Annotated in this window: 95 protein-coding genes (2 of these 95 only partly in view); 24 read left to right on the top strand and 71 right to left on the bottom strand. The window is 46.2% G+C overall.

Annotated features, from left to right (window positions below; genetic code table 11):
- On the top strand, positions 1 to 99 hold the end of the coding sequence (locus tag ABTV53_RS12475) for an NAD(P)H oxidoreductase (protein WP_433753288.1). Its footprint begins 462 nt before the window's first position; 99 of the gene's 561 nt are visible here — the last part of the coding sequence; its start codon lies off the left edge, out of view; the stop codon is at positions 97 to 99.
- A 192-nt stretch (positions 100 to 291) separates the two neighbouring features.
- On the opposite strand, the gene ABTV53_RS12470 is transcribed toward ABTV53_RS12475, so the two are convergent.
- The gene (locus ABTV53_RS12470; RefSeq protein ID WP_433753286.1) at positions 292 to 5517 is read right to left on the bottom strand and encodes an S-layer homology domain-containing protein; all 5226 of its coding nucleotides are present in this window, start codon (positions 5515 to 5517) and stop codon (positions 292 to 294) included.
- Between ABTV53_RS12470 and ABTV53_RS12465 the strand changes: the two genes are divergently transcribed.
- Positions 5517 to 5945, top strand: coding sequence for a hypothetical protein (locus tag ABTV53_RS12465; protein ID WP_433753284.1), 429 nt, complete (start codon positions 5517 to 5519; stop codon positions 5943 to 5945). The genes ABTV53_RS12470 and ABTV53_RS12465 overlap by 1 nt on opposite strands.
- Positions 5946 to 5964: 19 nt before the next feature.
- Here the strand turns inward: ABTV53_RS12465 and ABTV53_RS12460 are convergent, their stop codons facing one another.
- The gene (locus tag ABTV53_RS12460; RefSeq protein ID WP_315935147.1) at positions 5965 to 7521 is read right to left on the bottom strand and encodes an ABC-F family ATP-binding cassette domain-containing protein; all 1557 of its coding nucleotides are present in this window, start codon (positions 7519 to 7521) and stop codon (positions 5965 to 5967) included.
- A 197-nt stretch (positions 7522 to 7718) separates the two neighbouring features.
- Between ABTV53_RS12460 and ABTV53_RS12455 the strand changes: the two genes are divergently transcribed.
- Positions 7719 to 8192, top strand: a complete 474-nt coding sequence (locus ABTV53_RS12455; protein ID WP_433753281.1) for an SET domain-containing protein — start codon at positions 7719 to 7721, stop codon at positions 8190 to 8192.
- Between the two features lie 228 nt (positions 8193 to 8420).
- Here the strand turns inward: ABTV53_RS12455 and ABTV53_RS12450 are convergent, their stop codons facing one another.
- The 7 genes from ABTV53_RS12450 to ABTV53_RS12420 form a co-directional block, all read right to left on the bottom strand.
- Positions 8421 to 9041, bottom strand: coding sequence for a DUF1349 domain-containing protein (locus tag ABTV53_RS12450; RefSeq protein WP_433753280.1), 621 nt, complete (start codon positions 9039 to 9041; stop codon positions 8421 to 8423).
- A 37-nt stretch (positions 9042 to 9078) separates the two neighbouring features.
- Positions 9079 to 10425, bottom strand: a complete 1347-nt coding sequence (locus ABTV53_RS12445; RefSeq protein ID WP_433753278.1) for a dihydrolipoyl dehydrogenase family protein — start codon at positions 10423 to 10425, stop codon at positions 9079 to 9081.
- A gap of 50 nt (positions 10426 to 10475) precedes the next feature.
- Entirely contained in the window at positions 10476 to 11990 is a 1515-nt protein-coding gene (opuFB, locus tag ABTV53_RS12440; RefSeq protein WP_433753276.1) for an osmoprotectant update ABC transporter permease/substrate-binding subunit OpuFB, read from the bottom strand.
- Entirely contained in the window at positions 11983 to 12957 is a 975-nt protein-coding gene (locus tag ABTV53_RS12435) for an ABC transporter ATP-binding protein (RefSeq protein ID WP_433753275.1), read from the bottom strand. The genes opuFB and ABTV53_RS12435 overlap by 8 nt, the downstream gene beginning before the upstream one ends.
- 232 nt (positions 12958 to 13189) lie before the next feature.
- Positions 13190 to 14050 (bottom strand): ergot alkaloid biosynthesis protein, encoded by an 861-nt coding sequence (locus tag ABTV53_RS12430; protein ID WP_433753273.1) that lies wholly within the window; start codon positions 14048 to 14050, stop codon positions 13190 to 13192.
- Positions 14040 to 14342, bottom strand: coding sequence for a nuclear transport factor 2 family protein (locus tag ABTV53_RS12425; RefSeq protein ID WP_433753271.1), 303 nt, complete (start codon positions 14340 to 14342; stop codon positions 14040 to 14042). Before ABTV53_RS12425 ends, ABTV53_RS12430 begins: the two co-directional genes overlap by 11 nt.
- 68 nt (positions 14343 to 14410) lie before the next feature.
- On the bottom strand, positions 14411 to 14995 hold the full coding sequence (locus tag ABTV53_RS12420; protein ID WP_433753269.1) for a TetR/AcrR family transcriptional regulator: 585 nt from the start codon (positions 14993 to 14995) through the stop codon (positions 14411 to 14413).
- Positions 14996 to 15163: 168 nt separating this feature from the next.
- Between ABTV53_RS12420 and ABTV53_RS12415 the strand changes: the two genes are divergently transcribed.
- Both ABTV53_RS12415 and ABTV53_RS12410 read left to right on the top strand, forming a co-directional pair.
- Positions 15164 to 15526: an iron-sulfur cluster biosynthesis family protein gene (locus ABTV53_RS12415; protein ID WP_433753267.1), complete on the top strand. Its 363-nt coding sequence runs from the start codon at positions 15164 to 15166 to the stop codon at positions 15524 to 15526.
- Between the two features lie 466 nt (positions 15527 to 15992).
- Complete coding sequence (locus tag ABTV53_RS12410) at positions 15993 to 16766, top strand: M15 family metallopeptidase (protein WP_433753265.1); 774 nt, start codon at positions 15993 to 15995, stop codon at positions 16764 to 16766.
- 135 nt (positions 16767 to 16901) lie between these two features.
- On the opposite strand, the gene ABTV53_RS12405 is transcribed toward ABTV53_RS12410, so the two are convergent.
- The gene (locus tag ABTV53_RS12405; protein WP_433753263.1) at positions 16902 to 17141 is read right to left on the bottom strand and encodes a hypothetical protein; all 240 of its coding nucleotides are present in this window, start codon (positions 17139 to 17141) and stop codon (positions 16902 to 16904) included.
- Between the two features lie 130 nt (positions 17142 to 17271).
- Here ABTV53_RS12405 and ABTV53_RS12400 point away from each other — a divergent pair, with 130 nt between their 5' ends.
- Entirely contained in the window at positions 17272 to 17904 is a 633-nt protein-coding gene (locus ABTV53_RS12400) for a nitroreductase family protein (protein WP_076214767.1), read from the top strand.
- A 50-nt stretch (positions 17905 to 17954) separates the two neighbouring features.
- Here the strand turns inward: ABTV53_RS12400 and ABTV53_RS12395 are convergent, their stop codons facing one another.
- Complete coding sequence (locus ABTV53_RS12395; RefSeq protein ID WP_433753262.1) at positions 17955 to 18878, bottom strand: leucine-rich repeat domain-containing protein; 924 nt, start codon at positions 18876 to 18878, stop codon at positions 17955 to 17957.
- A gap of 284 nt (positions 18879 to 19162) precedes the next feature.
- Here ABTV53_RS12395 and ABTV53_RS12390 point away from each other — a divergent pair, with 284 nt between their 5' ends.
- On the top strand, positions 19163 to 19621 hold the full coding sequence (locus ABTV53_RS12390; protein ID WP_433753260.1) for an AraC family transcriptional regulator: 459 nt from the start codon (positions 19163 to 19165) through the stop codon (positions 19619 to 19621).
- Between the two features lie 233 nt (positions 19622 to 19854).
- Here the strand turns inward: ABTV53_RS12390 and ABTV53_RS12385 are convergent, their stop codons facing one another.
- The 3 genes from ABTV53_RS12385 to ABTV53_RS12375 form a co-directional block, all read right to left on the bottom strand.
- A complete protein-coding gene (locus ABTV53_RS12385; protein ID WP_433753258.1) occupies positions 19855 to 21099 on the bottom strand; it encodes an aminopeptidase in 1245 nt (414 codons plus the stop codon).
- A 241-nt stretch (positions 21100 to 21340) separates the two neighbouring features.
- Positions 21341 to 22933, bottom strand: a complete 1593-nt coding sequence (gene mbcS, locus ABTV53_RS12380; protein ID WP_433753256.1) for an acyl-CoA synthetase MbcS — start codon at positions 22931 to 22933, stop codon at positions 21341 to 21343.
- A 267-nt stretch (positions 22934 to 23200) separates the two neighbouring features.
- The gene (locus tag ABTV53_RS12375) at positions 23201 to 24205 is read right to left on the bottom strand and encodes an aldo/keto reductase (protein ID WP_433753254.1); all 1005 of its coding nucleotides are present in this window, start codon (positions 24203 to 24205) and stop codon (positions 23201 to 23203) included.
- A gap of 200 nt (positions 24206 to 24405) precedes the next feature.
- Here ABTV53_RS12375 and ABTV53_RS12370 point away from each other — a divergent pair, with 200 nt between their 5' ends.
- The gene (locus tag ABTV53_RS12370; RefSeq protein ID WP_433753252.1) at positions 24406 to 25251 is read left to right on the top strand and encodes an AraC family transcriptional regulator; all 846 of its coding nucleotides are present in this window, start codon (positions 24406 to 24408) and stop codon (positions 25249 to 25251) included.
- A 61-nt stretch (positions 25252 to 25312) separates the two neighbouring features.
- Here the strand turns inward: ABTV53_RS12370 and ABTV53_RS12365 are convergent, their stop codons facing one another.
- The 12 genes from ABTV53_RS12365 to ABTV53_RS12310 all read right to left on the bottom strand — a co-directional run bounded on the left by ABTV53_RS12365 (position 25313) and on the right by ABTV53_RS12310 (position 39537).
- Positions 25313 to 25711: an Asp23/Gls24 family envelope stress response protein gene (locus ABTV53_RS12365; protein ID WP_433753250.1), complete on the bottom strand. Its 399-nt coding sequence runs from the start codon at positions 25709 to 25711 to the stop codon at positions 25313 to 25315.
- Between the two features lie 32 nt (positions 25712 to 25743).
- A complete protein-coding gene (locus ABTV53_RS12360; RefSeq protein WP_433753249.1) occupies positions 25744 to 26823 on the bottom strand; it encodes an AI-2E family transporter in 1080 nt (359 codons plus the stop codon).
- 35 nt (positions 26824 to 26858) lie between these two features.
- Entirely contained in the window at positions 26859 to 28316 is a 1458-nt protein-coding gene (locus ABTV53_RS12355; protein ID WP_433753247.1) for a sensor histidine kinase, read from the bottom strand.
- Positions 28294 to 29001 carry a response regulator transcription factor gene (locus ABTV53_RS12350; RefSeq protein WP_433753245.1) on the bottom strand — a complete coding sequence of 236 codons (708 nt, stop codon included), beginning with the start codon at positions 28999 to 29001 and terminating at the stop codon, positions 28294 to 28296. Before ABTV53_RS12350 ends, ABTV53_RS12355 begins: the two co-directional genes overlap by 23 nt.
- A 206-nt stretch (positions 29002 to 29207) precedes the next feature.
- Positions 29208 to 31166 (bottom strand): ABC transporter permease, encoded by a 1959-nt coding sequence (locus tag ABTV53_RS12345; protein ID WP_433753243.1) that lies wholly within the window; start codon positions 31164 to 31166, stop codon positions 29208 to 29210.
- Positions 31141 to 31911 (bottom strand): ABC transporter ATP-binding protein, encoded by a 771-nt coding sequence (locus ABTV53_RS12340; RefSeq protein ID WP_433753242.1) that lies wholly within the window; start codon positions 31909 to 31911, stop codon positions 31141 to 31143. The genes ABTV53_RS12345 and ABTV53_RS12340 overlap by 26 nt, the downstream gene beginning before the upstream one ends.
- Before the next feature lie 263 nt (positions 31912 to 32174).
- A complete protein-coding gene (locus ABTV53_RS12335) occupies positions 32175 to 33158 on the bottom strand; it encodes a sensor histidine kinase (protein WP_433753241.1) in 984 nt (327 codons plus the stop codon).
- Positions 33155 to 33859, bottom strand: a complete 705-nt coding sequence (locus tag ABTV53_RS12330; protein WP_433753239.1) for a response regulator transcription factor — start codon at positions 33857 to 33859, stop codon at positions 33155 to 33157. Before ABTV53_RS12330 ends, ABTV53_RS12335 begins: the two co-directional genes overlap by 4 nt.
- 41 nt (positions 33860 to 33900) lie before the next feature.
- Positions 33901 to 35247, bottom strand: coding sequence for a beta-N-acetylhexosaminidase (gene nagZ / locus ABTV53_RS12325; protein ID WP_433753237.1), 1347 nt, complete (start codon positions 35245 to 35247; stop codon positions 33901 to 33903).
- Between the two features lie 407 nt (positions 35248 to 35654).
- Complete coding sequence (locus tag ABTV53_RS12320; RefSeq protein ID WP_433753236.1) at positions 35655 to 36758, bottom strand: NADH:flavin oxidoreductase; 1104 nt, start codon at positions 36756 to 36758, stop codon at positions 35655 to 35657.
- A 235-nt stretch (positions 36759 to 36993) separates the two neighbouring features.
- Positions 36994 to 38307, bottom strand: a complete 1314-nt coding sequence (locus tag ABTV53_RS12315; protein ID WP_433753234.1) for a hypothetical protein — start codon at positions 38305 to 38307, stop codon at positions 36994 to 36996.
- 180 nt (positions 38308 to 38487) lie between these two features.
- Positions 38488 to 39537 (bottom strand): 2,3-butanediol dehydrogenase, encoded by a 1050-nt coding sequence (locus tag ABTV53_RS12310; protein ID WP_433753232.1) that lies wholly within the window; start codon positions 39535 to 39537, stop codon positions 38488 to 38490.
- Positions 39538 to 40096: 559 nt separating this feature from the next.
- Here ABTV53_RS12310 and ABTV53_RS12305 point away from each other — a divergent pair.
- Positions 40097 to 41134, top strand: coding sequence for a LacI family DNA-binding transcriptional regulator (locus ABTV53_RS12305; RefSeq protein ID WP_433753230.1), 1038 nt, complete (start codon positions 40097 to 40099; stop codon positions 41132 to 41134).
- 177 nt (positions 41135 to 41311) lie between these two features.
- Here the strand turns inward: ABTV53_RS12305 and ABTV53_RS12300 are convergent, their stop codons facing one another.
- Positions 41312 to 42280, bottom strand: coding sequence for a D-2-hydroxyacid dehydrogenase family protein (locus tag ABTV53_RS12300; RefSeq protein ID WP_433753229.1), 969 nt, complete (start codon positions 42278 to 42280; stop codon positions 41312 to 41314).
- A gap of 215 nt (positions 42281 to 42495) precedes the next feature.
- A complete protein-coding gene (locus ABTV53_RS12295; RefSeq protein ID WP_433753227.1) occupies positions 42496 to 43080 on the bottom strand; it encodes a TetR/AcrR family transcriptional regulator in 585 nt (194 codons plus the stop codon).
- Between the two features lie 238 nt (positions 43081 to 43318).
- On the opposite strand from ABTV53_RS12295, the gene ABTV53_RS12290 reads away from it, so the two are divergent.
- The gene (locus ABTV53_RS12290) at positions 43319 to 44539 is read left to right on the top strand and encodes an MFS transporter (RefSeq protein ID WP_433753225.1); all 1221 of its coding nucleotides are present in this window, start codon (positions 43319 to 43321) and stop codon (positions 44537 to 44539) included.
- A gap of 1 nt (position 44540) precedes the next feature.
- Here the strand turns inward: ABTV53_RS12290 and ABTV53_RS12285 are convergent, their stop codons facing one another.
- The 12 genes from ABTV53_RS12285 to ABTV53_RS12230 form a co-directional block, all read right to left on the bottom strand.
- Positions 44541 to 44702 carry a hypothetical protein gene (locus ABTV53_RS12285; protein WP_155985038.1) on the bottom strand — a complete coding sequence of 54 codons (162 nt, stop codon included), beginning with the start codon at positions 44700 to 44702 and terminating at the stop codon, positions 44541 to 44543.
- A 32-nt stretch (positions 44703 to 44734) separates the two neighbouring features.
- Positions 44735 to 44917 carry a hypothetical protein gene (locus tag ABTV53_RS12280; RefSeq protein WP_433753223.1) on the bottom strand — a complete coding sequence of 61 codons (183 nt, stop codon included), beginning with the start codon at positions 44915 to 44917 and terminating at the stop codon, positions 44735 to 44737.
- Positions 44918 to 44962: 45 nt separating this feature from the next.
- Positions 44963 to 45190, bottom strand: a complete 228-nt coding sequence (locus ABTV53_RS12275; RefSeq protein WP_433753222.1) for a hypothetical protein — start codon at positions 45188 to 45190, stop codon at positions 44963 to 44965.
- A gap of 163 nt (positions 45191 to 45353) precedes the next feature.
- Complete coding sequence (locus ABTV53_RS12270; RefSeq protein WP_433753220.1) at positions 45354 to 46445, bottom strand: HD-GYP domain-containing protein; 1092 nt, start codon at positions 46443 to 46445, stop codon at positions 45354 to 45356.
- 285 nt (positions 46446 to 46730) lie between these two features.
- Complete coding sequence (locus ABTV53_RS12265; protein WP_433753218.1) at positions 46731 to 48566, bottom strand: UbiD family decarboxylase; 1836 nt, start codon at positions 48564 to 48566, stop codon at positions 46731 to 46733.
- A 214-nt stretch (positions 48567 to 48780) separates the two neighbouring features.
- Complete coding sequence (locus ABTV53_RS12260; protein ID WP_433753216.1) at positions 48781 to 50118, bottom strand: ATP-binding protein; 1338 nt, start codon at positions 50116 to 50118, stop codon at positions 48781 to 48783.
- Positions 50115 to 50783, bottom strand: coding sequence for a response regulator transcription factor (locus ABTV53_RS12255; protein ID WP_433753215.1), 669 nt, complete (start codon positions 50781 to 50783; stop codon positions 50115 to 50117). The genes ABTV53_RS12260 and ABTV53_RS12255 overlap by 4 nt, the downstream gene beginning before the upstream one ends.
- A 28-nt stretch (positions 50784 to 50811) precedes the next feature.
- On the bottom strand, positions 50812 to 52776 hold the full coding sequence (locus tag ABTV53_RS12250) for an ABC transporter ATP-binding protein/permease (RefSeq protein ID WP_433753213.1): 1965 nt from the start codon (positions 52774 to 52776) through the stop codon (positions 50812 to 50814).
- Positions 52777 to 53042: 266 nt separating this feature from the next.
- Positions 53043 to 54335 carry an amidohydrolase gene (locus tag ABTV53_RS12245; RefSeq protein ID WP_433753211.1) on the bottom strand — a complete coding sequence of 431 codons (1293 nt, stop codon included), beginning with the start codon at positions 54333 to 54335 and terminating at the stop codon, positions 53043 to 53045.
- A gap of 78 nt (positions 54336 to 54413) precedes the next feature.
- Positions 54414 to 54707, bottom strand: a complete 294-nt coding sequence (locus tag ABTV53_RS12240; protein WP_433753210.1) for a hypothetical protein — start codon at positions 54705 to 54707, stop codon at positions 54414 to 54416.
- A gap of 74 nt (positions 54708 to 54781) precedes the next feature.
- Positions 54782 to 55879, bottom strand: a complete 1098-nt coding sequence (locus ABTV53_RS12235; RefSeq protein ID WP_433753209.1) for a saccharopine dehydrogenase family protein — start codon at positions 55877 to 55879, stop codon at positions 54782 to 54784.
- The gene (locus ABTV53_RS12230; protein WP_433753207.1) at positions 55863 to 56570 is read right to left on the bottom strand and encodes a class I SAM-dependent methyltransferase; all 708 of its coding nucleotides are present in this window, start codon (positions 56568 to 56570) and stop codon (positions 55863 to 55865) included. The genes ABTV53_RS12235 and ABTV53_RS12230 overlap by 17 nt, the downstream gene beginning before the upstream one ends.
- Positions 56571 to 56699: 129 nt before the next feature.
- Here ABTV53_RS12230 and ABTV53_RS12225 point away from each other — a divergent pair, with 129 nt between their 5' ends.
- Positions 56700 to 57797, top strand: coding sequence for a helix-turn-helix transcriptional regulator (locus ABTV53_RS12225; protein WP_433753206.1), 1098 nt, complete (start codon positions 56700 to 56702; stop codon positions 57795 to 57797).
- 201 nt (positions 57798 to 57998) lie between these two features.
- Here ABTV53_RS12225 and yidC read toward each other — a convergent pair whose 3' ends face one another.
- Positions 57999 to 58883, bottom strand: coding sequence for a membrane protein insertase YidC (gene yidC, locus ABTV53_RS12220; RefSeq protein WP_433753204.1), 885 nt, complete (start codon positions 58881 to 58883; stop codon positions 57999 to 58001).
- 379 nt (positions 58884 to 59262) lie between these two features.
- Positions 59263 to 60882 (bottom strand): DUF4153 domain-containing protein, encoded by a 1620-nt coding sequence (locus tag ABTV53_RS12215; protein ID WP_433753202.1) that lies wholly within the window; start codon positions 60880 to 60882, stop codon positions 59263 to 59265.
- Positions 60883 to 61016: 134 nt separating this feature from the next.
- Between ABTV53_RS12215 and ABTV53_RS12210 the strand changes: the two genes are divergently transcribed.
- Positions 61017 to 62804 carry an ABC transporter substrate-binding protein gene (locus ABTV53_RS12210; protein WP_433753200.1) on the top strand — a complete coding sequence of 596 codons (1788 nt, stop codon included), beginning with the start codon at positions 61017 to 61019 and terminating at the stop codon, positions 62802 to 62804.
- A gap of 60 nt (positions 62805 to 62864) precedes the next feature.
- Here ABTV53_RS12210 and ABTV53_RS12205 read toward each other — a convergent pair whose 3' ends face one another.
- Both ABTV53_RS12205 and ABTV53_RS12200 read right to left on the bottom strand, forming a co-directional pair.
- Positions 62865 to 64211 (bottom strand): FtsW/RodA/SpoVE family cell cycle protein, encoded by a 1347-nt coding sequence (locus tag ABTV53_RS12205; RefSeq protein ID WP_433753198.1) that lies wholly within the window; start codon positions 64209 to 64211, stop codon positions 62865 to 62867.
- Complete coding sequence (locus ABTV53_RS12200; protein ID WP_253507921.1) at positions 64208 to 64543, bottom strand: PadR family transcriptional regulator; 336 nt, start codon at positions 64541 to 64543, stop codon at positions 64208 to 64210. Before ABTV53_RS12200 ends, ABTV53_RS12205 begins: the two co-directional genes overlap by 4 nt.
- Before the next feature lie 220 nt (positions 64544 to 64763).
- On the opposite strand from ABTV53_RS12200, the gene ABTV53_RS12195 reads away from it, so the two are divergent.
- Entirely contained in the window at positions 64764 to 65348 is a 585-nt protein-coding gene (locus tag ABTV53_RS12195) for an AAA family ATPase (protein WP_421889021.1), read from the top strand.
- Positions 65349 to 65680: 332 nt separating this feature from the next.
- Here the strand turns inward: ABTV53_RS12195 and ABTV53_RS12190 are convergent, their stop codons facing one another.
- The 10 genes from ABTV53_RS12190 to ABTV53_RS12145 form a co-directional block, all read right to left on the bottom strand.
- Complete coding sequence (locus ABTV53_RS12190; protein ID WP_433753195.1) at positions 65681 to 66646, bottom strand: sugar phosphate isomerase/epimerase family protein; 966 nt, start codon at positions 66644 to 66646, stop codon at positions 65681 to 65683.
- A 95-nt stretch (positions 66647 to 66741) separates the two neighbouring features.
- Positions 66742 to 68448 (bottom strand): hypothetical protein, encoded by a 1707-nt coding sequence (locus ABTV53_RS12185; RefSeq protein WP_433753193.1) that lies wholly within the window; start codon positions 68446 to 68448, stop codon positions 66742 to 66744.
- An 86-nt stretch (positions 68449 to 68534) separates the two neighbouring features.
- On the bottom strand, positions 68535 to 69407 hold the full coding sequence (locus tag ABTV53_RS12180) for a carbohydrate ABC transporter permease (protein WP_433753191.1): 873 nt from the start codon (positions 69405 to 69407) through the stop codon (positions 68535 to 68537).
- Between the two features lie 38 nt (positions 69408 to 69445).
- Positions 69446 to 70348 carry an ABC transporter permease gene (locus tag ABTV53_RS12175; RefSeq protein WP_433753189.1) on the bottom strand — a complete coding sequence of 301 codons (903 nt, stop codon included), beginning with the start codon at positions 70346 to 70348 and terminating at the stop codon, positions 69446 to 69448.
- A gap of 111 nt (positions 70349 to 70459) precedes the next feature.
- On the bottom strand, positions 70460 to 72061 hold the full coding sequence (locus ABTV53_RS12170; protein ID WP_433753187.1) for an extracellular solute-binding protein: 1602 nt from the start codon (positions 72059 to 72061) through the stop codon (positions 70460 to 70462).
- Positions 72062 to 72610: 549 nt separating this feature from the next.
- A complete protein-coding gene (locus ABTV53_RS12165) occupies positions 72611 to 74854 on the bottom strand; it encodes a helix-turn-helix domain-containing protein (protein WP_433753185.1) in 2244 nt (747 codons plus the stop codon).
- A gap of 21 nt (positions 74855 to 74875) precedes the next feature.
- Positions 74876 to 76099: an MFS transporter gene (locus ABTV53_RS12160; protein WP_240661826.1), complete on the bottom strand. Its 1224-nt coding sequence runs from the start codon at positions 76097 to 76099 to the stop codon at positions 74876 to 74878.
- Between the two features lie 49 nt (positions 76100 to 76148).
- Entirely contained in the window at positions 76149 to 77201 is a 1053-nt protein-coding gene (locus ABTV53_RS12155; protein ID WP_433753183.1) for an ROK family protein, read from the bottom strand.
- 36 nt (positions 77202 to 77237) lie between these two features.
- Entirely contained in the window at positions 77238 to 78461 is a 1224-nt protein-coding gene (locus ABTV53_RS12150; protein WP_433753182.1) for an ROK family transcriptional regulator, read from the bottom strand.
- A gap of 539 nt (positions 78462 to 79000) precedes the next feature.
- Complete coding sequence (locus ABTV53_RS12145; RefSeq protein ID WP_433753180.1) at positions 79001 to 79840, bottom strand: YitT family protein; 840 nt, start codon at positions 79838 to 79840, stop codon at positions 79001 to 79003.
- 373 nt (positions 79841 to 80213) lie between these two features.
- On the opposite strand from ABTV53_RS12145, the gene ABTV53_RS12140 reads away from it, so the two are divergent.
- The 3 genes from ABTV53_RS12140 (at position 80214) to ABTV53_RS12130 (ending at position 83104) form a co-directional block, all read left to right on the top strand.
- On the top strand, positions 80214 to 81272 hold the full coding sequence (locus ABTV53_RS12140; RefSeq protein ID WP_433753178.1) for a fatty acid desaturase: 1059 nt from the start codon (positions 80214 to 80216) through the stop codon (positions 81270 to 81272).
- An 87-nt stretch (positions 81273 to 81359) separates the two neighbouring features.
- The gene (locus ABTV53_RS12135) at positions 81360 to 82508 is read left to right on the top strand and encodes a histidine kinase (protein WP_433754170.1); all 1149 of its coding nucleotides are present in this window, start codon (positions 81360 to 81362) and stop codon (positions 82506 to 82508) included.
- Positions 82505 to 83104, top strand: a complete 600-nt coding sequence (locus ABTV53_RS12130; protein WP_036608692.1) for a response regulator transcription factor — start codon at positions 82505 to 82507, stop codon at positions 83102 to 83104. The genes ABTV53_RS12135 and ABTV53_RS12130 overlap by 4 nt, the downstream gene beginning before the upstream one ends.
- Before the next feature lie 179 nt (positions 83105 to 83283).
- Here ABTV53_RS12130 and ABTV53_RS12125 read toward each other — a convergent pair whose 3' ends face one another.
- The 7 genes from ABTV53_RS12125 to ABTV53_RS12095 form a co-directional block, all read right to left on the bottom strand.
- The gene (locus ABTV53_RS12125; RefSeq protein WP_433753177.1) at positions 83284 to 84195 is read right to left on the bottom strand and encodes a hypothetical protein; all 912 of its coding nucleotides are present in this window, start codon (positions 84193 to 84195) and stop codon (positions 83284 to 83286) included.
- A 44-nt stretch (positions 84196 to 84239) separates the two neighbouring features.
- Positions 84240 to 84980, bottom strand: coding sequence for a polysaccharide deacetylase family protein (locus ABTV53_RS12120; protein WP_433753175.1), 741 nt, complete (start codon positions 84978 to 84980; stop codon positions 84240 to 84242).
- Between the two features lie 418 nt (positions 84981 to 85398).
- Positions 85399 to 85902, bottom strand: coding sequence for a ferritin (locus ABTV53_RS12115; RefSeq protein WP_076217026.1), 504 nt, complete (start codon positions 85900 to 85902; stop codon positions 85399 to 85401).
- 156 nt (positions 85903 to 86058) lie between these two features.
- Positions 86059 to 86178 (bottom strand): hypothetical protein, encoded by a 120-nt coding sequence (locus tag ABTV53_RS12110; RefSeq protein ID WP_017688846.1) that lies wholly within the window; start codon positions 86176 to 86178, stop codon positions 86059 to 86061.
- A gap of 93 nt (positions 86179 to 86271) precedes the next feature.
- Complete coding sequence (locus ABTV53_RS12105) at positions 86272 to 86529, bottom strand: YolD-like family protein (RefSeq protein ID WP_036608707.1); 258 nt, start codon at positions 86527 to 86529, stop codon at positions 86272 to 86274.
- 154 nt (positions 86530 to 86683) lie between these two features.
- Positions 86684 to 88375 carry a hypothetical protein gene (locus tag ABTV53_RS12100; RefSeq protein ID WP_433753174.1) on the bottom strand — a complete coding sequence of 564 codons (1692 nt, stop codon included), beginning with the start codon at positions 88373 to 88375 and terminating at the stop codon, positions 86684 to 86686.
- Positions 88372 to 95082 (bottom strand): DUF7507 domain-containing protein, encoded by a 6711-nt coding sequence (locus ABTV53_RS12095; protein WP_433753172.1) that lies wholly within the window; start codon positions 95080 to 95082, stop codon positions 88372 to 88374. Before ABTV53_RS12095 ends, ABTV53_RS12100 begins: the two co-directional genes overlap by 4 nt.
- Positions 95083 to 95316: 234 nt before the next feature.
- Between ABTV53_RS12095 and ABTV53_RS12090 the strand changes: the two genes are divergently transcribed.
- Positions 95317 to 96456: a GGDEF domain-containing protein gene (locus ABTV53_RS12090; RefSeq protein WP_433753170.1), complete on the top strand. Its 1140-nt coding sequence runs from the start codon at positions 95317 to 95319 to the stop codon at positions 96454 to 96456.
- A 103-nt stretch (positions 96457 to 96559) separates the two neighbouring features.
- Here ABTV53_RS12090 and ABTV53_RS12085 read toward each other — a convergent pair whose 3' ends face one another.
- Together ABTV53_RS12085 and ABTV53_RS12080 are read right to left on the bottom strand one after the other, a co-directional pair.
- Complete coding sequence (locus ABTV53_RS12085; protein ID WP_433753169.1) at positions 96560 to 97081, bottom strand: hypothetical protein; 522 nt, start codon at positions 97079 to 97081, stop codon at positions 96560 to 96562.
- 71 nt (positions 97082 to 97152) lie between these two features.
- Positions 97153 to 98793: a sensor domain-containing diguanylate cyclase gene (locus ABTV53_RS12080; RefSeq protein WP_433753168.1), complete on the bottom strand. Its 1641-nt coding sequence runs from the start codon at positions 98791 to 98793 to the stop codon at positions 97153 to 97155.
- Between the two features lie 299 nt (positions 98794 to 99092).
- On the opposite strand from ABTV53_RS12080, the gene ABTV53_RS12075 reads away from it, so the two are divergent.
- From ABTV53_RS12075 to mnhG, 6 genes are read left to right on the top strand one after another with little or no spacing between them, the layout of a single operon-like run.
- Complete coding sequence (locus ABTV53_RS12075; protein ID WP_433754168.1) at positions 99093 to 102047, top strand: Na+/H+ antiporter subunit A; 2955 nt, start codon at positions 99093 to 99095, stop codon at positions 102045 to 102047.
- A 1-nt stretch (position 102048) separates the two neighbouring features.
- Positions 102049 to 102387 carry a Na(+)/H(+) antiporter subunit C gene (locus tag ABTV53_RS12070; RefSeq protein WP_036670645.1) on the top strand — a complete coding sequence of 113 codons (339 nt, stop codon included), beginning with the start codon at positions 102049 to 102051 and terminating at the stop codon, positions 102385 to 102387.
- Positions 102380 to 103858: a Na+/H+ antiporter subunit D gene (locus tag ABTV53_RS12065; protein WP_433753166.1), complete on the top strand. Its 1479-nt coding sequence runs from the start codon at positions 102380 to 102382 to the stop codon at positions 103856 to 103858. The genes ABTV53_RS12070 and ABTV53_RS12065 overlap by 8 nt, the downstream gene beginning before the upstream one ends.
- Positions 103859 to 103864: 6 nt before the next feature.
- Positions 103865 to 104341 carry a Na+/H+ antiporter subunit E gene (locus ABTV53_RS12060; protein ID WP_047842677.1) on the top strand — a complete coding sequence of 159 codons (477 nt, stop codon included), beginning with the start codon at positions 103865 to 103867 and terminating at the stop codon, positions 104339 to 104341.
- Complete coding sequence (locus ABTV53_RS12055; protein ID WP_215075189.1) at positions 104341 to 104625, top strand: Na(+)/H(+) antiporter subunit F1; 285 nt, start codon at positions 104341 to 104343, stop codon at positions 104623 to 104625. The genes ABTV53_RS12060 and ABTV53_RS12055 overlap by 1 nt, the downstream gene beginning before the upstream one ends.
- Positions 104609 to 105001, top strand: a complete 393-nt coding sequence (mnhG, locus tag ABTV53_RS12050) for a monovalent cation/H(+) antiporter subunit G (protein WP_076249568.1) — start codon at positions 104609 to 104611, stop codon at positions 104999 to 105001. The genes ABTV53_RS12055 and mnhG overlap by 17 nt, the downstream gene beginning before the upstream one ends.
- Before the next feature lie 133 nt (positions 105002 to 105134).
- Here mnhG and ABTV53_RS12045 read toward each other — a convergent pair whose 3' ends face one another.
- The 6 genes from ABTV53_RS12045 to ABTV53_RS12020 form a co-directional block, all read right to left on the bottom strand.
- The gene (locus tag ABTV53_RS12045) at positions 105135 to 106250 is read right to left on the bottom strand and encodes a rhamnogalacturonan acetylesterase (RefSeq protein WP_433754167.1); all 1116 of its coding nucleotides are present in this window, start codon (positions 106248 to 106250) and stop codon (positions 105135 to 105137) included.
- Positions 106251 to 106356: 106 nt separating this feature from the next.
- Complete coding sequence (locus ABTV53_RS12040; protein WP_433753165.1) at positions 106357 to 107376, bottom strand: dienelactone hydrolase family protein; 1020 nt, start codon at positions 107374 to 107376, stop codon at positions 106357 to 106359.
- A gap of 191 nt (positions 107377 to 107567) precedes the next feature.
- On the bottom strand, positions 107568 to 109799 hold the full coding sequence (locus ABTV53_RS12035; RefSeq protein ID WP_433753163.1) for an MMPL family transporter: 2232 nt from the start codon (positions 109797 to 109799) through the stop codon (positions 107568 to 107570).
- A gap of 109 nt (positions 109800 to 109908) precedes the next feature.
- Positions 109909 to 111063, bottom strand: a complete 1155-nt coding sequence (locus ABTV53_RS12030; protein ID WP_433753162.1) for a type III polyketide synthase — start codon at positions 111061 to 111063, stop codon at positions 109909 to 109911.
- A 234-nt stretch (positions 111064 to 111297) separates the two neighbouring features.
- Positions 111298 to 111918: a flavin reductase family protein gene (locus tag ABTV53_RS12025; RefSeq protein WP_433753161.1), complete on the bottom strand. Its 621-nt coding sequence runs from the start codon at positions 111916 to 111918 to the stop codon at positions 111298 to 111300.
- A 166-nt stretch (positions 111919 to 112084) separates the two neighbouring features.
- Positions 112085 to 113056, bottom strand: a complete 972-nt coding sequence (locus ABTV53_RS12020; protein ID WP_433753159.1) for an iron-hydroxamate ABC transporter substrate-binding protein — start codon at positions 113054 to 113056, stop codon at positions 112085 to 112087.
- A gap of 246 nt (positions 113057 to 113302) precedes the next feature.
- Between ABTV53_RS12020 and ABTV53_RS12015 the strand changes: the two genes are divergently transcribed.
- Positions 113303 to 113953, top strand: coding sequence for a hypothetical protein (locus ABTV53_RS12015; protein ID WP_433753157.1), 651 nt, complete (start codon positions 113303 to 113305; stop codon positions 113951 to 113953).
- Positions 113954 to 114090: 137 nt separating this feature from the next.
- On the opposite strand, the gene ABTV53_RS12010 is transcribed toward ABTV53_RS12015, so the two are convergent.
- Both ABTV53_RS12010 and ABTV53_RS12005 read right to left on the bottom strand, forming a co-directional pair.
- Positions 114091 to 115326: a multidrug effflux MFS transporter gene (locus tag ABTV53_RS12010; RefSeq protein ID WP_433753155.1), complete on the bottom strand. Its 1236-nt coding sequence runs from the start codon at positions 115324 to 115326 to the stop codon at positions 114091 to 114093.
- Positions 115327 to 115332: 6 nt separating this feature from the next.
- Positions 115333 to 115343, bottom strand: the final stretch of a protein-coding gene (locus ABTV53_RS12005; protein ID WP_036608962.1) for a GTP pyrophosphokinase. Its footprint extends 733 nt past the window's final position; 11 of the gene's 744 nt are visible here — the last part of the coding sequence; the start codon falls outside the window, past its right edge; the stop codon is at positions 115333 to 115335.

The raw sequence follows: 115343 nt of genomic DNA, 5'->3' as shown, positions 1-115343 counted from the left end.
TCCCGAGTCGAATTTCTCTATGAAACCATTTCAGAATCCAAAGAACATATCGAGAGCTTACTGGAACAAGCTTATCAAATCGGCAAACATTACAATTAACAAATCGCAGACATTACAGATAACAATTCGTAGAAGTTACAGATAACAACTGTTAAACGACATAAATCTACTCAGTCGTTGAGCAAATTACTTTTCGCCCATCGCTGGCGTACAATCAAGAAGGCTTACTCCAACCTGGTTTCCAGGTCAAAGTAAGCCTTCTTTTTCATACGCTACGATTCTGGTGTATCATTATTTCTTCCATACCAGTTTACTCATCATCGCATATAACAACGTAGCCGATTCGGCTCGGGTCGCTTCGTCAAGTGGTTTCACCTCACCGTTGTACCCGTGGGCGATGCCCAGATCCACAAGTAATGCCACACTATCCCGGGCATAGGAACGAATCTCGGAAGCATCATGGAAACGAGTAAGGTTATCCGTTGCAGCCGTCTCGGCGTCAACCAGACCAGCCGCTGCAAGTGCTCTAACTGTCAACGTCATCATCTCCTGACGAGTGATCGTCGACTCTGGCAGGAAGCGCCCGTCACCGGTACCACTGGTGATACCTAGTGAACGCGCAGCTGTAACTGCTTCGTAATATGGAGCCTTTTCGTTTACATCAGTGAATGCATTCCCGGAAGAAGCATTCAAGCCGAGCGCAGTCATCAACCATTGCATGTATTGACCGCGAGTCATGTCCTGTTTTGGATGCAATTCTGTGGAATCACCACTTTCCTTGGCATCAATCACACCTCGAACAGCCAATGCCTCCATCGCTTTCTTGGCCCACTGCACTTCTGCAAGATCTGCGAATGTCTGCTCCACAGGCACAGCAGCATAATTTCCTGTGAGTGATGTTACGGAAAATACAACCTGCCCGCTGTTTGGATCGTAGTAACTTTGCGGCATTGGGTTTGCCACACCGTTCGCGCCAATGGCAAATGCTACAATTCGATCCTGCTGAGCATTTTGTGACGATTGGTAAGGCAGACGTAGTATCAACCCGCTTTCCGATGGCCATGGTTGACCATCCAGTTGAAGTTCAAACTGGACTCCATATTGCGTGCCAAGCTGATCTGCAACTTTTTTTGGTAACTCCGTTCTGACCAAGCGGATGGATGCAATTCCATCACCAACGATGTCCTTCGTTAACAGTGTCGCAGGAAGCTCCAACATGCCCAGCTCTGTAACCATGTTGAGCACATGTGACTCACTCTGAGCTATCAACACAGAGGCAGGTAGAGACACTTCATATGCCGTCGCTCCCGAAACCGGATTCATCCGAAGTTCGACCAAGCGCTGACCCGCATCTGTTACGGGGGCAACTTTAAAAGCCTCTTCGATCGTTGAAGCATCCACGTTGGACTGCACTACCCCCTTCTGGTCAGACTGTCCCTGCAACTCCAGAACGGAACGGTCTTTCTCCGGTTTAGGTTGTGGTACAGCATTCCCTGCACCTTGGCTAACACCTTCTGATTGTCCGCCATTGTTGTTTGAACCAGAACTATTCCCTGAATTTCCACCTGAATTGCCGCCTGGGTTGCTACCCGAACCAGGGTCCGATCCTCCCGGGGAAGAACCAGACGCAGGCACCTTCACCGTCAAAGGTACAGTCAAGGCTCTACTGTCGTCAGACGTTCGAGTAATTTCCAACTCCAATGTTACTGTTGTTTCCTTCGATGGTGGGACAATCGTTCCATCGGTTTGAATGACAGTCGGTACCGAACTGGAAGCGATCTTCACCGTGAAACCTTGTGGCACGGATGGTAACTTCAGTTTTTTTGCATCTGCGGAAGGCTGTTCCAGTGCCGTAATGCCTGTAGCTACACCGGCAGCGCTCTGCTGAGCCGTGTGCACTTGATAAGCGGAAGATACACCTCTCAAGGATTGCCCCGTCGCATCCAAAGCTTCCACTTTGTAATAATATTCCGTGCCGGGGTTCAGTTCACTGTCCGTGTACTCCCGTCCATTGCCGTTATAGACCACCTTGTACTCACCTTGCTCACGATCTGAGCGGTAGAGCTTGTAGCTTGCTGCACCAAGATGAGCATCCCACTGAAGCGTTGCGCTCGTTGAATCGAACGCCTCAGCATGAAGGCCAGCACTATCAGTTGTAGGAGGTACGGCGTCGGGTTTGACGATCATAATCCAACTAATCATCGGGTCCTGCGATGCCGTATTACGCACGGTCAATTCCAGCTTGTTGTCCGACACGCTGATGCCTTTGTGGGCTCTAACGCTGGCAGGCGTAAAAGTAACTGCACCGGTATTCGTGCCATTGATCATAAAATTCGCTCTACGCGATGCATTGGTCCACGGATCGTTGAATCCGGCGTACACATCGTATGTCCCGTTTGGCACATCAAATCTATAGGTTAAGTCCGTGCCTTTAGGGGAGTTGCTGACATTGCCACCGTTCAGATAACGTACGGTCGAGAATATATCCCCGCCATTCGAACCGGATGCAAGTGCATCTGCGCCGATATATCCCCAATCTCGACCCTCTGCCGGAGCGTACATCTGATCCGCCGTTCCCGGGTTGGCAAGTGTTCCTTTCATATAGGTACCCATAAGATTGTAATCAGCCGTTTCGTAACCTCCGCTATTCACAAAATATAGTGCATTCTCTGGAATGACGTTTACACGAACCGCCTGCTTTTTGTTGTTATATTCCGGTGTCGTTACCTGCAACGTAAGCGGTCCTGGCTTAGCAAAATCTTCTGCCGTCATCGCCCGGTTGTCAATGGTCCATACGGCTGGCGTTGACACCAGTTCATCACCGTCGCGTACATTCAATGTTGTTGGCAAGGATGGTACTTTGCCAAGCGCCACGGTTTCTGGCAAGGGATCAGCGATATCCACCTTGCCCATCGAATTCAGCAGATCAGGTGTCCAGCTGTTATACCACTTGATCGCGATATCCGAGCCTATTCCAAACTCAATGGGCAAGAACACGTATTTTGCAGCATCATTTGAGAAATTGCCACCATTCCACGTATCCCCCACGTATATGAACTTGCCTTTTTCCGGATCGACCGGAATGACGGATGTCGTCTGTGTGCCAAATGCCTTGCCTGGATCGGGATCACTCGGCAACGTTCGCACAAACGGATTGGTCTGTGTTGACCACGGGCCAAAAATGTTATCCGCCACCGTCACTTTGTTTTCGTTAGGGGCCCAGCCGGAAGCTCCGGAAGTCAAAATATAATATTTTCCCTGATACTTAAACATCGCCGGTGCTTCACGTTGCCCTCCAGGGAACACACGCACGTAATCTACGCCGTACTCAGCCTGATAGGTGGAATCACGTACCGGATTGCCTTTGTCATCCGTTCGTCCTTCCTTATGCCACCCTGTTACGTCACTGTAGTCTTCATTCAGTTTGGAGATATAAAGCGTCAGGTTTTCTTCGCTGGAGTAGATCAGATAACCGGTGCCATCATCATCCTTGAACAACGTCATGTCACGTGCCATACCCTTATCACTTGGAAAGTAATCTTTCTCCCCTTCCGGGGCTCTGTCCATCCGGTAACTCTTCTGATACACAAAAGGTCCTGTTGGAGAGTCACTGATCGCATAACCGGCTCTCGCCTTACCGTAGTTCGCATTATCGTTATAGGGGTCCTTGTCGCCGTCCATGTGGGCCCACATCACGTATTTCTTCGTTTTGTCGTTGTAGATGACCTTTGGTCGTTCAATGATCCGTCCTTTGCGAATATCTGCCCAGATATCCACGCGGTCCTCACGACCCGCATACAATTTGGAGATCAAAGGGTCATTGTCAAAATCATCCATGGATTGAAGTGTTGATAGAGCCATGCCTTCATCCGTCCAATTCATCAGATCCTTGGATGAATACACACGCACACCAACCGCTGGCCAGCCGCCCTTATGATACTCACCATACCAGTAATAGGTCTCCGTCTGTTCATCGTAGAAAAAACCAGCTCCATGCGCATCGATCGGTTTACCCTCCAAATCTGGCCACAATTGTCCTGGTGTAATGCTTGTGCGAAGTGTGGCAACACCCAACGGTGCGGATGCTGGAGAAGTTACGCCGTCAACGGTCGCCTGAATGGTGTAAAAATATCCTGTGCCCATCGTCAGACCACTATCATTAAATGTGCTTTCATTGCCACTATAGACCTGCTGATACGTCCCCGTAGCACTGGTAGACCTGGAGAGCGTATACGTTACATCAGATCCGTTAAGGGCATTCCACCCCAGAGAGATTGATGTATCCGTCACAGCTGTGGCAGCAAACTCTTCAGGAGAGTCGATGGAGTACGTAGTGGCTTCTGCAACGGTGAATGCTGACTCCCCGGCTGCGTTAAAAGCCGTTACGCGATAGCTGTAGCTCTTGCCCGGCTCAAGTGCCTTATCCGTAAATGTGAGTCCCTTCCCTTCATAGATCTGCTCGTATTGCTCACTGCCAGCTTCGGCCCGAACCACGCGATAACCAGTTGACTTGTCCACAGCGGACCAAGATAGCTTCACGCTTGTGGCATTAAGTGCTTCGGCCTTTAATTCGCCAGGAGCCTGTGGTGCCGCCGCAGTCGTCCGAATTTCCAGAGGAGCACTCCATAGTGACTCGGTTAGGCCTCCGTATTCATAAGCGAGCTTGTAATAATACACCGTATCCCCTCTTAATCCTACCTCCCTGTGTCCCAAAGATCCGGTACTGGTTACCAGAGAATAACCACCTTCAGGCGTAGAGGAACGGTACAGGCGATAGGCTGATGCACCCGCGATTTCAGACCATTGTAGTGAAACCGAAGACGCCGTCTGCTCAGCAATGGAGAGCTGAATATCGTTCCCAGGCGGTTGCTCGGCAATGATCATGTCATCTGCATGTACCAACTGCCACTTATTCCGAATGCCCACGGTACCTGACGCGTATGTAGAATCGACCAGATCAAATACCAAGCGATCAGAGCCGTTTTCCGCGATATACCCGCGAATGGTGGCACCTGATAACACCACTTTGAGGGTATACCATGTATTTTTGGCAAATGCATAGTCCACTGTTTTCAAAGTGGTATCTGATCCGTTCACCCTTTTCGAAAAAACGAGTTTATTATTGGGAACCTGCATTTGAAAATAGTAAAAGTTGCTCTGATCCTGAAACCGCGGCAATATTCCCGGATATCCTTGACCGGCTCCCGTATAAAAGCGCATGGACACGGTCATGTCCGATATGGAGTCTCCAGTAGAAATAATGCCTTCAGTGGTATCACTCTGGAAAAGCGTGAAGTTGGACGCATCTGTCGGGTCCGAGATCACTTCCCAGTTGCCTGAACTTACATTCCACGCGGGTGCTTCCGTGTATTCCCCATCTGAAAAATCGTCCTGCAGCAACGTGACGGGTATTCTACCCAGATCGGCATACGCCTTACTCGGCAGCATTAACGGTCCCGAAGACAGCGCAAGTGTTGCAGATAACATGAATATCATGGGTTTCCTGAGTTTATCCAATGTTCATTCTCTCCTTTGGCGTGAAAGATGAAAGCATGGTTCTTGAAGGCGCGGTGGTGTTGATCAGCCTATCTCAGCAGCCGGCGGTCAGTACAGAGCGTGTTCCACCTCCTTATTTTAATGAAACCGGTTTCATTGGAGTGCAAAAAAAAGACCTGACTTCCCTTCTAATTGCAATGATATCCATACGGAATACCGTCTCTCCCTTGCCCCTATGCAGTGAAACAGGTTTCTATCATGTAAATGTAATCGCTTTCCTGAATTATATTATTGCCTTATTCAAGCTGTCAACTGTGAATTGGGCGCAAACATTTTTCGTTAAAACCACGCAAAAAAGCGCGAGTTCTGCATGTTTTGCAAGCAAAATTCGCGCCTTTTTTTCATCGTTCGAGCTTGTTCTCAAGCTCGAACGTATTATTAGTGTGTGACTTTTTGAACAACCTCTAATTAGAATACTTTCGTGGTCCACGACTCACAATTCCAAGTCTCCGTAACTACATCACGGTAGAATTCCGGTTCGTGGGAGATCAGAAGAATACTGCCTTTGTAAGCCTTGAGCGCACGTTTCAACTCTTCCTTGGCATCAACGTCCAGATGGTTCGTCGGCTCATCGAGTACAAGCAGGTTGGTTTCATTATTGATTAGCTTACAGAGACGCACTTTAGCTTTCTCCCCACCACTTAGTACAGCTACCTTGCTCTCAATGTGTTTTGTAGTCAAACCACATTTTGCAAGTGCAGCACGCACCTCGAATTGGGTATAGGAAGGGAACTCCTGCCAGATCTCTTCGATACATGTATTGTAGTTGGCATCCTTCATCTCTTGCTGGAAGTAACCAATCTCCAGATGTTCACCGCGTTGAACGGTTCCTTCCAGAGCCTGAATTTCACCCAGAATACTGCGCATCAGGGTTGTTTTACCGATTCCGTTTGCACCAACGAGGGCGATCTTTTGTCCCCGCTCCATACGCAGATCCAATGGTCTGGACAACGGTTCATTATAACCAATCACAAGACCTTTGGTTTCGAAAATGAGCTTGCCCGACGTTCTTGCATCACGGAAGTTGAATTGCGGTTTCGGTTTCTCCTTCGCGAGTTCGATAACATCCATTTTGTCGAGTTTCTTCTGTCTGGACATTGCCATGTTGCGTGTAGCTACACTTGCTTTGTTACGCGCTACAAAGTCCTTGAGGTCAGCAATCTCTTGTTGTTGGCGCTTGTACGCCGACTCCAGCTGCTGTTTTCTCATCTCATGTACTTCCTGGAAGTGATCATAATCCCCCACATAGCGCGTCAGATCCTGATTCTCCATGTGATAGATCAAGTTGATAACACTGTTCAAGAACGGAATATCATGAGAGATCAGAATAAAAGCATTCTCATATTCCTGCAAATAACGTTTCAGCCATTCAATATGCAATTCATCCAGATAGTTCGTAGGCTCATCGAGCAGCAAAATATCGGGTTTTTCCAGCAGCAGCTTGGCAAGCAGTACTTTGGTACGCTGTCCACCACTCAGGTCATTGACGTCTTTATCCAAACCGATATCTGTCAGACCGAGACCACGTGCGGTTTCATCCACTTTGGCGTCGATCATGTAGAAATCCTGGTTCGTCAGCGTATCCTGAATTGTGCCCACGTCTTCAAGAAGTTGTTCAAGCTCCTCGGGAGTCACATCGCCCATTTTGCCATACATATCATTCATTTCCTGTTCCATGTCGAACAAATACTGGAACGCGCCGCGAAGTACGTCACGGATCGATTGGCCTTTGTTCAATACAGCATGCTGGTCCAGGTAACCAACACGCATCCGTTTGGACCACTCCACCTTGCCTTCATCCGGCTGAAGTTTCCCAGTAATAATGTTCATGAAGGTGGATTTACCTTCACCATTAGCCCCGATCAGACCAATATGTTCGCCCTTCAACAGGCGGAATGATACGTCGTTAAAGATAGCACGGTCACCAAAACCGTGGCTTAATTTTTCTACATTTAATATGCTCATTCATGACACCTTTTCTATATAGACTTAATTCTTTGTATATTATAAGCGTTATATCCTGCACAACTCAACGCCATATTCAAAATTATTGCACCTTTTTGTCTGAAATTTGCCTTATATGAAAGGATGGGTTAAAATTTTGCCTTAACGAATTACTACTATATAGAACGGAGCTCTTCGAAGAGCATCAGGTGAAGATTATGATTGAAGTAAAACAATCCAAGTTGGGTGATGGCGGTGAGTTTAACCGCGGGGTATTTGCTACCGTTGATATTGCCAAGGGAACGCTTATCCATCAGGCACCCGTCGTGCCTTACCCGAATGAAGATCATGAGCATGTCGAAAAAACGATTTTGGAAGATTACGTATTCGAATACGGGGCGAATCATACCGCCATTCTGCTCGGCTACGGCAGTCTGATCAACCACTCCTATGAACCTAACGCTACCTATGATATCAATTTTGATAACCACACCTTTGACTTCTACGCGTATACAGACATCAAGGCTGGCGAAGAAATCGTCATCAATTATAACGGTGAGGAAGACAGCATGGACCCGTTATGGTTCCTGGACGATTACGAGGAGCGTATGCTGGAGTTCAATAAGTCCAATGATGATGAGGGTGAAAAAGAGACTGAAACCCAGTCGCTGAATACGGACACGAGTAAATAAACGTTAAACTTAAAAGTTCTCAAGGACTGTCGTTGTAAATGCGAAAAAACTAGCGCCCCCCGGTGAATTGTAAAATGAGCACCTGGAATACTCTTCAGGGTGCAAAGTTTAAGCACGGAAATAAGCAAGCCCTCCGTTAACGGAAGACTTGCTTATTTGTGTTGTCTTTCTTGGTAAGCGAGATATACTTGCTCAAATATCATTGTTTAGCATGCGTCTTAACTTGTTTTAATCCGTAATCGGAGGATCTGTGTGTAAGTCAGCATCGGGTGGCGTGGATCTCCACTTGGTAAAGGCTACCTCGAATCCTGCACGCTTCGGTGCACACAGAAATGGGCCTGCGTGTTTGTTCGTCGGATAGGCAAACCGTGCAACACGAATCGTACGCCAAGGATGCTCATCTGTGCGAGCACGAATGACAACGGCCTCGTTACTGTAGGAGGCTCTGATTGTTACGATTCGTCCACCCCACTCTGGCACAGGAGAGAGTGACCAATCCGAATACGTATCCGTCACGACGGCTCCAACATGTGCCACGCCATCGTTGACCTCAACTCCGGCCTTGATCCATTGGTCTTCTCCATACCATAACATTAGTCCCGCCTGATCATATAATTCGGTGAATGAGCTTAGATCAAAAGATACCTCAATCGCTTCCGTTCCGTCCCATGGAGCAAGCATGGCATGTCCATCCCGATGACAGAACCCGTAGAATGTGTTCTCCCAGAAGTCACTGCCTTCCCGAGCTTCCACAACGAAACGATCCCCATCCATCCGTGCAGCAACGGGTTCCTTAGTCCACTTGCCTTCATGAAGCCCAATAAAATCCGATGACATCGTTGTTTTCATCCTTCCTTCCGTCCCAAAGGGGAGTTCATCATCACTTCTACATTAGAGAACCCAGGTCCGATGCAGCAGTAGGATATGCAAAATTCATGGTGTTTAACTGATCGATAGTCAGATTGAACTGAATAGCCATTGCAAAAAGGTTGATCAATTCTTCTGTTTTGCTCCCGAGCACATGCGCGCCCAGAATACGCCCAGTTGATTTATCGATCACTACTTTGGCCATGGCAAATTTTTCATGAGTTCGCTTGTAAGTATACCATTTCGACATATCATTTACCTGCACCTCATAGCCCTCTTTCTTGGCTTGCTCCGTGCTCATACCTACAGCTCCAAGGGCAGGGACAGTAAACACAATGGAAGGCATCACTTTATAATTAGGTTTATGTTGATTTCTCTCCAACAAATTGAACGATACTGCCCGGGATTCCTGACCTGCTAACGGGGTCAAAGGCAACCCTTTCGTATCGGTTACATCGCCAGCAGCATACACTCTCGGATTACTTTCGCTTTGCAAATACTCGTTCACCGTAATACCCTTTTTGCTGTAGCTGACGTTGCCTTTCTCCAATTCCAGCCCATCCACATTGGGAATACGCCCGGCTCCATGAACGACAAGTCCGCACTGCCACTTGTGATCTGCACCATTGCGTGTGCCATGAACGATATAGGCGTTCCCCTCTTGCCGTACGGACTTCACCTCTGCGTTCAAATGAACATGAATGCCGATCTCTTTCGATTTTTGCATTAAAGATTCAACCAGTTCCGCATCAAATGATTTCAGCGGCTGTTCACTCCGATGTAGGATATGAACCTCCGTCCCGGCTCTGGCCGCAATATGCGCAAACTCAAATGCAATGTATCCACCGCCTACCAGAACTAATCGATTAGGCAGCTGTTCCAGATCCAGAAAGTCATCACTATATATAAGATGCTCTGAGCCCTCAATCTCAAGTGGCGCTGGTCTTGCACCAGTAGCAACGAGGATGTGTTCGCCATGGAGCACTTCTTCTCCCACTTGAATATGGTTTTCATCAACAAATGAAGCTTTACCATGGAACGTGTCCATTCCTGCCTGTTTGAATTTATCCTCGGTTGCTCTAGGTATGCTCTCGGTAAAGGTACGTTTAAAGGCCATAAGTTCAGACCAGTTGATAGTTGCCTGTCCCAGAATTCCTTTCCCTTGCATCCGTTCATTCCAGTCAATCAGCTCAGCCGCTCCAGCCAGCACTTTCTTGGGATCACAGCCACGCAGTGCACACGTTCCGCCGAACTCACGTTCATCAATTACAGCGATTTTCCATCCAGCTTCAGCGCAACGGATGATTACAGAGCTTGCCGCGCTTCCTGTTCCAATCGCAATCAAGTCATAGGTTTCTTGTGTCATCAAGGTTCCTCCTCATCCTTTTGGTACATCTATTGCAGGGATGCCTGAAGTTACAGCAATCCAGCCTGTTTAAGGTACTCTGCTGCAACCTGTTCAGGATTCGCTCCCTCTACGTTCACGTCATAGTTCATCTGACGCATCTCGTCATCCGTAATTTTGCCAGCAAGCTGATTCAGCACCTCAACCAGTTGTGGATATTGATCTGCCGTTTCTTGACGAAGCATCGGCGCGCCTTGATAAGGCGGGAACAACTCCTGATCATCTTCCAGCACAACGAGTTCATATTGTCTCAACTCACTATCGGTGGAGTAGGCATCTACGAGATTGATATCGCCACGTTGAACAGCACCATAACGAAGCTTCGGTTCCATTGTTGCCACGTTCGGGAATTCAATCCCATACTTCTTCTGAATACCAAGGTATCCGTCCTCCCGATCCGAGAATTCAAGCGTGAATCCTGCCTTCATCTGCTGTTCCACCGGTTGGAGGTCTGAAATGGTCTTGAGATTGTATTGATCTGCGATGTTCTGTGGGACGGCCAACGTATACGTATTGTTATAATCCATAGGTTTCAATAGCACCATGTTAAACTGGCTCAGCATTCCTTCTCTTGCCTGTTCGTACACCTCTGTCCGATCGGTGCTCACTGCTGTTTCCTTCATGAATTCGGAGATCGCTGTCCCGGTGAATTCGGGATAGATGTCGATATCACCTGAGTTGAGTGCATTGAAAAGGAATGGTGTTTTGCCTAATCCGGGTTTTAGTTCAACGGTCAGGTCCGTCTCTTTTTCGATGAGCAATTTGTACATGTTAATCAGAATCTCCGGTTCAGCTCCCAGTTTGCCAGCAATCACGAGATCCTTCTGCCCTCCACGTGCCAAGAAGGGAATTGTGATTACAAGTATCGCGATTATTGCCAGCGAACCAAGGGTAACCAGTGTTTTCTTGAAGGATAACCGCTGGAACTGACGTAATAGTACATCAAACAAAATCGCCAGCAAGGCGGCTGGAATGGCTCCCAGGATGATCAGTGCCGTATCATTCCGATCAATACCCAGCAAGATTAATGCACCCAAACCTCCTGCGCCGATCAAGGCAGCAAGTGTTGCGGTTCCTACAATCAGGACCATAGCAGTCCGAATTCCGGCCATAATAACAGGCATCGCCAGTGGCAGTTCCACTTTGATTAGACGTTGTCTACGATTCATGCCCATCGCATTCGCCGCTTCGACCATGGAAGGATCAACTTCGGAAATGCCTGTGTACGTGTTGCGGAGTACAGGAAGCAGCGCATACACAACCAGTGCAATGATTGCTGGAAGTGTTCCTATGCCGAATAACGGAATGAGTAATCCGAGAAGCGCCAAGGAAGGTATCGTCTGCAACACAGCCGTAACCCCGATAATGGGTTCAGCCACTCTTGGTTTGCGTGTCAGGTATATACCAAGTGGAATAGCGATGAGGACAGCAAATAACAATGCGATAAATGAGATCTGAATATGTTCCAGGAGAGCAGACAATAACTGGCCTTTACGTTCGCTGAACACCTCCGTAAATCTACTCATGTCCCTCACCTCGTTCCTGTAACTGAACAGACCAGTATTTCATCAGATCAACTCGACTGATCTCGCCAATAATCTGGCGGTTACGTTCAACCAACAGATGGTCATGGGAAGCCATGATATCAACTAATTCTGTTAACGTAATGGATACAGGAACGGCGGTTTTGGCAGATTTGGGCACATGACCCGGTGAGAGTGGTGACATGATGGATTCGAGATCAAAATCAGATTGTGAAATCGTATCGTTGTTAGGACTTCCAACAAATTCACGTACGAAATCATTAGCTGGCTGCTGGATGAGCTCTTCCGGGGTACCTACCTGCAATACTTCTCCATCCTTCATAATGCAGATGCGATCACCCAGCTTCATTGCTTCCTGAATATCATGGGTGACAAACACAATTGTTTTTTTCATCTGGCGCTGGATATCCAGAATATCGTCCTGCAATTTCTCACGGCTCATCGGATCGAGAGCACTGAATGGTTCATCCATCAATACAATCTCGGGATCGGCAGCGAGTGCACGCAACACACCAATTCTCTGCTGTTGTCCACCTGATAGCTCGGCAGGTTTGCGCTCACTATACGTATCTCCGTGCAAACCAACCATGTCCAGCAACGTATGTACGCGCTCCTTGATTTGATCTGACTTCCATTTTCGCAGTTCAGGAACAACCGCAATATTTTCGGCAATCGTCATGTGCGGGAATAGTGCAATCTGTTGCAGCACATATCCGATATTCCAGCGCAATTCGTGAATGTTGTATTCATCAATTGAGCGTTCATTAATGAGCACTGCTCCATCTGTTCGCTCAATTAGACGGTTGATCATTTTGAGCATGGTGGTTTTGCCACATCCACTCGGACCAATCATGACAAACAATTCTCCCTTGTTGATGTTGAGGTTAACCTGACGCAAAGCCGTAGTTCCATCAGGATATTGTTTTGATACATTTTCGAACTGAATCATCCGCTCTCTTCGCCCCTTTATCTAGGGCGTGTCTCAAAACTCGCCCTAACATTCCCTAACATTCATCCTCATCTATTTCCCCAAAAGTGAGTTCGTATAATCACTGCTTTCCGTAGTGTCTCTGGTTAGGGAGAGATCCACATTCCAATCAACGATGTCAACATCCTGGTAGACATGCAAAAAAGACGGGCACTAGGCAACGTCTTCTCATAATATGAAAATATTTCTTCCATTATTTCCATACTTCCATATGATTCTGAATAAATTGCTCGAATGAAATCGGGTTATTCCCCGTTAATTTTTTCACCGTATCTGTCGTTTGATCTTCTCTCCCCTCCTCCCGGATAAGCACATCCAGTCCTGCGAGGGCAGCAGCGTATTCTTCTGACATTCCTGCGCTAATCATGCTGTTCCTCAATTCATCATCGGACAAAGATTCATGCTGAATGGACTGACCCAGTACTCGACTCAAGACGTCTGCAACCTGTCCATAGGACAACGTCTCCGGCCCTGTAATGATGTGCTCCGTATTATGAGGAACAATATCTGTCAGAGCATGGAACGCAACTGCCGCGATATCATCTGCACTAACAAATCCAATTTTCCCGTCACCCGTAGCACTGTATATTTTCCCGAGTTGTTTCGTTGTCTCCCGATGCGGTCCCTCCGTAAAGTTCTCCATAAAATAGGAAGGCTGCAATACAGCCCACTCAGGAGCATGGGCTTTTATATACTGATGTACTCTTCCAAATATAGGACCATTCTCATCGATCGAAGCACTGCCAAGTAAAACGAATCGCTTAACCCCTTCCCCTAATGCTTCCTTGATGAACGGAATCATGGCGTTTTCTGGGCTCATATCCATTGCTGGCAAAACAAGGTATACCTGATTCACATTTTTCAGCGCCGGAGCATATGTCTCCGAATCATACCAATCAAAATAGACATAGTTATGGGCAGAACCAGAATGAGATGGTTTAGTTCTTCCTGCCAAACGTACTGGATATTGTTGCCCTTGAAGCATCTCCGAAATACGTCTTCCTGTCTTTCCATTAGCTCCTGTAATAAGGGTCAACGGTTTATCATTGATCATGCTTGCTTCCTCCTAAGTCTGATTCGAGGACGATCATCGGATTCCAATAGTCTTTATAATGTGTAATTTTCCCATTAGAGTGGCTCACTACAGAGATGTAAGTCTGGTTGTATGGCTTGCCTGTAACTAATGAACGCCCTTTACAAGTCAATTCAGCCACAAACTGTTGTTTCGTGGAATCAGCCAAGATCACCGGTTCAGAAAACTGCTGAATTTCAAGCATCTCCAGCAGATTATGAAGATGATTCGTAATTGCGGCTTTTTTCCAGACCAATCGGTCTATAATAATCAAAAAATAAACGCCCTAAGCGTCCATTTTCAAGAAAACGTAAAGAATTCTTACTCAAATCATGTAAAACGTTAATCCATAGCCCTTAGGGTCATCTGAACAAAATCTCGCAGCGCTTCTGCGCTTGCACCGCTCTTCGCCGTAAAGGTCAATGAGAGTCGGGAATAATTCAGAAAACGGGCAAGCCCGGGCAATTCTTGCTCTGCGTGCCTCAATTCGCCACTTTTCTGGCCTCGTAACAGTGCACTATGAAAAACATCTTCCATTTGTTGGTTAGTGGTTTGAATAAAGGCGGCGATTTCGTGATTTTGTGGTGCCTGTTCAACTGCACTATTAATGATGAAACATTCATTACGACGTTCGTCGTCTGTCAACACGTTAACCGCTTCGTTGAACAACTGTGCCACGCCTTGCCTCACACTTGTGCATTCGTTTAATAGTATGATCCCCACTTCTGTCTTCTGCTGAATATAGAATTTAAGAGCAGAGACAAATAAATCATGTTTAGTTCCGTAGGTGTCATACAGGCTTTGCCTCGCAATACCAAGTTCACTCAGCAATAAGCTCAAAGATGTACCTTCATAACCGTACGCTCCGAATACAGACGTTGCTTTTCTTAGAACGTTCTCCGTGTCAAACTCCTTGGCTCTTCCCAATTTCAGACCTCACCTCCCTATTGATTAAATAAAGAATACCTTTTCCAGACTGATCAGTCAAGAAAATAAATGCTTTGATTTTTGCCAAAGTGGTATAATGGGAATAGAAGCTGAATGAATTCTTTTACCATTTACCAACCATGACCACATATAAAGGAGTGTACCTATATGTATATTCAAATTACAGATTTGGCTGTAAAACGATTAACAGAAAGCCTGAATGACCAACCCGGATATTTCCAAGTCATCTATGACTTGGAAGGTTGCGGATGTAACGGAGTTATTGCCATTATTATTGTTGATGAACTTGCGGCTCTCGACGCGCAGATTGAAACCAATCTGGTTCCATTCTATGTTGATCCAAAACAGCAGCTGAACCTAGAACAACACATGAAGCTGGATACAGAAGAAAATTATCCTTCTTTCAAATTAAGCAGTGATTCCGGTGTGCTCAGCGCCAACGTTCGCGTTCGTGATACACGTGCCGTAACGGTGGGAAGCTCCGGGGAATCTGACGCCTGCATGTTGTAACACAGTCTCCAGCATAATTGCAGAAATCTAGCATTATCTCTCTTCACTTCACAATACAAGCCGTTGCATCTAATGCAACGGCTTTTTCATGTTCTTTTCCTTATATGCCTCTACGAGAGTTGCAAAAGAAGACTCTATGTAAATTGAACATAACATTTACACGAAACGGAGAGGACTGAAAGAACCTGAAGAAACGAAGCGTTCGCCTAAAAGCTTTCTGCAAGAAAGCTGCATCGGAAGCATACGCTTCCCCGGATTTTCCCCTTATAAGGGAAATTCGTAAAATCTGGGGATAACAGCGATCGGAAGGTTGTTCTGTCATCGTAGTGTCCAGTGTAAATATTCTTTAGTTCAACTTATATAGCAAACTTTGTTTACAACTCGGAAACAATTGGAGAACCTATGGATATAATCCTCTAGTATACTCGGTATATAGATTCATATATTCCGAGGAGGAACACACATCATGAAATCTTTTACTCGTAAATCGATCATATCTACCATTCTCATAGGCTCTGTTGTAGCAGGTTCTGCTTTCACTACGTTTCCCATCACGTCAAGTCTGAATCCCCTCGCGTCTGCCGCAAGCTCCAGCTTCACTCAATTTTTGCATGATAATGCACCTGGTCGTACGATTAAAACCATCAAAAATGTGGCAACCGTGACCAATGTGTCCAGTACAGTTGTACTTGTCAATAAAAAGAGAAATCTGCCTTCCACTTATACACCTCAAGATTTGGTAGTTCCTAATATTCCTTTTAGCTTCTCAGGTTCCAGTCCGAAGAAACAAATGCGTAAAGTGGCTGCAACAGCGCTAGAGAAACTATTTGCTGCTGCCAAAAAAGACGGCATCGATATCAAAGCCGTGTCGGGTTATCGTTCTTATGCGACCCAGAAATCGATCTTTGACCGTAATGCCAGCATCAAAGGTGAAGCTGTTGCCAATAAAACAAGTGCTCGGCCCGGACAAAGCGAACATCAAACAGGTCTAGCCATGGATATATCAAGCGCTTCGGCGGGTTATGATCTTCAGCAAAGCTTCGGCAACACCAAAGAAGGCAAATGGCTTAAAGCCAATGCCCACAAGTACGGATTCATCATTCGTTATGGCAAAGATCAGGAGAAATTGACTGGTTACTCCTATGAGCCATGGCATGTACGTTATGTAGGGGTATATATTGCCGGTGAGATTACTAACCAGAAACTTACGTTGGAGCAGTATTTGGAACGTGCCAAATAAGGCAGGTTTGAGCCCAAAGCTTCGACAGTTATTGAATCAGAGAAGAGAAGCTTGACTATAGATAACATGGCTGAAGTAGAAGATGGGGGCCGCAGCTGGCCCTCTTCTGCTTGAATCTTTCATTTACACACTTCATCATGTCCCAACAATTCTTCTAAAGACCAATGGCAGTCTCTTCAGACCTTCTGTTCCAGCCCAAGAGCCTACTCCAGCAAGTATTGCATTATGGCACAAATAAAGTGCGACATTGTACACGATAGGGCCTAGAATAATCTCCACGACTACAAAACGTTTTAACGTCGAAGATTGGATCACATATACCCGAAATTCATGAGGGTTATGTCCTCCCATATACCTTGCGATCAATGCTTTCATAAATCACCTCTAGTGTTTTATTTTAGCGTATGGCAGACACTCCTTGTCTTATTCTAAAATAATACTTACATAAAGTAACTAAGTGTGTTATAGTCAGTTTATAAATTATACATAAGCGAGGGAAACCACCATGAGTGAGTTGGAGAATCTAGTCAAAAACCGTAGATCGGCCGTTATTTTTGAAGAAGGAATTGAAATTTCGGATTCGGAATTGCAAGAGATGTTTGCCCTGAACAAATTTGCACCATCTGCCTTTAACCTGCAACACACGCACTATCTTGTGATTAAAGACGAAGAACAGAAAGAGAAAGTCTATGAAGCTTCCCAGCAATATAAGGTAAAAACAGCTTCTGCGGTCATCGTGGTATTGGGCGACGTCAACGCGCATCATCATATCCGCACCATTAACGAAGGCTTGCTGAATCTGGGCGCGCTTACTCCGTTCCAATATGAGCAAGAATCCCAAAGTGTCACTGAATTTTACGAATCTCGCGGCAGATTCTTCCAACGTGAGGATGCGATTCGCAATGCCAGCCTGTCTGCCATGCAATTGATGCTGATCGCTCAGGACCGCGGTTGGGACACTTGTCCAATGATTGGCTTTGACTCGGAAGAACTGCAACGGAGTCTGGAAATCCCCAACCATTACGTACCAGTTATGCTGATCACCATCGGCAAAAAGTCGGAAGCCAAACAGCGCCCACGCGGTTACCGTAAACCGATTAACGAATATGTTAGCTTCAACAAAATGCACGCTGAATAATATATAACCTAATACAATAACAAAGCAAAAAAAGCCACGTTTTCGTGGCTTTAATACGTTTCATAAATGAATGTGTCCAACATTTGAAATTCATCGTCAAACTCCGCATATATGTACAGTCGACCAGCAGGTGTATCCCCCGCATCATAACCCAATCGGAAATACTGATCTCCCTGAAATTCCGCCTCAGCTAAAACCAATTCACTGATATCCTCGTCCGGATGGGCCTCGGCAATGGTTTCAAGGGCTTGCTCCTGAAGCATATCCCACCGTTTCCACGTTTCTTCCATATATGGAGACAAGGTTTCCATCTCAGCCTTAGTTGTGACCTGTGCAGTAATTACAAGCTCTTTATCCTGAATCAGTAAGCGCAACTGATAGTTGGACATTGAGACGTCATACTGAAACACACCCATCCCCTGAACTTCATGATTGGATTCAAACATCAGATTATCTGCATATTGAAGCCTCTCCAGCTTGGGATTATGGCTATAATCCAACCCGGTTAATTTGTTCTCGGAACAGTACAGCTCTCTTAGTTGCACGTTGTGGCGAATATCCAGCTCACTTATATGGTTGTTAAAACACCGTACACTTTCCAACACTAAATTCGAACGAAGATCCAGCTGCTTGATATGGTTGTGATGACAACGAAGTTCAAGCAAGTTTGGACAACCCGTTACATCAAGTTGCAACATATAATTGTTGGCGCAATCCAGTCGCCGTAATTGCTTATTGTGTTCAAGTTCAAGTGAGAACAGAGCGTTATAACTGCAACTGAGTTCCTCCAACCATTCAAGGGGCTCCAATGCCAGCTCCGACAACATATTCCAATGGCACTCCAGTGTGACAAGTCTGGAATTATGAGAAAGATCCAATTTGCGAAGTCGATTAAAGCTGCAATCCAGCACTTGCAATTCCGAATTGGGACGCAGATCCAGTGTAAGAAGTTGATTCTCTCTGCAACGTAACACCCTCAGCTTGTGATTCTGAGTAAGATCTAGAACTGTTAATTGATTATAGGCACAATCCAGTTCTCGAAGACCCCTGAAATACTCGATTCCATCAAGATGACTAATATCATGAATCCATATCTAACTCCTCCCCCTCTCGTTTTTTCTTTTTGGAACAGTCTTCCAATATATTATTCCTATTCTATGAGTTTCATCGCAGGGAATCAATATTAACTATGCAATTTTTTTTATAGCATGTTAGCATCCAACATGTAAGAGAAAACCGCATAGAGAGGAAGAATCACATGGAAATGGTTATCGAAAACCTCCCGTCATATCGTGTCGCTTATGTTCGACAAGTCGGTCCCTACGGGCCAGACAATACCCAAGCGATGAATAAGCTGAAAAAATGGGCAGACAACAAGCAACTGCTGAATGAATCAGCTACATTACTCGGTATCCCCCAAGATGACCCGACTACCACACCACCGGAGAAATGTAGATATGATGCCTGTATTGTTATCACTGAATCTGAACGTCTGGAAGATGACTCCATTGAGATTGCCGAGTTATCAGGCGGAGATTATCTTATCTGTAAGGTAGGACATACGGCAGAAGCTATTCAGCAGGCATGGAGTGTGATCATCCCTCATTTACAAACAAGCGGTTATCGGATGGACAACAAGCCGGTTATAGAACGATATCGTTGGAAATTGCTCAATCAGCATTGGTGCGAAATATGTGTGCCTGTGAGACCTGCGTAATCCACGTTACAAAGGACGAAAAAAGTGACTTCAGGTTGAAGTCACTTTCTCGTTAAGCACTATTACTACTACTATATAAATTGAAAGAAAGCTGCATCGGAAGCATACGCTATCCCCGGATTTTCCCCTTCGGAAAAGGAATCAAAAAAATCTGGGGATAACAGCGATTGGAAGGTTATTCTGTCATCGTAGTGTTTGTGTAGATAACCTTTAGTTCAACTTATAAAACTATATTAAAATGCCCAGTTGCCTTTACGGAAGACCGGCTCGATTGTACCGTCTTGTAACTCACCATCGATATCCAGCTCAGCGGAACCGATCATGAAATCGACGTGGGTCAGGCTCACATTGCACTCATGCTTCAGCAATTCTTCATTGGACATGGTTGTGCCATCTTTCATGTTGAATGGATACGCACTTCCCACGGCCAAATGACAGGATGCATTTTCATCAATACCTGTATTGTAGAAAATGCGATTCAGGTTGGAGATCGGAGAGTCATGTGGTACGAGTGCGACCTCACCCAGATAACGTGCTCCTTCATCGGTGGCAAACAGGTTCTTCAGATGCTCTTCACCGGATGCAGCCGTAAATGCTACAATCTGTCCGTCCTTAAATGTAATTCTCATCTGGTCTACCAGTTGCCCATTCAAGTTCAAAGGCATGGTGCTGCTGACATAACCATTCACTCCACTGCGCTTAGGCATGGTGAATACTTCTTCTGTCGGCATATTGGCGACCGTGTATACGCCTTGTTTATTTTCGCCGCCACCGCCGCCCCAGATATGGTTATGGACCAGTTCGATTTTCAGGTCAGTACCTGGCGCACGGTAATGCAGGCTCTTATAATTCTTTTTGTTCAGGAGATCACTCATGGTAGTCAAAGTATCCAGATGTTCTCTCCAATTTTGTACGGCGTCTCCGCCATCTACACGATTCATTTTGAAGATGGTTTCCCACATCACGTTGACTCGGTCTTCTTCCGGGATGTCGGCAAATACCTTGTTCGCCCAAGCCTTGGTCGGTGCTTTGATCAGACACCAGCTAATTTCATGGTTGCGTGTGTATTTGGCATATCCGCGACGTGCGTGTGCAGCTGCCTTGGTAGCACGGGAAACGCTGTCGGAGTCAATTCCGTTATACAGTTCAGGATCTGGAACTTTAATCGTCAAAGTTGCGCCGCCTGCTTCTGCAAACTTTTCCATCATATCCGCTTTCCAGGCTGGATAATAGTCAAAGCTGTCATTGGAGCCATGTTCAAAACGACTGCGGGTAATGTTGTCGTCATCGAAGTCTACCTGTACATACTTTGCGCCAGCCGCATAGGCTTTTTGCACAATCAGACGTGTGAATTCAAGCGTTTCAATGGGAGCAGTAACGAGCAAGTCCTGTCCTTTTTGAATATTTACGCCGACTTTGACAACCAGTTCTGCGTATTGTTCCAATGACTTTTCAAAGGTTTGTTCAAATTGACTCATGGTTGTGTTCACTCCTGTTTCATATATTATGACATAGTTTGCAAGTAACTTGGAATCTGCTAAGTGGCCGTTACAGCGAAGGATCGTTCTTTAGATCGTCGTTGTCTCCAAATTTTCTTCATCGAATTTTTCAAAGGTTAATATTCGGAGACAAATACGAACGCTATCGCTTCTGCAGAATCGATTCCTTCTCTTTCACTACGCAGGCTTAATATCCAAAATTTCATTTATCCATAATGATTTATACATTACGTTTTTCTTGTTCGCGCAGTTCGATCCGGCGGATTTTACCAGAGTTTGTCTTCGGCAGATCCGTAACAAATTCGATCTTACGTGGATATTTATAAGGGGCTGTGATTTCCTTGACGTGGTGTTGCAATTCACGCATTAATTCCGGTGAAGCCAGCGAATCATCTCGCAGTACGACAAATGCTTTCACCACATTGCCACGGATCTCATCCGGACTTGCAACCACCGCGCATTCCTTCACGCTGGCGTGTTTCATGAGTGCTTCTTCCACTTCGAATGGTCCAATGGTATAACCCGAACTGATGATGATATCGTCACTGCGGCCTTCAAACCAGAAGTAACCTTCTTCGTCTTTACGTGCACGGTCCCCTGTTACAAAATAATCGCCACGCTGACTCGCTTCCTTCCGTCCCTCATCCTGATAATAGGACCGGAACAAAGCTGGCATCTCTTTGTGAACCGCGATATCTCCTACTTCCCCAGCTGGAACAGGTTGTCCCTCTTCGTCAATAATTTCAATCAATCCAGGTGTAATCGACTGACCCATGGAGCCAATACGTACAGGCGCATCTTTGAGACTGCCGATTAACAACGTGCTCTCGGTCTGTCCATATCCGTCCCGAATAGTGAGGTCGAAGTGACGCTGGAAGATTTCAATGACTTCCTGATTGAGCGGTTCCCCCGCTGAAACAGCACTGCGCAGATGGGACAGGTCATAATGTCCAAGATCATCGGCTTTGGCCATCAATCGATATTCCGTTGGTGTACAGCATAGGACATTAATCTGATGTTCCTGCATCAGCTCCAGATAACGCTTGGGCTGGAATGATCCATTGTAGACCAGGCCTGTCGCGCCTCTTCCGAGTACCGACAGGAACGGGCTCCAGATCCATTTTTGCCAACCAGGTGCCGCTGTTGCCCATACCGTATCCGAAGGTTGAATATCCAACCATAACGAAGAAGCGATCCGCAAGTGGGCATATCCCCAACCATGGCTATGTACAACTCCTTTGGGATTACCAGTTGTGCCCGAAGTATAAGCAAGGATAGCCGTATCATCACGGTGTGTTTCCACCGCAGCCATCTCATCGGGTTGATTCTGCATTAACTGATGCACATTGACCCAGCCTTCAGCAGGTACGCCAACTTCACCATTCGGTGATGCCACGATGCGATGTGCCAGTGACGGCAGATCCACGTCCATCTTTTCCACTTCCGAAGTCGTCTCGGACCATACAATAACTGCCCGCGCCTCAGAGTGACGCAGACGATATTCCAGATCTTTTGCCCGTAACATCTCGGAGGAAGGAATAACGGCAATCCCCAGTTTCAGACAAGCAATATAAATGACATAGGCAATAATCCGGCGTGGTACCATAACCAACACCCGATCACCCTTCTCCAGTCCAAGTTCACGCAAACCTCCAGCAAGACGATTCGCCTGCTTGAATAAATCACCATACGTGATCTCTTCCAATTCTCGTTGATCGCTGAGCCATCTAAGTGCAATCCGGTCTGATGGATGATTCTCCATCTCGGATGTCAGGTTATAGCTTTCAGGCGAAATCCACTGTTCAAAGTTCAAATGGAGCCTCTCCTTCATAGTTCAAATGTAAAGCTTCTATCATATTATACCCCAAATCCTAGGACCAGGTGCTATGAACTAGGCTCATTCCGAAAAAATAAACATAGGTCAATTAATGTTAACTATTATAATGGATCTTTTACTATAAAGAAAATGACATATACAAAATGGCGCCTTCCTGATTGATCAGATAGGCGCCATTTCATTCTTCATTTATATTACATTAGTTTTCCTAACTATAACTTTCACACAGCTATACTGTGTATGTTACCAAGGATAATTACCCATGCCGTCAAGAATGCTTTCGATCTCATTCAGTTCTTCCGTTGTCAGATCCGGTGCGCTGAGCGCAGCTACATTTTCTTCGATCTGGGACACGCGGCTTGCACCAATCAGTGCAGAAGTAACACGGTTACCACGCAAGATCCAGTTCAGAGCCAGTTGGGAGATCGTCTGACCTCTTCTTTCCGCAACCGCCTGAAGCGCATCGAATTTTGCAATCCGTTCGTCCGTGTAAGCTTCTTTTTTCAGATTGCCTGTTGGATTGGCTCGTTCTTCCTTGATCTTGTCGACATATTTATTCGTTAACTGACCGCGGCCGAGTGGACAGAACGCAATGGAACCTACGCCTTTCTCATCCAGTACATCCTGCAAACCGTCTTCAATCCAGCGATTCAGCATCGAGTAGTTTGGTTGATGAACCAGACATGGCGTACCCAAACGACGAAGAATGGTTACCGCTTCTTGCGTCTGTTCTGCATTATAATTGGATAAGCCCACATACAGAGCTTTACCTTGCCGCACGAGTTGATCCAGCGCCGTCATCGTTTCTTCCAATGGCGTGTCCGGATCTGGACGGTGATGATAGAAAATGTCCACATAGTCCAGTCCCATCCGACCAAGACTTTGATCCAGACTGGCAATCAGATTTTTGCGGGAACCCCACTCGCCGTAAGGTCCATTCCACATATGGTAACCTGCCTTCGAGGAGATGAGCAGTTCATCCCGGTAAGGTCGCAGATGTTTTTTGTAAATCACACCAAAGTTCTCTTCCGCTGATCCTGGAGGTGGGCCATAGTTATTCGCCAAGTCGAAATGGTTAATTCCGAGGTCGAACGCACGCAAAATCATCTCTTCCTGAATATCCAATGTACGGTTGCCACCAAAGTTCTGCCATAAACCCAGCGCAATTTGCGGCAGTCTGATTCCGGATTTGCCGGAACGTACATAGTTCATCTCATCATATCGTTGTTCACTCGCAGTATAGGGCATCGTTATTCTCGCTTTCCTGTAAGGTTTGTTGAATTCCTTTTCATCTTAGACATTTTCCTGGATAAACGATATGGTATTTCACTTTGAACATATGGAAAAATGATTGTTATCTATGTAAAGCAATCTTAATTCATTTATCTTTTACGCCGATTATTATGTTAAAATGCAAGATGAGATGAAATCGTCAGGAGTGAATAACCTTGATTACGTATATGTTCAAAAGCAATCATTTTCAGGAGCTTCAGCTCCTTCATTATGGTACGGAAGCCTGTACACCAGGTCACCACTTTGGCCCTGCCATGAGAGACTATTATAAAATTCATTATATTTTGAATGGCAAAGGCACCTTCGAAGTCGGTGGCAAAACACATACCCTACACAAAGGTCAAGGTTTTCTAATTGTTCCGCATTCCGTCGTGCATTACGAAGCAGATCAGGATGACCCATGGGAATACAGCTGGGTTGCTTTTCAAGGCAGCAATAGCCAATCCTATTTACAGCAGGCCTGTCTGTCCGAGCATCACCCGATTTTTGAGCTGGGTAATGAGGATGACGAGATGCGATCCTGCCTGCATCGAATGGTCCATTCGCGCAATACTCATAAAGGTTGGGAAATAAGCATGACTGGTTTGCTGTATCAATTCTTCTCGATTTTAATTGATCAGGCCAATCCAGAGCACCTTCCACCCACGCAGGATTATTCGAAGGAAACGTACGTGACACAGGTAATGGACTTCATTGAAATGAACTATGCCAATGCCATTACTGTTCAATCCATCGCGGCCCATGTCGGTTTGCAGCGCAGTTACCTGTGCTCTCTCTTCAAGGATCAGATGGGAAGCAGTATTCAGTCTTATCTGGTCCATTATCGGATGCGCAGGGCAGCCGAATTGACCCTTGATCCTGCTCTGACTATTGGTGATATTGCCCGCTCGGTAGGCTACACCGATCCATTGCTTTTCTCCAAAATGTTCAAAAAAGTGATGGGCGAAGCGCCCACCTACTACCGCAAACATAAAACAGCACCCTCCCAGTTAAGTTGCTAACTTGGGAAGGTGCTGTTTTTGCCATCGTTATCACTTACATTCGTTTATTACTTACGTTTGTTTATACCGTTTCCGGCATGGATACGCCGACAACTTGCACTTTAATTTCATTCACCATAACGCCTGCTAATTGCTCTACAGCCTGTTGAACATTATGTTGAAGTTCACGGCAGACCTCGTGCATCTTGTTACCATATTGAATGTTGATGCGCAGCTGGATGGTTGCCTGATCGTCTTTGACGTGTACGTCAATCCCTTTTTGCAGACTCTTGCCGCTAATGCTCTTGGCAATGCCTTCAGTCAGACCAACGGACATGGAGGATACTCCAGCCGTTGCTTGAGCGGCCATGCCCACGATCTTGGATAACACATCGTTCGAGATGTGAATGGTACCCATTTGAACAGATTGAGGTGCGATATATTCAGGTTCATTATAAGGTTTTTCGATAATTTCAGACATGTGCTACACTCCTTCGAATAAATTAAAAAATTCTATGCATTCTGCCATTTGTCCTTGATGAACATGTTATAGATTCGAACCAAAAGAATTTTAACGATCATATAAACCGGGATAATAATCAGGATGGCAATAATTCCACCCAGGTCCCCTGCACCCAACACCAAAATAATCGTCGTGAGCGGGTGAATATCGAGTTTTTTGCCGAATACGTACGGTGCAACCAGGTTGTCCTGAATCTGTTGAGCGACAAGAATAATAATCAGAGACCAGATGGCAACCGATGGTGATACCACGAGACCCATGATCACAATAGGGACGGACGATACAATCGCTCCGATAAACGGAACAAAGTTCATGATGACCGCGATTACCGTGAGCAGTAATGCGTATGGCAGTCCAATGATCAGGAAACCGATATACATCAGAACACCCAGCGCCAGATTCACCAAAACTCTTCCCACAATAAAACCACTCAGCGCCTGATCAATCTCAATTACGACTTCACGGCTGTCATTTTGGAAACGTTTTGGAGCGATATGTGCCAGTTTACGACCAAATTTCTCGCCTTGTAACAGCATATAGAACAAAAGGATCGGTAATGTAAACAAGATGATCGCAAAACTGGAAACGAGTGAGAAAAATCCACTTACATAGTTCGTTACAAAGTTAAATCCTTTGTTGATATACTCCGTGATCTGGGAGAAAGGTGTCGAGCCCTCAGGGAACAAGGCTTGAATGGCACCATTTTGCTCCAGCTCTCTCAGCTGTTCACTTAATGAATTGATTAAATTCGGTGCGTTATCGACCAGGTTGATCAGCTGCTCACGTAACGATGGCCATAAGCCAATGATGAAGAACACTCCCAGAATAGCAATAACCAGATAGATTAGCAAAATACTTAGCGTGCGATTTATTTTCTTTTTCTCCATATAATTCACAAGCGGCCTTAGCAGATAATAAAAGAACACCGATAGCATCATGGGCACGGTGATAACCGTGATCATGGTGACAAGCGGCTGAAAGATGAAGCTCACACGTGATAATAAATAGATATTAACCAATATCAGCGCCAGTGCAATACTGAACCGGACAAACGTATTTGCTTTGAACAAAATATTTCCCTCCACTTGGACAATTCTTCTCTTATTTAATTTGGAATCTGGATGGTAAACACGGTGGTCTCTCGCCCACGTCGGGAAAGGATCAGCCGTCCACCCATTTTCTCTGTATTACGCTGTGCGATGGACAATCCCAGGCCGGTGCCTCCGGTCGCTGTACGCGCCTCATCCCCTCGTACAAACGGGTCAAAGATGGTTGACCACAGTTCTTGAGGTATGCCAACGCCGGTATCTGCCACTTCTATCACCACATGCGTATCCAACGGAATGAGTTCTACGCGCAGCTCGGTCCCGATTGGATTATAAGACAGAGCATTGGTAATCAGATTCTGAATGACTCTGGATAACAGCTCCGGATCATATCTCGCGTAGATCTCCTGATCCGGGACAAGGACATGAAGGACAAACTGTTTTTGTTCAATCTCCCCATACGTATCTGCCATAATCTCCCGCACGAATTCTCCAATTTCTCTTCTCTCAATCTGCATGCGAAAATCAGGCGAATCCACCTTGAGCAGCTCCAGCATATTCTGTATCATGCGTGCAACTTGAACAGACTTGTTATAGATGTATCCCAGATATCTTTGCTGCCTGTCCTTGTCCTCTCCACGTCCTTCCACCAATGCCTGCGCATATCCCTGTATGGATGTTATCGGTGTCTTCAGATCATGTGATAAGTCTACAATCAGTCGCTGTTTGCTCTCTTCCGCATAACGTTTCTCCGCAGAGGTGTTCTCAATGACATCCGCCATGTAGTTAAAGGTCTCACCAATCTGGACAAACTCTCTCTCGGCGGAGATCGACATCCGTGTACTATAATTTCCCTGGATCATCTGCGTAAGACCCGAGGAGAGGATACTGAGTGGTTTTTTGATTCTCCGTGCGACCCAATAGCTATAGACAAAGATCAATGACAACACTAAACCGATGCCAATCATAATGTAAAAGGATAATGGATGCTTCAGATTGGTAATCAACTGATTATCATTAATCCTTACGCTGACCAGATCACGCGGGATCTTCAGCAGCACATACGTTGCTGCTCCTTCTGCCTTAAACGGAGTGATGGAGTAATAGTACGGCTGGTCGCTTCGGTTCTCCAATCCAGCATACAGATCGGCTTCACTATATTGCGTGAACGCATCTTGCTTGTCTCCCACATGACGAATGACATTGCGATTCGCATCCAGAATCTCAATCCAGCCGCCGCTGTCCTTGAGACGTTGAATCTCTGTGTCTTTGCCTTTCGACACCGAACCTCCACCGGAGTAGAATTCGTTCTCCAGCTCTTCCACATACACGTGGGCTTCAACATTCAGATCCGGATCAACCACTTGATCCGAAATGCGGAAATCCACGACATCAAGTGAAACCATAAGGTACACAATCAATACCAGTAACAGCAAAAAGAAGTTGAACAGCAAGAAGTCCAGTGTCAGGGATGTCTGCAACAGTCGCTTTTCTCTAGCTTTCCATGGGCGCTTCAATTTTGTATCCCAGTCCCCTTATCGTTTTGAGATATTCCGGTTGTCTGGAATCACGCTCGATCTTCTCCCGAATGTTGCTGATATGTACCATAATCGTGCTGTCCTCGTGCGCATAATAATCGCCCCAGACCGCTTCGTATATTTTCTTACGGGTGAACACTCGGCCAGGTTGATCGAGCAACAATTCCATAATTTTATATTCTGTAGAGGTCAATGTTACAGGTGTTCCTGAACGAAAAAGGATACATTGGGATCGATCCAGCGTCAGATCACCTAATACCAGATTCTGTTCTTTCGCTGCGGGAACCTCCGTTGCATCAAAATGATTGACTCTTCTAAGCAACGCCTCTACTCTGGCGACAATCTCAAGGGGGTTGAATGGCTTCGCTATATAATCATCTGCCCCAAGTCCAAGCCCAAGGATTTTGTCGTGATCCTGACTTTTGGCGGATAGAAACAATACAGGCATGTGATGCGTGGCTCTAATCTGTTTGATCAACTGCAATCCATCCATTACAGGCATCATGATGTCCAGTATGACCAGATCAATCTGTGTTGAACGTATGCATTGTAATGCCTCGGCTCCATTCACCGCAGTTTTAATGGTATAGTCCTTCTCCAGATATAGTTGAAGCAGTTCAACAATCTCTGGTTCGTCATCTGCAATTAATACGGTGTATCTCATGTTATTCCTCTCATTTCCTATACTCTATGCCTATCTCTACATTACTACTATATACTACGTCTCTTAATTCAACCTAAATCATTTCTAAAGATAATCTAAATAAATAGAAATAGAGCCCTGGCTCAGGCCAAGGCTTTAACTAAAACAGGGCTGTTCCTGCACATTCAAGAAAGAGTCCTCCCCGATGTCTGTTGGGCCATGCTGTTTTAGACTAATTTGGAATACATGTGACGCAGATACCGCCAGCGCACAAGTGCAAAATACAGGATCTGCATGGAAGCAAAGACCATGAAGATACGAAGACTGTATCCGAAGACTGAGAAATCAACCAACTGTTGCAACGCTACAAAGGCAACCGAACTGTGAACGACGGCAACCAGAATCGGCAGGAAGAACATAAGCAATAGCTGCCTTGTTACGATCTGGCGGAGTTCGGGACGGCTGAGTCCCATTTTGCCGATCATGCGGTACTGCGCTTCATCCCGTTCGAGATCTGCATAGAGTCTGAAATAGGTGAAGCTTGCTGCAAAGGTGAAGAAAACAATGCCAATCAGTCCGCTCAGGATCAGGATAATTCCGTTCGTTTGTTTCGAATTGAGCCAGTCCACCACAAGTGCACTCACCTGGAAGTAACCTCTATTGGAATGATTCTGTTGAATGGATTCGATCAATTCAGGAGCAAAGCTGCGTGTGCCCATCCAATCTTTCACGATAAATTGGACCGTTCGCATGGAATAAAAATCTTCAGGCATTCCGACATCCTCATTGTACGCCGGTCTCATCGTATCGAACAATTCGTCGGTTACGATGTAGATATTAATTTCACCTTGAAAAGGAATCACAATCTCGGTGCCAGGTGTCGATAGCTGAACAGGTACGCGCTGATTCTCCACCTCCAGATAGACCTGCCCTCCCGAGAATCCTTGTTCCTCCTGTCCACGGTACTTCTTGCGAACCGCCAAATTGCTTGGTGTCATAAATGACTCATCGACCTGTTTCAACGTGCGTTCTTCATACCCCAGTGCCTTCGCCAGACGGTTATAATCACTCAGCTTGATGATATATCCATTGTTATTTTCAGCTAGAGGAGCATAGCTGCCCTTCACGTAGCGAACTTGATTATCAATCAACGTTTCTTCAATCTGACGAATATGTCGATCCGAGTCGGGAGTATCCCATGAATTCATATAACTGAATGCATATGGATTCGACATGGATGACAAGCCTGGATCAGCAATTGCGAGCATGGTACCTATTCCCGTAAATGAAGATGCAGAGATGATACTTACCATGAAAAACATGATCGCGTTATCTTTCATTCGATAGGTAAGTTCCGACAGGAAGAGCAGATTGGTTTTACGGAAAAATAACCGTGAATTGCCTTTGAGTGCCCGGATGATATATACACTAAGCTGTGTGAACAGGAAGTACGTACCTGCAATCACGACCACGACACTTGCCAGTAATAAAGGAAACGAGAAGCTTACCCATACAAATGTGAATACCCCTGCATAGCCTCCGCCAATGAACAATACCGATAACAGGGCGAGCAAACGCGATGCTTTCGGTTCCGGTTTTGGCTTTTCCTCCGACTTCACAAGTTCAATAAGTGAACCTTTGCGTATGAGCAAGGATGACGACATCGCGATGACAACGAACAGCAGCAAAAATGCGCCAACCGTCAAGGCAATGCCTTTCAGCGGAAAATAGAACCGAAGACTGTTCTCGACAGCCAGCATGGAGCCACAGATGAGCAGAATCAATTTGCCAAAAATAATCCCGAGTCCAATACCGGTAATAATTGAAGCTAATCCGATACACATATTCTCCATAAACAAGAGCCGGTTCATCTGTTTGCGCGTCATGCCAAGGATCAGGAAAATACCAAATTCCTTCTTGCGTGTCTTCAGAAATGAACCTACCGAGTAGAGCAGGAACAGAAATGAAAAGATGAATATAATGATCTCCGCAATCATAAACCCCTGGTTAGCAAGCAAAGTAACCGTTCCATTGGAACCCTTTAACCCTTCTTTCAGATCGGGATGGAACAGGAGCAATGCGTAAGTAAAAAAGATCATAACGGAAAATGTACTGCTCAGAAAATGAGCCAGATAAATTCGTTTGTTGCGAACAACGTTATTAATGGCGAACTGGCGAAAATTCATGTCCTGACCCTCCCATTAGGGATAATACATTAATAATCTTTTGGTAAAAAGCTGCACGATTATCGCCGTAGTGAATTTCGTTGTAGAGTTTGCCATCCTTAATAAAGACGACCCGACTGCAATAACTTGCGGCAACTGCATCATGGGTAACCAGCAGCATCGTTGCCCGGTCTTCCTGATTGCGGGTTTCGAGAATCTCCATCACATCTCTTGCCGCCTTCGAATCCAGATTACCTGTTGGTTCATCAGCCAGAATCAGCTTGGGCGAATGAATCAGCGCTCTGGCAATAGCCGTACGTTGTGCCTGTCCACCTGAGATCTCATATGTCCGCTTGTTCAGAATACTCTCGATTCCCAGCTTGCTTGCGAGTCGTTCCACACGTGTATTCATCTCTGATAGCAAAACGCCGTCAAGAGTGAGTGGCAGCACAATGTTCTCTTTAACGGTCAGTGTATTTAACAGATTGAACGATTGAAAAACGAAACCAAGCTCTTTACGCCGGAACAGCGCAAGTTCGTCCTGATCCAATTCAAACGGATTCTTCCCTGCAATTCGCAGTTCTCCTGATGTTGGGTGATCAATGGTTGAAATCATGTTCAGCAGTGTTGTTTTGCCACTACCCGATGGTCCCATGATGCCAACAAACTCACCTTCCTGAATACTGAGGTCAATACCAGATAACGCTTCATAAGATACGATGCCTTTGTAGATTTTACTGATCTGTTTCACAGAACAAATCTCCATGGTTACAACTCCTTAGTGATGTATAAATTCAAAATCAAGTTACATTCATGCTGTGTGCATGCGTATTATGCGTGGCCTTTCCTGTACTCTTATGACTACAGTCTATCGAAGTTTCGGACATTCTCCTATGGTTTAACCTTTCATCAACATGACAATGTTGTAAGGTTGGATCATGGTAACCAAAAAAGACGTCTCTGCCTCGATCAGGCAATAGACGTCTATACTCACACCTCAAGTCCCAATCTTATCTTCAACCTGTCACTTCAGGAGTTGAATGTAATTCGGACAATCGTTCCTTCGCCGTACACCGATTCAAGATCAATTTGATGATTCATTCGTGTTAACACTTCTTTGGTAATATACAGCCCCATGCCTGTGGACTCTTTGAAATGCCGCCCGTTCTCCCCGGTAAAGAAAGGCTGGAATACCCGGTTTAGATCAGACTTCGGAATACCGATGCCTTGATCTTTCACTTCCAGCACAATGGAGCGTTCCGCTTCATATGCACGCATATGAATCTTTTGCCCGCTGCCCGCAGAATACTTGATTGCATTAGACAGTAACTGTACCAAGACAAAACGAATCCACTTGGCATCGGATTGCACTACCAGCGCAGAATCAATATGCATCTCTGGATAGACGTGATTGCGGATGAAGAATCGCTTCAGCTCATGGATCGCCTCTTCCCCAGCGTTCTTCAGTCCCACTGGTTCAACACTGAAATCCTGCTCGAAGGTATCCAAGCGAGCCACATACAACACCGTTTCCAATCCACGTCTCATCTGGTCAGCTTCCTCCCGAATGCTTATGAGCCGCGGATCGTCATCCTCTTGGTCTTCCACGGTCAACTCAATGACGGATAATGGTGTTTTCATCTGATGGACCCACTGGTTCATAAATGTCAGATATTCTTGCTGCCGCTGTTCCAACCGATGCAGATGTGCGTGATACTGGCCGTATTGTGAATCCAGCAACTTCTCCAGCGCCAGTGATAATGGACTTGTTTCGTTCAAGGGTACAAATTCCTTCAGCGAATCCATCGATCGTGACATCCGGGTATAGAAGGAGCGATGTGAATAATAACGATACACCAAATATCCGACGTATAAAAATAAACCCAACGCTACGGCGTAAGCAGCCGTGATCCAATCGTTGTAACCGTCATACCAGAACACCGCAACAACGGTGAACAAGATGGCAACAATCCAGCAAGTTAAAGCGAGATGTTCTCGTATAAACAATCTCATGATGGAGAAGAAGCTTTCCAGTTATTGTTCAATCGGTAACCCGAACCTCTGACCGTTTCCAGTGCATCCGTAATGCCAAGTTCGGCTAATCGCTTTCGCACCCGGGTAACGTTAACACTGAGTGTGTTGTCATCCACAAAAGAGTCATCCCAAAGCTTCTCCAGGATGGTCTCCCTGCTCACCAGCTTGGGACTGCGGCGCAGTAACGTTTCCAGCAGAATCGTTTCCTTCTTCGTCAGCTGCACTTTGCGATCGCCAAGCTGAACCTCCAGTCTTTCCAAGTACACGACCAAGCCATCCAGTTCCACCTTGCGTTCTTCATCACGTGCAGCATAGTCCCCATATACCCGGCGCAGCTGACTCCGAATTTTCGCTATAACAATCTCATGCTCAAATGGCTTCGTGATATAATCATCCGCCCCATTCTCCAGAGCCATGACCTGATCCATCTTCCCACTCCGCGCAGAGATAAACAAAATGGGGCATGTGGACAGCGTACGAATCTGGCGGCACCAATAGAAACCATCGTAACTGGGCAAGTTGATATCCAGAAGCACCACATGTGGCTGTACCTGCTCAAACTGTTGTACAATCATCTCAAAATCCTCGACCAGAACGGCCCGGTCCCCGTAGCGTTCAATATGTGATTTCAATAATCCCGCAATCTTGGGATCGTCCTCTATTATCATAATGGTATACATTATTGGATCTCACCTCTGGCAAAATCATAACACAGGATTTATTATCTAGCATCGATTTGCTTACGCCAATCCACAATATCTGCATTCAATTGCTTCAGGTCTCCGGAAGCTTTCTGGCCATCCGATAACTTATATTGCTGCTTCAATGCCAGGATACGATATACACTTTCATCAATTCGAGACTCAGAGATCTCACCTGACTTCACTGCACTTATTAGCGTATCAAAAATTGTCTTGGCACTCTCATAACTGTGAGCTACCAACAGAATGTCACTTCCTGCTTTAACAGTTGCTAGGGCTGCTTGGTCCAACTTGAAGTTCTTCGCGATTGCACCCATACTCAGGTCATCTGTGATGACCACACCATCATAATTGAACTTCCCGCGCAGATGTTCACCAATAATGACATCCGATAAAGAAGCCGGATGATCCGGATCAAGCTTCGGGAACAAAATGTGTGCAACCATGACCGCCTCTACTTGCTCCTTCACTGCGGCCTGGAACGGAATCCATTCAAGCTCGGCCAGTTGCTTTTCCGTTTTATTCACAACAGGCAGATCAAGATGGGAGTCCACGGACGTATCACCATGACCCGGAAAATGTTTCACGACCGGAATAATGCCTGTATTACGTAGTCCCTTCATCTCTGCAATCCCCATACGTGACACCAGTTCTGCCGAACTGCCGAATGAACGATCTCCAATCACCGGGTTCTTCGGGTTACTGTTCACATCCAGCACAGGAGCAAAGTCCACATTAAAACCCGCAAGCTGAACTTGTCTGGCCAGCAATTCGCCCATCGTTTCAGCAAGTGCGCTATCATTCGTCATGCCTACTTTTCTACTGGAAGGAATGGATTCCACCGTCTCTGGCATACGACTGACTTTGCCGCCCTCCTGATCCACACTCATGAAGATTGGTACCGGGTTGGACTGATTCGCTTCCTTGATAGATTGCACAAACTTGGCTGTCCCCTCAAGGGTTGTTACATTGTTGGCATAGAAAATAATGCCTCCTACCTTTTGATTCGTAATCATCTGTTTAGCTTGATCATCCAACGTTGTCCCTTGAACACCGGCCAGTATCATCTGTCCAATCTTCTCTTCCAACGTCAATTGGCCGAGTTGCTCCCGAACCGGATCTGCTTCCTCCTGTGGTTGCTCTTCTGCTTCTTCCTGCGGTGGAACGGCATTTCCCTCAGGCGAAGAAGAAGATTGTCCTGTGCTGGATCCCGTGTTCGATTGGTTGTTTGAGTCCGTTGCGGAGGAAGGTTTCTGAGCTTGTCCGCATGCCGATAAAAGCAAAACGATACCTAGCAAAAGACAAAGACAGATCATATGCAGTGGTTTTTTCCAAATCGTATTCGAATTGAAACTATAGTTGTACAAGGATATTTATCCTCCTTATGTAATGTCGTTTTGGCAACGCTTGGGGTCAGGCATAACCTTATCATAAGGTGGTGGATTTTCAAAATGAGTTATGCTTGAGAATGAATCGTTGTGCAGATATAGTTATTGCGAAAAAAATGTTTGCTTTGGGAGCCGAGATGTGGAACCTAATGGTGTTGTGACTAAGCGCGTGTGCGAAGTATGGAAGGAATAAACAGGTGCAGCGGTGCAGAAAATGATTTTCTATTATGAATTTTTCATATGTTGAAATTATTATTACAGGTGAATAAAAAAGCCGCCCAATGGCGGCCTATTTGTTCGTTTTTATTCATTTTTTGTTGTAAATCGTCACCCTTCGGCGTTGGCTGACGTTAGTTCACCTGTTGCCAAACGTTCTTAGCCTTCAATTAATGGAGGGTTTGCAACACTTCTGTTGTAAATGGAATGATTTCGGATATTCGACCTTCACGAACTTTTGCAGGCCATTCCGGATCACTAAGCAGAACACGACCCAAGGCAATCAGGTCAAATTCATTGCGCTCCAGCTTCTCATTTAATAGATCCAGATGGGCATCCCCTGTTCCCTGGTTCTCAGTTGCTCTGTCCACAAATTCAGCTTCAAGCCCTACCGAGCCAACCGAAATGGCTGGTTTGCCAGTGATTTTCTGTGTCCAACCTGCGAGATTGAGCTCAGATCCTTCGAATTCAGGCAACCAGAACCGACGTGTAGAGCAATGGAATATATCCACGCCAGCAGCACTGAGTGGCGCCAAAAATTGCTCCAATTGTTCTGGCGTCTCCACCAGACGTGCCTCATAATTCCCCATTTTCCATTGGGAGAACCGGAGCACAATCGGGAAATCAGGACCCACCGCCGCACGACAAGCTTCAATCACTTCAACCGCAAATTGAGTTCGCCGTACCAAATCACCACCATAATTGTCGCTTCGCCGATTCGTCTGCTCCCAGAAAAATTGGTCAATCAGGTATCCATGGGCTCCGTGCAGTTCAATGCCGTCAAACCCGATTTTCTGTGCATCCGCTGCCGCTTGGGCATATGCCTTTACAAGACCTTGAATCTCCTCTTCCGTTATTGGTTCACGTGATGGTTCACCTGCCATGCTAACCCCTGACGGACTTACAGGCTCAGCTTCTGCGTTAGGCAAGTCGCCGGAACGACGAGCTGTACCCACATGCCACAATTGTGGCATGATTTTGCCACCCGCTTCATGCACCGCTTTCACTACATTAGCCCATCCTTGCAACGAATCTTCACCATGGAACAATGGAATACTCGCTCCGCTGACCGAAGAAGGATGATTAATGCCTGTACCTTCCGTAATGATAAGTCCCACTCCGCCTGCTGCTCTTCGACGGTAGTATTCAGCAACTTCGGGTCCAGGTACGCCCTCTGGTGAGAATCCGCGTGTCATGGGGGCCATAACGATTCGATTAGACAATGTTAGCTTGTCCGAGGTGAAAGGTTTAAATAATGCTGAAGGTACGTTCATCGTATATTGCTCCTTTGCAATTGGAAGTATGGAACTCTGCATCCATGTGAAATGCGACATGCTTTTGTATATCATAACATTAGTAATCCAGTTGACTGGGTTCATAATTAATTCTCTATCCATTTTATAGTTTCTTAATTTTATTTTCAAATTTTCGAAGTTTGCGCGTTCAACCTTACCGGTCACCAATAATGTGGATGTAGCATAGTATATAATCCATAATCTTCCTTCCATTTTAATTGGCATTCACGGGGATATCACTGCGATTCACTCGGAGCAATTTCCCTGACGAAGTTGATAACACATCGGGATCGGTACCCAGACCAAAGTAGAAGTCACCCTCATTCTCTTCGAATGACTTGGCATACGTGTCTTGATTAAACCGTAAAATTTCATTCCATGTTGTCAGATCCGTCGATTGGTAGACCCGATTGATATACAGATTGGCACTTTGGCGAGTATACGTAAGCACATACACCTTGCCATCACGCAACAACACATCCGTCGGAAGCGCCTTGGCATCTGGCAGATTAACACGTCTTGCCTGATTAATGTCGGTCATGACATTCAAAGATTTGGGCAGCAGCTGCCCATCATTGAACACGCCTCCCGCTATATAGAGCAATTTGTTATTGAAGTTAACATTTTTGCCTATTTTATTATAAGGAATCGTGCCCGTTTGATAGGTGAGTCCTGGCAGCATTTTGCTACCATAGATGACAACATCCCTCTTCTCAAGTTTTTCATTAATCTCCAGGATATTGGTTTTGTCATTCCATATTTTATTGGCAGGATACATCATGCCAGAGGCATATAACTTGCCATTGAGATGGAACATGGTATAGGCCCGGAAGCCAAACGTATTGATCGTCGCGTATTTTTGCCAAGTTTCACCTTTATTATGAGAGATTAATATCGTTGGTTTGGAATCTGTCCCCAGCGCGGCAAACATCTTACCCTGATAAGATGCCAAATCGTATACGTGTACACCCAGGGGCAGATTGCGATATTTGGTCCACACCTCTCCATCCAAACGATAGAAATTGCCCAATTCCCACTTCTCACTATCCGAATCATTGCCAGGAATATATAACTTATCGTTTAGTACTCTGTAGATATCAATCTGCTCCTCATCCACATACATCTTCGTTGATGGCAAGATGCCCGGGTTTCTGTTAGTCACCGACTGGGTCTTAAATTTCGCATTCGCTGTATCATAATAAATGACTGGAATAGGGCCTGAATTTGGAGCTACGCCCAGATTGCTGCTATTTCCGTGGCCCAAATATATTTTGCCATTGTACAGTTGCATGTCCCAGACGTTATTGGCATATGGTGTTTTGGTAAAAGGTCTGCCTAGCAGTTTGATCTTCGATGTTACATCCGCTGAACTGATCGGTGCATTCGACACCTTGGCCAGCCCACGTTCCATCGCAGGGGGTTGACTTGTTGACGTGGTGTTTTTCGGTTTGGAGTTCCCCATAAGCATCCAGCTCATTCCTGCGACAACGGTCAAAATTATGGCTGTCCATTTTGTATGTCTCTGCATGTCCGCTTCCTCCTTCATAGTTTCACAATATTTACCTTCACACCGAGATGATACAATTTGTATCTTTTCATACTATGTAATTCGACCCGTATATGCAACAAATTCCGCCCGATCTATACAAAAAAAGTAGACAATCACATCCGTTGATGTGTTGTCTACTCGCTCTTACAGCCTATGGTTCTATTCTGCTTTTACCAAAATCTTAACCTGATTTTTCTCTTTTAAGAGTGCTTCAAACCCATGTTCCACCACTTCATCCAACGAAATTCGTTTGGTCACCAGCTTGTCTGCCGGGAAGAAACCTTTATCCATCAGACTGATCACTGCCGGGAACACATCGCGATAACCAATAATGCCTCTGACCGTACGTTCTTTCATGACAATCGAGTTCGGGTGAATCGGTGCTTCCTGTTCAAAAATGCTGACGATCATTAATTCACCGCCAATTCGTGTTGAATCGATCGCTTGTTGCAGTACACGTGGAACACCTGTTACTTCATAGGCTACGTTAACGCCACCTTGTGTACGCTGATGGATCTCTTCCACCACATTGAACTGTGTTGGGTCAATCACAATCGCACCCAATTCTTCCGCTTTGGCTTTCCGTTCGTCTGATAACTCCACCACATAAATATCAGAAGCTCCCGAAGCTTTAAGTGCTTCAATAACCAATAATCCAATCGGACCTGCACCAAACACTGCTGCGGTATCGCCTACTTTCAGCTTGCTTTGGCGCACGGCGTGAAGTGCTACAGCCGAAGGTTCAACCAATGCACCTTGCTCATACGAGATTGAATCCGGTATGGCATGGACCATGTATTCTTCAGCAGTTACATATTCGGAGAATCCACCTCCGCCTCCAGCGAGTCCAAGGAAACCCATTTTATCGCACAGATTGTATTTGCCTTGTTTACAAGCTTCGCAGTGTCCACATGCATAGATCGGTTCTACGACTACACGATCGCCCGCCTTGAAACGTGTTACGCCTTCCCCTACTTCAACGACCTGTCCTGAGAATTCATGCCCCATAACTATAGGTGCTTTCTCCCCTGTTAGCGGATGCGGTGCTTGAGCCGGAATGAAGATTGGACCTGCTGTGTACTCGTGCAAGTCACTGCCGCAGATGCCGCACCATTCCACTTTTATTTTGACCTTACCTTCTTCAGGATGAGGTTCGTTAATATTTTCGAGACGTAAATCTTTGACTCCGTGCCAACGTAATGCTTTCATTCATTTCATCTCCCAGATCATAATTTATAGTATAATCGGAAACGTTTCCGTAAATTAAATATGTCACATTTTAGATACGCTGTCAAACCTATTTCTACACGAATATGTCTATTTCGTGATCATACTGAGTTCACTTTGGGGTGCTTATGCTTTAATTTCAGTTGTTTTGTTATATAAATTGAACTAAAGAATATTTACACTGCACACTCCGATGACAGAACAACCTTCCGATCGCTGTTATCCCCAGATTTTTTTGATTCGTTTTATAAAGGAGAAATCCGGGACAGAGTATGCTTCCGATGTAGCTTTCTTTCAGAAAGCTTTTAGCTCCGCTTCTTCATGTCCTTTGTGTCCTCTCCGTTTTGCGTAAATGTTTAGTTGAAATTATATAGATGGTATGACAAATGGATTAAATTCAATCCATGTATCTCATAAGTGTGGTCCATTCACGGGATACTTTATGGTTCAAATGTTATAATTAACTTATATAACTATCGTGAGGTACATACATATTCCTAATAATTCGGAATCGTTTCCGTTAAAGTGAGGTAAACATACATTGAGGAAAGAACAGAAACTTACGATCAAGGACGTTGCAGAGCGTGCCGGCGTAGGCATCGCTACCGTATCCCGGGCCATCAACAATTCAGAAGGCATCAGCAGTAAAACACGAGATAAAGTAATGCAGGCCATTGAAGAACTGGGGTTTGTACCCAACACCTCCGCACAGAGTCTGAAAATCAGGCAAACGCACCAGATCGCGCTTGTTGTACCCGACATACGCAACGCCATCATTCCGGAAATTTCCTGGTCTGTGGAGCAAACGGCGAAACAGCATGGGTACCATGTTGTACAGATCAATACAGCAGGCAATGCCCGAACCGAGCTGGAAACTATTCGTAATGTAAAAAAATTGCATGTCGACGGACTGATCTTCATGCCTCTGGCATATCCCAAAACGTTACCCGGACTGATTGATAAAGCGCCGCTCCCCATCTCCATGATTAACTACGGCAAGAAACTGGAACCTGGTATGAAGGCAGATATCGTCTCTCTGTCTCAACCCGAAGGCAAACTGGTGATGGAGCATCTGTTCAAAATTGGCCGGACTCGAATCGCATATGCCGGTGCACCCAAAGACATCATTGAAGAACGCTTCCGTGCTTATGAGCAAGCTGTAGGCCATGTGGACATTTCTCTCGTCTACTTCGGTGAGGACTTTTCATTAAATACAGGTGCCAATGCTGCAGATTATTTCTACGGACTTACGCATATGCCAGATGCAGTCTATGCCATTAATGATATGGTTGCCATCGGATTGGTTAATCGTTTCAAGGAGTTAGGGGTTCGTGTACCTGAAGATGTGGCTGTAGTGGGTGTGGATAACAATCAATGGACCACTGTCTCGTCTCCGCAGATTAGTTCCGTCTCCATTATGGGTGAAGAAGTTGCCAGACTTGCTACCGAACTGTTGTTAAAACGAATTCGGGAGATGAACACGACCGATTACGAACACATCCAATTTGAACCGCGCTTAATCGTTCGTGAATCAAGTGTCGCCATGATTCATTCTTCCCAGCGAGGACCACGCCGTTAAATTTGGTGAGGGGGATGGGTCCGTAGGATAGAATATATTTTACGGCTATTCCTTCATTCTTCTACTACACAGATATACTAATAAGGTGTTGCTCAGGTCTAACTTTTTCCTGGCAGCACCTTATTTGTCGTTGATTCTATATAATTAGAGCAGAGTCATACTCGGCATACGTTCATTCTAAGAAAACAGTTGCCTGATCGGTGTTCCCTTCAAGAACATCGCTATATTCTCTACGGTATGATTATAATAGATCTCATAATTGCCGCGAGTCACATACCCCAAATGAGGTGTAGCCAGGACGTTAGGCAATGTTCTCATAATATGGTTAACCGGCAGCGGCTCCTGCTCATATACATCCAGACCTGCACCAGCGATCACACCACGCTGCAATGCGTCCACCATAGCTTCCTGATCGACAATGCCCGCTCGTGACGTATTGATGAGGAGCGCACTCGATTTCATTTGTTGAAACTCGGCTTGTCCAATCAGATTCCTCGTACGATCACTCAATACCAGATGAATGGATACGATGTCACTCTGTGCAAGCAATTGCTCCTTGGTCTCGGACCAGGTGACACCATGTTTTTCAGCTTTCTCTCGTGTTAGATTCTCGCTCCAGGCCATCACATTCATGCCAAATGCTTGTGCGATCTCAGCCATGCGAGTGCCTATTTTGCCCAAACCAAGCAATCCAAGTGTTCTCCCATGCAAATCCAACCCTACAGTGCTCTGCCAGTTTCGATTAGAGCGAAGTGCATTATTTTCCGTAACCAGTTGTCTGGACAGCCCCAAAATCAGTGCCCATGTAAGCTCCGTCGGCGGATTGGAGCTTCCCTCCGTTCCACACACAATGACTCCGTTCTTCTCTGCAGCCTTGAGATCTATCGACGCATTGCGCATACCACTTGTAATCAGAAGTTTTAGCTTAGAGAGCTTTGAAATGACCTTCTCCGGAAACGGTGTACGTTCCCGCATCAGGACCACAATATCAAAATCCTGCAATTCCTGTATGACTTTTTCATCCGAGCCCATATAGTTGTTGAATGTCTGAATCTCTACCTGATCCATCAACGGACCCCAGTCTGCCGACGTCAGGGCAACATTCTGATAGTCATCCAAAACAGCACAGCGCAACTTCGTATCCATCCCTGATCTCCTCCTATATCTGCTCACTTCTTGTCCATATAAATTAAACTAACGAATATTTACACTGGTCACTCGAACGCTCCGCTTCCTCAGCTTATTTCTGTCCTCTCCGTTTTGTGTAAATGTTAAGTTTAATTAATTTATATTGTAACAACTCTGCATTGATCTGCCCAATGCCATCAGACACAGATAAGAGCAGGCAAGCAACTTCCACCCTAGTACTGCAGCAAAGACAACGTAACCTGAATGCTCTGCTCTACAAACAAGCGGTCCGGTCCTGATTTCATCAGAACAGTCAATCCAATCATGGATACCACCAAAGACTGTGCTATTGCACTCGCGTTCAAGTGAACGGACAATTCCCCGCTCTGTTGCCCACGTTCTATCGTTTCCTTGAAAAGAACACCCAGGTACATCTGATGTTCCCGTGTAAGGACAGCAAATTTGGGATCATGTGGAGCCAGCTCAACCATCGTATTAATGCAAAAACAGCCGTGACTAGGCTCGGTCACACTTCCCTCTGCTCCAATATGTTCAAACAGTCCCCGAAAGGCTTCCCGCACAGAGGTACCCTGTTGAAGTCTGGCTCTGACTTGAGCCGCATGCTGAGTGGTATACCTGCGAAGTGCTGTTTCGAACAGTTCCTTTTTATCCCCATAAGCTGCATACAGACTGGGACGTTGAATGCCCATTGCGTTCGTCAAATCACTCAAAGATGAGGCTTCGAATCCCTTGTTCCAAAACGTATGCATTGCTGCATCGAGTGCTTTATCCGTATCAAATTCCCGTTGTCTAACCATAAAACTCACCTCTTTATGTATCGATCAGTATGTTTATATTTTAATCTCATAACAATGGATAAGTCAAAGACACTCACTTAAAATTATTATTCAAATTAAACTAACTACTCCATAAAGCGTTTTAATCAAATTGAAAATCTCACCCAATTCTCTGTTGACAGAATTCAAGCAAATAAAGTATGGTTATCCCGAAACATAACATACCGATCAGTACATAATAGAAAGGTGACATCCATTCATGCAAACTTCGTCTCCAGATGCACAATTACCCAGTAAGGATCGTCCTGCCATATCGCGGTTAGTCGCTCTTCTCTTTGCCGTGTGCAGTGGACTTGCGGTCGCGAATATTTATTATGCTCAGCCTTTGCTGGACTCCATCGCTGAAGAATTCAGCCTCTATCCATCATCCATAGGGATTGTCATCACAGTGACTCAAATATGTTATGCCCTGGGGCTGTTCCTTCTCGTTCCGCTCGGGGATCTCTTAAACCGCCGCAAGTTGATCATCATTCAAATGCTCTTATCCGTGCTTGCACTGGTTCTCGTAGGAACCGCACAATCCAGCTCACTTTTATTCACGGGTATGGCTGTCGTAGGTCTGCTCGCGGTCATTACACAGACATTGGTTGCCTTTGCTGCACACTTGGCATCCCCTTCTGAGCGAGGTCGGATTGTCGGGCAGGTGACCAGCGGAATCGTCATTGGCATTTTACTTGCACGAACGGTTGCAGGTACGCTGAACGATTGGCTCGGGTGGAGATCGGTGTATCTCTTCTCTGCCAGCCTTACCTTACTCGGAATTGTTGCCTTATTTTTTGTTCTCCCAAGGCAGCAATCCCCACAAGTGAAACAAAGTTATATCCAATTACTCGGTTCCGTCTTGCAATTGTACCGTGAGTTGCGTGTGTTACGAGTACGAGGTGTACTGGCCATGCTGATTTTTACAGCCTTCAGCATCTTGTGGACTTCCATGGTTCTGCCACTAAGTAGCCCTCCAATGTCCCTGTCTCATACGGTCATAGGTGCCTTCGGTCTTGCAGGAGCAGCTGGAGCTCTGGCTGCGGCCCGTGCAGGTAAACTCGCCGATCGGGGCCTTGGGCAGAAAACAACCGGCGTCTCTCTTGTCATTCTGCTCTTGTCCTGGCTGCCCATCGGTTATGTCCATCATTCTTTGTGGTTCCTGATCCTGGGCGTTATCCTGCTCGATCTCGCCGTGCAGGCCGTGCATGTTACCAACCAGAGCCTGATCTACGAAGTTCGCCCTGAAGCACAGAGCCGCCTGACGGCAGCGTATATGATCTTTTATTCCATCGGTAGTGGAGCCGGCTCCATCGTTTCTACCCAAGTGTATGCATGGGCAGGCTGGACAGCGGTTTGCTGGTTAGGTGCTGGCGTTAGTGCAGCAGCCCTTGTGTTCTGGATGATCGATCGTTATATGCATCGGAACCTCGATCGTTGAATTAGTCCAGTTTATTCCACACCACAATAAAGAGGGTTGCCAACGGACCAAATAACAGGGAAATCAGAAACCAGTTCCGACCGCTTCTGTTTTTCCCCTGTGCCAGTCCAGCATTTATCAAGGCAAGAGTGCCCCAACCTACAAAATATTCATTATCCATCAAACGTCTTCTCTCCTCTATCCCTTTAATTCTGGCTACTGCTCAAGCATATCTTTGAGTTTACGATTGCGACTCTCCAGAAATGCCTGCATGTATCTCTTCAATACAAGTCGTTCCGTTACCCACCCCAGCAATCCAAGTGGAGCTTCGAATCGAAGTGTATCTCTCATACAAGTCATCTGATCTCCGCATTCGATAAACTGATGTTCATGCTGCATGCTCTTGAAAGCCCCCTTCTCCATCTGATCTACGAAGAGGAAAGGTCATTCAAACTGCACAATTCGGGACTTCAGCTTCTGTCTGACTCCAAAATGAGTAGCCTGAAATGTAACGGTATCCCCTGGTCCAATTCTTCCCGTTGTTACTCCTGCAACTGCTCGCTCTCTCGTATGTTGCCAGACGGTCTGTGTATGTACATCAATATCCCGGGCATAGTCAAAGCACCGTTGAATCGAGGCATGTATCGTAATCTCGGTTGTCACTTCAATCATGGCGATCGCTCCTTGGCAGGAAAAATAAGGTCTTTGCAAAGTATACGCTTGCTTGATTGGTCTAACAACACATCTAGGATGATATAACAAAAAAACGGGTCCCCTGTCTTAGTACAGGAGACCCGTCTTGCATGTATTGGTAGAATAGCAAAGACTAACGATATTAAATAAGCAATTCATCAATGGCAAGCGTACGCTCTTTGGAGAGATCGCGATATTGTTCAGACTCCACTTTGATGAGCGGTTTGAAAATATCAGATGTATTGTTCATGACAATAACACCTTTTTCTCCATTGCTGAGCAGAACCTGTTTCCCGATGAAATTAGGAAGCAAATGTTGCATCAATGCTTGAACCGGCTTTTCATTCAGTTTACCAAATCCCATCCCATAGATATCTCTAAGGTTGTTGATCAGGTTTGGATTGCTGCCTCCGTGATTCCCGGATCTCATGCCAATATAGATATCCGCTACGGATACAATCTGCGTATATGGATGAATTTCACTTTTCTCAAGCTGCATCGGATAACCAGACCCATCTTCCCGCTCATGATGCTGCAGAGCAACCAGTGCTGTCGCTTCATCCGTCATCGAATTTTTGATGATTTCATGACCATATATGGTGTGACGCTGCATTTCAAGCTGCTCGTCCGCCGTCAACGGTTCTGTTTTGTTCCGAATCCGGTGCGATACTTTGCACTTTCCAATGTCATGCAGATAACCACCGCGACTAATCTGATAACTCTCCTTCTGAGAATATCCAAGCCAGTTCGCGAGGTAGAAGGACAACAATCCGACCTGGATTGAATGTGTATAGTTATTGACGTCATCCCGCTCCAGCATCATCAGGAGATGAACCACATCTTTCTGCTCATCCAGTCCCTCAACCATCGGTTGCAGTGCATCATCCACCATGGTCGCGTTGAACTTGCCAACGGTCAGAGCTTCAAGAAAAGCATTTTGATAATTATGTACGGTCTGAATAAATTGGGACTTCATCTCTTCTTCAGGCGGCTCTTCCTTGGAGCTTGTGGTTAACCCGGAAGCATGCTTTGCCGCTGCAGCAAAAAACTCGGCCTCAGTAATTTCTTCTTCGCGTGATTCAATATCTACATAATCTACACGGTGCTGCATGAGCAAGGAGATATCCTCACTTTTAATTACAGTCCCCTTCCCGAGAACGTGTAATCCTGCATCGCTGAATGTATCTGCAGTCAGACGGTCTCCGTCTTGCAGGTTCATAATATGGATTCTCAAATCGGTATTCCCCCTGAACAATTCATTATAGTAACAGCACCCAATGGATCGGGTCCACAAAAATACCTATACTTCTTTATATCGTTATAATTCTTCATTTCATACATAGTTCAAACGACCTTAATCGCGAAGGTAAATACGAACGCATAAGACTTTATCCTCACTCCTGTATCCAAATTAGTCCCGGTTTTGAACATGGAGACACTTTTTGGTGTCTATTGGCTGGATCAGAGTAAGCAAAAGAAGTTCAAACTCTTCCGTTTGAACTTCTTGCAACATCCCAAATTAGATTTTAATTGATTCCAGACTTGCTCCTTTAACAAATAAACGTTCAATGTTCTTTTCCACCGAAGGATCGGGAATCAGCGGCGGTGCCTGGTGAGGTTTGGTACGTGCATCAATAATTACCTGATCACAGCCCCAATGCTTGTGGTCATATCCGCTATTAACCCCGTACATGTCATGTGAAGGGTTGCTGCGAGTAAAGGTTGCCCACAAGAAGTTGCTGAGGTTAGCACTCAGGAACGAACTGTCATCACATAGAATGATCATCGGACACGAGTCCAGACCTCCCTGTTCTTTCAATAGAGACGTGAACGCTTGCATCTCCTGTGCTGTATCCGCATAACTCGTAAAGGCCGATGTCTGGATCGAAACGATACCCGGCATGATGAGCTGCGGATTCTCATAACCACGAATGTTTTTCAAAGACTCCGGAACTTCCGTGCACAGATCACGGACCCTGTCGCCATACGCTGCAAAAACGACCTTGCTACCGCTGTTCAGTCCTGTACCCGAGTAATCCAGTGTATCAATCGTTGTATGCGTATGGAAATGAATATCCCGCTGCATATCCATACGCTCCAAGATATAGGTCAGGAATTCAACTTCCTTATGAGTATCCAGAGGCTGCTGATCCTCAGCAGTAATAAACAGATATTTCGCCAGACTGAGCTGACCTGTACCCAAAATACGGTTGGCAATTGTAAGCAGCTCTGTTGGCTGTTTCACCGCCTGATACGGCGTATACCGTTCACTGCCGATGGCAAACAGTAATGGATGGACCCCTGCCGCATCAACCGCATGTACTTCTTTGACACCTGGAATCTCCTGTTTGATCGCGTCTCCTGTAATCTCATGAATCAAATCGCCAAAAGCCGTATCCTCTTGCGGCGGACGACCAACAACCGTAAACGGCCAGATCGCATTAGGCTTGGCATAGACTTTATGCACACGCATTAACGGAAATTCATGCGTCAGACTGTAATAGCCCAGATGATCCCCGAACGGGCCTTCGGGCTTCGTCTCGCCTGGGTAGATATCACCCGTGATGACAAAATCAGCATCATTACTGATGCAATATCCGTCCTTGTAGCTGTACCGGAAGCGACGTCCAGCGAGCAGACCGGCAAATGTCATCTCACTTAATCCTTCAGGCAAGGGCATAACCGCTGAAAGTGTATGTGCTGGCGGACCCCCGATGAAAATACTAACCTTCAGTGGTTCTCCTTTTTTCACCGCTTTGGCTTGATGTATACCGATTCCGCGATGAATCTGATAGTGTAACCCTATTTCCTTGTTCATTTCAAAATCATTGCCATCCAGTTGAACCCGGTACATCCCCAAGTTTGAATTCATGATGCCTGGCTTATCCGGATCTTCCGAATATACTTGCGGCAGAGTCACGAATGCCCCACCATCCATCGGCCAGTGCTTGATGAGCGGCAGGTCCGAGATTTGGATCTCTTGCGCGGATACGGGTAGGCTAATAGACTTCTGTTTCGGCAGCGCCTGCCATGCAGCTAGACCTGTGCGGACATGCTGAAATGGCGTCTTAAGCGCCTTCATGGGATCGTCACGAACAGCCATGACCCGTTGTACGCCTTCCAGCGTACCGCGGAACATGAACTTGCTTCGTTCCACCGTGCCGAACAGATTGGATACAGCCTGGAACTTTGAGCCTTTTACATTTTCGAATAACAACGCCGGGCCTTTAGCCTCATGCACTTTCATGTGGATCGCTGCCATCTCCAGATGCGGATCAACCTCTTCTTTGACCCGAATCAAATGACCGTGCTGCTCCAGATCGTTAATACAATCTTCCATATTGCGATATTTCATTGGATGGCTCCATTCTGTGTATGATAAGTTGATTAAGTTCATAGATTCACATAACGTCTCTTCTATTTTATCAAATGATCCACCGCTAAACAAAACTATATCTGAAATTTTGTCGAGTATAGTCCTATCAAAAAAAAGCAATATGAAGCAATCTGAATCCTGAACGCCCAGGAATTGATTGTTTTCCATATTGCTGCTTTCTAGTCTGGCTTGCTTAAGATGTACTAGCCGATCTGGGAATCGTGACAATAAATTGCGTGCCTTTTCCTACTTCGCTCTCGACATCAATTGTACATTGATGCAATTTCAATATTTTAATCACAATGGACAATCCCAATCCATTGCCTCGAAGTGAGCTGCTTCGTGCTTTATCCACCATGTAGAATCGATCAAAGATATACGGGAGTGCCTCCTCAGGAATTCCTTGTCCAGAATCTCTAATCGATACCTTCACAGATGAAGATGACGTCTCAATTTCGACATGAATGGTACCGTTAGAACCCGTGTACTTGATCGCATTGTTTATTAAATTCTGCCAGACCTGATCAAACAAATCTTTGTCCACTGTGATCTCACAGGGCAACAAGTCCAATTCGATCTGGATGTCCTTCTGCGACCACTGCGGCTCCGCCAGCAAGATCGCCCTTCTTAATTGTTCATCCAACTGGAATGTGGTGAAATGAACCGGATGATGCTCGGAATCCAGCGAGGCTAGCCGAAGCAGATTATCACTGAGCCTCGATAAGCGCAGCGTTTCCTCATAGATAATATCCAGATGCTCTTTCTGCTCTTCTAATGGAATAACACCATCTTGCAGCGCTCTGGTAAATCCCCTGATCGACGTGAGCGGAGACTGCATTTCATGAGAGACGTTGCTGACAAAGTCATCACGAACCGAATCGATTTTTTGCAACTCACTGGCCATATGATTAAAGCTCTCCATCAGTTCGCCAAACTCATCCTGATTATTATGTTTCAAGCGGACCGACAGGTCACCTGATGACATCTCCTTCGCTGCAACCGTTAATCGCTTAATCGGTTTCACAATGTAGCCGGACATGAACAGGATTAATAGGCTACCAATGACCAGAACCGTTAACAGTGAGGTTAAAAGCGTGTTTCGCAGTGTATGAAAAAGAGAGGAGAAATCGCTTTGAATCAGAAATGTACCAATCCCCTCATCTGTTGCAGGAACACCAATTGTCGCAATTCCATCTTTACTGGACATAAACATGGCATCGGTTGTACCCGTTTTAAATAACGAATTTACTTTGTCCTCTGGCAAGGAAGATAACACTTCACTTTTCTCATTCACGGGAGTGATATTCAAGCCGTAGTGAGCAAAAATATCCAAGCTTGATTTCACTTTTTCCGGATCATCGATCAGGTTAATCAGTGTAGCGAGATCTTGAGCAAAGGTAACCATAAAACGATTCGGTGTCTTTTCTTGGGACCCGTTGTTGATCATAAAGGAGAGAATCAAACTCACCAGAACAATCCCGATAAACGTAGCTACGATACGAAGTCGCAGGCTTTTCCTAAATATGTTCATGCCCGCTCCAGGCGATATCCAAGTCCTCTTACCGTTGAGATCACTAGCTCAGGAACATGCTCAAGACGTTCCCTTAACCGTTTGATATGTACATCAACCGTACGCTCATCTCCTTCGTAATCGATGCCCCATATATCATCTATGAGCTGTGTACGTGTGAATATTTTGCCTGGCGAACTCGCCAGAGAAAATAACAATTCACATTCCTTCTTTTTCAATTCGATCGTTTGTCCGTCCGCAACAACCATGAGATTGCCCAAATCAATCGTTACACCGCTGACCTGAATCAGGTTCGATGTACTTTTGTTATAGCGTTTCAATAACGATTGTACACGCAGGATTAACTCCACAGGATCAAACGGTTTAACGAGGTAATCGTCTGATCCTGCATTAAATCCTCTGACTTTGTCCTTGGATTCTCCCTTGGCAGTTACCATCAGGATCGGAATATCCAGATAAGACCGGATATCTTCTGTCAGTTCAATGCCGTCGATTCGCGGCATCATGATATCCACAATGGCCAGATCAACTTTCGTATGAGAGAGAAGATCTAATGCCTCTTGACCGTCTGCGGCTTCCAGCACGGAGAATTGATTTTTTTCAAGATAGATTCGGATTAATTTGCGGATATGGGAATCATCGTCCACCACCAAAATCGTGTTCATGCAGCCATTGTCCTTTCCGCAATTGATTTTATTCGTATCGTAGGGATTCCATCGGGTCCAGCTTGGCCGCTTTTGATGATGGCATCAAACCGGCCACGATACTAATCGCTGTACTTACCACGAGACCAAACAAGATATAATATCCCGAGAGATGAATGAGTTTTGCTCCAAACGCATTGTCCAATAGAATATTTAACACATAACTAATGATCACGGCAAAGATTACCGCAATAGTACCACTAAATACGCCCAGTAAGGCAGATTCGGAGAAGAATATTCGCTTGATATCTTTCTTTCTCGCTCCAATCGCCCGAAGAATTCCGATCTCCTTCGTCCGTTCCACGACGCTAATATAGAGTACAACCAATATCATAATACCAGATACGATCAACGAAATACCTGCAATACCCGCGAGTACAATGGAAGCCATGCTTACATATGTCGTGATATTTTCCATGACCTTGGCCATCTGGGAGCCTGCAAAACCAGCGTCAACAGCAGCTTCGTTGATATCATTTACATATTTCATATCGGTTGCATAGGCGTTAACCTGAATCGGTCCAATCGTTATTCCTTTATCCGTATACATTTGCTCCAACGTGTCAGATGATATATATCCCGGAGATTGTTGCATTGGAGATCGTTGATCTGCCGCTTCGTAGATCCCTGAGATCGTTACTTCTTTCTCCAAAGTCACTGGCTTATTATTGCTATCCATCTCATTGATATATAGAAACACGGACTTGCCGATCATGGAATCAGCTTGGTCATTTCCACTTAATTGCTTCGCTGTATCGAGGGGCAACAACATCTCATTTTCTACCGGCAGAACACCCGTGGTTAGTAATGCTGGATCAAAAGCATCCGTTAACGTTGTTAATTGCGCAAGTCCTACACTTTGTTTTTCATTCACCATAGTGGACTTACCTGTAATGGTCGTAATTGTCTCTACATGGTCTACATTAGGGAAATTGCGAATCGTCTCGATATCAGCTTTGGTGAACGGTTCACCTGTCGCCATCAAGGCTTCCGGGCCTTGCATGTCCTTGGCTTCTTCACTTGGCTTGGTTATATCAACAAGCAAAGGGTCCATACTTGAATTGATTTCGTCATTCATATACGTCGTTATCCCATTCCCCAAGGAAAGCATCAGAAGTACACTTAATATACCTATTGATCCACCCAAAGCCACCAGGACATTACGTTTGGCATTGAGTTTCATATTTTTGAGTGCCATCTTGAACGAAGCAAGCAAGCCCAGGCTCCGGGAAGAATCCTGACCACTCTCGTAAACAGCCGTAGAAGGATCTTTCAGATGAATATCGTCACTAATACGTCCCTCTTCTACTTTTACAATCCGTGTACCTGAGTCAGCGACTTTCTGAGAGTGAGTTACGGCAATTACCAACATTCCCTTTTTCGCTATACTGTCCAGCAAAGTGAGGATTTGATCTCCGTTTTCCCGATCCAACGCACCCGTTGGTTCATCTGCGAGAATAATGTCCGGATTGTTGGATAAAGCCCGTGCGATGGAAACCCGTTGCTTCTGACCTCCAGATAACTGGTTGGGACGTTTGTTCAGATGATCCTTCAGTCCAACCTCTGTTAATATATCAACAGCACGTTGGTTCCGTTCTTTCTCATTGGTGTCCGTCATTTGCATCGCAATCGTCACATTTTCAAGAACAGACAGATGCGGGATCAGATTGAAATTTTGAAAGACAAAGCCGATATTATTCTTCCGATAATCATCCATTTCCTTCTCTGTCATGGCACTTAAGTTCTTGCCACGAACAATGACTTCCCCTTCATAGTCGGAATCCATGCCACCAATGATATTCATCAGTGTCGACTTACCACAGCCAGATTCACCAAGGATGGAGACAAATTCCCCCGTCTCAAAACTCAAATTCAAACCGTGGAGTACCGGGACTCTCTCTTTTCCATATAGGGTGTATGACTTCTTCACATTGTTGACTTCTAGTATTTTCATATGGATCTCTCTTCCTCTCCTGATCAAGCACATTATCTATCTATTTGATGTCTCAATCGTACCAAATCTGTATGAACTGATAATGAACTGGGCCCCGGATTTTCCCCTTTGGAAAAGGGAATCAAAAAATCTGGGGATAACAGCGATTGGAAGGTCATTCTGTCGTCGTAGTGTCAGTGTAAGTAATCTTTAGTCCAACTTATAAAGCTTAGATTAATCCGGCTTTTGCCAGCAGCCTTTTCACAATCGCCGCCGATTGCGCACAATTAAATTCCCTCAACAATCCTGTTGCTTCTAACCTTCACCTCACGGTAAAGTTCTTCCTCATCGATCGTCAGCAGCTTTCTGCCTCGCATGAGGATCTGACCGTTCACGATCGTTGTGTCCACATCCGCCCCATTTACACTATAAGCCAGTAACGACTCTACCTCATGTACCGGTTGAAGATGTGGTTTCGCCAGATCGATCAGGATCAGATCTGCTTTGCGCCCCACATCCAGCACACCCACTTCATGCTGAAGGCCAAGCAGAATAGCACTTCCACGTGTTGCCATGCTTAGAACATCCTTGGCTGGCAGGCGAGTGGGATCACCATAGTCCAGCTTTTGCAGCCAGGTCGCGGCTTTGATCTCCTCGAATATATCCACGGTTGTGGCACTTCCCGCTCCATCGCTTCCGATTCCCACGTTAATCCCCTGGGCCAACATCTCGGTAATCGGAGCAATTCCACATCCCAGCTTCAGATTGCTGACCGGATTATGTGCTACACCGCCGCGCATGCCCTTCAATCTGCCGATGTCCCTGCGATTGAGGTGTACACCATGCGCAAGCAACACATGTGACTGTTCGAACATACCCGCCTCTTCCAAATACTCTGTCGGTGTCATGCCATAGCGCTCACGAATCTTCACGACTTCTTCCTTTGTCTCAGCCAGATGAATATGTAGCGGGATATGCTCCTTGACAGCCAGAGCAATGACTTCACGTAGTGGCTCTACAGGACATGTATAGGGTGAGTGGGGTCCATACATGGTTGTAATCCGCCCATCAGCCGCTCCAGACCAACGTTGTACAAGATCAATCGCCTCCTGCAACCTGCGTCCTCCATCATCCTCCATGAATACCATCCCACGTGTAAGCGATGCCCGCATACCCGTTTGCTTAACCGCTTCTGCAATCTCGTTCATGTGAATGTACATATCCGCAAACGCAGTGGTACCCGAACGGATCATCTCGGCGATGGATAACTTGGCCCCCCAATAGATGTCTTCCGGGTTCATACGTGCTTCAGCAGGCAACATTTTGCGTTCAAGCCAGTCCATCAGCTTCAGATCGTCCGAGAATCCCCGGAGCAGGCTCATCGGTGTATGTTGGTGGGCATTAATCAGACCCGGCATGGCAACCTTATGGCGGCCATCAATAATCTCATCTTGCGGTTGAGGCAGAATGTGGTCAGCAATCTGCGTAATGCGATCTCCTTCAACACGAATATCCCCCGTAAAGGGGGCATCGGCATCTTTCATTGTTAGGATAGTCACTTGTTGAATCAGTATACTCATAACATTCACGGCTCCTCTGGATTGGTTAACGTTCCTTCCATATCCGAGAGTAAGCCTTTACGTAACGGCAGGGTCAAGTCATTTTAATTTTTGGATCGTTATCTTTCTGAAACTTTGTATAAAAGGTTTGGGGTCGATTTCGACCATATATGGATATACTCCTGTGCTCGTGTGCAGATAGAAAAATCCACCTTCATCACCCATACGGCGAAATGACATGTCAAACACTTCCGTGATGTTGAACTCGCGGTATTTGGTCACGATTTTATCGGAATATAGAATCATGGAGCGGGCATTTATCTCAATCTCTTGAGCGAGACCCGTCACTTCTCTCTGTACTTTGTAATAAGGTAATACAGCAACACAGTTCATGATCTCCCTCCATTCATGCCATGATTATTGTTCCATCATAGCAGATCGGAGGGGCCCAGCAAAAGAACATGAAACTAGGTGATCTTGGCCGTCACCTTTAGTGGCGTATGAAGTGCATCCTGAATGTCCTGCAAAGAGAGACACTGTTCAATGTGAAACACACCATGTGGCAACTCTGTTTTATACATACGTTCTGCCACAGCTGCAGCTACCGCTGCTGTTGCATCTGCTTCCTTTGCACCGACCAGTAGTTGTTCGACGCGGATTTGCTCACCATTTTCCCACCCTACGGCATCGACCTTGACTGCATACATCGGCTCTCCCCCAGGAATAAGACCAAAGGCCTTAACTGTTGCATTCCGCATAGACGGGATACGCAGCAATGAAAACAACCCTGCACGTTTGGAGATTGCCATGGATTTTGTGATCCAGCGGGAGTCCAGACAGAGTCTGGTAGATACGGTTGGAATACGTAACGTCCGAGCAACCACGTGCTGATCCGAAAAGTTAAATCGATAAGCCTTTCGGTTCCCCAGTTCCGCTCCAAAATCAATTAATTTCCCATCTCCGAAACTTTGTACCTCAGCAGATTTGCCCTTTTGCATTACTTGGTAGGTGACATTCATCTGATCAACGGTCCACTCCACGGCAGCTTTTCCGTGCTTCTCTCCCAGTCCCAGCATTACCGTAATGTCTGCTTCCTCCACCCGATCCATATGCATGGTCGCTTCGCGCACAAGCAAATTAGTCAGTCCAGGTGATAATCCAACGCTTAGGATCGCGGTCGATTGGGAACGCTGCATTTTGGTGTGCAGTTGTTCCACTTGAGCCAGAAAATCATATTTTGCAGAAATATCAATATAATCGGTTCCGGCTTGTGCACAGGCTTCAACAAACCGGGTATCGCTCTGATCCACACACATGATGACCAGTTTCACAGGCCTTAACATGGATGGCTCTACAGGTCGCGTTACATCCAGTTGAAGCGGTAGCACAGCACCACCTGTAGACCTGCTGAACTCTTCCGCACGCTTCATGCGTGTACCCGCAGCCCATACTTTACCCGGGAACAATTTCCCCAGCTGAGTACATATCATCTGCCCTACTTGACCATAACCGCCAACCACCCAGATCTGATCTTTCATAGGCTTCACGTTAGTTTCGAGTTGCATAATATCCCTCCACCCAGAACGCCCCGAAGTAACGTGTAATATGTGAGAAACCGCATTCTGTGAGTAGCTGAGTCATCTCTTCCGAGCATATGGGATCGGATTCACGGCCCAAGGAAGCAGCAAAGCGCTCCCACTCTTCAGGAAGGACGCCTGCACTCAACATGTGATCCTTCCAAGCTTGCATCATGATTGGATGTGCAGGTGAACGAAGATCAGCATTTACAGCCGCAATGATCAGTGGAGCACCCGATTTAAGTCTTGCTGCGAGGCTGGTAAGAAACGTTCTCTTCGCCTCCATCCCCTGAAGAAAATGTAACATGAGCATGCTAGTCGCCCCATCATATACAATATCCTTCGGCAATTCTTCAACCGTGACAGGTTGCAGCTTCACTCTGGAACCGATGCCTGCTTCCTCGACTCGTTTCTCGGCAAGTTGCAGCATGGGCTGTGAAGGATCTACTCCAGTTAATGTCCAACCGGCATGACGTGATCCGAGCAGAGCAATCTCTTTTCCCCCTCCAGCTCCGGCAACAAGGATATGAATATCGTTGTTATCCGTAAATGATGCTGAGAGCAGTCGTTCCATTAGATCATGCATATGAGAATAACCCGGAATTTTCAGGGCTATCGATTGTTCGTAACGATGGACATCTGCTGTTTCCCAGCTCATCGGTGATGGATTGTGATTCATGGACACCGCACTCCTCTTGAATTGAAGTTAGACTTGACTCGTTGTTCGTCTAATTTCATTATAGAAGGATACGCCGAGCCTACAATCCCAGAACATTGGGATATGCGCACAGAGAGAGGAGTAATCTTGTTGACATCACGTATTGACCGGAGCCACAGACTTATCACTTCTCTTGAAAAAGGAACCTGGACCTCACGTACCTATCGGGAAGCTGTTCTCAAGCAGATCCATACAGTTGTACCTTACGACGCATACTGTTTCACCACCGTTGATCCTTTGACTCTTCTTTCCACAGGAGCCGTGACAGAAGAAGGCATTGAAGCTATTCATGATCGGTTATTCATCAATGAATACATGGAAGAAGATATACATAAATACGCTGAGTTAATTCGCAGCGGTGAACATACAGCTACACTTCACACGGCCATGAACGCACAGCCTGAACAAAGCCAACGTTATATCAACATTCTTCAGCCAGCGGGGTTCGGTGATGAACTGCGCGCCGTATTCGTCAGTGGAGACGCTTGTTGGGGATATCTGACGCTGTATCGCAAGACTGAGAATTCTTTTTTTACAAAAGAAGAACGGTTGCTGATTCAGACCTGGACTGCTTCGATTGCATCGATGCTGCGGTCCACAAGTCTGACACTTGTGGATGAGATCACGAGTGGAAGTCCCGAGGAACCCGGAATTATAATCACCTCGGATACGTTCCAGCTCTTATCCCTGAACGCCCCGGCGGAGTATTGGCTGTCCCAATTGCGTATGCTGGAACATATAGGGCCGGATGTTCTGCCCCGTCCGGTACGTGCAGTCAGTTCGCACTTGCAGCGCAAGAATCGGGTAGAACGGGCTGACGATACTCAACTCACTCCCGAATCGCCCTCCAAAGTCTGTATCCAGCTTCCGGATGGCCGTTACCTCATACTTCATGCCAGTCTTATGCAACAACTCGTGGGACCGGATCAGATTGCCATCCGTTTGGAGCAGGCGATGCCGCAGGATTTGCTGCCCTTGCTTGCCGAGAGCCATGGATTATCCAGTCGAGAACGGGAACTGCTGGGTTATGTGCTGCGCAGCTATTCGTCCAAAGAGATTGCTGCAGCGATGCATATCTCTGTGTACACCGTTCAGGATCATTTGAAATCCATTTTCTCCAAAACCAAGGTATCCTCACGTCGCGAGCTCATCTGGTATTTTGTATCCCGTTTCCAGATGTCGGATTAACCGGGGATATGACATGACAGAACAGATGAACAACCGCTCAATAGACTGCGAGCAATATAAATCCACATCGTTTCTGGAATACAGCAAAAAAGAAGCCAATCCTAAAGGATTGGCTTCTTTTTTGGGTTTTTGCTACGTATAACACGTTCTATACCACATATATTCACAACAATGCTGTCGTAATTACGTCCACATCATGCCCTACGATTTTGCAGGTTTCGGTGAAGATTTGGATGAACCAGACTTATTCTTTTTCTTACTCACTTCCACAACTACAGGCTCCTGCGGGTGTTCTACCGGGTACATTTTGCGGAACAGTAACGTCTGTAGTACCAGGAACGAACCCCCAACCGTCCAGTAGAGCGGCATGGCTGCCGGGGCTGTGAGAGAAAAGAATGCCATCATCAATGGGGAGAGATATCCCATAATAGCGAACTGTTTACGCTGCTCAGGCGCCATATTGGCTTGTGATACCTTGGCTTGAATCAGATAAATGACCGCAACCACCACTGCCAGTACATAGTCCGGTGCCCCCAGCTTAAACCATAGGAACGAATGGGAGGACAGCTCCGGTGTAAGTCGGATAGCCGTGTATATACCGGACAGAATAGGCAACTGGATAAGCATCGGCAAGCAACCGATATTCAGCGGATTAAACTTATGTTTCTTGTAGAGTTCCATCGTTTCCTGAGACAGCTTTTGCTTATCAGCAGGGTCATTTTTGCCCTCATATTTTTTCTTGAGCGCATCCATCTCCGGTTTCATGGCGTTCATGATGACTCGGGTTCCCTGCTGGGACTTGGCTTGACGCATCATCAATGGCAACAGTGCCAGACGTATGACCAGCGTAATCACGATAATTGCGACCCCGTAGCTCCCATTAAATATGGTTGCAATATGCTGAATCAGATACGAAAGCGGAAATACAATATAGTGATTAAAAAATCCCGGTGTCGATGAAGTAATCTCCGACACGTTGTTGCTGCATCCGGCAAGCAGCATGACTGCAAACAAAATAGCAATCAGGCCATAGATCCGTCCCTTGCCAGATGTAAAAGTGAATCTCTTGTTAGTCTTATGTTCCATATATATCCTCCTCGTTGATTTGTTGACCAATCGTTCAACGAGGAATGACAATCTGAATCATCTTCATCGGGCGCTTCTCTTCGTCTGATCAAGCGGCTCCAGACTTCCTGTCTGTGTTGTCTATCCAAACACAATGCGGGAAGTACTGGTTCAAGTCCACCACCCACGCCACCTTCCATCCAGTACTCTGTCATGCCACAATGTAGATGGGCGATATAAGCATAGCTAACGGTGAAGATGAGTCCAATCGAGAATAAATATGGTAATAACTCCTGCAGTTCAAACAAGGGATTCACCCCCTTTATAGGTTCGTTTTTATATTATAACACTTACATATTGTTTTTGCATAAATCCGTACGTGAAAAAAGCTATTATTCAGCTATTCCGTTCTCAATTTGGACATTTCTAGCTCAGCTCTATGTTTTGCAACATTATAAGAAGGCCAGGAACGATTGGATGTGTCCCTCTCCAGATAGGCTTGACGTTCCAGCATTTCTCTCTTGAGATCCGGGTACTCCTTCAAAGCAAACTCTCGAAGTAACGGAGTCGCATCGGCCGATAGACTTGCCAAGTAGGATGCATCAATATTGCCAGTTTGACGGTAACGTTCTATGTTCAATTCGGCAATCCTGCGATCCATGCCCACATAATTGACGGCAACATATGCAGTCAGTGCGAGCACAATATACCAACGGATCAACGGAATCGACGTGTAACGTATACGAAGGCCGGCAATCAGCAACAGAAGTGCCAGGAAGATCATGAATGCGTGTACCAGGAACCGGATGTACGTATATCCATATGCCTGCTCATACAGATTTAGGCGCATAAACGCGGAATACAACATGATTGCTGAACAGCTGACCAGAATCAGGAGAAGTGCCTGATGCACGATCATGCCTACTTTTCCACTCGGACGTGTCAATTGCAAAGCAATAATAAGAATAAAGAAGTTAATACCCGTAACGAGAATCAACTCTGCGAATCCACTTCTCGCATACTCAGCGTAAGACAGATCTACCGGAAGAAGCCCCTCTCCCGCACCAAACAGATACGAAAACTGTACAAGTACGAACAAAACGTACACACAGTTGATGACGATCAGCATCGTCCCTACAATGATGGGGTCCAATCTGAATGGTTCCCGCTGAACCGGAGTGCGTTCGGGCTCGGGTGTAATCTTATTTGTAACCTGACCTTCAGTGGCCGGGTCCACAGGAGTGAATATATAGGTGTGATCGCGGTTATCAACCGTGGGTACTGCTCCATTTTTCCAATGTGCGTTCGCTCTCTTGTCTGCCTCATATTGCATCGGCTGCACGAATCCCCATACATAACCGAAAAACAGTAAACCTGCGATGAACACCCAGATCATTCTAGGCAATCCTGGCGTAAAAGCCAGTTGATTCAACCACTCTGGAAAACCGGATAAGTACTGATCGAAAACCCCGTCAGCAGACGACAACAACGCGATGACTACAATAAGGATGGGCAGAGATGCCACAAGGCCAATAAGCACTTTGAAAACAACCGTTTTCTGTGATTTGCCCATGCCACGTCCTCCTGCTTTCACAGCAATGGCCGCAACGGTTCCCCAGTGACGTATGGTCTGTGGCAGCACATGGTCAATAGCCGTTCCGATTAAACCGATCTCCCACCACTGCCTCTGTTTCCTGCCCATCAGATACGTCATATGTAAAATAATAAGACCCGGTACAGACAGAAAATTAAGGACACGCAATAGTTCATTGTCATATAACAGGAACGTTAGCGATAACAACAACACTACACCCGCCACAAAAGCATCAATTAACTTGAATGACCTCATGCGGTCCCGTGCAAACAGATACATAAACACATAAAAGAGAATTACAAAGATGGGATACGATACGCCAATCTCATTGTCATAGAACAGATACTGGTGAACGATAGCAAGTATCCATGCAGATCCTAGCGTGATGAGTGCACGCTGTGGTGAATCCATTACTTTATCAATCATGGGAAAAACCTCCATTAACCTTTCTATGCTTTATTCTAGATGATAAAATAGGAATATAAATAGAAATTAAAATCGACAAAACTTCTTATTTTAGAGGAATACGCCAGAGTTCACCTCCAGGAGGGAATCAACACTTGAAATTACATCAGCAATATCTGCTATTGCATCGTCATTTCGGCCACCATACAGAACATGAACTCACACTCGCCGATCTCGCTGAGTTGCTAAATTGTACGCACCGCAATACGTTAACGATTGTCAAAAAGATGGTTGCCCATGACTGGATTAGTTGGATTTCCCAGCGTGGCCGGGGTCGGCGTTCTTCACTGACCTTGCTAGTTCCGGCTGATCAAATCGCCGCAGAATACATGATGCAGGCCATGAATCGCCGGGAGTTGCAGGAAGCTGCCGAGCAGGTGAGCGCATTCTCCAGTTCAACAACCATGCAGGATCATCTCAATCAGTGGTTGCTTGGTTATTCGGGTCATCATACGGAAGCCGGCACTAATAATGAGCAGATTGATACACTTCGATTGCCGCTGCGTCAACAACTTCATGCGCTTGATCCGCTGTATATTGATTTACTCGCTGAGTCCTTTGTTACCAGTCATGTCTTTGACGGGTTGGTTCAGCGGGGTGAACAAGGGGAGATCCTTCCCTGTCTGGCTCATACCTGGGATGTCAGTGCAGACCGAAAGACCTGGATTTTTTATCTGCGAAAAGGTATTACGTTTCACGATGGTCAGATGCTGACCGCCCATGATATTGTACATACGTTTGAACGGCTGCAATCTACAGATCGCCGGACACTGTACCGTGATGTAAGTAAACAGATTCTTTCTATTGAAGCGGTCGATCACTTAACCGTGCGTTTCCAGTTGAAAGACCCTCACGAATTGTTTTTGTCTTTTCTGACAACAAGTCGTGCGGCGATTGTACCCTCACCCGGAAAAAACGAACAGAAGATAAAGCATGCGGGTGATGCGCACGGGATGCAAAAACCTGTCGGGACGGGGCCGTTCAAGGTCACTGCCTGGGATGATCACTTGTGCAGACTTGAAGCCTTTTCATCGTATTTTCAGGGTAGAGCACATATGGACCGTGTAGATATCCTGCAAATTCCGTGGAGTGCCTCGGCCAAAATGGACGACGATAGCCAAGATATCGAAACTCCGTTCTTTCATCTTGTTCATAATCCGTCTTCGTCTGCGGGTGCAGACTGGACACAGATAAGTGCAGGTGTAATGGTTCAAAAATTACTCACGTGTAATACGCAAAAAGCCGGACCGTTAAACGATCCGGAAGTAAGAGCACACCTTCAGTTATGCCTTGCTGGAATGTATAGTGATGACGGACATGCAGATGACTCTGAGGTCGTTGCGCCTGACTCTGTTGCCGTGAATATCGGGATGGTTAAGCAAGAGGGATTTAGAGATATTACTAAACGACTCACTTCGGTTAGTCCCATCTCCCTGCACATTGCAACCATTCCACAATATCGCAGGGATGCACAACAACTGGCGTCCATACTTGAGCAGTGCGGTTACTCCTGTACCGTACGTACAGGTACGATGGAGCAATTCAAAGGAAATCTGCGGCTAGAGTCTGATCTGATTCTCTTTTCTCTGATTCGGGATAGAGACGAAGAACTGCGCAGGTATGATCTCTATTCCACGTTATCTGAGCATCTAGAAAATTCTGCTCGCATAACAATACATGAGATGTTGCAGTCCATCATCGCCTCACCATTGGCAGCAGATCGAACTTCTGAATTAGACCGAATTGAACAATTCTTGGTTGGTCAGAACCTGCTGTTCCATTTATCTGAAAAACCGGTAGAAACCGCGTATTTGCCTTCCGTGCGTGGTCTATCTTTCAACAGCCAGGGCTGGGTGAACCTGCGTCATATCTGGTTTCCATAAATGCTCGTTAACGAGCATAACAATACCTTCCTTTCATAATGCGGTAATGATTTTGGATGCCTATGAGTTGGTCAGTAGGTCGGCATCCACCTTCTGCCGTATTTTTTCATTTCTCTTCGAAATGGTATCCTTCCGACGATAAATACCGAGAAGTAAACCGACCATGGCATATTCGAAAAGCAGGTGATTTCCATATCCTATTAAAGGAAAAACAATGCTAAGAATTGGAGCCTTGCCGGTAGTCATCGCCAACGAATAGATAATTTGCAACGCAAACATGGATGTGATACTGATAATTATCATTCGACCGAAATCATCCCGAATGCGAGGAAGCAACTTCACCATATTTGCAACAAACCAGATGATACCCACCAATAACAGTATCCCGGCTGACCAGCCAAACACATCAATGAGCAGCACACCTGGGTAATCTAAATAACTCGTTTTAAACCTGTCGAACGTTGTATCAATCCCATTACCCCACCAGCCGGCTGATTGAATAATTTCAATAATGGAATTGTTACTATATCCACCGTAAGGGTCATCCTGAAGATTCAAAACGACAGAGAGCCTCTTCAGGCGTCCGTATTGATCTGCAAAAAACAATAACAATACAAAAATACTTCCTGTTATAACAGCACCTAAGGCTGTATAAAGCCATTTTCGCGTAAGCCAGCCAAATAAAACAATGCACATTATGCCAAATAGAAACAAGCGAACCCAATCCAACGTTTGAAACAAGAGTACCGCGGGCAATATTACCATCGAAAAGTAGGTCAATATGGATTGCATATTACAATTGGAACGGAGCTTGTCCAGCATAATGGCACCTATAGCAAGTGGCAAAATCCACACTGAAGCTGTGGTAAGGTCAATTGTAAGTCCAAATAAGCTCCAATACCTGCTATTACCATAAATATCTGTAGTTATCATTGGACTGATCCACAACATGACATTAAGCAGAATATAGATCCACCAGGCGGCTTTTTTCAACTTACGATAATCAAAGTAAATGAAGAACAACATCATCATTACACCTATAACGGTGTACACGACATGACCGCGATATAAGAACTGATACTTTTCATCTGCTACATTAGTCGTAAAAATCCACATCAGTAACAGACTGAGTGTAGCCAAGGCAATAATTCCAACTAGCAGCCCCCAATGCGTGCGATGGCGATGCAAGCGGTGCATGCTTTTGCCCACTACTGAAGGATCACCCATCTGTTCAATGGCATATGTAATTGCTTCTTCCTCTGTATAACCTTCTTGTTCTTTATCCAAAATCATCTCTTCCATGTGGTTTCCCAACTCATCACGCAGGTCGTTATGTACTTCGCGAGCCTTAACCTGAACACACATGTGATCAAGATAATGCTGAATTCGTTCATGTCGATTTGTCATGTCAGACCTCCTTCCCCAAGCACCCGATCCACAGCTCTACGGAACAAATTCCACTCTGCTTTTTTACTTTGTAAGGCCTCCATCCCCTTGTCTCGAATTGAATAATATTTACGTTTACGGCCTTCAACCTCCATCCAGTACGACTCTACCCAACCTTCAATCTCCATGGCATGCAAAATAGGATATAACGTGCCCTCTTTCAGATTAAACACACCCTCAGATTGACGATGTAATTCCTTAATTAATTCATATCCATATAACGGTCGTTCCTGAAGCAAGTTCAGAATCAATGTTTCGGTACTGCCTTTAATCATTTGTTTGTTAACCTGCAACGTGCTCACTCCTTCCTTTTTATATACCTCGGAAACCTATGCATAGAACAACTAGGTATGATATTACCTTATCCTTCCTTTTCTGTCTAGCCAACAGGCTTCTTTATTTATGTTAAAATAAACAAGTCCTTTCATTCACGAACTCTAATGATGAATCTATCTATTCATATCATTCAATTACATATCCTATTTTGAATCTAACTCAGGAGGCATTACATTCATGAGCAAATTGATTTTCTTTCTCGGCGGGGCCGGAAGTGGCAAGACCACACTAGCCAAAGCCCTTTCCCGTAAACATAAAGCTGCTTTCTTCGATATGGATATTCTGCTTCGTCCGGCGGCTGAGGCGATCATGACCCTTCAGGGACTTGATCCATCCGACCGAGATTCGCCTGAATACAAGAAGCTGTGCCGTGATCTTGGGTACCGCATTACGATGGACGCCGCTCTGGATAACGTTCAGTTGGGTGTTGATACCATCGTTGTAGGACCCTTTACCAAAGAAATTGGAACCACCGATTGGATTGCCCAGGAACTTGCACAGATCGGGCGTACCCTGGATGATACGGATGTGCGTGTGGCCTATATTTATCTGGAGAATGAAGCGTTGTATCACAAACGGATTACAGCGAGACAATCTCCATTGGATGAATGGAAACTCGCAAACTGGGATGCCTTTACAGCTTCTCTCGTCCGAAAAGAAGTAGTCTGGCCGCTCCCTGCTTCATCCGTCGCTTATATTGACAATTCCAGTGATGATCCTGCAATTGCCTATGCCGAACTTGAACGAAGGATGTACGAGTAAAAAGAATCACACGCTCAATCTTGCTTTGGTGATAGGTAGAATAAATGCTTCTCTCGCCAACTTCTGACTCATATGCTTGGAATAATGTGGGTTAGGTTCGTCAGCGCTAAAATCAAAAAAGGGATCCGTCTCACCAAGCCTAGCAGGCCGATGAAACCGATCCCTTTTTCCATTAAATAAGCCTCTCATAGCCCATCCAAAAGATGAACCTTCTCCCCCAATAGGACGTCTAACATTAAATGAATTGAGCAAAATGCTTCACATTCGTCCATTGCCCTATCATCATCTATCATTTCCCCACTTATGCGCTGAGCATAACATATACATAGTCACTAACCGCGCTGACGCGCCGCATGACGTTCAGCAATGCGAGACGTAATCAATCCATGACTCTCATCGATCTCTTCCGGTGTACATGCGGCTTTTAACTCATATACTTTCACCGGCGAACGATCAATGATATCCAAAAATGAATCAAAAAAGGTCATGTCTTTACTATGAATGTATGGACACCAATGATCTGCCAACCCGACAGTTTCATGAATATGCACACCAACCACATGATCAATCAACGCGTTAGCTTCACGTACATTATCGTATAGTCCCATTCGATCCATCATCATGCCATGACCAATATCGTACCAGAGTCCAAGCGGCGCACCCTTCATGCGTCCAATAATTGTTCCCGCTTCGTGCAAAGTCGGCATCTGATAACAGCGTGAACGGGTCTCAATACCAAAATTCACCCCATATCCACGCTGCTCGGACAATTCACATACCTCTTCCAGACTCTCCTGAATCCGGCTCAGGTAATGTGCGCTGCCATCTTCTCGCTTCTCCAGCATCTCTTGCCATAAAGATTGATATGAAGGTGAGTCCGGCCCCTGATCGTGGTATATCTTTTTCAACGCTTCATCTATATTGTATTCAAACGGAACCTCACCCGGATGTACCACGACAGCCTTGGCCCCATAACGATGTGCGTACTCAGCTGAGCGAAGTAACAGTTCAATCGCCCGTCTGCGGCGCGGTTCATCATCGAATCCGAGCAGGACGGAATCCGTCCCGTAATCTGGATCAGCCACATGCGGAAATGTATTATGCACACTGGATACACCGATCTCTCCCCGTTCAATCATCGGCTCTATCGTCTTCAGCATCTCTTCCGTGACGTTGTAGTTCAGTTCAACCTGTTTAAATCCCAGAGACTTGATCTCCTCGATCATGCCTTGTCCGGTCGTATGACGTTTAATATTCCAACATGTTGAGAACGAATATTCCTGTTTGTCCGTATACATGATTGTTCCTCCTGTCTCTCATTCTATCGCCTATTCATATTCCATTTATCTCTATCTATAAATGTTCAGTTCATCTTATATACCTATTTATTCCTCTAACCGTTGTCTTCACGGAGATTCAATTCAAATCTCATCTTGTTTGCCGTCTTCCCAGGCACATAACGATAGATGATCTCCGCATGATTCACGTACATTAACACAGATGGTTCAGGCGCCTCAGCCTTCATGGTACACGTAAGTCCAGGGAACTTCCATAACGTTGGTGTAATGTCCTGCTGCCGAAGGGATGGCCCTCTGATTTCAAAATAAACGTCGATTTCTTCCACCGAATCCAGTTCCACATCAATGGTTAACGAATCTGGTGTGAGATCCGCATCAAACGTCACTCCCCGCAGATGACTGTTCCAACCCTCGCCTACCTCACGGCGGATCAAGCGAAGATAATAACGCTCCCCCGTGCCTGTCTGCCAGTGAATCGTGGCTGGATGCATCTGTCCATTCGTATTCACGCTTCCCGACATGGCCCCGATCATCCTGTCCTCACCAATCCAGGCTTTGGCCGTACATAGATTCCGATTGGATGTTGGATCATGGCGCTCACACAGTTCCATGAACTGTTTCTGCACAAGCCGATCCTTTTGATGAGCCTTGAAATACGGGACCGCTTCCTCCGGTACATCCACCCCAAGGAGCGCAATCAGTGGATCATGGCCTGACTCACAGTTAATGCCTGCCAGATATTCATACCCTTCACCAAGCAAAAGATAGATAAATACACCGATTGAACTATGCTCTCGCATCTCCATGTCATACGCCCGAGAGAATGGGCCGGAGAGATTCTCGAGGTTGGCATTGTAATATAACGCAATGTTATTCCACAGCCCATGTTCAATCCGGTGTCCAATTTCAACTAAACGTTTGGTGACTCCGTACTTTCGATACATGCCAAGCACGGAGAGATCCACCCCGTAATACGTTGTTGTATTGAATTCAGCGAATGTCCCGTCGTACTGTTCAAACTCCTTCATCAATCCTTCCGCCTGTTCATCCGAATGCTGAATCCATTCTGTTCGGTTCAAGCGATGGCCGTAGTAGTGGGTGATGAAAATATGCATTAACTCAATATTGGTGTTCATGGGGATTACGTCCGATAACCTGCGTTCTATTGACCCTTGCACAGCCAACTCCATCGCATGGTCCATCCGTTTCATGAGTGTCTCCGGTATAAGTTCAGCGAATTCGGCAGTTACGACCACACAGACACAAGCGATAAACTCGCGCCAGTTGGGATCATAACTGATCCAGACCGGTGGCAGAACCTGATTCACCGCCGAACGAAACAGGTTTTTCAGTTGTTTGGAATCTGCCGCCTCTGTGAGCATAGAACCATCTTCCTGTAGTATATGGATAAACTGCGCAGACACCTTCTCAAAGGTGCGTTCCAGGAAATAGGCCGTGCCTGGCGCAAAAGATTTCCAAGCATAGTGACCCGCTGGTGGATGCGCATCAGTTGGTCGAGTCGCGAAGGTTCCGTGATAGATCTCATCCGGAGCGTCATATTGAACATCAAGCACCTTGTGGAACACTTGTATCGCGCGCTCCACATCACCAGGCTCATTTCGAATCAACAACCCTAGCGCATAATGTGCGCTGGCTCGTGTGCTGTGCTGCGATGAATCTTCTTCTTCAAAACTGCGAAGCAGATCCAATTCCTCATCATAGAAGCTATCCATCATCGTCATGGACTGATTTATTAGATACTGTTGCTCTTTCGACATCTTTTCTATCATTCGTTGTGTCATGTCATGCGACCTCCCGAGACTATAGGTGCGTGTTCAAAAAGATCAGTTTTCAGTACCAAGAAGATGAACTTTTTGAACAACCTCTATTAACCTTTTACAGCACCTACCATTACGCCACTGATAAAGTACCGCTGCAACCATGGATACACCAGCAGGATCGGTAACGTTGAGAATATAACGCTGGCTGCTTTCAGACTCTCAGGCAGGACTTGAACGGCACCAATGCCTTCGTTCTGCATCAGTTCTGTAATCTGGTTTTGCTGAATCATCTGATACAATTTCAATTGCAAAGGGTATAGTTCAGGCTTGGTAATATACATGAGTGCATCCTGGAAACCATTCCAGCGTCCTACTGCGTAGAATAGGCTAAGTGTTGCCATAACCGGAAGGGAAAGTGGCAATATAATGCGCAGAAGTGTGCCGAAGTGGCTGCTTCCATCAATGCCCGCCGCTTCTTCCAGACTCTCAGGAATTCCTCGGAAGAAAGTAATGAGAATGATCATATAGAACGGACTAATCAATCCAGGCAGAATAAGTCCCCATGTGCTGTCGAGTAGATGCAGATTTTTGATCAGAATGTACTCGGGAATTATGCCTCCACTGAAGAACATCGTCATCACAATGACAAGCATGAACCACTTGCGCCCCTTCAGATTACTCTTTGCTAGCGGGTATGCCGCTGCAATGGTCATCGCCATGCTTAGCACCGTACTGAGGACGGTCAGCCAAATCGTATAGATGAGGGAACGAATCATCGATCCATCTGCAAACACTTTGCTATACGCCTCAAAGGATAACTCTTTTGGGAAAAAGGACACTTCACCTGAACCAATCGCCCGGTTCGAACTGAGCGAGATCGCGATAATATGAATGAATGGTGCAAGACACAGCACCATCGTAATGATAATAAGAATGACGTTTACCGTGTTGAATATTCGATTCGCCGTGTTTTCAGACATCCCACTCACTCCTTACAGATCATATGTGATTCAATCCACTACATAATACTCTCATCGGTTAGCTTCTTGGACGTATAGTTCGCTCCGAGTATGAAGACAAGTCCAACTAATGCCTGGAACAAACCCACAGCTGTTGCGAGCGTAACCTGACCAGATTGTAAACCGACACGATACACAAACGTGCTGAGCACATCCGAGTATTCACGTACAGCCACATTTCCGATAATAAATGGTCGGTCGAAGCCGATGGAGATCATGTTGCCAACATTGATGATCAATAAGGTAACAATCGTCGTTTTGATGCCTGGCAAGGAGATGTGCCAGATTCTGCGTAATCGACTTGCTCCATCCACTTCTGCCGCTTCGTACAGTTCCCGGTTAATGCCCGTCAGGGATGCCAGATACAGAATCGTTCCCCAGCCTGCACTCTGCCACACGCCTACCGCAAGATATGTGAAGAGCCAATATTTTTTGTCTGAAAGGAAAGGTAATGGATCAAATCCCATGCTCATTAAGATATTGTTGATGAAACCGGACTGCGTACCGAATACCTGAAGTACAATCCCTCCAATAATAACCCACGAGATAAAGTGTGGAATGTAGAGCAACGTCTGTGCCAGCTTTTTGAACCAGGCCTTCTTCAGCTCAAACAATAAAATGGCCAATATAAGCGGAGCCGGGAAGGACACCAGCAGATCCAGCATGTTAAGCACTAACGTGTTGCGTAATGCCGTGTAAAATCCCTGATTTTGAAATACTTCTCTGAATGCATCCAATCCAATCCACTCACTTCCGGAAATCCCTTGAAAGAAGTTAAAATCCTTGAACGCAATCTGCACGCCATACATTGGCCCATACTTGAAAATAATGAAGTAGATCATGGGCAGTAGGAGCAACGCATATAGTTGCCAGTTTCTGCGGAAATAGATGCTTGTTTTCATAAACCTTCCCCCCATGTCATTCAGGATTCTTCATCAAGGCGATGTTTCCATCGCCCTAATGAAATCCCTGTTCTTTGTTGTCGTACACATTAGATGTGATCTCTACTTTACTTATTTCATCGCTTTGTATGCTTCTGTACGTTCATCCAGGATCGCTTGACCACCGCTTGCCATGTAGTCTTTCATCATGCTGTCATACGTGGCTTCAAAATCAGCGGGTTTGGAAATGGTTGTTTTCACGAAGAACTCCATGAACTTGTCTTTCAGGCCGTTACCGTAACGCGCTTCTGCATCAATCGGTTTGGAGAAGCGTACCGGTTGAATCGTGTCCGTGTTGGAAATCGCTACCGACTTGCGCATGTCATCCCGATACTTCGACTCTACCTGTACGACATAAGCCTCTTCATTTTTCTTGTCATCCCCAACGTATTTACCATTGACGATAATGGCAATGTCACCGGAATTATAGATACGACCTGCGATTTCAGGAGAAGCATCATCTTTGATCAGTGGAACTCCATCCACAAGTTCATAGTTCTCGTTTTCAACACCAAATTGCAGGTCGAACAGGTTGTTGTCTGAAGCCATCCAATCCAGATACTTCATCGCTGCTTCCGCATTTTTACTCGATTTTGGAATCATGACATACATCGCATTGGGAGCATATGCCGGTTTGGCGAATTTGCCTTCGGAGTTCTTGAATGCATCAATCGGTGTGATCACTGCACCAGGTTGATTGGTTTGCAGGTTTTTGTACGTACCGGAGATGTAGATCTCACCTGCATCCTCGGTGTAGAATCCAACTTTCCCGTTAGATACATCTTCCCACAGCTTTTTCTTGTCTTTGTCGAGTCCAAAGTCCTTGCTCATTAATCCTTCATTATAAAGTGTGTTCATATATTTCAGAGCATCCTTGAAACCAGGCAACAACGTTGGATAGTCATTGGAACCCAGTTGTTGTGTTAATGTATATTTTTGTTCTTCCGTCAGCGGTTCAATGAATGACCAGATCAGTGGTTCATATTGAGCAGAGGCAATGGACATCCCCATCGGAATAAGTCCTGTACCAACCTTACCCGGATCTTTTTCCTTAAAGGCTTTGAGTGTTGTATGCAGCTCCTCAGCTGTCTCAGGTGAAGGCAATCCGAGCGCATCCAGCCAGTCCTGACGAACATAGGATGCGTACTTGCCAAGTACAAGACGTTTACCTGGAACTGCAAACTGTTGACCATCGTATTGACCGTAAGCCAGCGTTTCATCTCCCAGGAACTTCTTCAGGTTAGGGCCGCTTTGATTGATCAGATCCGTAAGTTCGGTCAGACCTCCTTGCTCTGCATACCGGTTGAATGTTCCCGAATCGTAGGTAAAGACGATATCAGGTACTTCAGAGCCACTCGCCATCAGAACGTTAAGCTTCTGTACTTCCTCCGAGCGTGGTACCGGAACAAACTGAACATTGATGTTGTTGGGATCACCAAACTTCTCTTGAATGAAGCGAGTCAGATAACTGTCCGAAATGGTGTAGCCCGCCGGAGTATTTCCCCGGTCGAAGATTTCCACTTTCAAAGTCGTTTTTTCCCCCGAACCCGACTCTCCAGATGAAGACGTTGATTCGCTTCCTGACGAACATGCAGATAATAATAGAGTGAATGCTGTTACCACTGCGAGGATTGAACTTGCCTTGCCTGCCTTACGTCTTTGAAATAATCTCATTTGACCTTTCCCCTTTCGCACACACTCTGATATGGATTCACATGATTGCCACTCCACTTGGTTCGTGCATTTCGTTGCACCTGTGAATGTCACTAATCATTACATACGGTCTGATGATTAGACAATAAACTATTTTCAAAATGTAAAATTCACGTTTTTTACGTCAAATACAGCGATATATAAACATATTTCCTGACAATATACAATTTTCATGCTATTAATGTTAACTATAATAACATAATGTGTTGCATTTTGTCGGATTCTCATACGCTATCTGGCATTGCCCAGCTTGCAATAATCCTTTTTCCAATGAATCTTTCTTCAAAAGAAAGAAAAAGAGACCACATCTTATGTGATCTCCTTGTTTAACAACACGTGTAGAACGACTCGACGCACTAATTCCTCGGCGGAAGATTAAAAATCAAAAAATCTCCTATAAAAGGACGATAAGGCACGAACCTTATCCCCTCATACAAGAGATTTCATGAAATATCTCTATAAATATTGCTTTTCATGCGATACTCGGATGTTCTAACACGTGCAATTCCGTTATTGATCTCCTTGTTTTCCACTCTGCTTGCGGTAGTCCCCTGGTGTCACGCCCATAATCCGTTTAAATACTCTGCCGAAGGAAATGGCATTGGCATAACCCACTTGCAGAGCAATATCCTGAACAGCCATATCGGATGCAGACAACAAACGGCAGGCCTTTTCGACCCTCAGTTTCACCAGAAAATCAACAAACTTCATCTCGAACTCTTCCTTGAACAAATAACTCGCATATTTGCCCGAGATTTGGAACCGATCACTCAGATGTTTTAGCGACAGATCCGGATCATCAAAATGTTCTTCAATATAAATCCGCAGCTCGTTGATCATCGCGCGATGACTTTTCGTTTCATTCACAGACACATAATTGCGATAGACCTCTTTCAGCCATTCCTGCAAAATGTCCTGAATGCCCTCCAATGTCTCTGCCTGCTGGATATCACTTCGAAGACGAGTCAGGATTTCCTCGGCAAATTGGCTTTGTAACCGCTCAGACAGCTCTCCGAATTCACGCGACAACATCTGAATTAACGCCTGTAGCAACATGCGAATATCGTTATCTGTAATCTGATCTTCGCTGAACGCAACAAACATCTGATCCAGCTGCGTTCGCCAACCATCACCGGTTAGTCTGAATTCACGGACAAAGTCCGCGAGCATCTGCAAATACTTGTACGATTGCAGCTCAATACGATCCGGCAGTTGCTCACTGAGAACGATCGCATCTTTACCAAGGGTAAGTCTATGCTGCAACCCGGCATCTGCACTGGCATACGATTGAGTAATCTCCTCCCAGCCCGATACGGTTCGTCCAATGCCGAAGGTAAACCGGAGGCGGAAGTTTTCCGCAATCCACATATGCATCTGCTTAGCCAGATCCATAAGCAATTCACGGTCCAGTCCTTCCTGCTCATCCGATGCAATCACCACAATAAGCCTGCGGTTCCCAAACCATTCAGCCCAACCGCCGAATTGGGTCTCGTTCTGCACAAGTTCTTCCACCACATTCATAAGCGCAATCTTCAGAATATTCTGATTGGTCGAGAGATCGTCACCATTCATCTCCGCAATGAGGACAGCAATACTCTTCGGTTCCATAAATCGTTCCTCTAGCGGTTGCAAATGGCGAAGTCGCTGACGGAATGAATCCATCCGCTCCCCTTCCATCAGATCAACAAGCAACTGCCTGCGATGAATCAGCAAGTTTTCATGATGTTGTTTCTCATAGTCAACCGTCTGAGCAATCAGATGTTCCAGCGCACGGTCGATGAGTGCCAGTTCATCTTTGACGGATGGAGCAGCTTCCTCTTCCTCGGCACGTGGCTGTAACGCCTGAATTCGATTCATGATCAGCTGGATGGGCCGCGTATTTCTGCGCGTAATGTAGATCAGTCCCGCCACCGCGCCAACAATTGTTAATAATCCAATGCCAATCCACACATAAGAGACAAGCGATACCCATGAATACAGTTGTCCGGATTGAATGCCGCTCTCGAAGACCAGACCAAGCTTGTCGGAAGACACATGATTAAGGATTTCACCTGCTGAAGGGTCCCTTTGATGCGCTGTATAGATTAGATTGTCGCTCTTGTCCCGAACCTGAAGAACGGATAACTTTTCATTGGTCATGTTATCAATCTGTCGTTCCACTGCATACATGCGGATGGTAATGACGAGCAAACCTTCTCCGCCCCACGGTAAAGGAAGCCACTTATTCATGCTAATCACCTGTGAAGGTACGTCAAAGGAACGTTCCTTGTATTCACGTGGCAGATTCCAACCGAGGTTCTCCCGATCTTTCAAGGCTTGCTCAATATAGACACGATCTTCGAAATCTTCCAAACGCATCATGCCTCTGGGCGAAAGAATCTGGGAATCGGACATGCGATAGAGATAAATGGATTGAATCATATCCTGCTGATCCAGCATACGTCCCAGCCCACTTGCCGCATCATAGATAAACTGACTCGATAATTGTCCCTGTCCAGCTTCCAGAAAGCGACTATATGTTTTATTTGCACCAATGTCTTCAAGCAACCGAAGTTCAATGTCACTTAGCGAGCGCTCCAGTGTATCCACGATATAGCGGGTGGAGATCATGTCGGCTTTTTGCGTTTCGTTACGCGAGAGTTCGTTGACAATCAGGAAGGAGAGAAAGATCAGAATGGAAATCGTAAGCAGAAAAATAGGAAAATAGGAATACAGCAACTTGGTGTGCCAATTCCGCTTCAGATTTACTCTCATAGGATCCAACTCCTTCCATCGCTATTCTAATGAGTATGCTCTTCTCTGTTCTTTGGCCTGCCTGCTGACGATGTACAGAATCACTGATCCTAGTGCCGCACTGATCGTGCAAGCCAGATACATCAGTGATGGACCGCCGGAATCGAGTAAATATCCGTTAAGCATATTACCAACGATTCCGCCCAGGCCAGCAAACACCATGTTAAATAAACTTTGTCCCGTGGCCTGCATTTCCCGTCCCGTAACTGATGCCACATATTCCACTGCTGCAATATAGAAGAATCCAAAGGATAATCCATGCAGCACCTGAACGCCAATCATGACCTCAGGCGTCGGCCATAGCCATTGTATTCCCCAACGTAACATATACGCCCCCGCCGCAAGCAGCATCGTCCGTTCATGTCCCCATTTTCGGAGTATGAATGCCGCTGCCAACATGGATGGAACATTGGTAATTGACGCCAGCAACAGTGCTGTACCCGTCATGGTCACAGAACCGCCAGCCATCTGAAATGAAATAACAAAAAAGGAGTTAAACGCAGTGAGCGTTTGGTTAACCAGGAAACAACCTGTTAGAAATAGAAGGAATGTCCGGTTTCGGAGCAATCTTGCCAAACCTACGGAGAAGGTTACCGAGGACGAGGATATGCTCGTCTGCCGGGGAAGTGTACTTGCCAGTATAGCGCTCAGAATGTTAAACAGGAGAAATGGCAGCCATAACATGTGAATGGAAAACTGGGAGAGATACATCCCTGCGGCAAATCCACCAACTCCCGTTCCTATGCTGCCGAAGAGTCGGATCATGCCATATGAGGTGTTCGCGGCTCTCGCGGCTGTAACCGCATAGGAGTCAGCAACGGGTATTTGAGTCACTTGGAATATAGTGCATAAAGTATAAATCAATATTAATATAAAGTACACTTGAATATTGTAGAAGTACGCTAACGATGCAGGAACTAGAAGGCTTATCACCAATACGAACCGTGTCTTTTTAAACTTATCTACCAGAATTCCCCATATAGGTTGAAGAATAATGGATACAAGTGTACCAAACGCCATGATAAATCCGGTTTCTTTACTGGAAAACCCTTGTGCGACCAATATGGGATTAATGTACGGGTTAAACATCCCCCCGGCAAGCCCCATAAACAGATATAGGCCCTGCAATTGGAGTAAAACACGTTTTGCATCATTGGAATCGGCTTTTGTTTTCTCTGTGTAAGCCTTCATATGTCTACTTCTCATCCGGATCTCCATCCTTTATATCTGTAGTTGCTTCGCCTATTCTCTATGGTTATGTGCGTGTCAGACTCGACTTGATTGCAGCCAATGCCCCGATTGCTCCTGCTATGTTCCCCAGTTCAGCTACAGCTAAAAGTGTAGGCAGAACACTGTAACGTTGGAGGCGTGTGCGCACTTCATTTAGATAATAGGATGGGTTGGATGCAGCCACGCCACCACCGATCACGATAATGGAAGGATTGAGTAAAGCCGTAATATTCGCAAGACCTCTAGCCATATAACGCATGGGTAGTTCCAGAATCTCCAGTGCAGCAAGATCACCCGACTCGGCTGCTTTGAATACATGCCTGGCTTCGATCTGTTCGGCTTCCCCTCCTGCCAGACTCATGATCAGGGATAAGGAACTTCCCTTTCCAGCAGCAAAATAACGCCTTGCCTGTTCGGTAATTCCCGTACCTGAAGTCGCTTGTTCGAATACACCAAATGAATCCGCATCCGCAACGTAGCCTGTATGAAGTCCTTCATCTCCTGCAATGAAATGCCCAATCTCACCTGCTGCTCCATTTTGTCCACTGTAGAGTTGACCATTCAGGATAAGAGCAGCTCCAATACCTGTTCCAACCGTGACCATTACACAATGTTGATATCCCTGTGCTGCCCCTTGATCATATTCTCCCATCGCAGCCATATTCACATCATTATCCAACATGATATTTCCGCTGTAATACTTCGCAATTACAGGGCGAATATCTTGCTCAGGCCACTGAAAAGCCGGAGCACTTCGCAGTACTCCCTCATCTTGCAGAATCACACCAGGGAATCCCAAGCCTGCACCCGAAAGTTGCCCCAAACTGCAACCTACCTCACGGCAGAACGTGCCTATTTCAGCGAATAACCATCGGAAGAACTCATCCGGCTGATCACTGACACGCGTAGGCAAGATACGTTCATGAACTTTGCTTCCAGCCTGTCGTGATGATAAAAGCATCAATGTTTTGGTGCCTCCAATATCAATACCTGCAATCCAGCCAGACAGATCACCTCCAACCGTACCATCCTGATTAGATGGATACTCATTACTTACGTTTTTCACGGATTCTGTCATCCCGTTTCCCTCCTTACATGTTGTATATTCAATCTCTTATTCCATGGCTTCCTGCTGAAGGTTCAGCATCGTTTGTTGTATGGCTACCTGCACTGCACCAGTGACAACAGCTTGCTCACCAAGCTTGGAACAAATTAACTGTGGTTGTACCGGGAATTGCTCAGATATGATCTGCCTCAGTAAAGGCAATAACACATCACCGTTCCCTCCTATACCTCCGCCAAGCACAATGAGTTCTGGAGCAAGCACAACGCTAATATGACGCAGAGCTGAAGCTATCATCTGGCTGTATTGTTGTAGAACCTCTAACGCCTCTACTTCTCCACTGCGTGCAGCTTCAAATAACTTCTCGGGAGTCAGGTATCTGTGAAGATCATCTGCAACTACATCTATATCTGCACCCGAATCAACAGCCTCCAATAATAGTTCATCATTCTGATCTAGATAATCTTTCGCCAGTTGCATCAGACCATCAGCGGACAGCACTTCCTCCAAACGTCGGCCATCGTCCACCAGCATCTCAGCGATCTCTCCAGTTAAGCCACCTAAACCTCGAAGCAGTTGGCCATGTACCATGATGCCAGCGCCCGTCCCCGTACCGATGGAGAAAAAAACAAACAAGTTACAACCTGCTGCTACACCACTTCGATACTCCCCAAGCGCTGCAAGATTCACATCATTTTCCAAAATTACTTCACAGGGAAAAGCTCCTGACAACGACTCTAGAGAGAAAGCTTCTTCCAGACCCACTAAAGGGTCCACAATACGATGGATACACCCTGAATCAGGCAGCACTACGCCTGGTATACCGAACCCGATGCACTGAATCTGATCCCAGTTCAGATGATTCTCATCCAGCAATTCGTTCATATGGCTTCGAAGAAGTTCCAGCATCGTCGCTTCTGCTCGCTCATAAGCTTCTTGAACGACCATGGGATATGTTCGATAGGCAATGATCTCTCCATTCAGATCGGATAATGCAATCCGAATACGTGTTGCGCCGATATCTATACCACAGACATAATAAGCCGTTTCATTGAAACGAATGAGGGTTGCCTTGCGGCCCTGAGCGTTGTCAGCTCTCCCCATTTCCTTTACCAGATTTCGGTCAATCAGATGTTCAACCGCCAACGACACCGTTGGTTTACTAAGTCCGGTCTGACGGCTGATATCCGCTCTCGACATGGTCCCCTGAGTTATCAGGGCATCCATAATGAGATTTTCATTCAGATTGCGGATATACTGCGGTGTACCAGCCATGTTATCGCCTCCTTTTATAGTTAGTTAAGTTTATTAACAAATAGATTAAATTCAATATATCATCCTGCTTGGTGGGTGTACAGCTTTTTGTCATTGCACTCTTTTACCAGAAAGAACCACACCTTCACCTGTAACACAAAAGCCTAATAAAGGAACTATTATACAATAATAGACGTTTATACATTTCCGAAACAGTGACCCGCTCATAGTATACCTTATCACGATCAGGGAGGTTTTAATATGTATAGAAAACATCATAAATGTCATCATCCAAGACCAAAGTGTTTTTACAAAAAAATTACGAAAACTTGTGTTACCAAAGTTAAATATGTCCCAGTAAAGTGTAAAAAACACTGTCATGTCACCGTTGAATTCTGTCCAGTCAAAAAAAGAAGACATTATTAATATTCTTTTGCCCTTCTCTATGGAGAAGGGTTCTTTCTTTTTGAACTAGATTAATACCCGGTTCAATTAACCTATCAAAAAAAGTTGCAGTGATATGTCACCGCAACTCCCTTCTTTTCATATAAACCTATTACTCAAGTTTTGGAAAGTTCAATAAATCCTTCACCAAATACATCACGCACATCATGAATGGTGATAAAGGCAATCTCGTCTTCCGCTCGTACAATCTTCTTCAGCATGGAGACTTCCTGCTTGCTAATCACAATGTATAGAATTTCTTTCTTATTTTTCGTGTAATAGCCATGACCGGACAGGACGGTTACTCCGCGATCCATCTTCTCAATGACTTGCTTTGCAATTTCATCCTGTTTGGAAGAGATAATCATAACTGCTTTTTTCGGATTGAGCCCTTCAATAATGAACTCCATCGTTTTGGTTCCGACAAACAGCAAGACAATTGTACACATTAATCCTTGTGGTCCAATGATGAAGTATGAGGAAAAAGCCACAATCAGATCGAAGAACAGAAGTCCATAACTGATATTCCAATCCAGATATTTGTTGGCAAGTCGGGCCAGGATCACTGTCCCCGCCGTTGTGCCTCCCACTCTAACAATCAAGCCAATACCAAGACCGGCAAACACTCCAGCAAAGATGGTATTGATCCAGAGTTCATCCGATGCAATTGTCCAACTCTCCGTCAGATGCAGGAACAACGAGTTGAATACAACCGCAATAATCGTATACACCGTAGTCGTTTTATCAAGAAACCGATATCCCACAACTAACAAAATGCCGTTCAGGATCAAGTTCATCAGTCCAGGAGACCATTCAAACAGGTAAAACAATATAATCGTGATACCTGTGACGCCACCTTCAGCCAAATCGTTCGGGATGACAAACAGGTTCACCGCCAGTGCAAACAGAAATGCACCTGCCATAATAAACAGAATATCCGTAATTCGTTTCTTCATTATGCATTCCATCCAATCATCAGAAATCAACCTAATCGACCCGTCTCATAAGTTGTCATAACCACTCAAGGATAGATTCTACCATGCTCTCAACAAAATTTGTATACATAATACAAATTGTTGCGTAATTTGTGCAAAGGAATATGTAAAACCTGCTCTTCCGTTTTCTGCAGAGCTATTGAGCATCATACACCCATGACAAATGTCATGGTCCATCATTGATATTCATCATTACAGAGGGCTGACGTTTATGACTTACTGTCATGATCGGATTGTTTTACAATGATAAAAACGCTTCCTACAGGAAAGTCTAGCAGGGAACGTCAAGTTGTAGCTGAATATAGTTATAACGATTGAAGGAGGACACAATTTTATGAATAGATCAAAAGAAATGGCCTTAAAAAAGGAAGTCACACCTTACGAAAAAAATGATCTCAGATTAAGTATCCGCCAGTTAATCAATACATTGCTCCCGCTCTTCTTGTTATGGGCTGCAGCTTACTTTAGCTTATCGGTTTCCTACTGGCTGACCTTCCCGATTGCCCTGGTGGCATCCGGATTTGTACTGCGGACCTTTATTATTTTCCATGACTGCTGTCATGGTTCATTCTTCAAGAGCAAACGTGCCAATGATATTCTCGGTACCATTACTGGTGTATTAACAGTTACACCCTATCAGCAGTGGAAAAACGAGCATTCTATCCATCACGCGACAAGCAGTAATCTTGACAAACGTGGTGTAGGTGATATCTGGGTTATGACGGTTGACGAATACAAAGCAGCTTCTCCTTGGGGACGCCTCTTCTATCGGATTTATCGTAACCCGTTCGTATTGTTCTGTATCGGACCCATTTACGTGTTTCTGTTGGCTTACCGTTTTAACCGCAAAGGTGCTAGACGTAAAGAACGCATCAATACACATTTGACTACCGTATTGATCGTGGTGCTCTATGCATTCATGTCCTGGTTAGTCGGATGGCAGGCTTTTGTAATGGTGCAGGCACCTATCTTCTTCTTCTCCGGTTTCTTTGGTATCTGGCTGTTCTACGTGCAACATCAGTTCGAAGAGACGTATTTTGAACATGAAGATGAATGGAGTTATGTAAAAGCAGCTGTTGAAGGTAGTTCATACTACAAATTGCCAAAATTATTGCAATGGATCAGTGGTAATATCGGGTTTCACCATGTGCATCACTTGAGCCCGCGTGTACCTAACTATTTCTTGGAAGAAGCACATAACGCAACACCACCCTTGCAAAAAGCAACGACCATTACACTACGTTCCAGTCTGGTTGCCCTGCGCTTCCGTCTGTGGGATGAAGATTCCAAACAGTTCATTAGCTTTAGACAGCTCAAAAATCTATCCCGCAAGCCTTATGTTCAACCGACTATCCGTGTAACGAATCCAGCGGGTCTGACAGAGAAGCCTTAACTCTGTCGGATTCGTTTTCTTGTGTTCAAGCCATAGTCATGCTACAGTCATGCTACAGTTGAGTACAAGTGCAAGGAGGAGAATTACATTCAAAAGTGGATGCAAAATTTTTATAAAAAGACAGGCTTGAATCTTTATGTGTGGCTCGCCTTTTTCATCCTGCCCTTCTATTTCATTTCACAATATTCCAAATTATGGACGTTGGTAACTGGCATCATCATCATCCTCGTTTTTTTCGTCTGTTATCTGCTTGCCTTCATCACCAAGGGCTGGCAGGTGTACATGTGGATTGGACTACTTATTGCCATATCCATTACGATGACGATCGCCTATGATTATGCCTATTTCTCATTGTTTCTTGCTTTTTTTATTGGGAATATTAAAAATAAAGCCGGTTTCTTCACCCTCTACTCGGTGAATTTGGGAGCCAGTTTCCTAACCATTAATTATGGTTTCATTAATCAGAGTTCTCTGTTGGTGAGCCAACTCCCGTTTGTATTCATCAGCTTAATGGCCTCCATCCTGCTTCCAATCAGTACGTATAACAAAAACAAAACTGAACATTTGGAAGGCCAATTGGAGAATGCGAACAAGCGACTTGATGATCTCGTAAAAATGGAAGAACGGCAGCGTATCGCTCGTGACCTGCACGATACACTTGGTCAGAAGCTCTCTCTGATCGGTCTGAAAACCGATCTGGCGAAGCGGCTGCTCCGCAATAATCCCGATCAAGCCGAGATCGAATTGAATGACCTCAGACAAACGGCAAGTACAGCTCTGAAGGAAGTCCGGGAAATGGTCACCACCATGCGTGGAACACAATTGGTCGATGAACTGTTCCGAGCGGAGCAGATTCTAAAGGCTGCTTCGATTGAATTTGCTGTGGAAGGCAATCCGAAGTTACAGGATACGTCTCAATTAAATGAAAATGTGCTCGGTATGTGCTTGAAAGAAGCTGTCACCAATGTCGTCAAACACAGTCAGGCAACAACCTGTACCATCACCATTAAGGAAACACTCGCGGATAATGTGTTAACCATACAAGATAACGGTGTTGGAATAGAACGAACTCACAAACAGGATCGGCGCGGAACAGGAATTTTGGGCATGAAGGAACGACTTGAATTTGTGAATGGTTGTCTGGATATTCGCTCTGCGACAGACATTCAGGGTACAGCGATCATGATTCATGTTCCCAAGCTCACACGCAAACCGATAAAGGAGGCAGAATCATGATTAGAATTGTAATCGCGGAAGATCAGCGCATGATGCTCGGCGCCTTGTCTTCCCTCCTTAATCTGGAGGAAGATATGGAAGTCGTCGGACGTGCCAGCAATGGCCAGGAAGCCCTTGCTCTAGTCCAGGAGCTTGCACCCGACATCTGTCTGATGGATATCGAAATGCCTGTGAAAAGCGGCCTCGAAGCCGCGGAAGAACTTAAAGGAATGAGCTGTAAGGTCATTATCCTGACTACTTTTGCCCGGACCGGATATTTCGAACGTGCCCTAAAGGGCGGTGTCCGTGGTTACCTGCTCAAAGACAGTCCAATTGAAGAACTTGCCGAATCCATTCGCCAAGTCATGAACGGCAGAAGAATCTTCGCTCCCGACTTGGTAGATGAAGCCTATGTAGAAGAAAATCCTCTGACAGAACGGGAGAATGCTGTACTGGGCCTCATGGCAGACGGGAAGAACACCAAGGAAATCGCCGGGCATCTATTCATCACAACCGGCACAGTGCGTAACTACATCTCCATTATTCTCAACAAGTTAAATGCCAGTAACCGCATTGAAGCCATCACTCGCTCCAAGGAAAAAGGGTGGTTCAAATGAAAGTACCGCTTTAACCCATTGAAACAAAAATAAGCATGTCCCCCGTCTGCATAAGTTGCGATAACATGCTCAAAATAAAAGCTTGGCCCAGCAATTTCTTCCTGGGCCAAGCTTTTTTTAGGTGTATCGTAACAATCCAACACTCATCTCAACTAGATTGCAGAATATCCGTAGAATACTTAAGATTTCACAGAAACCGCCATGCCTAGAGCTTCTAATGGCACTTGATCGGTCTGAAGCTGATGAATTTGGTTACCGTCCTGCCATGAGATCGTTACATGAACAGACTTTCCACCACTTGGATATTCAACCTTGATATATCCTTTATCTTTGGGTACAGGCAACGTATGTGACTCAAGGTATTCCACCATTTTCTTCGCTATACTCTGATTATTCATGTCATCTTCGGAAACCGAACGAATTTCCAGCGTCCATCTACCTTCTTGCCAAGTCAGATATTGACTGCCTGCGGCACATTCACTCATGCCTTTGATGCCATGTCCCAGATCCACAGCCATATCTGCTGGAATATCCTTCAGGTCCGTCTCAGGGAAAATTGCTGGCTGATTCGGGTCCTTATAGGTTTTCACTTCATAGGAAGCCAGTACAGGTATCTTACTGTCGGATGCAGTTAAAGATTGATCATTAACGGCAACAGACGGAGTGGTAGCGTAGAAGTTTACTTTAAATGCATCAGCAGTATTGGACAGTATTGCCGCACCCAAAGATGTACCCTTGTTCAATGTGAATGATGTGGGTAACGCTGCATCCTTCATCTTCAACTGGTTCCGAACTTGCTTGATCATAACATTCACACCTGATTGACCAGTGGCAACTTGGTTGTCATTTGCCTTCGATCCTGATGTATCTTCATTATCTGTTGTGCCCGTATGCTCTTTGGTTCCTGTTTCATTTTCATTAGAGAAATCAGCACCACCACTGCCGGTCTCGGTCTGCTCACCCACTGTTGTCGTTGGTGAAGAACTATTCTCAGATGATGCTGCATTTGAATCCGGTCCGCCACATCCTGCCAGAGCAAGTAAAACGGCTGTCGTGACTGGAATCGTGATCCATAATGGTTGTTTCTTCATGATGTGTACCTCCTTCGTTGTAGCCAATCTAAAAATTCAAAAGATTAACGCTTGTCGTTCCAGAAGTTAACCGGCTGCAATTTTTTGCTTATTACTTCAAAACGATACCCTTCTGCCTTCAATGTTTTCAATACTTGAGGCAATACTTTCAGCGTTGCTTCCTGGTCATGCATAAGCACAACTGGCGTTGTTCCGCTCTTTTGCACATTGTGGATCTGCTTCATTACACTGTTATAGACTTTCTGGTGATCTTTCTGGTATTTCCAGTCTTCCGAATCCACATTCCAATCCCACAGATGGAATCCACCCTGACCTAGCAACACATTACGGAATGCCGGTTTGAGATAAGGTTTACTACCATATGGCGTCCGCACGAGACTTGTTTTAACTCCGGCAACCTTGTATAAACTTACATTGGCCTGTTGCATCTCTTTCAATCCGCTATATGCAGATTTATAGAATTTACCTGGAACGTGAGTCACACCATGCAGACCCAATCCATGTCCGTCAGCTACGATTCGTTTGGTAGCCTTCTGAAATTTCTCCATCTGAGGACCCAGCATGAAAAACGTTGCCTTCGCATGATACTGATCCAGAATATCCAGTAACTGACCCGTTTGAGCGGTTGGCCCATCATCAAACGTCAGGTATATGATTTTGGAATTTGCTTTGCTTGCACCATCCTTGGATGCAGCTGATTTGGCAGATACCGACTGCGGCAATAATAGTGGAATGATTAGTAAAATAGCAAGTGTGACCATGATAGATTTGCGAATATGTAACATAATTAAAAATCTCCCTTGTGTGTTATATTTCCCCGGGTGTCCATGTTGATCTACCTTCATCCCTTGGCGATTAATGCTAATACTATCAAAGATAGTGACTCCTGTTCTCGCTCCAAAGGCTACGGTAGAGTTACACTTTTGTCAGATAAACCTAAAATTTAATACGAATTTGATAGATTTGAGCAAAAAAAGATCCCGTCACGATAGATCAATTGTGACATATCCTCTATTACCCACATCCAGGATTTTGATAGACTTTCACTCCAATTCAAGCAAATCAATACAATCATTAGATTATCTATGCATGCAAAAAAACCTGCACAAGTGCAGGCTTCTTTGTCTTCAATCAGCATATGGCATCATGCTGTATGTAAATGGTGTTATTTCGCTGGAATCTTATCGACTCCCAACGCACAAGTTATTCAGCAGGAGCAGTGAACGAACGTTTGCCAAACTCGGCATCCAGCATGTAGAAGGCATTGCTGTCTTTTTCAATGCGGCGCAGCTTCTGAATAATGTTGTCAAACAATGCTTCCTCTTCAACCTGCTCATCAATGAACCATTTCAGGAAATACATCGTTGCATGTTCACGTTCATTCAGAGCGATGTCAGCCAGATTGTAGAATTTTTTCGTGTTTTGCTGTTCATGAGCATAACCATGCTCAAATACATCCAGCATCGAAGCATATTCATTCTTCGGTTCTGGCAAAGCCGCAAGTGTGGCACGTTGTCCACGATCATTCAGGAATTTGTATATTTTCATGCCATGGAATCGCTCTTCTTCCGCTTGCACGATGAAAAAGTTCGCAAATCCATCCAGACTTTTGCTGGAACAATAGGCTGCCATAGCCAGATATACATGAGCGGAATAAAACTCAAAGTTCATCTGTTCATTTAAAGATTCTGTTAATGTTTGGCTCATAATCAAAACACCTCTTTCTTTCTCTAGGGATGGTTATATTCTAACATAACGTAAGAAGGACTTACACGGATTTTCTACAAAATTCGCCAAGGACTGAACGAACAAAAAAGCTCTGCCGCGATGGCAGAGCTTCTTTCATTCTTTAGAGATATGCAATTATACCAAGAACGCTTTGGAGATGATAACCAACAGGATGAACAGAACCAGAATGGCACCTACAGAAGTGAAACCTCCGTATCCGTAGCCTCTTGTTTCTCCACCTAATACTTCGCTCATTGACCGTACCTCCTCTGCAACAGGTATGGGTTATCTTATGCAGGAAGAACAACTTTGACAGGGCGGATGCCCTATTATTTAAAATTGCATTTCTTAATAACGGGGAGATTGTACACGCATGATATCCAGAAAAGGCACCTTCGCCGTGAACTCTTCTTCGGTATACTCTACATGCACGAGTCGTGTACGGGAGTCCATTTTGACGATGACTCCTTGCACCTGATCTTCTTTGCCCCATACCGTCAACAGTACTTCCGAACGTTCCCGAAAGGCTTCAACTAACTGGTTTCCCAACTCTTCAAGTTCAAACTCATCCCTTGTAGGTCTTTTTGCTACTTTTGCTTTTGCCAATGTGGCTGCCTCCTCTACTCCGACGTCCCGATTCCACGGGTTGATTGCCGAGTTCATATTCAATTAGTATACCATTCATTTACGTTCGTGTAATCTCATGGCATCCAGAATGAGCAAATTCCCCAGGCAAGTTACCGTTAACCGTCATCCCCCCCTATTCTTCTCCATACTCCACAATGATGCTGTACTCATTCGATCGGGATTCACCAGCCCGTTTTTGTCCATTCCATTCATAAGTGTACCTAGCAATCAAGGCTCCTTGCAGCGTACCTGTCATCTCAGAAGTTAACTTCGCTACATAGGAGATGTTCTTATCCATTCCAGGCTCAATCACGCCCACATGCAGAACCCGTGGTGTGGAATACTCTGGTAAGCTCAATTGGATCTCACCCGCAGCTTGCCCAAGCCATCTGGCACCCTCAAGTAAAATGCTTCCAAGTTGTACACGTGCGGGCAAATTGCCCGTATTCACCACACGTACCTGAAAAGTGACGGTCCCTCCCTGCTCGACCAATGTGGGTGTCACTTGAACATAAACCTGAATTATCGGCGCTTTTAATTCGACCACAGCTTCATTGGATGTAATCATCCGCTGCACTGACCGTGAATCCGGCAATCGAAATGTATACATCAGGCTAGCATGATTCACATACCTGTAGTCATCAGGCATCGATTCATCTCGATCTGCAAGTTTTGCTTCGAACTGAATATTCAGAACCGAACGGGCTGTCAACGTCCCCAGATTAAGCCCTTTAACCAGATTGGTTCCGGGACGTTTAACCCCGTTCCAGCCCAGACTGCCTTCGACGAATGTCACACCTGTTGGCAGTACATCCAGGAGAGTTCCATCCACCGCATAACTGCTTGCATTGGAGACTGTAATATTATATTGGACGGCATCACCTAAGGTGGCCGTTACCGGGAGCACACTTTTCACCACAGAGACCTGGGGCTGTATAACTTCCAGAGTAACCTGATTGGAGTAGACCATCTCCTGCTGTCCTGCCGAGATATACGCCAGTACAGCTACACTTGATATTCCGTTTGCATCGCTTCCCCCCATAACCTGAACCCGATATTGTATCCTAATTGAGTTTCCGGGCAAAATCTCTCCAAGTTGTATGCCCGTATCAGGCGTTACTTGTGGCGCAAACATTTCATCTACGATGACACTCGCAGGTATAAAAACAATACCTTGTGGCAAAGAAATCGTTACTTGGGCATTCGTGGCTGCAATAAAACCCGGATTGCTCACGATGACGGTGTACATGACAATATCCCCTGAGAAGGTATAGATGTGATCCGCCTGCAAGGAGATCTCCAGCCGGGATGAGACCAGATTGACTTCCACGATATTGGATTGTTCCATACCCGTAACCGTTCTGCCTTCCGGTGTCAAAAACTCATAGTTAACCTGTGCCTGATTCAGCAGCTTCAGTGCCTCAGGTAAACGCAAGATTACAACTTGGAAGTGGTATCGCAACGTGGCTCCGGGCGCGATTTCAGCTGGAGGCAATCCTCTCTCCGGTGATGCTCCCGGTAATGGAATACCATCACGCAACACACTGTTGGGAAGCAGTGCCGTCTCGGCAGATAGCTGATCCAATAGGTACACTAGGGCCTTAAGATTTCCGGTGTTAACAATTTCAACACGGTAGATAAGAGACTGCCCCAAGGCAGCCTCTGTGACATTGCACACTTTTCTGACTTCAAGCCTAGGGCCGATCCACGGTGTTAAAACCGTATTCGAATAGGATACCTGTTCCAGTTCAGTCGCACCCGAGCTGAATCGAACCAGGGACTGATTCTTTAGCCAGTGGGACAACGGACCGGAAGATTGGCTCATATCACCACAACCTCTACTCTGAATGTAACCGTAACTGAAGCACCCGCAGCAATCGAACCAAGCGTGATGCCTGTATTCGGATTGCCTGTTGGTCTTGGCACACCATCCACCGTAACACTTCCTGGTACAAATACTGTACCAACAGGTACGGGGTCAACCATGACCACATTATTCACCACTTCAATGCCGCTATTGGTTACAACAACCGTATAGGTGATTACATCGCCAACAACAGCATCAATGGCACTTGTGCTTTTGGCAACAACAACATTTGGTGCAGATACCGGAATAACCAGAACATTGGAAGATACGGTTCCCGTCAATAGACGACCATCGGGCGGACTAAATGTATAGTTGGCCACCGCCTGATTAACCAGTTGCTGATCCTGCGGCAACGAATCTACAGTTACTTCGAGAGTAACCGTTACAGTAACCGTACCTCCGGACGGTATCGTACCCACAACGATACCCGTCTCGGGATTGGCACCTGGCTGTGGAACACCATCAATCAGAACACTGTTGGGAAGCAGTAACGCTCCGTCCGGTATACTGTCGATTAATGTCAAATTAGCAGCAAGATTCCCACTGTTGATAATTGCAAAAGAATACGTGATGGTGTCACCAATCGTTGCATTGGAGGTGCTCCCTGTTTTGGTTACGGCAATAATCGGCTGATAGATTGGTGTTACAACCGTATTGGAATACGCTGCTCCCGAGAAGACACCTGATGTGAAACTTACGGAAGACTGACTGCTTACTTCCGGTGGTGTTGGCAGTGTATTAACCCGCACTGCATACGATACCGCTATCGATGCTCCAGGAGCTAAACTACCAAGGGCTATGCCCAGCGCCGGGTTTGCCGAGGCCCGTGGAACACCATCTACCAGGACGCTGCCAGCAACAAATGTTACGGCCGGACTGATGGGATCGGTCAACACAATATTGTTTACAGGGTCAATTCCTTCATTGGTCACAACCATTTCATACACAATCGTGTCACCTACCACAGCATCGACTACCGAAGCCGTCTTGACTACACTCACGTTCGGAGCAGATACTTGAATGTTGAGTGCATTGGATGTAATCGTACCTCCAAGTGTTCTTCCATCAGGTAATGTATACGAAAATGTCGCAGAAGCCTGATTGGTAATGGACTGGCTCAAAGGTAACGTCACAATCACAACGGAGAAGGTAACTAGCGTTGTTGTGGAAACGACACCAAGTGGAATACCCGAAGCCGGATCTGCACCTGGCGCAGAAGCCCCGTTAATAATCACGCTATTTGGAACAAACTCTGTTCCTGCCGGAATGGTATCTGTTAACGTGACAAATGCCCCATAGTTCCCGGTATTGGAAATAGCGATGCTGTACACAACGGTACCCCCCACTGTGGCTACTGTCTGATCTCCCGTTTTGACTGCAGACAGAATAGGTTGATAAACCGGAGTTGTAACCGTATTGGAGAATGTGGTCGCTGAAAAAGCACCTGATGTAAAGCTGACCGTGGACTGATTGTTTAACACTGCACTTGCCGGGAGTGCCGTAACCTGCACACTAAATACAACAGTTACCGTAACGCCAGGTGCGATGGAACCCAGCGTTATTCCCGTAGAGGGATTGGCACCAGGGCGCAGAACACCATCGACAAACACGCCAGTTGGCGCAAGAACGGTACTTGTCGGCACTGCATCCGTGAAAACCACATTGTTCACCGTTGCAATTCCGTTATTGGTTACAGCGATACTATACGTTACGACATCACCAACAGATACCGCCGTTGAAGTTGTGGATTTGACGACATCAACATCCGGTGCCGATACGGTAATGGTCAGCACATTGGATAGAACAGACTCCGTGATGTTCCGCCCATCAGGCAATGTATATGATAGAGCTACCGAAGCCTGATTCACCAGTTGTTGCGGACTTGGTAGCGTATCAACAACCACTGAAAAGGTAATGGTGGTCGTAGCTCCGGGAGCCACATTGCCTGCGGGGATGCCTGTTGCCGGACTTGCTGCTGGCAGCGGTTGACCGTTCACAATAACGCTATTTGGAACAAGGATGGTTCCGGCTGGAAGGTTATCTGTCAGGTTAATCTGGGCTCCATAGTTTCCCTGATTGCTCACGGTTATCGTGTAGCTGACCGTATCCCCAACGGTAGCATTTTGTGTACTGGCTGTTTTTTGTGCTGAAAGAATAGGCTGGTACACCGGAGTGACCACGGTATTTGAAAAAGTTGTGCTTGAGAATGTACCTGAGGTAAAACTGACCGTAGAGCGATTGCTCAACTGATCACTTGGCGGGATCACGTCAACACGGATACTGAATGTGACCGTCGCGGACGTTCCGGGCCCCAATGTACCAAGGGGTACCCCACCTGCCGGATTGGCTCCAGGTTGCGCAACCCCATTCACTGTGACACTCCCTGTGACAAAGGACGCTCCGGCTGGAATCGGGTCCGAAAACTGAATATTGTTCACTGGTGCAATTCCGCTGTTGGTCACCAGAATGGAATAGGTCACATTATCGCCTACAGTAGCCGCGGTGGAAGCTGTGCTTTTGACAACAGCGACGTTTGGTGACGAGACTGGAAACGTAAGCGTATTCGAAGTGGCTGAGCCAGTCAACGTCCGCCCATCTGGAGGTGTAAATGTAAAGGATGATGTAGCAAAATTGCTAAGCTGCTGCGGAGATGGAAGTGAATCCACAACAACGGCGAACGTGACAACAGCCGTCGCCCCTGCTGCTACAATGCCTACCGGAATGCCTGCTGCTGGCGTCGCTCCAGGCTGTGGCACACCGGATACAACCACACTGTTGGGTATTAAAGTAGTCGCAGCAGGAATGGTATCTGTCACGGTAACATTTGCCTCCAGATTGCCTGTGTTACTGACCGTTACCGTGTATACAACTGTATCACCTACGGTCGCATTGACGGTATTTGCCGTTTTGACAAGTGAAATCTGCGGCTGTATGACCGGAGTCTGAGTGGTATTGGACGATGATGACCCTGAAAATGAACCGGATGTGAAGCTGACCGTCGACTGATTGTTAATCTGCGAAGGAATCGGCATGGTAATCGTCACCTCAAAAGTTACGGTAACCTCGGCTCCTGGAGCCAACGTACCGATTGGAATGCCGGCGGTCGGATTGGAGAGCGGGAACGAAGTCCCGTTCACAATGACACTTCCGGGTACAAATGGGGTATTTGAAGGAAGAGGATTGACATATACCACATTATTAACGGCTACTGTGCCGTTATTACGAATAACAGATGTGTATCGAATGACATCCCCGACTACGCCGTACTCTACATTGTCACTGTTGACAATCGTAACATTGGGCAGAGACACTGGAATAGTGATGGTGTTCGATGATGAGAGACTGGCAATCGTTCTCCCACTTGGAAGCGTGTAGGCAAACGAAGCAACTGCCTGATTAATTAACTGCCTTGCATCTGGCAAACTGGTAACCGTCGCAACAAAGGTGACCGTTGCTCCTGAGCCCGCAGCAATCTCTCCTAGACTGATTCCCATCTCCGGGCTGACCCCGGGTGTAGGTACGCCATTAATAATGACACTATTTGTGCTGAATACTGCTCCTGCTGGAATGGGGTCTGTCAAGGTAACCGTTGCATCTATATTACCTGTATTGTTTATCTGGATGGTGTAATTAAACGTATCGCCTACCGTCAAACTTGCTGTACTTGCTGACTTCACCAATTGGATCACTGGCAGAAATATGGGGGTATTTACTGATATAGAAGAAGAAACACCATTAAAACTGCCTGATGTAAATGCTGCATTGGCCCGGTTACTAACCAAACCCGTGGATGGAACAGAATTCACTCTGGTCTGATAGGTCACAGTTACACTGCTTGAGCTGTTTAATGTACCCACTGCAATTCCCGCAAGGGGGCTTGCGCTCGTAACAGCAGATCCATTAATCGCGACACTACCCGGGACAAATTCAGAACCGGATGGTGCATCCGAAATCACCAGATTCTGTACTGCACTAATACCCGCGTTTGTTGCAACAACGGTATACGTTAGCACCTCTCCTACTGTCGCATCCGGAGTGTTTACTGTTTTACTAATAGAAATATTTGGAGCCGATGCAGATATACGAACGATATTGGATAAGCTGCTGCCTGAGAGATCCCGTCCACTTGGAAGCTGGTACGTATAACTTGCAGTCCCTTGATTCTCCAGTGTTGGGGGAGTCGGAAGTGTGGTGAGTGTAGCGCGAAACACCACCGTAGCCGTAACTCCCGGGAGGAAGCTGCCCAGTGTTATTCCGGTTAATGGGCTGGTTCCAGGACGTGCAGTACCATTCACGGTTACCGAATCCGGGACAAACGTCAGCCCCGCTGGAATCGTATCCGTCACATTCACTTGAGTAGCTATGTTTCCACTGTTCGTGACCGCAAGTGTGTATGCAATCTGATCCCCCAGTGTCGCATTGGTTTGGCTAGCCGACTTGTTAATACCGACAACGGCTTGGTATACAGGGGTTGTAATGGAATTGGAGTTGGAAATACCCGTGAACGAACCAGAGCTATAGGACACTACCGCTCGATTCACTAACGAACCTGCAGCAGGCAGAGACTGCACATTCACCTGAAACGTCACCGTTGCAGAACTTCCGGCCGCCAATGTCCCAATAGAGATGCCACTGCTCGGATTCGCAGACGGTACCACAGTTCCCCTTACGGTTGCACTGCCGGGAACAAAAGTTGTTCCAGCAGGGAGCGCGTCTGTAAGTACCACATTGTTAATCACCTGAATACCGCTGTTGGTAGTAACTAAGGTGTACGTGAAGGTCTCGCCGACAGCAACATCGGTAACGGATGCTGATTTTACCGTGGTCACATTGGGCAATGTCACCGGGATTGTTAAGGTATTCGAGGCAATGTTTCCCGTGATCGTCCGACCATCAGGTGAATTGAAGGAATAAGAAGCCGTAGCCTGATCCACAAGGGTCGGCGGTGTCGGCAAGCTTGTTACTAGTACCTGAAAGGTCACGGTATTTGCACTTCCTGCCGCGAGGCTCCCCAGATTAACGCCGGTAACCGGATTGGCGCCAGCAATCACATTTCCATTCAGACGAAAGCTACCTGCTACATATGAGCTACCACTTGGAATGTTATCCCTCAATGTAACGTTGGCAGCAACATTCCCTCCGTTGTTCACTTGGAGTGTATAGGTTACCAGGTCACCCACCGTGGCATTGGTGGTACTCGCCGATTTCACAATGGACAGGTTTGGCGAATAAACAGTAAGGGTGGAGTTATTGGACGGAATAACTCCGGTAATGATCGGCCCCCCTGCTACACTTTGAAATGTAAAGGCTGCATTAGCCGAATTCACCAGTTGCAGGATGCTTGCATCCTGACCGATGAGTGCTCGATAGGTTACAACGACACTGCTGGATAAACTTAATGAACCCAGCGGAATGCCCGCCGTCACATCAAGTGTTGGACGTGGCACACCTGCAACCGTGACACTGCCTGGAATAAAGGTAAGACCTGCAGGGAGTGAATCGGATAACACAACGCTGGCTGCACTCGCAGTGCCTGCATTGGTAACGGTAACCGAGTATAGAATACTATCTCCGGCAACTGCACCAGTAGCGACCGTTGCCTTAGCCAATGTGATCCTGGGTGCATTAATATCAACTTGTATTGCATTCGCGTTCACAATGTATGCATCACCTGAAGTTGTTAATGTCAACACTGCAGATGACTGGTTATTGATCAGTCTTGCTGAAACATCCACATTGGTAATATCCCAGCCTTGACGACCACCGATAATATTGGTGCCTGGAGCCCCGTTGATCTGATTTCGAGTTCCGAAAGTGCCCGTTGTGTTAAGCGCTCCCGTATCTCCATTGATTTGGGAAGCAAAAAAGTTCGCAGCGAGATTATTGGGCCCGGACAAGGCAACCGATGTTGCTGAGGTCGGACCGAACAATGCCTGATCCCCGGTTCGGTTCGCATCACCCTCCTGCGCACTGAACAGCGCTCTCCCACCCAATACACCCGAAAGCGGAGTGGCGAATCCTGTCAGTGTGGTAATGACAGGTGGTGAAGTGGATTGAACGAGTACGCCCCCTGCACGCAAAGACATGTTGCGAAAAGGCAGATTGGGATTCTGATAAATGACCCCAAGTGTCCACCCCGCATGATTGGCCGTGGAATCATTTGTAATAACAATAGTCCCTACCACTGCTCCGGTGATATATGTACCTGCTCCCCCATTTTGTACAAGTGTTGTCACATTGGCGGAACGTACATAGCCAGCAGCACCGCCCCCAAGTTCGAATTGATTGTAGGTAAGTGGATCTGGGGTAACACTGGAAGTCCCTGCGGGTGTAATAAACGTAACCGGATTGTTGATGGCAGCACTCAGATTGACTGTACCATTGATGTAACTGCCTCCCCAGATCAATTCTGCATACAGAACGGTACTTCCAGCAGGCAGTACAAGTATGGCAGCGGAACTGTTACTCTGGTACAGACTCGTTGTTCCCAGCGGATACGTCCCGAAACGCACGTCCGGGTTGGTCGTCGAGAACGCCCCAATGCTGTCTTGCGTACCAGGTACTCCTGCCGTATCAGAACGGCTTAAGCCCAGTGTATTACCCGTAAACGTAATCGCTCCTGTAGCGTTGACGGTTGAACGAACGACAAGAGGAATGGAGTTCACCTCCCCTTCAGCAAGAATTACAATCCTATGAAACGGAGCCTTTTAACAGTCTATGACGCTCTCTCCGAAATTTGTATGTCCCTTCTCGGAAAGTTTCTGTCTTCTATGTGATATAATATAAGCTTAGTTCTCATGCTTAAAATATAATCATTTGCGTTTTGTTTATTGTGATTTATAATCATCGTATACGAGAGTAACTCTGTCGTACCATTATGATGCAGTCAGCGGTGATATATGAAAGGTATCCATACGCACAATAGCCACATTCCAAAAGAATACGAGTTCAAGCATTCCAAATGGATTCAAAAAATGCTCCATGTCTACTGGGTTGTTATCATTGCACATTTCGCCATTCAGGTTGGCTGTTTCCTGTTTCTGGTCTATGATCGCACACCACAAGATTTCTTGATAAATGTCCTGTTCTGGCCTACAGCCATCAGCAGTTCTTGCATTTTGTTAGCAAGTTGGGTTGATCGGCGCTTCAGTTCCTATTCCTTTTACACCATGTCTATAGCCAGCACGGTTATCGCCTGGACGATTATTCATGTCAATTATGACATTCGGATTATATTAGCAATCTGTCTGTTGCCCATATTTGCTTCGGTGCTATTCTTTAGTAAAAAAAGAGTCTGGATTGTCTTTCTGATGCAGATGACTGGTTACTTTCTGGTTTTGTTCGATCCGGCCTACCAGCTGTACCTGTCTAACTTTGACATGGTATCCATTCCTGCTTTTCTAATCTTAGGCACATATGTAGCACAGGTTATCGTAACCAGCGGCGTTGAGGTGCTTGATGATCTTCAAGCCAGCATGCTAGCCAAGCAGGACCTTATTGTGCGAAATGCCATTATGACCAAACAGTCCAAAACAGACGGTTTAACCAACCTTTACAATCAAAGCTCATTCAAGGATTATTACGAAAAGGCATTTGAGTATGCCAATAGTGGCATGAGTCTGCATCTGGCCCTGATTGATATTGATGACTTCAAATCCATTAATGATACATATGGTCATCGGGTCGGAGACATTATTCTGGAGAAAGTGTCCCTGATCATACAGGAAACCATTACCTCAAGTGATATTGCAGCACGGTACGGGGGCGAAGAGTTCGCCTTATTGATGTTTGAGCAATCTTTCAAGCAGGCCTATGCCTTGGTGGAACAGATTCGTCAGAAGATTGCCCTGATGGGCCATCTGGAACTTGAAGGAGATTACATCACAGTGAGTATCGGTCTCAAAAGCTACAGCCCTCATCTAACCAAAGACAAATTGTTCGAGGAAGTGGATGCCTGTCTGTATGCCGCCAAACGAACAGGCAAAAATAAAACCGTAACATCACTTGATCTGACTTCGTCCTTGATAGAGAAAACATAAATAAAAAAAGTTGTGCTGTACACCGGAATTCCGGTTTGTACAACACAACTTTTTTTGGGTTTGAATACGATTAGCAGGCCGATCTCTTCATACGTCTATGTTCTCATTCCGCCCATTCCCAGCGATGACGATTTTGCTCCAGCCCAGGATGCAGGTATTCGGACGATCCGTCTATAATGAGACGCAGCTCTTTGATCCAATCCTTGAAGGAATCAAATGAAGCAAACATATTCGCCATCTCGGCTGTCATATACAGAAAATGAGGAGCCGGGTATTCCGCAGTAATATGGCGCAGCGCGCTATCCACAGGCGTATATTTCTTTCTCTTGCCCTCCAGACCTTCCACACGTATGCGTAAGGTAGGATGTTCCCGCCGCCAATCATGCAGGCGGTCTTCTCTTTTGTAATATGCCTGAATCGGATCACGGCTCATCCGCTTATATGTGCTCTCGTGTAATGGATATAGCACGAGTTGTACAAATGAACGAGTATCTACCGTTGCAGCAGCTCGTTCAAGTTGTTCATCGGTCACCTGTTCGAACGAGTCATAAAAAGTCAGTGTGCCTTTGCGGCTGGCCGCAGGTGGCTCATAACCATAAGGTACAGATGTATATTTTCCAGACATTTCACCCCTCCTTGTCTATACGCACATTCGCACAAAGGTGATTGGGATAACCCAGCTAATGTTATTATACGCTAACGATCCTGCTTCAACTCGGAATAAAATGTCATTCTGTTCTTGCCTGCACGTTTGGACTCATACAAAGCTTCGTCCGCCATCCGAATAATCTCACTTGTGTTGTCGCTGTTGGTTGGATATTCAGCACCTCCAATGCTACATCCAATTCGAATTCGCTCGTATTCGATAATAAACGGCTTGTTCAGATTTTGAATGATGGCTTCTGCATAAGCCATGGCTTCTTCCCTCGGATGACTTCCAATAGACTGAAGTACAATCAGGAATTCATCTCCGCCCAATCGGACCGTTATACCCTTCTCCTGACCAAGAGCGGACAGTCGCTGAGCCACTTTCTGTAACAGCACATCTCCGGTCTGATGTCCAAGTGTATCGTTGACACGTTTGAATCCATCCAGATCCAGATAGAGAAAAGTCAGCGTGTGATTTTCACTTTCGGTCTCCAGAGACTCCTCCAGGTACACTTCAAGCGCAGTACGATTCGGCAGACTGGTCAGCTGATCAAAATGTGCCAAATTCTGCATTACGACCAGTTCTGAGTCTTTATTCGTAAGAGAGGTCAGCATATCCCGAAGGGATCGGGACAACACTTCAATCTCCTTAATCCCCTTATTCGCGGGAATCTCAAGCTTTTCCCCTGCACGCAGTCGATTGGCTACTCTGGTAAGGCGCACAAGTGGTGCAGAGATCAGCCGTGAGACAACCCAGCCAATCAGTGCAAACAGCACGGTAACGGCAAGTCCAGCCCACACATTAAACCACATCAGGTCAAACACAGAAGCAAACGCAGTGGACTTGACTTGACGAATAACTACAGTCCATCCTAATCCGGGATAATCCAGATGACCCAGACTGTAAGCAAACCCTGTCACATAGTCTTTCCCATCAGGCCATTCTTCAATGGACCAACTGCTTTTGTTAAGCTGGGCCTCTGCAATGCCAGGTAATACCAGCGGTTTACCGATCCATTCCTTTGGCCCCAGCAGGACTGTATGTTCCTTTTTGCTTACGATAAAGAACTCAATGTCCTTTTCTTCTCTTTTCAATGGGGCAAGCACGGATTCTTCGACTTCCTTCGCCCATTCCCAGCTTAAATGTGCAGCGAGCACACCCTGAATATGACCTTTGCTGTCCTTCAGCGGAAAACTGATATCAACAAATTGCAACGGCTCTCCCGTTGGATTCGGAAGCAGCTTGGCAAGAAGTACTGCATTATGCACATCTCCAATAAACTTACCCTTGATTCCCTCCTGATACACAGGTCGTTCCGATAAATCTTCCCCAAGCAAGATGCCATCCGTCGCAGCTAACACTTTTCCCTTCGGGTCCATGAATCCAACCCATGAAAATGAGGGAAAGCTATCTTGTAACTGATCCAGCAGTATATGAATCTCATCAGGTTGGAATCCATCTTCCATCGCAGCCATGCGGCCCAGAAGGTCCAGTTCACCCGCGCGAGCGTACATAAACCGATCCAGCTTATCCGACGCCTGGGAGGCCGTGCCTGTAAGCGAGTGACCAATCTCAGTCTCTACAGCAACAAATGACTTTTGGCTAAATACATACCCAATCGTCAAGGTAACCAGCAAGGATAACACAGCGAAGATGACTGTAAGCACAGTTCTAATTTTGAATGACATTACTTCCTCCATTACACGGTGAAACCATCTTGCTTTTCAACATAACTATGCTGTAAAGAGTACACGGAATGTCACCTAATCGTTTTCATATTTATCGGAACGTGTGTGTTTTTTTATTATACATGCCCATACAATATTTACTGAAATCTTCACCGTGTTTCTTCCATTCAAAGAATAGACACGATTCTGTATATACATACTTGGGTTATGAATATAGAGAGCAAGCATATCCTTTGAGGATTATGCGCCTGTATGTCACAGAGAGAGTAGTCGAAATACTAAACATTGGGGGTGTAATGTTGAGCCTGCTTCATGTTGCTGTTATTCTGCCTTTTGCCGGTGGCATTCTTCTTGCCATGCTGCATCGTTTCTTCCGTAAAAACCATTTGGGATGGCCGGTTCTCCTTGTCCCGACACTATTATTTGTATACTTTGCGAGTCTCATACCCGCTGTGTCACAGCGTAATACCATATCCGGAAATATCCCATGGATTCCTTCACTGGACATTGGATTTAACCTGTATCTTGACGGTCTGAGCCTCATGCTGACACTGCTAATCACCGGAATCGGTGTCCTCGTTGTTCTCTACTCCATCTTCTATATGGATATGAAAGAGGCGCTAAACCGCTTCTACCTTTATCTGTTGATGTTCATGGGAGCCATGTTGGGCGTAGTACTGTCTGACAACATGATCGTGCTATATGGATTCTGGGAATTGACGAGTATTACGTCATTCCTGTTGATTGCATATAACTACAAACGCGAAGCCTCCACTTCAGGGGCACGGAAGTCATTCCTGATCACGGTATTTGGCGGATTCGCCATGCTTACCGGATTCATGATGATGTATCTCATTACCGGAACGTTCAGTATTCGTGCAACCATTGCAGGATTAGGTCAGTTTCAGGAAAGCGCACTGTTTCTGCCCGCACTTGTCTTGATCCTGATTGGAGCTTTCACCAAGTCAGCTCAATTCCCGTTTCATATCTGGTTGCCGGATGCCATGGAAGCTCCGACACCTGTCAGCGCCTATCTGCACTCCGCCACGATGGTCAAGGCCGGACTGTATGTTGTGGCCCGGTTTACACCGATCTTCGGTGGACAGGGACTCTGGTTCTGGCTCGTTACTGGCGTTGGCCTTCTGACTCTGTGTTATGGATCATTCCTGGCTGTAAAAAAGAACGATCTCAAAGCGATTCTCGCCTATTCGACCATCTCTCAACTTGGTCTGATCATGTCCCTGTTAGGGGTCGGATCTGCTGCTCTCTACTTCGGATATGGCGATTCCTCTGCGATGTACACCGTGGCAATAACCGCCGCGTTGCTTCACCTCTTTAATCATGCGACCTTCAAGGCTGCCCTGTTTATGGTCGTAGGCATTGTTGATCATGAAACAGGCACACGTGACATTCGGAAGCTCGGTGGACTTGCTTCATTCATGCCGATTACATTCACCGTTGCATTGATTGGTTCACTTGCCATGGCAGGTATTCCACCTTTCAACGGCTTCCTGAGCAAAGAGCTATTTTTCCAAGCCATGGTCGAAGTCACGCATCTGCGAATCTTTGGACTTGGTTCCTGGAGTGTTCTACTGCCGGTATTAGCTTGGCTTGCAAGTGTGTTTACTCTGATCTATGCACTTATTATCGTGTTCAAAACATTCCTCGGTCGTAGCCAAAGCGAGATCCCTGCCGAGAAGTTGCACGAAGCGCCTGCCGGTATGCTGATTCCGCCCGTTGTTCTAGGTGTTCTTGTCATCGTCTTCGGACTCTTTCCGAACCTCTTGGCCGGATCACTGATCGAACCCGCAATGGCCGCTGTGCTTCCTTCCCTGTTGACTGGGAACGAACGCTTCGATGTACATTTCTCCCTGTGGCACGGATGGACTCCGGAGCTGATTATGACGATCGGAGTCGTGATTCTGGGAATCACTCTCTATAAGCTGTTGCCACGATGGAGGAATATTTATGAGCATTATCCGCAAGGATTAACGATTAACAATATGTATCATGTCGTGCTGGATAATCTTCAGCATTATGCACGCAAATGGACGGAAGCCTATATGAATGGCTCGGTTCGTAATTATCTCGTTTACATTCTCTCATTCACGGTCGCGTTGCTGGTCTATTCTTTCTTCCGTTCAGGAGAAAATATTACCTGGAATCTGCAGGGCAATGCACCTTACTCATTCTATGAGGTGGTACTGCTAGTCACGCTCATCGGTGCTGCAGTTTCGATTCCTTTTGCCAAGAACAGACTGTCGGCAGTCATTATGACCGGAGCGGTTGGTTACCTCGTAACCCTGCTGTTTGTACTCTTTCGGGCGCCGGATCTGGCTTTGACACAGATGATTGTTGAGACGGTGTCCGTTGCATTGTTCTTGCTCTGCTTCTACCATCTGCCTGAGCTTCAACGTGGCAAATCAAGCCGCAGTTACCTCACGGTAAATATGATCGTAGCCATTGCAGTCGGGATCGTGATGACTTTTGTTGCACTGGCTGCAAGCGGAACCGCATCACTGGACAGCATTTCTACCTTTTTCCTTCAGGAAGCGTATGACTCGGCTGGTGGTAAAAATGTCGTGAACGTGTTATTGGTTGATTTCCGTGGCTTCGATACGTTATTGGAGATTATGGTACTGGGCGTTGCTTCCTTATCCATCTATTCCATGATTAATCTGAACCTCGAAGCCAAAGATCTCGGAGCCCGCTTGAAGTTCCGCAAGAAAGAAGAAAAGCAGGAGTCCGAACCTGATCTGGATGATGAAGCGGACAATACGAAAAAGTATGGTAATCGGGAACGCAGCTCATCCTCGTGGGATACTGTACCCTTGCAGAGTAATGATGTATTGCTGCAAACGACCACCAAAGTCGTTGTGTTCATCATTCTGACATTTGCCATGCACCTCTTCTTTGCAGGACACCACAATCCAGGCGGAGGCTTCATCGGCGGCTTGGTCACAGCGGCGGCGCTCGTATTGATTGCCCTGGCATTTAGTACAGATACGATACGCAAAGCGTTACCGGTTGACTTCCGTATTCTAACAGGAATCGGATTGGGTATAGCATTACTTACGGGTGCGGGTTCATTTATATTCGGAGTCCCGTTCCTCAGTCAAACCTTCGGATATTTCGAACTTCCTTTGCTGGGAGAAACAGAACTCGCCACGGCCATGCTGTTTGATCTTGGCGTGTATCTCGCTGTCCTGGGTGTCACCATGACCATCATTTTACAGATCGGGGAGGATCGCTGATATGGAAATATTGATGTGTGTAGCCGTTGGCATTCTGTTTGCGGTTGCCGTCTTTTTAATCTTGTCGCGGAGCCTGCTCCGTATCGTACTTGGCATGTCCATACTAACCCATGGCGTGCATCTGCTCTTGATCACCATGTCACGTCTCAAAACCGGGGCACCACCACTGCTTGGGGAGATGGCTGAACGTTATGTCGATCCTCTTCCTCAGGCTTTGATACTAACTTCGATTGTTATTAATTTTGGACTCACTGCGTTCTTCTTTGTTCTCTCCTATCGTTCTTATCTGAAGCTGAAAACAGACGATATGGAAGAAGTAAGGGGGCGCCCATATGAATAATCTCGTCGTTCTGCCGATTCTGTTGCCTTTGATTACAGGTGTCCTGGCTCTGCTATTTTTCCGAAAAACGAATATCCAGCGGATCATTAGTGTTATTGGGCTTTTGTTTACAGCAGCGGTCTCAACGATACTCATTACGCAGGTAGCTCAGACTGGAGTTCTAACGCTTAATATGGGTGGATGGGCACCTCCCTATGGTATTGTGCTTGTTGCGGACATGGTATCGGCGCTACTTGTCGTTGCCGCTTCCATCATAGCACTGGCGTGTCTGTTGTATGCATTCCGCAGTGTGAACAAGGAGCGGGAAGAGCATCATTTCTATCCGTTCTTTCATTTTCTGATCGCGGGAGTTAACGGTTCATTCCTAACTGGAGATTTGTTCAATTTGTTCGTCAGCTTTGAACTGATGCTCATCTCTTCGTATGCACTGATCGTATTGGGAGGTACCGAGAGACAGCTTCGTGAAACGATAAAATATGTCTTGATTAACATCGTTTCTTCAGCACTGTTTGTCGCTTCCATCGGCTTCCTCTACTCCATTACTGGCACACTGAACATGGCAGATCTGTCCGTCAAAATTGCTGAAGTGGGACAGAGCGGAGTCATTACCTTAATTGCTGTTCTCTTTCTGATCGTATTTAGCATCAAGGCCGGACTGTTCCTGTTCTTCTGGCTATCAGGCTCTTATGCGGCACCACCGGCTGTCGTCACTGCATTGTTCGCAGGATTGCTCACCAAGGTTGGCTTGTACGCGATTGTGCGAACATTCACACTGATCTTTTATCATGATCCTGATTTCTTCCATGCACTGATCGGATGGATGGCTGGTGCAACGATGGTCCTTGGTGTCATCGGTGCGATCTCATACCGTGATGTGAACAAGATTCTCATCTACAACGTGGTCGCAGGTGTGGGTTTTGTTGCTTTTGGTATGGCCTCGGCCAGTCGCCCTGCACTGGAAGGTCTGCTCTTCTACATGCTGCATGATATGTTGATCAAGACATTGCTCTTCCTGCTCGGCGGCGCCTTGATTGCTGTTGCCGGAACATCCAAACTCGACAACATGGGCGGGCTGATCCATCGCTATCCGCTGCTCGGCTGGATGTTCTTCATTAGCGCACTTGCCTTGGCAGGTTTGCCGCCATTTAGTGGATTTCCGGGAAAATTGCTTCTCTTTGAAGGAGGCTTGCAGGCAGGCTTGTATGGTCTTACCGGCGTTGCGGTGCTTTCGAGCTTGTTGATGTTATATTCGGTACTGCGCATCTTCATACAAGCGTTCTGGGGCGAACCGCCTGCCGGGGTTACAAGACGCCCTTACGCGGTGAACGGCCTTCTGATTCCTGCCGGAATTCTGTTTGTATTCATCATCGTAATGGGTGTGGGGGCTGAAGGCATGTTTCAATTGACCTCCCGTGCAGGCGATATTCTACTGCATCCCAATATTTATATTGATGCCGTATTGAAGGAGTAGATGTCTATGGCCTTTCAGATTGTACTGAATCTTATCATTGCTTTTGTATGGATGTTTCTGAACAACGCCTGGAATGGTGTTGGTTTTCTCATAGGTTACCTGCTCGGACTGCTCCTTATCGGAGGGATGCGCAGATTCTTCCCCCAGCGCTTCTATGTTGTAAGAGTCTGGGCCATCTTTAAACTGATTACACTTCTGTTCAAGGAACTGGTGAGAGCCAGCATTGAGGTTATACGCCAGATTATCAAGCCCAAGCTTGATATAAGGCCAGGTATTTTCACGTATAAAACTCAATTGTCCTCGGATTGGGAGGTCACCCTGCTCTGTCTGCTTATCTCACTGACACCGGGTTCTCTGCCGCTTGAGATCTCGGGTAATCAACGCAAACTGTTTATCCACGCACTGGATATCAAGGATGAACAGAAAATGAGAGATGATATCCAAAATACATTTGAAAAAGCAATTATGGAGGTGACACGTTAATGTTATCCTCACTGTTGTTTATCTCATTGCTCATTCTCTCCTTAGCCGTTCTTGGTTGCTTGTACAGGGTGCTTCGGGGACCATCCATGGCTGATCGGATCACGGCACTGGATACCATCGGTATCAATGTGATTGCCATCGTTGCCGTTCTGTCGATGATGCTGCAAACCCAAGCCTATCTGGATATCATTTTGCTGATTGGCATTTTGGCTTTTCTAAGTACAGTGGCATTTGCACGTTACATTGAACGGGGGGCGGTATTCAAAAATGATGGAGATCGTTAAAGTAACCGCTGAAACAGCTATAGGTCTACTCGTACTGCTCGGTGCATTACTCAGTGCACTCAGTGCATTCGGACTTATTCGTCTGCCCGATGTATATCTGCGAGCCCATGCCGCAACCAAAAGTATGACACTTGGTGTCTTCTGTGTACTGAGCGCTACGTTTTTCTACTTCTGGTACTTCGATAACTATATCAGTGCGCGCTTGTTGCTAGGTATTCTGTTTGTATTCATCACGGCTCCGGTCGCCGGACATCTAAACGGACGGGCTGCCTATCGTACAGATGTACCACTGTGGGAACAGAGTGTTCAAGATGAATTGGAACCCTTGTTAAAAGGTAAAAAGGTGAACCATGAAGCCAAGGACATGATGGAGTAATCCTCCATCTCAGGCATAGCGAATACCCCCAAGGATCAACCGCTCGTTTTGCGGTATGTTCCGGGGGTTTTTTTTATTTTTCATATACGGATCATATCAAACACTGATTATGCAGACAGATTAAGTAGCATAGTCAGAATCCATTCAGTCCCTGTCTTCTCAGATCCGCAGCCACAATGCGTGCAAGCTCCGCAGCCCCTTGACGATTCGGATGCAGACTATCCCCTGTCATATACAGAGCGAGTGTTGCCGCAGGACCAATGGACGTGAAATAGGCAGAACTCAGCTTGTTCAGTTCAACAAGGGTAACCCCCTCTTCCTGAGCGAGTGCACGTGTGGATTGATTGTACCAACGGTTCTCCGCTTGATGTACATTGGCTGAATTAAAGTCCGTTGCCCGGCCCTGAGGCGTGGAGAGGATGACCGTCGCTCCTTTATTCTTCGCCTGGCGCACCATATCCCGCATAATCTCTTTGAACTGCGCCTCCGTTGTATTGTTCTTGGCATTGGTATCATTAATTCCGAATTGCAAAATAAAATAATCTCCCGGCTTGATATACTTGAGAATCGCCTCCATCTGACCATCATCACGGAAGCCTCTCGCAAATTGACCACTTGACGCCATATTTCGAACCTGGAAGGTAGAATTGTTCACATAGGACGACAATAGCTGTCCCCAACCCCCTTGTACACTGCTACCCAGCGGATAGTAATTGCAGACTGTTGAATCCCCACCAATGTAGATCGTGCGGTTGGTAACGGTCTGATTGGGTAACTTCCGGATTTCCAGTGCACTAAGGGTGAAGGCGGTGCCTGTCTTTCCTTCCGTAACCAGCAGGTTTAATTGCCCGTCAGTCACCGGAATTTGAAATTGGTCCGTTGCCCCGTTGCCCGCCATATTGATGATCTGGTAGACACCTTCTGCAGCCACACTGGCTCTGGAAGTATTACCCAGGATCACTTTAACTTCATATAGGCCATTGGACAGATTCACATTGAAGGTATTGGTGCTCTTGGTGCCGTAAGTCAGAAACTGCACAGCGTCACTCTGAACCCCGCTTCCTGAGGCAGAAACATTCCTCATCTGTGCAGGTGTGTTGAAGCCATAGCCTTTCGTAGGCGTATAGGCATCTCCAGCAGACACGCCTGTGTAACCACTCTCAACAGCACCCGAACCAAAATCAAATCTGTAATTGTCCGTTGCCGCTTCGGCGACTTGCCCTCCAGTGCTTCCCAAACCGATGCCCATTGTACTCGCTAACAGAACAAAACAGAGCAGAAGCTTTACCGATATTGACCATTTCATCACGAATTCTCCTCTCAAATCGGAATAAATTGGTGCACGATCCTCAGCTTCACAAAACTTGATCAAGCCAGTCATACGCCCTCGCTCCGCTAATCTCATGTCCACCTGTAAAGAAATCCGCATCCAGTGATTCTGATGCTCCCGCCTGCTCATATATGTGTGTCAAACGGGCATACGCCTCTCTCGCTGCATGGATTGGGAACACCTGATCATCACTTCCGGCTTCAATAAAAAGTGGCCTAGGCACAATCAGGCCGATGAGATCCGGCAACTCCGCTTCACGCAGGATACCTGGCACATAGTTGTCCAGACAATGGTTCCGATCCAGTATGCTGCCCTGGAATGTACTTGCATAACCACTGACTACAGCTGCCCGGAACCGTTCATCCAACGCGGCTGTAAATGCGGTCACCAGACCGCCGCCCGAGATACCCATGCTTCCAATTCGCTCCGAATCCACTTCTGGCCGAGTCGATACATAATCCAGTACACGTGTTGTTTCATACACCCTATGACCGGCGAGGGTTTTCCCCACCATGAGCAGATGCGCAGCAATCTTCGTACAGGAACTTACTCCTGGTGGCGCATCGCGGTCCTCTTCCAATCTTCGATCACCAAATCCGAGCAACTCTGGAGCCGCAACCACATATCCACGCTTCACAAGTGCTACTGCAAAGTCTTTGTGTAATCCAGGCTCTCCTGTCCGTATTGACCCATCCGGTTCCATACCCGATATCTCTCGGCTACCGTAGCCATGCCCATGACAAGCAACGATAGCAGGTCTCTTTGCACCGGTTACGCTTCCATCACCTGGAATTAATACATACACAGGAATGCGAAGTCCTGCATAGGTCGTGATCTCAATCCGCTCCCGAATATATCCGTCACATGTAACGCGCTCCAGTAAGACAGGATTCAGTGCTACCGCCATCATTGGAAAACCGCCCAGCCGTTCTTTCACGCGAGTACGTAACTGACTGCGCCATAACGCCAGGGGTTGATCTGAATGATACGCGGAACGTCCACGAAAATTCATTTGTTGTTGTAGATAGGCTTCAATATCAGACATGGGCTTGTGTCCCTCCTGTTTTTCGTAGGATAACGTAGATGAAAGACTGTCATATGGAATTAATCCCATCCATTATAGAACATCGATGTCACCCATGAATTGAACATGTTTGCCTGTTTTGAATGGAATCACACGATTTCTAGCCAAAAAAAAGATATCTCCAACCTGAAGACAGGTTACGGAAATACCCTTCATTTCATCTGACCTGGCAGCCACCAGTTCCACCTGCCCATTAATTTCATCAATGCAGGTACCAGTATTAGACGGATTAATGTAACGTCAATCAACACTGCTGCCGTGATTCCGATCCCTAACTGCCTCACCCCTGCGACTTCAGCAAAGGCAAACGGCACGGTCACCGCTAGCAGAATGGCCGCTGCGGAGGTAACCAGACGGCCTGTGGAAGCTAACCCCTGCTGGACAGCCACATCACTGTCTCCGGTTCGTCTATACACTTCCTGAATACGGCTCAGCATAAACACACCATAATCCATGGATATGCCAAACACCAATCCTGCAATGAATACAGGAATCATAATGGCAATGGCTGACGGCTCCATACCAAGATGTCCTTCATTAAACACCCATACCAATATGCCAAATGAAGCCGCTAAGCTAAGCAGATTCATCACAATGGCTTTGATTGGAATGAGCAGCGATCGGAATGCAGCCAGTAACACAAGATAATTCGATACTACTACAAATACCAGCACTTTGGGCAGTTGACTTGTGACTTCCTGCATGATTTCAACCTGCTTGGCAGCTTCCCCGCCATAACGCAGTTTTACGTTGGTGGAACCCAGTGTATAATCACTCTTCCTCATTCGCTCCAGCCATTCTGCCACCTGTTCCGAACCAGGCTCCCCGTGCACGGTGGCAATCAATCGAATGGAATGATCAGAGACCGTTGAACGAACCCATGCCGCCCTTGTTGATTCTTGGTCTACTGTAAAAGAAGTGAGCGACGACGGTGGAATTCCAAACATGTTTGGCAAGCCATTTTGATCTGGCTGTAATAGGCCCCACGGTGAAACAATGCTCCATACGTTCGAGTCCTGCAGGAGCTGACGTGTTTTGTTGTATGCCATCTGCCAATGAGAGGCAGTCAACCGTTCCTGCTGTCCGCCAATCACCATCTCGATGGTGGAAGTATTTTTTTGCCCCAAATCATGTTGCAACTGCTCTGCTGCCTGGCGGGACTCCATTCTCTCTGGCAGTGAAGAAGCATCCGGAACGGACAATTCCAGCCTGGTGACTGGATAGACACACAGAAGCAGCGCAACGGTACCTCCAATTGCCATGCGGACTGGTCGTTTCATGATCATCGCTGACCATCGATGCCAGACCGAGCGTCTGGGTAACGAATGAACTGACTTTCGTCTGATGACCCGATCCGCAGACAGTGACAGCAGAGCAGGCAGCAGCGTAACATTTAACAGTAACGATACAAGCAGAACAATAATGGCCCCCAAGGAGACACTCAGAAACATCGGCAGTCTGATCCAGAGCAGACCCAGCAGCCCAAGGAGCACACAAGCTGCCGAGAATAACACTGCTCTGCCTGCTGTACGTAACGTTCGCAAAAGAATCTCGCTCTGCATATCCGGGCTTCTGCCCCGAACATTAGCTGCGCCTCCATCTTCATAGGCCCGCTGAACTTCCTCCCTGTACCTGCTCAGGATGATCAGGGCAAAGTCTATACTGAGTGCCATGCCCACCATGGGTATCACATTGATGATAAAGTTGGACAATTCCAGATGATAACCAAGGAGAGTTGTGGCTCCCATAGCGGTAATCACTGCACTAATGCCCATCATGACAGCAATCCATGCGGCATATAGACCCCTGAATGCAAAGTACAAAACAATCAGGGCTATCGGCAGGCCCACCATCTCTGCCCGTTCCAAGTCGCGAAAGCTCAGATGATTGACATCCTGCTGCACGACATCCTTTCCTGTCAACTGGATCGTACCTGGACCGTCTGTTGCCAGCACAGCGCGCAGCTGCTCAAGCGGAAGACCCATCTGATGCGGAGGTGCATCCATTTTCACCAGGACATATGCCCTGTTGTCTTGCAGCATTCCCCTGTTGCTAGGATCCAGAGGGGACGTAATAGAGGTTACCGCAGGCAACACTTGAACCTGTGTCAGACGATCCCTGATCCACTGCCGGAACGCTAACGGCGAGATATTTTCCTTTTTCTCAAAAACCAGAATAACCGGATTAGCAGGAGAACCAAATTCGTCCTCCAGAACAAGTTCAACCGCTTGCGCATCGCCGTGAACCCGTTTCAATCCGTGATCCTGAACAATGTCAGGTAACTTCCACGCCCAGACCGCTGACATCCCGATGATAAATACCCAGCAGAGAATAATGAACCGCGGATATCGGCTGATGAAGGCAGCAAGTCTGCGATAACCCATACCTAAGCTCCTCTGCGATCAGATTAGTCATTCGATTATGTTCATCGGTAAGATCATAAGCACATTCATACTACTTGCGGTGTATGTCTCCTTCACTCGGGTTTGCTGACTATTGGATACCATGATTCACAGGTGTTCTGTTCGCTATGGGGGCAGGGATGTATGTAAAAGGAAGTAACTCTGCTGTAAGTCCCGGGCCAAAGGCCAGCGCTATCCCGCTGGAATGCTCTTCCTTCTGTCTGTAATCCTCGCGGATGGATTGAAGAACAAAAAGAATCGTCACGGACGACAGGTTGCCATAATCCCGCAGGATGTTTCGGCTGTAGGAGACCTGCTCATCTGTCAACTGATACAGCTTCTGAACGGCATCCACGATGCCTCTGCCTCCTGGATGGATCGCCCATATTTCCGGTAAACTGCTACCCTCCAACAACCGTTCTACCTCTGGACCAAGATGCAAACCAAGCAACTTCGGAATCTGTGGTGACAGGTAGAGATCAAAGCCTGTATTGCCCACTTCCCAGATCATTTCTTCTGCACAATCCGGGAGCAGCGTTGAATGCCCTCGGCCCAGTCGAAAACATTCATTGCGCTCTGTTCCGGACGAACCAATAACACAGGCAGAGGCACCGTCTCCGAAGAACGATGCGGCATACAGGTCGTCCCGTTTGGCAGATGGCTGAAAGTGAAGTGTGCATAGCTCCACACACACGATGAGAACCGTAGCCTTCTGATCTGTCGTTACAATGGAATTCGCCAGTTGGATCGCCTTCAGACCGGCTGCACATCCTTGAAACACCAGTGGAATCCGGTTGATCTGCGGTGACAGTTCAAGCTGCTGGATCAGCCTAACATCAATTCCGGGCAGGAATTGCCCCGTGCAACTCACCGTAATGAGGTGTGTAATTTCCGAGGAGATTACATCTGCATCCTGAAGGGCCTGTCCGGCCGCCTCCAGACCAAGTGGAACAGCAGCTGCTTTGTATTTGCCCATACGCTCGGATGTAGACGGAATCTCCTCCCTACTAGTGAAAGGTAAATATCGGCAAGAATCAACAGGCTCAAGCAGATTCGGTTCACACGTATAACGAGTTTCCACACCGCACTGATTAAAGATTCGTTTAGCCCACCTTCTTGCATCCGGCTCATGTTCCAGCGCCTGTGCGAGACGGGCAGACACATCCTTTTGCTCAATACGGTGGGCTGGCCACGCCGTTCCTATTCCCATAATACTTGCCCCTATAGTTCCCTCAAGCTGGTTCATCGGCTTAACCTCCTATATCGTACGTGTTCAAAAGCAGGCTTTTTTAACAACCTATATATAAAATAGGTTCATATGACATGTATGCAGGATATAGTACAAGTCTATTCACTCCCTGGCCTGTTTATGTTCATATTAACAAGCAAAGGCGGACAACCTATGCGAGTTTCGCACGTGCTGTCCGCCTTTGCTACCAGATTAAACCCATTCCTATTTTAGATATACGATCTGTCCGAACTACTCAGGCCGAATTATAGTAAATCTCTCCCCAAGTTTGGCATAATCATTCCCCGCCAGCCGGCTGACTGGTTTCAAATGATCCATCAGGATATACCCCTTGTCCGGATTATAGACTTGTTCGCTGAAATGATACTGCACTATGCGTACCAGCAGTAGATCACTCACCGGTTTGCCATCATCGTTGGCAATGGGAATGTACTGATACAGCTCACACTCCATTCGAATAAGTGCTTCCTTTATTCCCGGCACGGTGACCTTAGTACTTGGTACTGTAGTCAGTTTCGTCCGCTCAAGCTCACTTTCATGAGGTTCAAGGATAGCTGCTGTCTCATTTACTTCTGCTATGATTGCTTCATCACATATATGCACGACCAGCTCTTTATGAGCAAGTACATTACGTGCAGTATCTTTCATCATACCGTCTTTACGTGCAATGGATATGGATAACAGCGGTGGGTCCGAACTAACCACATTGAAGAAACTGAAAGGCGCTGCATTAATCACATCATTCTCATCTGAACGTGTCGTCACAAAAGCAATTGGACGTGGCACTACCGAACCACTCATCAGTTTATAGTTGTCTCTTCCCGTTATTTCACGTGGATCCAATGTATACATATGTAATATCCCCTTCTCTGCTCGTGTAACAAGTGTCAATTTCACTTCAAGAAACGGTAACACACTCATATTTATTATATAACGTAAAATGCTGATTTAACAAAAAAACTCCCTGGTACCCATTGCACCAGGAAGCAGGAACATGCTTTTTCATATCGACTATTTCTTATTTAACAATACTGTTCTGAATATCTTCCATAATTTGAAGGTTCGCTTGAACTCCGCTGTACAACCAGCTGCTGGACCGGGTGAATTCAAACAAATTGCCATTTTTCACAGCCGGGATACTTTGCCACACTGGATCTTTCAGTGCTTCCGCTCCAGTACCTGCATCACTATTCACAAAGAACAAGTAGTCTACATCCATTTCCGCCAGCTTCTCCATTGAGATGGAAGACCAGTTACCTGTCGCATTGGCAGAGATTTCTTTTACAACTTCAGGCTCTAGAAGTCCAAGCTCTTTGTACATTACTTCTCCACTTGATACGTTATCACTTACAATAAAGAACTTGCCGCTAACCAACCAAATGGCCGCTGCTGATTTTGTTCCACCTGTTACGTTGTTGATCTTTTCCTTGATTTCTGTAGCTTTAACTTCGTAATCATCCAGCGCTTTTTGCGCTTCATCACTCTTATTCAAAATCTCACCGATTTTCAGCAACGTTTTACGCCAGTCGCTATTGATCTCATCGCCAAGTACATAAGTAGGTGCAATCTTACTGTACTGTTCGTATTTCTCTCCTTCAACCATACTTTCAGAACCAATAATAATCAGATCCGGGTTAAAGCTTGTTACCGCTTCAAAAGGCAGATCAAAAGCAATCGTTGGGATACCATTCAGATCTTTTTGCAGATATTCCTGGATTCCGTTGGCTACCGACCATTGGGCAACTGGCTTAACACCTAGTGTTACCAAATTGTCTTCCAGATAAGACGCGATGACACGCTCCGGATTAGCGGGGATGGTTACTTTGTGTCCCATAGCATCTGTTAATGTGCGCTCTGTCGCGGATTCTGTTTGCGTCTCTGTCTCGGTTGTTGTATTGTTCTCTCCTGCTGCTCCGTTCTCTGCCGGCTTCGCTCCACATGCTGCTAACCAGACGGACATGACCATCACCGTAATTAGAAGTATGATCATTTTTTTATTTCTCTTAAACAATTTATTATCCCCTTTCAATATGGAAACCTGATTGGCTTTATTGGGACAGATATCAACGTTCAAAAATATTGATACTATTATTGATACATATAATATCCGTATGTACATTTGTTTAATTCCATTGACAATGATAATTGTTATCAGTTCAGTTGTCAATTCGATTATGTGGCGAGGCGATCATATACAATCTTCTTGACGGATTCACATATAGGCGGATGCCGCCATATGCTGTTTGCAGAATACGACGACAGGAAGGATGTTCTGTACATGTATTACGAATATAACCCTTATCTAAGTTATGGAGAAGACCGCTCATTTCAATTGCCTCCACTGTTCCCAGGAAGTGGCGGTGGCGGCATACCGGGTGGTCAGACTTTTCCGGGCACTCCTGGCGGTCCAGGCACCTATCCTCCATTCATTCCAGGCGGAGGACCAGGTCCATATATCCCCGGTGGCATTCCCGGTACAATCCCGGGTACAGCAACTGGCGTACCTGCGCAACTGACTCAAGGCAATCTGCCCACTCTGCTTAGTGCCTATCCTCGACCGGTAGGTCAGCCCCCGGCAGAAATGATTTTTTTGTATAACTTGATCAAAAGTAGCCCGGGACTGCTTCCGCTCTTCCTCCAACAACAGCCGCAAAGTCTCACTCAAGCTGTGCAATTTGCACAGACTGGTGCAGCGGCACCACGAGATAACGAAGAACGTGTGCTGCCCAACTTTTGCTATAACCGGTGGTCCCTTGTCTTCACATACAATGATGTGTACCTGATGTGGCCTGCCATTAATTTGTTTGGTTTTGTGGTGGGGTATTTTTACCCATTCCTTACGCCAGGTATACTGCCCAATACACAGATTTTGTTTGCGCTCTGCTAAACTTGTCCTTACCTACAGCAAGAGCCTCATTTGGAAGCACGATCCCTTCCAAGTGAGGCCCTTTTTCGTTCTTTTAACCCAAAGTTACAGTACACCATCAAGACTCCACACAAGCAAGGTGTGCACAGTCCATATCTTTAACTTAACACCCGATCCGTCTGACGCTTCCTGCCCCTACTGACCATTAGGAAATAGATCACCAAGGCACCGAGATCAGCACATGCGATAACGATTCCCATTGGCACAGCTGTACCTTCTCCTCCGAGACCTACGAGAGGAGCGACAATACCACCGAACAGGAACGTCATCACACCAATAAGCGCAGACGCACTGCCTGCCGATTTCTCCTGATTGGCCATTGCCAGGGCGAAGGACGCGGTATTGACCAGCCCAACACTGGATACCACCAAAAATAACGGAATCAGTACAGAGATTAGATTACCTCCAGCCAGAATGGCGATGAGCAGTGAGGTTCCTCCCACCGCTGCGGATAGCAGCCCTGCGATTAACAGGCGAGTCTCTGATACCTTTCCTGCAAGTCTGCCGGCGATCTGACTGGCCAGTATAATGCCTAGCCCGTTAATGGCGAAGCAGACACTAAACATTTGAGGGGACACCCCGTATATCTTCTGAAGCACAAACGGCGAACCGGATATGTAGGCAAACATGCCAGCCGCTACGAAACCCTGGGTCAACGCATAACCCATAAACTGACGATCCCCTGCGATTTGGCGAAACGTAATCAACGTCTGTTTCAATCCCCCGCTTGATCTTCGGTTGGAGGGCAATGTCTCTCCAAGGCCGAAAATAACAGCCAACAGCGTCAATATACCGATGAGGCTAAGCAAAATAAATACGCCGCGCCACGACGTATACGTCAATAATTGTCCACCAATGATCGGTGCAGCAATCGGGGCTACGCCGTTAATCAGCATTAACAGGGAAAAGAACCGTGTCAGTTCCGGGCCTGAATATACGTCTCTGACGATTGCGCGCGAGATGACAATCCCAGCCGCTCCGGCTACACCCTGAATGAACCGCAGCACAACAAAAGAGCCCATCGTAGGGCTGACCAAGCAGAGTATGGAAGCTATAGTATAGAGCATAAGTCCTGCAATGAGCGGTGTTCGCCGACCACGTACATCACTTAGAGGTCCGGCAAGCAACTGCCCCACCGCAAGTCCAATCATACACGCCGTCAGACTGAGTTGAGCATAAGAAGTCGATGAACCGAACTCATCAGCCAGCGTGGGTAATGCGGGTAAATACATATCCAGGGACAACGGCCCGAAGGCCGACAGCGTCCCCAGAATTAATGCCATTCGCACACGCGATGTAGCGTTCGTGTTCAATGAAACTGTTGTACTTTTCATCGAGTACTACTCCCCGC

The organism is Paenibacillus amylolyticus (assembly GCF_050990605.1).
Taxonomy (GTDB): domain Bacteria; phylum Bacillota; class Bacilli; order Paenibacillales; family Paenibacillaceae; genus Paenibacillus; species Paenibacillus amylolyticus_H.
The sequence above is the reverse complement of the archived record's forward strand: the minus strand, read 5'-3'. Positions and strand labels throughout refer to the sequence as shown.

Excerpts from the sequence above, each read along its gene's own strand:
- ABTV53_RS12465 (WP_433753284.1), top strand. The coding sequence starts at position 5,517 with ATGTTCATTCTCTCCTTTGGCGTGAAAGATGAAAGCATGGTTCTTGAA.
- ABTV53_RS12460 (WP_315935147.1), bottom strand. The coding sequence starts at position 7,521 with ATGAGCATATTAAATGTAGAAAAATTAAGCCACGGTTTTGGTGACCGT.
- ABTV53_RS12455 (WP_433753281.1), top strand. The coding sequence starts at position 7,719 with ATGATTGAAGTAAAACAATCCAAGTTGGGTGATGGCGGTGAGTTTAAC.
- ABTV53_RS12450 (WP_433753280.1), bottom strand. The coding sequence starts at position 9,041 with ATGAAAACAACGATGTCATCGGATTTTATTGGGCTTCATGAAGGCAAG.
- ABTV53_RS12445 (WP_433753278.1), bottom strand. The coding sequence starts at position 10,425 with ATGACACAAGAAACCTATGACTTGATTGCGATTGGAACAGGAAGCGCG.
- opuFB (WP_433753276.1), bottom strand. The coding sequence starts at position 11,990 with ATGAGTAGATTTACGGAGGTGTTCAGCGAACGTAAAGGCCAGTTATTG.
- ABTV53_RS12435 (WP_433753275.1), bottom strand. The coding sequence starts at position 12,957 with ATGATTCAGTTCGAAAATGTATCAAAACAATATCCTGATGGAACTACG.
- ABTV53_RS12430 (WP_433753273.1), bottom strand. The coding sequence starts at position 14,050 with ATGATCAATGATAAACCGTTGACCCTTATTACAGGAGCTAATGGAAAG.
- ABTV53_RS12415 (WP_433753267.1), top strand. The coding sequence starts at position 15,164 with ATGTATATTCAAATTACAGATTTGGCTGTAAAACGATTAACAGAAAGC.
- ABTV53_RS12410 (WP_433753265.1), top strand. The coding sequence starts at position 15,993 with ATGAAATCTTTTACTCGTAAATCGATCATATCTACCATTCTCATAGGC.
- ABTV53_RS12405 (WP_433753263.1), bottom strand. The coding sequence starts at position 17,141 with ATGAAAGCATTGATCGCAAGGTATATGGGAGGACATAACCCTCATGAA.
- ABTV53_RS12400 (WP_076214767.1), top strand. The coding sequence starts at position 17,272 with ATGAGTGAGTTGGAGAATCTAGTCAAAAACCGTAGATCGGCCGTTATT.
- ABTV53_RS12390 (WP_433753260.1), top strand. The coding sequence starts at position 19,163 with ATGGAAATGGTTATCGAAAACCTCCCGTCATATCGTGTCGCTTATGTT.
- ABTV53_RS12385 (WP_433753258.1), bottom strand. The coding sequence starts at position 21,099 with ATGAGTCAATTTGAACAAACCTTTGAAAAGTCATTGGAACAATACGCA.
- ABTV53_RS12375 (WP_433753254.1), bottom strand. The coding sequence starts at position 24,205 with ATGCCCTATACTGCGAGTGAACAACGATATGATGAGATGAACTATGTA.
- ABTV53_RS12365 (WP_433753250.1), bottom strand. The coding sequence starts at position 25,711 with ATGTCTGAAATTATCGAAAAACCTTATAATGAACCTGAATATATCGCA.
- ABTV53_RS12350 (WP_433753245.1), bottom strand. The coding sequence starts at position 29,001 with ATGAGATACACCGTATTAATTGCAGATGACGAACCAGAGATTGTTGAA.
- ABTV53_RS12345 (WP_433753243.1), bottom strand. The coding sequence starts at position 31,166 with ATGAATTTTCGCCAGTTCGCCATTAATAACGTTGTTCGCAACAAACGA.
- ABTV53_RS12340 (WP_433753242.1), bottom strand. The coding sequence starts at position 31,911 with ATGGAGATTTGTTCTGTGAAACAGATCAGTAAAATCTACAAAGGCATC.
- ABTV53_RS12335 (WP_433753241.1), bottom strand. The coding sequence starts at position 33,158 with ATGAGATTGTTTATACGAGAACATCTCGCTTTAACTTGCTGGATTGTT.
- ABTV53_RS12330 (WP_433753239.1), bottom strand. The coding sequence starts at position 33,859 with ATGTATACCATTATGATAATAGAGGACGATCCCAAGATTGCGGGATTA.
- ABTV53_RS12320 (WP_433753236.1), bottom strand. The coding sequence starts at position 36,758 with ATGAACGTACCTTCAGCATTATTTAAACCTTTCACCTCGGACAAGCTA.
- ABTV53_RS12315 (WP_433753234.1), bottom strand. The coding sequence starts at position 38,307 with ATGCAGAGACATACAAAATGGACAGCCATAATTTTGACCGTTGTCGCA.
- ABTV53_RS12310 (WP_433753232.1), bottom strand. The coding sequence starts at position 39,537 with ATGAAAGCATTACGTTGGCACGGAGTCAAAGATTTACGTCTCGAAAAT.
- ABTV53_RS12300 (WP_433753229.1), bottom strand. The coding sequence starts at position 42,280 with ATGGATACGAAGTTGCGCTGTGCTGTTTTGGATGACTATCAGAATGTT.
- ABTV53_RS12295 (WP_433753227.1), bottom strand. The coding sequence starts at position 43,080 with ATGGTTAGACAACGGGAATTTGATACGGATAAAGCACTCGATGCAGCA.
- ABTV53_RS12290 (WP_433753225.1), top strand. The coding sequence starts at position 43,319 with ATGCAAACTTCGTCTCCAGATGCACAATTACCCAGTAAGGATCGTCCT.
- ABTV53_RS12280 (WP_433753223.1), bottom strand. The coding sequence starts at position 44,917 with ATGCAGCATGAACATCAGTTTATCGAATGCGGAGATCAGATGACTTGT.
- ABTV53_RS12275 (WP_433753222.1), bottom strand. The coding sequence starts at position 45,190 with ATGATTGAAGTGACAACCGAGATTACGATACATGCCTCGATTCAACGG.
- ABTV53_RS12265 (WP_433753218.1), bottom strand. The coding sequence starts at position 48,566 with ATGAAATATCGCAATATGGAAGATTGTATTAACGATCTGGAGCAGCAC.
- ABTV53_RS12260 (WP_433753216.1), bottom strand. The coding sequence starts at position 50,118 with ATGAACATATTTAGGAAAAGCCTGCGACTTCGTATCGTAGCTACGTTT.
- ABTV53_RS12255 (WP_433753215.1), bottom strand. The coding sequence starts at position 50,783 with ATGAACACGATTTTGGTGGTGGACGATGATTCCCATATCCGCAAATTA.
- ABTV53_RS12250 (WP_433753213.1), bottom strand. The coding sequence starts at position 52,776 with ATGAAAATACTAGAAGTCAACAATGTGAAGAAGTCATACACCCTATAT.
- ABTV53_RS12245 (WP_433753211.1), bottom strand. The coding sequence starts at position 54,335 with ATGAGTATACTGATTCAACAAGTGACTATCCTAACAATGAAAGATGCC.
- ABTV53_RS12240 (WP_433753210.1), bottom strand. The coding sequence starts at position 54,707 with ATGAACTGTGTTGCTGTATTACCTTATTACAAAGTACAGAGAGAAGTG.
- ABTV53_RS12235 (WP_433753209.1), bottom strand. The coding sequence starts at position 55,879 with ATGCAACTCGAAACTAACGTGAAGCCTATGAAAGATCAGATCTGGGTG.
- ABTV53_RS12230 (WP_433753207.1), bottom strand. The coding sequence starts at position 56,570 with ATGAATCACAATCCATCACCGATGAGCTGGGAAACAGCAGATGTCCAT.
- yidC (WP_433753204.1), bottom strand. The coding sequence starts at position 58,883 with ATGGAACATAAGACTAACAAGAGATTCACTTTTACATCTGGCAAGGGA.
- ABTV53_RS12215 (WP_433753202.1), bottom strand. The coding sequence starts at position 60,882 with ATGATTGATAAAGTAATGGATTCACCACAGCGTGCACTCATCACGCTA.
- ABTV53_RS12205 (WP_433753198.1), bottom strand. The coding sequence starts at position 64,211 with ATGACAAATCGACATGAACGAATTCAGCATTATCTTGATCACATGTGT.
- ABTV53_RS12195 (WP_421889021.1), top strand. The coding sequence starts at position 64,764 with ATGAGCAAATTGATTTTCTTTCTCGGCGGGGCCGGAAGTGGCAAGACC.
- ABTV53_RS12190 (WP_433753195.1), bottom strand. The coding sequence starts at position 66,646 with ATGTATACGGACAAACAGGAATATTCGTTCTCAACATGTTGGAATATT.
- ABTV53_RS12185 (WP_433753193.1), bottom strand. The coding sequence starts at position 68,448 with ATGACACAACGAATGATAGAAAAGATGTCGAAAGAGCAACAGTATCTA.
- ABTV53_RS12180 (WP_433753191.1), bottom strand. The coding sequence starts at position 69,407 with ATGTCTGAAAACACGGCGAATCGAATATTCAACACGGTAAACGTCATT.
- ABTV53_RS12175 (WP_433753189.1), bottom strand. The coding sequence starts at position 70,348 with ATGAAAACAAGCATCTATTTCCGCAGAAACTGGCAACTATATGCGTTG.
- ABTV53_RS12170 (WP_433753187.1), bottom strand. The coding sequence starts at position 72,061 with ATGAGATTATTTCAAAGACGTAAGGCAGGCAAGGCAAGTTCAATCCTC.
- ABTV53_RS12165 (WP_433753185.1), bottom strand. The coding sequence starts at position 74,854 with ATGAGAGTAAATCTGAAGCGGAATTGGCACACCAAGTTGCTGTATTCC.
- ABTV53_RS12160 (WP_240661826.1), bottom strand. The coding sequence starts at position 76,099 with ATGAGAAGTAGACATATGAAGGCTTACACAGAGAAAACAAAAGCCGAT.
- ABTV53_RS12155 (WP_433753183.1), bottom strand. The coding sequence starts at position 77,201 with ATGACAGAATCCGTGAAAAACGTAAGTAATGAGTATCCATCTAATCAG.
- ABTV53_RS12150 (WP_433753182.1), bottom strand. The coding sequence starts at position 78,461 with ATGGCTGGTACACCGCAGTATATCCGCAATCTGAATGAAAATCTCATT.
- ABTV53_RS12145 (WP_433753180.1), bottom strand. The coding sequence starts at position 79,840 with ATGAAGAAACGAATTACGGATATTCTGTTTATTATGGCAGGTGCATTT.
- ABTV53_RS12140 (WP_433753178.1), top strand. The coding sequence starts at position 80,214 with ATGAATAGATCAAAAGAAATGGCCTTAAAAAAGGAAGTCACACCTTAC.
- ABTV53_RS12130 (WP_036608692.1), top strand. The coding sequence starts at position 82,505 with ATGATTAGAATTGTAATCGCGGAAGATCAGCGCATGATGCTCGGCGCC.
- ABTV53_RS12125 (WP_433753177.1), bottom strand. The coding sequence starts at position 84,195 with ATGAAGAAACAACCATTATGGATCACGATTCCAGTCACGACAGCCGTT.
- ABTV53_RS12120 (WP_433753175.1), bottom strand. The coding sequence starts at position 84,980 with ATGTTACATATTCGCAAATCTATCATGGTCACACTTGCTATTTTACTA.
- ABTV53_RS12115 (WP_076217026.1), bottom strand. The coding sequence starts at position 85,902 with ATGAGCCAAACATTAACAGAATCTTTAAATGAACAGATGAACTTTGAG.
- ABTV53_RS12110 (WP_017688846.1), bottom strand. The coding sequence starts at position 86,178 with ATGAGCGAAGTATTAGGTGGAGAAACAAGAGGCTACGGATACGGAGGT.
- ABTV53_RS12100 (WP_433753174.1), bottom strand. The coding sequence starts at position 88,375 with ATGAGCCAATCTTCCGGTCCGTTGTCCCACTGGCTAAAGAATCAGTCC.
- ABTV53_RS12090 (WP_433753170.1), top strand. The coding sequence starts at position 95,317 with ATGAAAGGTATCCATACGCACAATAGCCACATTCCAAAAGAATACGAG.
- ABTV53_RS12085 (WP_433753169.1), bottom strand. The coding sequence starts at position 97,081 with ATGTCTGGAAAATATACATCTGTACCTTATGGTTATGAGCCACCTGCG.
- ABTV53_RS12080 (WP_433753168.1), bottom strand. The coding sequence starts at position 98,793 with ATGTCATTCAAAATTAGAACTGTGCTTACAGTCATCTTCGCTGTGTTA.
- ABTV53_RS12070 (WP_036670645.1), top strand. The coding sequence starts at position 102,049 with ATGGAAATATTGATGTGTGTAGCCGTTGGCATTCTGTTTGCGGTTGCC.
- ABTV53_RS12065 (WP_433753166.1), top strand. The coding sequence starts at position 102,380 with ATGAATAATCTCGTCGTTCTGCCGATTCTGTTGCCTTTGATTACAGGT.
- ABTV53_RS12060 (WP_047842677.1), top strand. The coding sequence starts at position 103,865 with ATGGCCTTTCAGATTGTACTGAATCTTATCATTGCTTTTGTATGGATG.
- ABTV53_RS12055 (WP_215075189.1), top strand. The coding sequence starts at position 104,341 with ATGTTATCCTCACTGTTGTTTATCTCATTGCTCATTCTCTCCTTAGCC.
- mnhG (WP_076249568.1), top strand. The coding sequence starts at position 104,609 with ATGATGGAGATCGTTAAAGTAACCGCTGAAACAGCTATAGGTCTACTC.
- ABTV53_RS12045 (WP_433754167.1), bottom strand. The coding sequence starts at position 106,250 with ATGGGCATCGGTTTGGGAAGCACTGGAGGGCAAGTCGCCGAAGCGGCA.
- ABTV53_RS12040 (WP_433753165.1), bottom strand. The coding sequence starts at position 107,376 with ATGTCTGATATTGAAGCCTATCTACAACAACAAATGAATTTTCGTGGA.
- ABTV53_RS12035 (WP_433753163.1), bottom strand. The coding sequence starts at position 109,799 with ATGGGTTATCGCAGACTTGCTGCCTTCATCAGCCGATATCCGCGGTTC.
- ABTV53_RS12030 (WP_433753162.1), bottom strand. The coding sequence starts at position 111,063 with ATGAACCAGCTTGAGGGAACTATAGGGGCAAGTATTATGGGAATAGGA.
- ABTV53_RS12025 (WP_433753161.1), bottom strand. The coding sequence starts at position 111,918 with ATGTATACATTGGATCCACGTGAAATAACGGGAAGAGACAACTATAAA.
- ABTV53_RS12020 (WP_433753159.1), bottom strand. The coding sequence starts at position 113,056 with ATGATCATACTTCTAATTACGGTGATGGTCATGTCCGTCTGGTTAGCA.
- ABTV53_RS12015 (WP_433753157.1), top strand. The coding sequence starts at position 113,303 with ATGCTGTTTGCAGAATACGACGACAGGAAGGATGTTCTGTACATGTAT.
- ABTV53_RS12010 (WP_433753155.1), bottom strand. The coding sequence starts at position 115,326 with ATGAAAAGTACAACAGTTTCATTGAACACGAACGCTACATCGCGTGTG.